The following is an 86,605-nucleotide window of genomic DNA, read 5'->3' on the forward strand; positions in this document are numbered from 1 at the left end:
CACGAAAAAGGTGCCTCTCCAGTTCAAGGAGAGGCACCTTTTTCGTGCCCGGCGGCGGCAGAATTTGCGAAGGGCTGGTGATCCGGCTTCCGATAGTGTACCCTTAGTACTAAGGAGTGGTAGTCTTGAACATGAATCTAAAAACCCCGGTATTAGTTGCCGGTTCCGCCCTGCTGATTGCGATCAGCAGTCTGCTTCAGCCGGATGGCAGCACTCTGCTGGGTGCGGTACAGACACTGCTGCTGGGTGTGGGAATCCTGGGCTGCCTGATGGCTGTCCTGCGGTTCGTGAAGAGCAGCAAGAACAGCAGCGGCAAAAAGAAAAAGAGATAAAAGATAACTACATATGAAATCCGCTTAATTTCCGTTACGGAAAGCGGGGGAACCAACAACCGGAGGACGCGGGTAAGCAGGCGGAGCCGGTTATGGGGTGAATCCTTGAATCTGTGAGAAGTGCTTAAGCTTCGTACAGAGGGCAGGTAGGGCGACTCTCAACGCCCGAATCCGGCAGCTAACCTCGTAAGCGTATTGCAGAGAGGATCAGTATATTGTGACCGTTAACCGGACCGCAAAGGGCATCCTTTGCGGTTTTTTTGCTGTTTTTTTTAGAGATAAATAAATCCACATATAGAAGTAAGGCGGAAGGGGAGATGAAGATGGAGACAGCTATGGACACTCAGGAGGATTATATACTCATTTGTGCGCCGACCAAGGCGGGAGAGCATTTTATTAAGCTGCTGGTCATGAAGGGTGCACGGTTCGCGGGGCTTGCCAATAATCCGGCTGAGAAGCAGCGGCTGGCGGAGCTGGGGGTAGAGGTGATTTTTGAGGTGGATACCCGGCATTTGAATACCTGGCTCAGACCGCCGTTTCCGGTAGGCCGGATCTATCTGTTTGAGAGCAGTGTCGCTTTATGCTGCCGGTATGTGCAGATGTGCCGGACATGGACGTCAGGGCCAATTTCGGTGATTACGACCTCGATGAGGCCGAGGCTGGTCTATAAGGGGCTTGGAGCCGACAATGTGATCTACAGCCACAGCGGACATGTCAGCCATTTGGCTGCAGAGTGTGAATAAGGGGCATTGGATGTAGCAGGCCAACAGAGTGCAGGCGCTGCTACATGTTTTAACCATAAAAAAAGTATTCCCCGGGCTTCGGACCAGGGAATACTTTTTTGGCTAATTATACTGAGTATAGAATGCTGCTATCTTGCAGCGGCAATCAGTTCCTCAAGCTCCGGCAGGTTGAAGCCCTTGACGGCCCGGTCACCGGATACCGTTACAGGGATACCCATGAAACCAAGCTTTTCAACTTCCTCCTGATAGACGGCGCTTGCCATAATATCGCGCACTTCAAAAGGAATGCCCTGATTGGTGAGCAGCTGTTTAACCTGATTGCAGTCACTGCAGCCTGCGGTGGAGTAGACAATTACAGGCTGGCTCATTTATCAACGGCCTCCTTGATGGCAGAACGGGTGATCTTCCAGTGGGAGGTGTTCCAGCTTACATCGCTGCCGTCCAGCAGAAAGATCTGCGGGGATTCATGCTTGATGCCGAACTCCTCGGCAATCTGGTTGGAGACCGGACGGTCTTCAATGACATGGACAATAGCCGCCGGAGTCTCAGAGCTTTGTACATAAGCCTGGAACTCCTCATGCGCTTTAGCGCTGATCGGGCAGGTTGTGCTGTGCTTGAACAGCAGCTTTTTGCCGGGCTGGCCGACATATTGGTGCAGTTCATCAGAAGTATGCAGCTGTTGAATAGACATCGTATATCACCCTCCTGTAAATATGAAATAGAACCTGTAATGATGATTGTAACATAGTTCAAAATTAAAGCAAAAGCCGTTTGAATTAACCTGGCGGAAGTGCTAAGGTGAAGGAGAAATACCTGGAAATGAAACAGCTTAATGGATGGAGAGGTGTCATTATTCATGTCTGAATTGAAAGCCTTTGCAATTGGCAGCTATACAGCGGTAAAATATCACCCGTTTGCCGGTGTGGACCAGGAGCTTCAGCAGATCCTGTCACCGGAATTTACAGTTGATGCATCTGAGGATTTCGGGCTGCTGAACCCGCAGAGCCTTAAAGAGTATTCCCTGGTGGTCTCTTACACGGAGTTCTCCGATCATACAATCGCGCCTGCCCACAGCGGGGCACTGCTGGCTTATGTTGCCGGGGGCGGCGGCCTGCTGGTGGTTCATAACGGAATATCCATGCAGCGCAATCCGGAGCTCGGTGCAATGCTGGGCGGGCATTTCACCCATCATCCGGACTACACAGCTCTCGGAATTAATATACCGGCAGCCGTTCGTGAGCATCCGATTGTGCAGGGAATTGACGATTTTGTGATTGAGGACGAGCCTTATTATTTTGATATGCACCCTTATTTTGAGACTACGGTGCTCGCAGAATATCTGCACGGCGGAGCGATGCGGCAGGCGGCCTGGTGCCATGAGTTCGGACTTGGCCGGGTAGTCTATCTGATGCCGGGACATCATCTGCCGTCCTTCTCGGTTGAGCCGTTCCGCAAGCTGATTGCAAGAAGCGCGATGTGGGCCGGCAGGCTGATCTGACCGCAAGACCGGAGAAGGCTTTGCTGAAGCTGAACGCTTATCAGGGGCAGAACAAAAGGCGGGAAGCGGCCTGACTGGCATGCGCTTCCCGCCTTTTGTATATTGTATGGATCAGGACTGCTGTTCAGCGGGTAGAGCGCGGGGCTTCCCGGCTACCGGTACAACCTCGTTATGATACAGCGCTTCCAGAACCTCATTCTTAAGGCTGTCTGTGAAGGCGCTCCAGGTCTTTTTGCCGACACCGAGCTCGTCACGCCCTATGGACTGCAGCGTGTCCAGCCAGACCCGCTTATCGTTGATGATGCCGAGCTGCTCCTGAATGTTCTTATAGTATTCCTCATGGGTATGAAACTTCTGATTGAGTGCAAAAGAAGCGGCATTCGCTGTATAGCGCAGCTCCTTGGCGGCAATTCTCAGGTCGTGCAGCGCTTCAAAAGCCTCCTCAGATTCCGACTCGGGTCCCTTAAACAGCGCTTTGCAGGTTTTTTTCTGCTGATCAAAGGCAACTTCCAGCTCGCGCATGACCACATTTGCATCCTTTTTTTGGGTCAAAGACTCAAGCGGTCCGCTAATAAAAGCCTCCCAAAGCAGGTCCAGCTCCTTCCCGGCAAGCTGCGGAAGCTCGGCTTCCAGCTTTTTGCGGTATTTTTTGCGCTGGTCCTTCTGATGCTTAATGACGGATTTGAGCAGTGCGGCTGTTTTGTCATCGCCGTCTTTTTTGGCTATTGTACGCCGTTCCTTGAAGGATTCAATCAGCACATCGGCATCTCTGACCTTTCCGAGACGCTTTTGGGCTTTTTTGAACCGGGTGTACAGCTCTCCGGCGGCAGAATGATCCGGGTCCAGTATGGACAGCAGTGTAAGCAGCTTACGGCTGTTCACCCTTGACTGATGAATATCCTCCCCGCCGAACCCCTTCAGTGCATCCTTGCTGTAATCACGGAAATTGACATAGAGCTTGATCATAGCCTGTTCCCATTGCCTTGTTTTGCTAATCTGCCTGTCCTTTGTCAGCTGTTCAGTGGTCATGCGGCATCACTCCTATACGTTGTGTACTGCTGTTGCATGAACGATCTTCCTTGATATAAGGATAACGGTTGCCGGAGCTGATTTCAAATGACGCCGCCTGTCTTTTTTAGGCAAGGGGGAGGGGATGGGGTACAATAGAACAATATCTGTTATAACGGTAAAAAAGGACAGCGGACTGCTGCCGTGCATGCGGTGTAATCCATATTATCCGGGGAAGAAGGGGAGCATCAGTGGTGGCTTATGAAGATTCAGGGTTGCTGGACAACCTGTTTGAGGGGCAGGAGCGTAGAACCGTAAGTGAGATTCCTGCAAAAATGGTGCTGTTCGAGCATCTGGCTGAACATCTGACAGCTGCAGAGGTGCAGGATATGCTGCTTCCGTTCGCGTTCGAAGAAGCGCTGTGCCGTGACATCGGCGCCGGGCTGCTCCCGCCGTGCCTCCACATCTGGAGCCATCCCGGCGGGGTTGCGCTGGGACTGCGGGACAGCAGGCTGCCGCATGCCGCCGAGGGGATGGCCGGGCTTGAGCGGGCCGGCTACCGCGCAGCTGTCCGCCATTCCGGCGGGGCGGCTGTGCCGCTCGACACAGGTGTAGTCAATGTGTCGCTGATTCTTCCGAAAGCCCCGGGCAAGCTGGACTTTCACGATGATTTCCGGCTGCTGGCTTCGCTCATTGCCGAAGCCGCAGCCGTGAGCCATCCGCAGGCGGCTGCACGGATCAGGGCAGGCGAAATCACCGGCTCGTACTGCCCCGGTGATTTCGACCTGGCGATCGGCGGCCGCAAGTTCTGCGGCATCGCCCAGCGCAGGCAGAGCGGCGCGTACTTCGTGCACGCGTTCGTGGTGGTCTCCGGCTCCGGGCGGGAGCGCGGAGAGCTGATCCGCGGATTCTACAGGACTGCGTCCGGAGGGGACGAGTCACTGGACTATCCGCGGGTCCGCCCGGAGACGATCGCCGCGCTCGGCGAGCTGGGCGGCCCGGATGCGGCGGCGGTGTACGCCGCTGGCATCCGGCAGGCTGCAGCCCGCCGGGGCGTGCAGCTGACTCCTGCCGGCAGGCTGCGGCAGGAGTCGGGCTATGATCTCCAGTACAGCGATCCGCGCGTACTGGAGACAGCGGCGATGCTGCGGCAGCGCTATGCCCGCTGAGCAAGCGGGCGGCCGGGTCCGGCTGCACTCAGCTTGGGCTGCCACCCAGCTTCTCAGGCTGCTGCCGGGTCTTTCTGTTGCCTTGTCTGTACGCGGCCGTGTCTGTATGCCCCAGCTCAGCATGTGGCTAAGACAATCGGCTCCCAGCTTGGGCTACTACCAGCGCAGGCTGCTAGGTCTTCATGTTGCCGTGTCTGTATGCGGCTCGGTCCGTGTGCCGCCAGCTCAGCATGTGGCTAAGACAATCGGCTCCCAGCTTGGGCTACTACCAGCGCAGGCTGCTAGGTCTTCATGTTGCCGGCTCTGTATGCCGCTCGGTCCGTGTGCCGCCAGCTCAGCATGGGGCCTGAGCTGCGACCAGCTCGTGCTACTACCAGCTCAGCATGCCGCCGCTTGCAGTCCAGACCGCCATGCGGCCAGCACAAGCGATCCGCAGATTCTAACTCAGACATTAGGTGGAAATTCGCAGCTTAATTTTCCAATGAACCCTGCTGTAGGCGAATTAATTGGAAAAAGGAAACCTAATTTTACCAAAACGGCCTCCAGAGCGATGAATGGACCGAAATAGGTGGCGTTTTTACAACTAATTGTCATATTCACCGAGAAATACGTCATTTAGTTGGCGAAAATCCATCTAAATGACGGACCGGGCCAAGGAATTTAATATTCCCGGCACCATGCATGCAGCATCCCCTGATAACACGCGCTACGTATACAGCTCCGGCCGGCGGTCGGTAAATATCGGAATCTGCTGCCGGACCTCACGGACCTTGCCGAGGTCGATTTCGCCGGTTAGGATCTCTTCCTCCTCTGCAGCCTCACATAATACGTCTCCCCAAGGGTCAATAATCATTGAATGTCCGGCAAAGCGGTTCGCCGGATCAGCTCCGGCACGGTTACAGGCAATGACATAACACTGGTTCTCGATGGCCCGGCTGATCAGCAGGGCACGCCAGTGGGCAAGCCGCGGCTTGGGCCATTCGGCGCTTACGAACAGGATTTCAGCTCCGCTGGCCGTATGGGCGCGGACCCATTCCGGGAAGCGGATATCGTAGCAGATCAGCCCGGCGCACAGGGCATTGTCCAGGGTGAACAGCCCCTTTGCTTCCCCCGGCTGCAGATAGAGATGCTCATCCATCAGCCGGAACAGATGGAGCTTGCTGTATTCTCCGGCTTGTGCACCGCTGCGGTCAAAAACGTACATGCTGTTGGTGACCTCGGCAGTCTGCCTGCTGGCTACAGAGCCGGCAACAATATGGATGCCGAGCTCCCGTGCCAGGCCGGACATCAGTGCTTTGGTCTCCTGCCCGCCGGGATCGGCGATGCTGCCCAGCCGGGTCAGATCATAGCCGGTAGTCCAGAGCTCCGGCAGGATCACGCAGTCTGTTCCGGCGGACGCTGCTTCACGGATGCGCTGCTCTGCCGCCGCATAATTTACGGCAGGATTGCCGAATGCTATATCAAGCTGAATAAGGGATATTCTCATGCGTTAGCCTCCTGTATAGAACGTGAACGTAATAGTTAGAGATTAAGGCGCATCTATCCATAAATCAACCTCTGCGGTGGAGTTATGCGGAGTTTATAGGAAAATACGCCACAATGGTTGACGGGTCAATTAAATAGGTGTAGACTGATTTCTATCAAGAAGGTTTTGCACAATCTATTTTTAGGGGAGGCTGCCATTGACAGAACATCAGTCAGCGGAAGATCAGATTCTTGAACTGCTGCAGGCACTGAACAAAGGGGTCAGCCCGAAGTTTGAACGGTGCGCAGGCATCAGCCCCACGAGGCTCCGCCTGCTTCATGAGCTGTATCAGGTAGAGGAGATCAGCCAGATTTCGCTGCAGCGTGAAATCGATATTGATGCCGCCGCCGTTACCCGCCATCTGAAGGGTCTTGAGGAGAGCGGAACCATTACAAGGCGCAACAATCCTGCCGATAACAGGGTTACCCTGGTCTCACTGACCCCTCAGGGCCGGGACCGGATGCATTGCTACAGGGAAGAGAAGAACCGTTTCATCAACGGCCTGCTTGACGGCTTTGACGATGCGGAGCGGAAGAGGCTTACGGACATGCTTATCCGGCTGCAGCATAACATCAATGTGATGTAGCCTTGTTTTATATACCAACATATACAAAGGAGATTTTTTCAAAATGAACACTACAAAAACCAATGATTTTAATTCTATTATTACCGGCCGCCGCTCGGTGCGCCAGTATGACACCAGCGTCAAGATCAGCAAAGAGGAAATGACAGAAATTCTTACAGAAGCTACACTGGCACCTTCTTCCGTTAACATGCAGCCTTGGCGTTTCCTCGTGATCGAGAGCCCGGAGGCCAAGTCCAAGCTGGCTACCATCGCCAAGTTCAATCAGCTTCAGGTAGAAACTTCTGCGGCGATGATCGCTGTATTCGGAGACCTGAACAACTTTGATTATGCCGAAGATATCTACGGCGCTGCTGTTGAGCGCGGTCTTATGCCGCAGGAAGTTAAGGAAGGCCAATTATCCCGCCTGGCAGTACACTTCGCCAATCTTCCAGCAGACATCAACCGTGAGACGGTAATGATTGACGGCGGTCTGGTTTCAATGCAGCTGATGCTGGCGGCCCGTGCCCACGGCTATGACACCAATGCTATCGGCGGCTTCGAAAAGGACCAGATCGCCGAATTGTTCGGAATGGACAAAGAGCGTTATATTCCGGTTATGCTGATTTCCATCGGTAAAGCCGCAGCTGAAGGCTACCAGTCTGTACGTCTGCCGGTCGGCAAAATTGCTGAGTGGAAATAATAAATTTTTCATAATACAGGAGGATGAGCAATGATTATTATTCATGCTACACTGCAAGTGAACCCCGAACGCGAAGCACAGTTTCTGGCTGAGGCGGAGACACTGATCGCCGCCACGCATCAGGAAGAGGGTAATGTCTCTTACGAGCTGTACAGACATGCCTCCCGCAGTAATGTATTCATTATGGTCGAGGAATGGCGTGATGCCGAGGCTGTAGCCGGCCATAATACAAGCCCGCACTTCACCGGCTTTGCCGGCAAGGCAGGCGAATTCCTGACCGCACCGCTTGAGGTTAAGGTATATCAGGGCGAGCCGCTGGGCAAGTAATACGGTCCGCATGATTACAATGGTATGAAGATTAAAGGCCATCCCTTGCTGGGCGGCCTTTTTTTGTATATAAGAGTTGCCGAGCTACTGGCGAACCGCTAGAATAAATGCAATATGCAGCATAACAAACGATTTGCGGAGAGGATGAGCCGGACAGTGAGCAGTTTTGAACCGTCGCACTTGCTGAATGCGTTGCCCAAGCAGTTTTTTGCTGCATTGGTTGCCAGGGCTGCACAGGCGGCAGCGGAAGGGCATGATGTAATTAATCTGGGACAAGGCAACCCGGATATGCCGACTCCGCCCCATATTGTAGAAGCGCTGCGGAAGGCGGCATCAGATCCGCTGAATCATAGATATCCGCCGTTCCGCGGGCACGGTTATCTTAAGGATGCAGCGGCTGCTTTTTACAAAAGAGAGTATGGAGTAGAGCTCGATCCGCAGCGTGAGATCGCTGTTCTGCCCGGAGGCAAAACCGGCCTGGTTGAAGTGGTGCAGTGCCTGCTGAATCCCGGCGATACTGCACTTGTGCCGGACCCGGGCTACCCCGATTACTGGTCAGGCATTGAGCTGGCCCGGGCGGTTATGGAGCTGATGCCGCTTAAGGAGGCACGAGGCTTCCTGCCGGATTACGGGGCTGTTAGCCCGGAAACAGCCGCTAAGGCGAAGCTGATGTTCCTCAATTATCCGAACAATCCGACCGGTGCGGTAGCTGATGAGGAATTTTTCCGGAAGACAGTAGCCTTTGCTGCAGAGAACAGAATCTGTGTGGTGCATGATTTTGCCTATGCGGCAATCGGGTATGAGGGCCGGCGGCCGGTAAGTTATTTGCAGACACCCGGGGCCAAGGAGACGGGGATTGAAATCTACACATTGTCCAAAACCTATAATATGGCCGGCTGGCGTGTAGCCTTTGCCGCAGGGAATGCCAGTGTGATTGAGAGCCTGAATCTGCTGCAGGATCACATGTATGTCAGCCTGTTCGGAGCGGTCCAGGAGGCTGCGGCAGCTGCCCTGCTCGGCCCGCAGGATGGCGTCCGGGCAAATGTGGCGCGGTACGAAGCCCGGCGCAACACGCTGATCTCCGGGCTTAGGGAAATCGGCTGGCAGGCGGATGCGCCACCGGGTTCCTTTTTTGCCTGGCTGCCAGTGCCTGCAGGGTTTACTTCACAGAGCTTTGCCGATCTGCTGCTGGATAAGGCACATGTGGTCGTCGCTCCGGGAATCGGCTTTGGCGCTTACGGTGAAGGATATGTGCGGATCGGGCTTGTGAGTGATGAGGCACGGCTGGCAGAGGCCATGAAACGGATTGCCGGGCTGAAGCTGTTTAAGACTTAGCACAGAATAGCGGGGCATAGAGATGAAGATAACGATAGTAAGCAAAGGTATCAGAACAAATGAAGTGTACTTTTCGTCAGACTTCGGCGAAGGGAAGGGAATCTGGTGCGGCGGCGCCCCGGCTCTGCCCGGAGAAGGGCGGGAGGCCGAATTCGAGCTGCCTGCGCTGCTTATGCGCTGGGTGGATATTATGCCGGCGCCGGCTGCAGACGGCAGCGGTATCCGTATGGACGGTGAGCACATCGTCTTAACCGGTATTCTGGAGAATATTGAAGAGGACGGGACTGCCTGTCTGAAGCTGGGCTCCAATCTGATCATGTTCGAATGCCTGGGGGAACCGATGGCGCTTGGCGGACAGGTGGAGCTTAGAACGCGGGAGCTGATGATCTATCCTGTGAATCTTTAGGGGAACGCTGCTGCTGCAGGAAGGGGAGCCGGGATATTCATAGCCACTCCTGTTCAATTAATGCTAAGATAAGGTTAGATTTGAAGTAAAGCTATAAGGAGCAGAAGTTCAATGAACAGCGATATTCAGCAATTCAAGACGGAGTTTTTCAAAGCGCTGGCTCATCCGATGCGGATCCGCATCCTGGAACTGCTGAGCGAAGGCGAGAAGAATGTGAATGAGCTGCAGGCCATTCTCGGGTCGGAAGGCTCTGCGGTCTCCCAGCAGCTGGCTGTCCTCCGCGCCAAGAATGTGGTTGTCAGTGTCAAAGACGGCACAACAGTCATTTACTCTCTGCGCGATCCCCTGATCAAGGATTTGCTGGCTGTAGCCAGGCAGATATTCGATAATCATCTCGTAAGTGCCATTTCTATTCTTGAAGGTATCCGCAGTGAATAAAATCCGCCCTCTCCAGGGCGGATTTCCCGTTGACAAGAGCGGCAGGCAGGAGTAATGTTTCTAATATATTCAAATAATCAGATATTCAGAGAAAAGAAGGTTAGAGGATGACAGGGTGGGGCCGTTTTCAAGGCTACAGCATTGCTTCGCTGCGCAAGGATATCATTTCAGGGACAATCGTCGGCGTTATTGCCATTCCGCTCGGGATGGCTTTTGCTATTGCTTCCGGTGTGAAGCCGGAGTACGGAATCTATACGACCATTGTAGCGGGAATTCTCATTTCCCTGTTCGGCGGTACCAAATTCCAGATCGGCGGGCCAACCGGCGCGTTTATTCCGATTCTGTTCGCCATTGCAATGGAATACGGTTATGAGAATCTGCTGATTGCCGGAATGATGGCTGGAGTCATTCTGGTGGTTATGGGCCTGTTAAGGCTGGGAGTACTGATTAAATTTATCCCGAGGCCGGTAACGATCGGCTTTACCGCAGGAATAGCCGTTATTATCTTTACCGGGCAAATCGGAAATTTCCTCGGGCTGCAGGGGGTCAAACGGCACGAAGCCTTCATCGACAATATGAAGGAGCTTGGCCTGCACATCTCCACAGTGAATCTGTACAGTGTACTGACGGCTGTAATATGCCTGGCTGTCGTTATACTGGGCTTGCGCTTTGCACCCAAAGTACCCGGATCGCTGGTAGGGCTGCTGTGCGCTACACTGCTTGCAGCACTGTTCTTCAGCGGCAAGGTTACGACCATCGGTTCCGCATACGGCGATATCCCGAATACGCTGCCGAGCTTCCATTTCCCGGTAATCACCTGGGAGCGGATCAGGCTGCTGCTGCGCCCGGCATTTGTTATTGCGATGCTGGGGGCCATTGAGTCGCTGCTGTCGGCGGTTGTAGCCGACGGAATGTCTGGCAGCCGCCACAACAGCAACCGTGAGCTGGTCGGCCAGGGGATTGCCAATATTGCGGCCCCGTTGTTCGGAGGGATACCGGCTACAGGGGCTATCGCCAGAACAGCTACCAATATCCGCAGCGGGGCAGCTTCTCCGCTGTCAGGCGTGATCCACGGTGTGGTGGTCTTCCTGATCCTGCTGCTATTTGCACCGTATGCTTCCAGTATTCCGCTTGCGGCTATGGCGCCGATCCTTATGGTGGTGGCCTGGAATATGAGTGAGCGCAAGCAGTTCCTTAAGCTGCTGAAGCTTAAGACCGGGGATTCCCTGGTGATGTTCATTACCTTCCTGCTGACCATCTTCGCTGATCTTACGGTTGCTGTGGAGGCCGGGCTGGTGCTTGCCGTCATCCTGTTCGTGAAGCGGATGGGCGAGACCCATCTGGTCGCCAAGGTGCTGCCCGATCCGGAGTCTGTGAAGGTAGCTGCACACATGGTAACAGACAGCCATGACTGTCCGCAGATCGGAATCTATAATGTGGAAGGCCCGCTCTTCTTCGGAGCGGCTTACCGGTTCGATCGTACAATGCCTGAATCCGGGCCCGGCAAGCCGAAGCTGATTATTCTGCGTATGGGCAAGGTGCCGTTCATGGATACGACCGGTGAGGAGAATCTTTCAGAGCTTGTGAAGCAGCTGCAGGCTGACGGGGGCAGGCTGATGATCTCCGGCATAGAGCCGCAGCCGCTGGAGCTGCTGAAGCGAACTGGCCTGTATGGCAGAATCGGAGCGGGGCAGTTCTACGCGCACACCGGCGATGCGATAAATGCTGCATTGTCCATGATTCAAACCAGCCACTGTGCAGGGTGTAAGCATGCTGCTTTCCGTGAATGTGCAGCACTGGCCGGGGTTCAGGAAGCGCAGGGCAGAACCGGCTTTAAGAGCCATAAGCCTGCTATTACCGGCAAGCTCAGCGGCGGCATCTGACGGGAAGGCCTTTTCTTGCTCCTGCATCTTAAATATAATATAACAGCCCGGGTGCATCCTGACGCCCGGGCTGTTATATTTATTATGGTTGTCCCATTCTAACGGATAAGGAGAACATTCCCTGATGAAGGAACTGAATTATACAAAGGTATTCATACTGTTAGCCGGCCTGTCCCTGGCTACGCTGGGGGTGTACCGGGTAGTTTCGCTGCGGACCGATACATACTTTAATTTTCTGCTGTGGAATTTGTTTCTGGCCTGGATTCCTTTTCTGTTCTCAAGTGCTGCATACATGCTGGATAAACAGAAATTCAGCGGCATGCTGCTGCTGCCGCTGGGCATTGCCTGGCTGCTGTTTTTTCCGAATGCGCCGTATCTGATGACCGATCTGCTGCATCTGACCGCACGCAAAGGCATCTATATCGTCAGCGGAGAGGTTCAGAGCCGGTTCTGGTATGACCTCGTTACGCTGCTGCTGTTCACCTGGAGCGGCTGGCTGACAGGCTTCTTCTCGCTGTACCAGTTCCAGAGTGTCATTACCCGCAAAAGCAATCTGTTCTTCTCATGGATCTTTGTGCTCGCAGCCTGCGCATTGGGGGGGTACGGGGTGCTGCTGGGCCGGGTCTATCGGCTGAACAGCTGGGATGTGCTGACAGACTGGCACCAGCTGGTTCAGCTGGTTAAGGACAGCCTGAACCAGCAGTCGCTGTTCTTCAGCCTGTTCACAGCGGTCGTGCTGCTGGTTATTTATGCTACGCTGTACTTCCTGCTAAACGGGCTGATCAGCGGCGGGAGGAGCTATTCGAGAGGCGGCAAAAGGTAGTCCGCCAGCTCTGGATCAGGCGCGGGTACAAACTGGAACAGCTCCAGATTGACTGCCCCGTCTGCCGTAAATTCTATGCCTTCGCCGAGCAGGTACAGCTTCTGGAGCGAGCCGGATTCATCCTCCAGGGCGATTCTTCCTTTGGCATTGACAACCCTGTGCCAGGGAAGCTTGTACTTCCGGCTCATGGAATGCAGTATCCGCACAACCTGTCTGGCTGCCCGGGGGCTTCCGGCAGCTCTGGCTACCCCGCCATAGGTCATGATCTTTCCTTCTGGGATGGATTGGATAACGGCAATAACCCTTGCAGTAAATGGTGTCATAGATTCTCCTTAGAATGTGTCGGCTAAATGAAAACAGAGGATGTGCTGTTGTTGGGATCACTTATTCCCGCTAAAAAAGGCATGAGACTGTCGCCTGACGACCCTAAAGGGCTCGGCGGCTGGCTGGTGCTAGTCCAGATTGGACTGTATGTTACGTTAATCAGATCCTTCCTTATGGTCTATGATTTCTTCCTTAACTCGCACGGCAGTGAAGGCTGGAATGCTTTAACTTCCCCGGGTTCGGCAGATTATCATACATTATGGAAGCCTACGCTGGTTTTCGAGGTGAGTGCAAATATTATTCTGCTGCTGCTTACTGTATATTTGCTTATTTTATTGTATAACAAAAGGGCCGTTTTTCCGCGCTGGCTGATTCTATATTATATCATCGGCCTGGGGATGCAGATCATCCTGATTATATTGGTCTCTAACATTCCACAATCCGCTGAGCTGACTGCCGGCAGCAGCCTGCTGTCGAACATTGCGCGGGGGCTTGTGAACAGCCTCATCTGGACTGCCTACATTCTTCGCTCCAAGAGAGTGCAGAATACCTTCGTGAATTAAATCAGCAGAACACAAATAAAGCCGCAGCCGCGGCTTTTTTGCTGTTCTCTTATAGCAGACGGACGAATAGGAGTGCAGGCGGCGGGGGATAATCAACTCAAAAGAAGAATAGACAGGAGTGACGGCTGTGACGAATGCGGGAATAACGGCAAACAGCGAACATTCTGCCCAGAAGGTTGATTCCTCCCGTCCTATGAGCTGCTCTATGGATGACACGCTGGCGTGGTTCCGGCAGGTATTTTGTAATGACGGCACCCTTAGAATACGTGTGATAGAAAATGATCATGGCGAGCGTATCCGCTGCTCAGTCGTCTATGTGGACGGCATGATTGACCGTGAGCTGATTCAGAGCGGCGTGATGAGGCCGGTTATGGACTATGAATTCACGGACGGGGACAGGGGAAATCGGGCCCGGCTGATGGAACTGGTCCGTACCAGAGTAATTACGATCAGCGATGTGACCGTTTCGGAGCAGCTGGATGAGCTGATTGGCGCCGTGGTCAGCGGTAAAACCGTTTTTTTGCTGGACGGCTATGCCGGCGCACTGACTATCAATGCACAGAGCTGGGAGACACGCTCTATAGAAGAACCTATGACAGAGAAGGCGGTACGCGGGCCGCGGGACGGTTTTAATGAATCACTGTTGACCAATCTGACGCTGATCCGCCGCAGAGTGCAGAATTCTGACCTGAAATTTGTGTTCACCGACATCGGCACCCGGACCAAAACCCAGACCTGCATCTGCTACATGGAAAGCCTCGCCTCGCCGGATATTCTGAAGGAGCTGCATGACAGGCTGGCCCGGGTCGAAATCGACCATCTGCTGGATACAGGCTACCTGGCGGAGCTGATCCGTGATGAGCCCTATTCTCCCTTTGAAATGATTGGAAGCACAGAACGTCCGGACTCGGTAGTAGGTAAAATAATGGAGGGCCGTATTGCCGTACTGATCGAAGGCAGCCCCTTTGCCCTTACACTGCCTTATGTATTTGTGGAGAATTTCCAGGCCAGTGAGGATTATTACATCAATTATTACTATGCCAGCTTTAACCGGCTGCTCAGAGTGCTGGGTGCCTTTATGTCTATCAGTATTCCTGCGTTCTATCTGGCGATGGTTACTTACAGCCAGGAGATGGTACCGACCCTGCTGCTGCTCAGCATTGCCACTGCACGCCTGTCAGTGCCTTTTCCTACAGTGGTTGAGGCGGTAATCATGCTGACGATCTTTGAGATTCTGCGTGAAGCCGGAGCGAGGATTCCCAATTCAATCGGGCAGGCGGTCAGCATCGTAGGCGCACTGGTGCTCGGCCAGGCTGCAGTTGATGCGCGGATTGTCAGTGCCCCGATGGTAATTGTCGTAGGACTGACAGGGATCACCACCCTGCTTAACCCCCGGCTTACCGGACCCTTGATTATTGTACGGATAGCTCTGCTGCTAAGCGCCTTTGTCTTCGGCATCTTCGGGTACTTCTTCGGGCTGCTCGGGCTGGTTATTCACCTGATGAGCCTGCGCTCCTTCGGCGTTCCCTATATGCTCGGAGTGGGCTCGATCCGTCCGCAGGATATTAAGGATACGGCAGTCCGTGCACCCTGGTGGGATATGTATCTCCGTCCGGCAATTATCGGGGCGCGCAATATGAAGCGGAAGCCTCAGAAGCGGGGGAGACGATGAAAGGGCCAGCATCCCGGTTGTTAGCTGTGCTGCTTGCCGTATGTATGCTTGTCAGTCTTTCAGGCTGCTGGAATTACTCAGAGATTGATGATATGTCGATTGTGGCTGGCGTAGCTCTTGATACAAACAAAGCAGACAACAACATTCAGATGACGGTAGAGATGGTTGATACGCAGGGAGGGCTGCAGGATAATGAGACCGGCTTCAAAATATTGAGCCTGAGCGGCGATACTATTTTTAATATTGCCCGCAGTATGATTTCCATTACCGGACGTAAGCTGTTCTGGAGTCATGCCAAGGTTATTATTATCAGCGAGGAACTGGCACGGGAGGGCCTTATCAAGGTCATTGACTGGTACAGCAGGGATACAGAGACCCGTGCGGATGTATTTATATTTATTTCCGGTGAACAAAATGCCCGGCAGGTGCTTGATTTAAACAGTACGAAAAAGACTATCATATCCTTCGAGCTGGCGCAGATGATGAGGGATGAGAAATTTACGGGCACTGCGCCGGTGGTGGAAATCTGGGATTTTATCGACAAGCTGGAGACGCCGGGGAAAAATGCCATCGCCCCGCTGATTAATATCAGTGAAGTTAACGGACAGAAGAACGAGCGTGTTGCCGGAGCAGCAGTATTTGTTGGGGACCGGATGGTCGGCAAGCTGGACGGGAAAGAGACCCAATTCACACTTTTTGCTAAAAACGACATCAAGGGCGGGGTGCTGACAGTAGACAATGAGCGCGGAATCCCTACCTACTCGCTGGAGATATTATCGAGCCGGACAAAAGTAAAGCCTGTCTGGACAGGCGGCAAGCTGCAGCTCCAAGTCAGTACCCTCACCCATACCGGGCTTGATGAAGTAATGAGCACTGTGGATCTGAACGGCAAGGAGAGCATTCAGGCTATTGAGGAACGGGCAAGCGCAGACTTGCAGGAGCAGATTCTCGCTGTAATCCGCAAGGTTCAAAGGGAATATCAGGCGGATATATTCGGATTCGGCAAGGCTGTGCATGATGATATGCCGCAGATCTGGCACGGGATTGAGAAGAGATGGCCGCAGGAATTCAAGGAGCTGGATATAAAGGTCACTTCAAAGGTAGTGATTCAGAGTACTGCCAAGTCGTCCAGAACGATTAAGTTAGGAGATTGATGCTGTGCCCATTGTAGTCGTGCTGATATATGTATTTATTGTCTGGCTGGATGCCTACGGTCTGCTGAAGCAGGGGAAAAAACGGGATTTTTACATGTGCTCGGTACTATGCCTGATTTCCTTCTCACTGGCCTTCAGTCTGGCGATGCATTGGCAGATTCCCAGCCCCTCAGCGCCGATTGTCCGATTCATTCAACAGTTATTCTGAGGGCTCAGAGGAAAGGAGGGGAGGTTATGGGAAAAGAGATTATACCGGCAGGGCAGTCGATCAGTATAGTCATATTGTTCATCATCGGCAGCTCGCTGTTTATGGGGACTTCAGGCGAATCGGGCAATAGCAGCTGGATTGCGCTCATTCTCGCCGTTCTCCTGACTCTCCCGCTGATGCTGATTTATGCGCGGCTGCATGTGCTTTTTCCGGGTAAAAATCTGTACGATATGCTGATTGCCGTCTTCGGCGGATTCATCGGGAGGCTGTTCTGCTGTCTGTATATCTGGTACACGCTTCATCTGGGTTCACTGGTGCTGCGCAATTACGGGGAGTTCAGCAAGACGGTGGCCTTGACCTCTACTCCGATGCTGGCTCCTATGCTGATTGTCGGCCTGCTCTGCATCTGGGCGGTTAATGCAGGGATGGAGGTGGTTGGCCGGAGCGCAAAGTTTCTGCTGCTGTTTACTTTAGCCGTGATCGTCGTGGTTCAGCTGCTGTCTATTCCCAAATTTGAATATCAGCATTTACAACCGCTGCTGGACAGCGGCTGGGGACCGGTGTTTCAGGATATGGCAGGCACCTTTACGTTCCCGTTCGCAGAGATTGTTGTGTTCCTGGGAGCCTTCACGGTTCTTCCGCGAAAAGGGTCAGCCGTACGGGTCCTTATCAGCGGTGTGGTTATCGCGGGGGTAATCATCATCGGCGTCTCTGTACGGAATCTGCTGGTGCTCGGTCCGGAGATTCTCTCATCCCTTTATTTTCCCTCTTATGTGGCGGTCAGCCGGATTAATATCGGTGATTTTCTGACCCGGATCGAGGGCTCCTCGGCGATTATTTTTGTAACCTCGCTGTTTATTAAAGTAAGTCTTTGCCTGTATGTAGCCTGTCAGGGCATTGCCAGGGTGTTCAAGCTGGAGAGCTACCGCTCGGTGGTGCTGCAGACGGGGCTGATTATGGTCTGCATGGCGGATTTTATCTATAAGGATATTACGCAGATGCAGTATTTTGCCTACCATATCTACAAAATTTACGCGCTCCCCTTCCAGGTGTTCATTCCGCTGCTGCTCTGGATTACAGCTGAAATTATGGCACACAGGTCCACGGGCAGGGAAGAGGACGTACAGTGACCATTGTAAGCGGCAGATGAATTCCCGTTCGTTCCCTGCGGGAGTTTTTTTGTCATTTCCAACTGTCAGCCAAGATCGTTATAATGAGAGTCATAGAAAATGCCCTCGCAGGCGTTTACCTGAGAGGTATGTTACAGAAGGAGGAAGCTTATGAGCGTTTCAAGTATCATGATGTCCTCCCATTGGGGCAGAGAGGTCAGACATAAGTATGCTGCGCTGGGCTCTAAGGCGCTGGCTGTTGTTTTTCCGGGGCAGAACTACTCGGCTGAGCGCTCTCTGCTGGACTATGCAGGCAAAGCGGCGGCTGAGCACGGCTGTGATCTGCTGATTCTGGAGTACGGCTACCAGAGCGCACGGGCGGGCTTCAAGCGGGAAGAGATAGATATTGTCGTTGAGGAATGTAAAGCGGCATTGGGTGCGGTTCCCGAATATGAGCAGCTGTTGTTTATCAGCAAAAGCATGGGCACGATCATTGCCGGACGGGTGGCGGCAGAGCTGGGCCTGCAGGCAAAAACAGCGCATCTGTACCTGACTCCTGTCGCTGAGACGGTTCCCTTGATCCGGCAAAGCCGGGGCAGTGTTATCTACGGCGGCAGTGACCCGATGTTCAGCGGGCAGCATCCCGCCGAAATCAGCAAACTGCCGAATGTCAGAGTGTACCGGATTGATGATGCCAACCATGCGCTTGAAGTAGGCAGTGTCAATGAATCGCTGGCAGTGCTGCTGGTCATTATTAATTTTTATCATGAATTTTTCCGCGATGTGCTTGATGCGTAACGCTTAATACAGAAATGGCGGGGGATCAGATGATATTGGAAGCGGCTATGCTGCAGATAAAACAGGGGCTAACCGCGGAGTTCGAAGCCAGCTTCAGACAGGCCTCTCCGCTGATAGCTTCCATTGAAGGATACCGGGGGCATGAGCTCCAGCATTGTCTGGAGGATGAGCATAAATATCTGCTGCTTGTAAAGTGGCGGGCACTTGAGGATCACACCACCGGATTCAGAGAATCAGCCCAGTACCAGGAATGGAAGGCATTACTTCATAGATTTTATGAACCGTTCCCGGCAGTTGAACATTTCACCGGTGTAAATCTGGAATAGGCGGGAGGCAGAATATGAAGGGGAAGCAGATCGGGGCAGGCCGGACTGCAGAAGTACGGGAATATGGAGAGGGCACGATTGTTAAGCTTTATCTCGAGGATTTTCCGGCAGCGCCGATTCGGCAGGAGTTCAAGGTTAGTACATATGTGTATAATCAGGGTGGTGTATCCACACCAAGGCCGGTTGGGCAGGTTGAAGCGGAAGGACGCAGCGGGATTGTCTTTCAGCAGATTCATGGCCGCTCGCTGCTGAGCCTGATCAGCGGACAGCCATGGCGCTTGCCTGTGTATGCCAGGCAGCTGGCTGCCCTGCATCATCAGCTCCATCAGCTGGAGGGCAGTCCGGAGATCGGCCGGCATAAGGAGCAGCTGGAGAGACAGATTGTAGCCGCACCTATGCTTACAATGGAAGAGAAAACAGCTGTTCTGGAGCATCTGCGGCTGCTGCCTGAAGACAATAGGCTGTGTCATGGTGATTTTCACCCGGATAATGTACTGATCGATGCTGAAGGGGCCTGGATTATTGACTGGATGAACGGGATTTCCGGGAATCCGGCAGCGGATGCGGCAAGGTCGATTCTGCTGTTCAGCATGGGCTCAATGCCTCCGGGCAGCTCACTGGCTGAACGGATAGTCACCGGCTTTATCCGGCAGAAGCTTACGAAGATCTACATCCGCGAATATCTTAGCTTATCGGGCTATAGCTATAGCGAGATTAAAGCCTGGATTCTCCCCGTAGCTGCAGCCCGGTTAACCGAAGGGGTTCCGGCGGGAGAAAAAGAGAATCTTGCCAAAGAAATCCGCAGGCGTCTGAGTGCTTTGCGGAAGCACCAGATCCGTTCAGGTGTACATGACAAATAGTTGAAAGGGTCAGCCAGAGCTTCTGGCTGGCTTTTTTTTGATTTTAGGGAACGGCTTGAGTTACCGGAACGGCTTCTACAGGCTCCCGAACGTTCAGCAAACTTTCAGCTTGGACTCATTGACGGTTAAGGTAGGGATGCAATAATACCACTAAGCAAGGCTTGACACTGGGGAGAGAGCGCTGCCGAAGAGGGTTTATTGAATGATGGGAGTGGACCAAAGATGATATGGATTAAAAGAATGGCTTCAGATGTTGTATTGCTGTTTATCCTGCTGCTCGCTGCATTTCTATACGGCTACGGGATCTGGAATGACCATTATGTAAATACGTACTACACAACCGCAGTCGGAAGCATGCTGCAGAGCTTCCATAATTTCTTTTTTGCTTCACTGGACTCTGCAGGCTCAGTGACAGTAGATAAGCCGCCGGTGGCGTTCTGGATTCAGACACTCAGCGCCTGGATCTTCGGGCTGCACGGCTGGAGCGTCATCCTGCCCCAGACATTGGCCGGCGTAGGCTCAGTGCTGCTTGTGTACTTACTGGTTAAGCCAAGCTTCGGCAGAACAGCTGCGCGCCTGGCTGCCCTGGCAATGGCGGCCACACCCGTTGCGGCGGCGGTCAGCCGGACGAACAATATTGATGCGATGCTGGTGTTTACACTGCTTCTGGCAGCCTGGTTTTTGTTCAAGGGGACCCGAAATCACAAAACAGGCAGCCTGCTCATTGCCTTTGGGCTGATCGGGGTTGCTTTTAATGAAAAAATGCTGCAGGCCTATATGGTTGTGCCGGCCTTTTACCTGTTCTATATTCTTGCAGCCAAAGTGAGCTGGAAGAAAAAAACCGGAGTGCTGGCAGCCTGCACTGCTGTAATGCTGGTGATCTCGCTCTCCTGGGCAGTAATCGTAGATTCCATTCCGGCAGACAAGCGGCCGTATATGGGAAGCAGCGGCACGAACTCGGTGCTTAATCTGGCCTTCGGGTACAACGGGGTATCCCGTCTGACCGGCGACCGCAGCACCGGTGGCGGCAGCGGTATGCCGGGCGGCGGCTTCGGGGGCGGACAACTGCCGGAGATGAACGGTGAGCTGCCTTCGTTTGGCAGCGGACAGATGCCGGAAATGAACGGCGGAATGCCTGCAATGGACGGAGCCGGCGGGCAGGGTACAGCCGGGGACGGCCGGGGCCAAGGCGGCGGAGTGCGCGGCGGTGACAGAGGAACGGCACCGCAAGGCCAAAACGAAGGTAGCGGCGGAGTGCCGGGGAGCGGTTCTGATGACGGAGGCCGCCAGTTCGGCGGTGCTGACGGCGGGCAAGGCGGCCGTGGCGGCAATTTCGGCAGCGGCGGCGGGATGTTCAACACCGGAACCGCCGGACCGCTGCGGCTGTTCCAGCAGGAGCTGTCCGGCCAGGCCAGCTGGCTGCTGCCCTTTGTCTTATTCGGCGTAACCGGTATATTCGCCGGCCTGCGCCGCAGGAACTTTACGATGCAGCACAAAGAAGCCCTGTTCTGGCTGGCCTGGCTGGTGCCGGCAATGGGATTCTTCAGCATCGCAGGGTTCTTCCACCAGTATTATCTGATTATGATGGCGCCGCCGGTTGCGGCACTGGCCGGAGCAGGCTGGTTCAAGCTCTGGCAATACTATGAAGAGCGTTCAAGCTGGCTCTCCTGGCTGCTGCCCGTGGCCGTTCCGGCTACAGCTGGCTTTCAGTGGTACATTATTCATCCGTATAACGATACGATCGGCAGCGGCTGGTCGGCCGGGGTTCTTGCAGCCGGTATTGCAGCTGCCTTGCTTCTGATTATGCTGCGGGTGTTAAAAGGCAGAGCGAAGCCAGTCCTTGTCCGCGCAGCAGCTGTAGCCGGGCTGCTGGTACTGCTGGTCGGCCCGCTGTACTGGGCGTTTACGCCGATTACGTACGGCCTTAACAGTATGACCCCGGCCGCAGGTCCTGACAGCAGCGACAGCGGCGGGTTCGGAGGCGGCAGAAACAGCAGCACCGGCGTGGACGAAAAACTGCTGGCTTATCTAAAGGAGCATAACAGCGGAGAAGCGTATTTGTTCGCCGCCATGGACTATGGGACAGCAGGCCCTTACATTATCGACGAAGGTGAAAAAGTAGTCATTCTGAACGGCTTCAATAACTCGGATGTGCCGTACACCGCTGAGACCCTGCAGGCACTAGTAGAAAGCGGCAAGGTCAAATATTTCCTTGTTACCAGCGGCGGTATGGGAGGCGGACGCGGCGGCGGTAACTCTGACATTACCAGCTGGATTACGGAGAATGGCACAGAGGTACCGTCAGCAGACTGGCAGGGAACTGCAGCAGGAGGAGCCGGAGGTACCCTTTATGAAATCATTTTAGACTAAGATTATTTAATTTAAGGAGGAGCTGCCCATGAGTATCAACGTGCGCTATTCCGTCATTATACCGATGTACAATGAAGAGGCTGTCATTCAGGAGACGTACCGGCGGATCAAAAAAGTAATGGGCACAACTGGCGAATGCTATGAGCTGCTGTTTGTAAATGACGGCAGTACGGATAACTGTGCTCAGATGATAGAGGAGTACAGCTACTGGGATGAGAGTGTGAAGCTGATCGACCTGTCCCGTAATTTCGGGCACCAGATCGCTATCACTGCCGGGATGGACTACTCGCAGGGGGATGCTGTCATTATTATTGATGCTGACCTGCAGGACCCGCCGGAGCTGATTCTGACGATGATTGAGGAATGGAAGAAGGGCTACGAGGTTGTATATGCCAAGCGCATCAAGCGAAACGGGGAATCCTTGTTCAAAAAATGGACGGCCAGCGCCTTTTACCGCATCCTGCGCTATTCCACTGACATCTCTATCCCGGTTGATACCGGCGATTTCCGGCTGATTGACCGTAAGGTGTGTGAAGAGCTCAAACGGCTGCCGGAGAAAAACCGTTTTGTCCGCGGCCTGGTCAGCTGGGTCGGCTTCCGCCAGAAAGCTATAGAGTATGAACGTGATGAGCGCCTGGCCGGGGAAACCAAATATCCGCTGAAGCGTATGATCAAGCTGTCGCTGGACGGCATTACCTCCTTCTCGTACAAACCGCTGAAGCTCGCTGGTTACCTGGGAGCCCTGCTGTCGGCCAGCGGCTTTCTGTACCTGATGTATGTGCTGTATCTAGCGCTTTTCACGGAAGCTGCCGTTAAAGGCTGGGCATCCATGATTGGCATTACCCTGACGTTTAACGGATTCGTGCTGATTATGCTGGGCATTCTCGGCGAGTATGTCGGCCGGATCTACGATGAGACCAAGGGCCGCCCGCTGTATATTGTGCAGGAGTTCTATGAAGGCAGGACTGAGAAGTCTGCTGTCCAGGAGCCGAGAGTCGCTCGGCTTAACAAATAATCCCGGGGGGAGAGGCTCTCCCGGATAAAAAAACCAAAAAGCGGCTCTCCGGTGAATTTGGCTTAATGCCATTTCACCAGGGGCCTTTTTGGTGTAAGTACTGCACTTTCTGCAATTAAAACCGCTGAATATTGAGCGCAACAGGCTTTAACTGTACTCTGTGCAGCTATATTTAACGATTCGGGCCGTTTCGGCGGAAATCCGCAGAAATAGCTGCACCAAGTGCAGCTATTTCAATGCAAGCCCTCCATGAGTAGGGTTTTAAGTGTAGAAAGTGCAAGTAAGGCACAATTTCGCTGTGCATCCAGTCTGATATACCTTGACTCTAAAAAAGCTATCCCGGAAGAAAGGCCTCGGGCCGATCAACCGGGATAGCCTTTTGCTGCTCTAAAGTACTGGGCTGTATAGAGGTGTCCCGTATTATGCCTTCAGCAAATCATGATCCACATATCTGGCACCATTCAGCTCGCTGATAATGTTGATGGCCACCTTTGCTCCGTCTCCGGCAGTAATAATGGCGTGTACACTGACACCGGCAGCTGTTCCGGCTGCCCAGATTCCGTCAATATTGGTTTTGCCCTCTGCATTAACCGCTACTACCGTCTTGATTCTCGGCTCTGTGCCGTCCTTTGTTGCCACACCGGCTTTGGCGGCAAGATCGGTCAGTACGCCCGTTGCCAGAATGACATGCTTCGCTTCATAAGTAGCGCCGCTTTCCGTTTCAATGGTAAATCCTTCACTGCCGGCTGTGAGGTTAACCGCCTGATCAGCAACCAGCTCCGCTCCGAATTTAACCGCCTGCTTATGTCCGGTTTCAACAAGATCAGGGCCGCCGATTTCAGCAATGCCATAATAGTTCTCATACCAGCCTCTGCGGGTCATGCCCTTGTCATTATCAATCAGCAGTGTCTGCTTGCCTGCCTTGGCAGTGAACAGGGCGGCACTTGCACCGGCGGGGCCGGCTCCGATAACAGCTACTTCATACATAACGTTAACCTCCTGAAAATGATGTAGTGCTTACTATTATAACGTTAATTACAGCTTATAAGCTACTAATCTGCCAGACAGGGGAGCGTAATCCTGAAGAAGGTTCCCTTACCGGGCGTACTCTCTGCATGGATGGCTCCGCCATGTGCCTCAACAAGCGACTTGGTAATGGATAATCCCAGGCCCGATCCGCCGTATTTGCGTGTGCGCGATGAATCGCTGCGGTAAAAGCGGTCAAAGACATGAGGCAGCTGCTCGGCTGAAATTCCTGAGCCGTTATCGCTCACTGTAAGCTCTGCCTCCGTATTTCTTGCATGGAGAGAGAGAAGAATGGCGCCTTTTTCGCTATCCGTATGCTGCACGGCATTATGGAACAGATTGAGAATAACCTGCTTGATTTTGTCAGGATCAGCCATCCCGCGGATGCCGCAGGCAATATCAAAGGTTACCTTGCGGCTGCCGGCAAGCACCAGCAGCTGGGGCTGCATTTCCCCGATAATCCCGTCAAGCAGAAGCTCTTTAACTCTAAGCTGGGGCGCCCCGTCCATCCGGGCCAGCAGCAGCAGGTCCTCCACCAGCTTGTTGATCCGTTTAGATTCACCATGCATGCTGTTCAGCGCATTATAGAGCTGTTCTTTATTGTCCGCTGCTCCGCGCAGCAGCACTTCCAGGAAGCCGTGGATGGAGGTGAGCGGTGTCCGCAGCTCATGGGAGGCATCGGCGGCAAAACGCCGCATCTGCTCCTTGGCTTCACGCTCACTGCGGAAGGAGACCTCCAGCCGTTCCAGCATTCCGTTGAACGAATGGGAAAGCTTATCAATTTCTGTCTGCCCCTGATCTACAGGAAAGCGCACATCCAGATTGCCGGCATCAATACGCTGGGCGGCTTCACCCATATTAGATAACGGTACCAGTGTCTTGCGCAGTGCAGGCAGATAGAGGAACAGGCCCGCCAGCAGGGCGACTACCGCCAGTGCGGCGAAAATCAGCAGCTGCTGCACGATTACATCCCTGAGCGGACCCGTCCCGACACTCATCTGCAGCAAAATTTTATTGCTGCCGGGCCGGCCCAGATCCATGAACACTGCAAGATGCTGGCTGCCGTCCGAGGCCGTGATGAGCCTGTAGCTTCCGGTCGCCTTCTCCGTCGTATGGGTTAGCAGCTCATTATATTGCTCATTAGTCAGCTGCGGAGCGGCAGAATCAGAGAGCGTATCCTGCTGCAAATCGGTAAAGGTGCCGTCTGAGCTGTATGCGGCAATGGTCGTATGCGCATCCAGCAGCAGCGGGCGCCCTCCCTCGCCGTTGCGCTGGCTTGACGGGCTGTTTCCCGGCAGGCTGCCGCTGCCGCCGCCAAAAGGATTCGAGAAATCACCGGAGATAAGCCGGTAAAAAAAATCCCGCGGCACAGACCGCAGCTGGGCCTCCATTGATTCCGCCCTGTTGCTGTAGATGAAGTTGCGCATCAGCACGTATTGCAGGACTCCGATGAGCAGCAGGAGGCCGGAGAGAATAAGCAGGGAGGTTGCCAGCAGCTGCTTGCGCAGGGAGCGCGGTGAGCGGAGCCGGCGGAAGAATCCGGACATGACTCTTCTCATAACAGGTCTACCCGGTAACCTGCTCCGCGCAGGGTACGGATAATCCGGTGCTCCTTATCACCCAGCTTCTCGCGGAGGGAACGGATATAGACTTCAACGATATTTTCTTCACCGCCAAAGTCATAGCCCCATACCTTGTCCAGAATCATCGGCTTGCTCAGCACCAGGCCGTGGTTGATTACCAGATACTGCAGCAGCTCATATTCGGTCGGGGACAGCTCCAGCACCTCGTCCCTGAACCGGAGTTCCTTGCGTCTGCTGTCGATCCGGAACGGGCCGCAGCGTACCTCGCCGAGCAGGCCGGGGAACTGGTTCCGCAGCCGGGCCTGTATCCGGGCCAGCAGCTCATCGAAGCTGAACGGCTTGATCATGTAGTCATCCGCTCCGATAGACAGGCCTTTTACCCGGTCATCGACTTCGTCCTTGGCCGTAAGCATAATAACGGCGATTTCCGCCTCTTCCGAGCGCAGGTAGCGGCATACTTCAAATCCGTCCATTCCGGGCATCATAACATCAAGAATAGCCACATGCGGTTTAAAGTCTGCCGCTGCAGCGATGGCACTTGCCCCGTCAGGTGCGGTTTTTACTTCAAAGCCTTCATTGGTTAAGCCCAGTTCCAGAAACTGGAGTATATGAGGCTCGTCATCAACGAGCAAAAGGCGTACGCCTTGGGCAGCTTTCATGGTTAATTCCTCCGTTTACGTATAGAGATGGCTATATTATGACACATCAGGTTGAACGTTTGCTGAATATATCGCACAAAACGATTCGCAAATGCAGTTCATGGTTAATCATTATGGTTAATTTATATATACATGCTGTAAATGTCAGGATTGAAAGAAAATAGCGGAAAAATTAACTTTTGCTGGTCATATAAAAGGGTTTTGACGACGGGCCTAGAACACTTTACAATAAGGATACCACCGGATGATTAGCAGTTTTGTTATCATTCTGGCAGTGTGATACATATCCTTGTGTTTCCCCCGTTTGTCATCTTATCAAATTTCCTTTTCTGGCACATTTCTTTTCATTTTCTTCTTTTAATGCACACTTCTTTTTGGAATCAGATGTACCCAAACCTCATTTATTTCATGTTTTATTACCCATATGTCAAGGAGGCTCTTCCATGAAGAAAAAAGAAATGGTAGCTATGCTATTGGCGGGAGGCCAAGGGAAAAGGCTGAAGGGATTGACCAAATCACTTGCCAAGCCCGCTGTGTATTTTGGAGGAACCTACCGGATAATTGATTTTCCCCTGAGCAACTGCTCAAATTCGGGAATTGATACGGTTGGCGTGCTGACGCAATATGAGCCGCTGGTTCTGCATTCATACATTGGAGTAGGCAGTGACTGGGATTTGAACCGTAAGGATGGCGGTGTATTCGTATTGCCGCCGCATGAACGGGAAAACGGAAGCAGCTGGTACCGCGGAACGGCTGATGCGATCTACCGGAATCTGAAATTTGTAGACCAGTTCGATCCCGAGCATGTACTTATTTTGTCGGGTGACCATATTTACAAAATGGATTACAACGCCATGCTGCAGTATCACAAGACAAGAAATGCGGACTGCACGATCTCCGTTATTGACGTTCCTCTGGAGGAGGCCAGCCGTTTTGGCATTCTTAATACCGAGGAAGACCTCAAAATCTACGAGTTTGATGAAAAACCTGCCAAACCGAAGAGCACGCTGGCTTCGATGGGTGTATATATTTTTAAATGGGATGTTCTGCGCAAACATCTGCTGGAGGACGGCGAGAAGCCGGAATCCTCACATGATTTCGGGAAAGATATCATTCCGCTGATGCTGGAGGACGGCAACTCCCTGTATGCTTATCCTTTTGAAGGATACTGGAGAGACGTAGGTACGGTAACCAGCCTCTGGGAAGCCAACATGGACCTGCTGAGCGATCATCCGCCGCTGAATCTGAATGATCCGAACTGGCGTATCTTTACCCGCAACCCTAACCAGCCTGCACAATATGTGGCCCCGGAAGCCAAAGTGTCCAGCTGCATTATTAATGAGGGCTGCATTGTGCGCGGGGAAGTGAAGCATTCTGTGCTGTTCTACGGTGTGGAGGTGGGCGAAGGCAGCGTCATTACGGACTCTGTTATTATGCCCAAGGTGAAGATCGGGAAGAACGTACGTATTCATAAAGCTATCATCAGCGAAAATACGGTTATCGAGGATTATATGGAGATCGGCAATGACCGGGAGAATGAGGATGAGATTCTGCTGATCGACAATCGTAGCAAAAAACGCAAATCAGTTGCAGCCAAAACCATATAAATACAGAGGACGGTGACCGCGATGAAAGAGCTTATGGGCGTAATTAATCTTGATCATGAACTGGACAAATTGAACGAATTAACCTATTTCCGCTGCGGGGCGGCCGTGCCTTTTGCCAGCCGTTACCGGCTGATTGATTTCGTTCTGTCCAATATGATGAGAGCGGAGCTGGAGAGTGTCGGGCTGTTCGTCCGCCGCAAATACCGTTCACTGATGGACCATCTAGGAGACGGCAAGTCCTGGGATATGAACCGCAAGCATGGGGGGCTGTTCATTCTGCCTCCTGACTGGAACGATCCGACGGATACCTCAATCGGGGACCTCCAGCATTACCATAACAATCTTGATTTTTTCAAAAGAGCATCGGCTAAATACATCGTTTTCTCGGGAAGCCAGCATATTAACACCGTTGATCTGCAGGATGTCTTCCAGTACCATCTGGAAAAAGGAGCTGACGTCACGCTTGTCTACAAAGCAATTGACCAGCTTCAGCCTGAGCATGATGCCTGCCTGCGGGTTGAATTGAACGATGACAGCTTCGTTACTGAGATTCATCAGGAGAAGCATCATCCCAATGTGTATCTGGATATTTTTATCATGGAAAAGAAGTTATTCCTTGAGCAGGTGGAATACTGCATTGCACACGGGGAGAGCTTTTTCTTCCGTGATGTGATTCAGAAGAACCGGGCCAACTTCAAAATTGCCGGATATGAGTATACGGGCTATCATGCCGTTATCAATTCACTGGAGAGCTATTATAAGAATAGCCTTGAGCTTCTTAAGCAGGAGAATTATCTTGGTTTGTTTAAGGAAAATCCGGTACAGACCAAGATTAAATATGAAGCCCCCACCCGTTATCTGGACAGCGCGAACGTAACCAATTCCCTGGTGGCCAACGGCTGCATCATCGGCGGAACCGTTGAGAACAGCGTGATTTTCCGGGGCGTGCAGATCCGTGAGGGGGCAAGAATCGTCAATTCCGTCATTATGCAGAAATGTGTGATTGAAGCGAATGCGGTCATTGAGAATGTTATTATGGATAAAGACGTACATCTCAGCAAGGACAGGATACTCGTCGGGGATAGCAAACGTCCGTTTGTCATCGCCAAGAGCAGCAAAATTTAACCCCAGGATCAGCCGGGCTGTGTGCTACAGCAGCCCGGCTGGTCCTGACTTTCCATAGAGGCCATGTATCTTATACAAATACACATCCGACTGGAGGAACCTGCTGTTGTTTAACAACAAAGAAAGCTTCAAGAAAGTATTCCGTGAGACATTGATCAGTAAGCTTGGCAAGCCGCTGGAAGAAGCATCGAATGGTGACGTGTACAAGATTCTCGGTAACATGATCCGTGAGAATGCAGGGATGAATTGGGCAGAGACCAATCAGAAATACAAGGTTAGCCAGCAGAAGCAGGTCTATTACTTCTCAATGGAATTTTTGATCGGACGCCTGCTGGGCAATAATCTGCTCAATATGGGTGATCTGGAGGTAGTGCGGGACGGGCTTGAAGAGCTGGGCTTCAATCTGCGTGATGTGGAGGAGGAAGAAGCGGATGCAGGACTTGGCAACGGCGGCCTCGGCCGGCTGGCTGCCTGCTTCCTTGATTCACTTGCCTCCCTCCAGTATGCAGGCCACGGCTGCGGCATCCGTTATAAATACGGTTTGTTTGAGCAGAAGATTGTCGACGGCTATCAGGTAGAGCTGCCTGACTACTGGCTGCAGAACGATAATGTGTGGGAGGTGCGCCGGGAAGATAAGCAGGTTGAGGTCCATTTCTGGGGCCGGATCGAAACCCGTGAGGAGAACGGCGAGCTGAAGTTTGAGCACAAGGATTATGAGGCCGTACGTGCGGTCCCTTATGATGTACCGGTTATAGGCGCTGACCGCAAGCATGTTAATACACTGCGTAACTGGAGCGCTGAATCGATTACTCCGGCATCCCGGATGTCAGGATCACTTGCCGGATCGGATTATCACAAATTCCTGGAATACAAACGCTCGGTGGAATCCATTTCCGAATTCCTGTATCCCGATGATTCACAGTACGAGGGCAAGCTCCTCCGCCTGAAGCAGCAGTACTTCCTGTGCAGTGCCGGTGTTCAAAGTATTATGCGTACCTTCAGCAAGACCGGAGCACCGATTGAAGCGCTCCCGGACAAAGTGGCGCTTCATATCAATGATACGCACCCGACCCTGCTGATTCCCGAGCTGATGCGGATTCTGATGGATGTGCACGGCCTCGGCTGGAACACGGCCTGGGATATGACAACCCGCATGGTTTCGTATACGAATCATACGATTCTCAGCGAAGCGCTTGAGAAATGGCCGATGAATATGGTCAAGGAGCTGCTGCCACGGATTTACCTGATTATTGAGGAGATCAATGCCCGGTTCTGCGGTGAGCTGATGAGCAAATACCCGGGCGACCAGAACCGGATTAACCAGATGGCGATCATTCATGATGATCAGGTGCGTATGGCGAACCTTGCGATTGTAGCCAGCCACAGTGTTAACGGGGTAGCCGCACTGCATACTGAAATTTTGCAGAAGCGTGAAATGCGCCTGTTCAATGAGATGTATCCGCACCGGTTCAATAACAAAACGAATGGCATTACACACCGCCGCTGGCTGATGCACGCCAATCCTGAGCTGACCCGTCTGATCAATGATTCAATCGGTACACGCTGGATTCATCAGCCGCAGGAGATGATCGGGCTGATTAAATATAGTGAGGATGCCTCCTTCCAGGAGCAGGTAGCGGCCATCAAACGGCGCAATAAGCTGCGGCTGGCCGAGTACATCACGAAGAAGCACGGGGTTCAGGTTGACCCGGATTCAATCTTCGACGTGCAGGTCAAACGGCTGCATGCCTACAAGCGCCAGCTGCTGAATATTCTGCATATTATGCACCTGTATAACCAGCTGAAGGATAACCCGTCCATGGATATGGTACCGCGTACCTTTATTTTCGGGGCGAAGGCGGCGCCGAGCTATCATCTGGCGAAGCGGATCATCAAGCTGATTAACACGGTAGCAGACGTAGTGAACAATGACCCGGATATTAAGGGGAAGATCCGCATCTTCTTCCTGGAGAACTATTCGGTCTCACTGGCTGAGAAGATTATTCCGGCCGCTGATGTCAGTGAACAGATCTCTACAGCAAGTAAGGAAGCCTCCGGTACCGGGAATATGAAGTTTATGATGAACGGTGCACTGACTATCGGTACGATGGACGGGGCAAACGTGGAGATGCATGAAATGGTCGGTGACAACAATATGTTCCTGTTCGGTCTGCGGGCGGAGCAGGTAATGGATTATCATCAGTTCGGCGGCTATCATTCCCGCGATATCTATTACGGTGACGGGCGTGTTAAGGAAGTGCTGGATCAGCTGGTGACCCCCGGACCGGTCTGCTGCAACACCCAGGAATTTGATACATTGTATCAGTCGCTGATTGATAATAATGATGAATTCTTTGTGCTTAAGGATTTTGCAGGCTATGTAGAGACTCACGTCAAAATTGACCTTGCCTACCGCAATCAGCGTGAATGGCTGAAGAAGTCGATCGTCAATATCGGCCATTCCGGCAAATTCTCCAGCGATAATACGATTAGCCGCTATGCGGCTGAAATCTGGAGAATCAATCCGGTCAGATAATTAGCATTTCCGGGTACAAAAGAGGCCGCCGCAGATCAGGGAGTTACCTGAATCTGCGGCGGCCTTATCTGTGCTGCACCGTCTACATTACTTCGGTAATCATGGCCGCAAAACGCTCCAGAAAACGCCGCTCCTCGTCATCGAAGCGGTGCTTGAGCGGACTGTCAATATCAAGCACTCCCAGCAGCCGGTCTTCCTTGACAAGAGGAACCACAATCTCACTGTTCGATGCGGCATCGCAGGCGATATGGCCCGGGAAGGCATGAACATCGTCTACTACAAGAGTCCGGCGCTCAGAAGCAGAGGTGCCGCAGACCCCGCGGCCCAGCGGAATACGAATACAGGCCGGAAGCCCCTGGAAAGGTCCAAGGACAAGCTCTTTACCGTCGAATAAGTAGAATCCGGTCCAGTTCGTATCCGGCATCGAATATTTTAGCAGCGCAGAAGCATTTGCCAGATTGGCAACCACACTCGGTTCTCCGTCAATCAGTGCTGCAAGCTGTGACAGCACAGCTTCAAACCGTTCGCTGCGTGTCCCGTCATAGGGCATTGCCTGAAACATGAAGCATCACCTTCCTGTACCTTAAATCAGTAATGAAATATAACTGTAATTAAGAACATAGTACACGTATACTCGCCCCGTCAAGCATTACCGTAATTTTGCATTGCTCACAATAGGCACCTTATCTGGAACAGCAACCGTGTTTCCGCTTCCTCCTGTCAGGGTAATGCATTATATATCACAGGCTCTTGGCCGGAAGGAGTAGAATATGCGCGCCGATGTACAGAACTTGTTCATAGGAATTCATATGCTTTATATCGCACATGAGAAGGACCTAACATTATCAGATACTTTGCCCGAACTTGAGAAGCTGGGATACCGGGTGGCGGAACGCGAGGTGAAGCAGGAACTGGAGCGGCTCACTCAGGAAAACTTTCTTACAGCCCATGGCGATGCGTTCAGTATCACTGGTACAGGCATAGAAGAGTTCAAGGATATCCAGGTGAAGCTTCAGGTATTGTGCTCTGAGGTGCTCACTCCTGCCCAGGCAGCAGCGAAGGCTTCAGGCTAATTCCGGTTTTTGGCTAACTAAAGCAATGAACGCGTCAGTATCAGGATGGAATCATACCTGGTGCAGGCGCTTTTTTTATTGGCGGCGTGCCTGCCGGAAATGATAAGGAGCATTCCTGACATTTGATGTATACTTAATAGAAATGAAGGGGGACGAGGCAGGTGTACAAAAGCGCCGGGATCATACCGACACTGTACGGGGCAAGAGTCAGCCTGCGTCCGCTCTCAGCTGCTCACGCAGCGGCGCTGTATGAGATATGGACACATCCGGCAGTCGGCCTGTGGCTGGATGCCCCGCCGCTGGCCTCAGCCGCTGATGCTGAGCAGCTGATTGAGCTGCTGCTGCAGATGTCCCGGGAGGAAGAGAGCCTGCGCTGGAGCATTGTTCTTCCGGGCGGAGAGATTATCGGCAGCTGCGGTTTTAATCAATGGCAGCTGGCGGGGGCTTACCGGGGGGAGCTGGGGTGTGAGCTGTCTCCTTCCTGCTGGGGGCAGGGATATATGCGGGAGGCACTCGCGCTCCTGCTGGAATTCGGCTTCGTCACAATGGGGCTGAACCGGATTGAGGCTTTGTGCCATCCTGACAATCTCCGGGCAGCGGGGCTGTTCCGCGCGCTGGGCTTCTCAGAAGAAGGGATCATGCGGCAGTACCGGCACACGGCCTCCGGTTTTCAGGATACGGCGCTGTTTGCCCTGCTGCGCAGTGACAGAACATAGAGAGGATATGAATTTCATTGAATACACCAGGAGAAACAGAGCGCAAGCTTATTTTAACAGGGGTACTGCTGGCCACTTTTTTGGCTGCCATAGAGGGGACTGTTACAGGGCCGGCGGGACCGGCGATCGTCGGTGATTTTCAGGGCATCCAGTGGCTGAGCTGGATTTTTACCGCTTATCTGCTGACGATGGCTGTGACTACGCCGATCTTCGGCAAGCTGAGTGACCTGATCGGCCGCAAACCGGTATTCATGGGCGGAGCGGTTGTCTTTCTGCTGGGCTCTTTGCTGTGCGGTCTTTCACAGAGCATGGGGCAGCTGATCCTGTTCCGGGCTATTCAAGGGATTGGGGCTGGAGCACTGATTCCCATGACCTTTACCATTATCGGTGATATTTATAGCATTAAAGAACGGGCCAAGACACAGGGGCTGCTGAGCTCAGTATGGGGAATATCCTCCCTCGCCGGACCGCTGCTTGGCGGCTATGTGGTCGATTATCTGAGCTGGCGGTGGGTATTTGTGTTTAACCTGCCGTTTGGCCTGCTGTCGATTCTGTTTATTGCCCGTTACCTGAAGGAAGAGAAGGTAAGACGGGCGGCGAAGATTGATGTAGCCGGGGTACTGCTGTTCGCGGCAGGTGTAGGTGCTCTGCTGTTCGGCCTTACGGCCGGCGGGCAGAATCTGGCCTGGACCTCTCCGCTGCTGCTTGGTCTGCTGGGAACCGCGGTTATTCTGCTGGTGATATTCCTGTTCGTAGAACGGCGTGCACCGGAGCCGATGCTGCCGCTGTCGCTGTTCTCTATCCGTAACATTGCTGTATCCACTGGTGCTAATCTGCTCGTCAGTACATTGATTATCGGTTTGTCCACCTATGTGCCGCTGTGGGTACAGGGCGTATTCGGCGGGAGTGCAGCGCTCTCCGGCCTGCTGCTGGCTCCGATGTCCGTAGGCTGGACAATCGGCTCCATCGCCGGCGGCCGCTTGATTCTCCGTGCCGGAGCGCGCCGGACAGGCATGCTGGGACTATCCCTGATTACCGCAGGTGCGGTTGGACTTATATTTATGACGTCCGCTTCTTCACAGCTGCTGCTCCTGTGCCTGATGCTGTTCTGCGGTGTGGGCTTCGGCTATGCCTCTACCGTGTTTACGATTATCGCCCAGTCATCGGTTACGCATCAACAGCGCGGCGCCTCAACGGCGCTGAATACGTTCACCCGCTCACTCGGCCAGACAGTCGGAGTGGCGCTGTTCGGGTCCTGGCTTAACCTCAGCATTAACCGCCAGCTGGCGGATCAGACCGGTGCGGTCAGCGGGGCGGATATTAATAAGCTGCTGAACCCGCACGGCGGCAGCACCCTGAGCGGGGATGCCTGGAGCAGCCTGCACGGGGCACTGGAGGGCGGTCTGCACTCCCTGTTCATTGTAATGGCCGTATTTGCCGTCCTGTCCCTGATTATTTCTTCAGGCCTGCGCAGCGGCGTGCCTTCACTGGGGGAAGAAACAACGAAGCTGAAGGAAGCATGACAAAACGGCTGCATCCGTCCGTCAGGACAGTGCAGCCGTTTCTCTAAGGTTATAGGCATACTTAAATAGTGAATTGATTCACAATATCTGATTTGCCTATAGGTTATTTGCGGGGCAGCGGTGATAGCTTCTCGGCCTGCAGGCCCATCTTCTTGAGCAGAACAATCATTTGTTCCTTCTCTTCATCATTCAGTCCGCTGAAAGCCAGGTGCAGACGTTCCGAGTACTTTGGATACATCTCGCTCATCAGCTGTTCGCCTTCAGTAGTCAGCTCAGCAAAAATCACACGGCGGTCGTTGGCGCAAGGCTTGCGCTGCAGGTATCCGCGTTCCTCAAGCTTGTCAATTACGTAAGTGACGTTCCCGCTCTGCAGCAGCAGCTTGGCTCCGATCTGCTGGATCGGCTGAGGCCCCTTATAATACAGAACCTCCATAACAGCAAAGGCTGTCGGATTGAAGCCCTCAATCTTGCTTCCGGTAACGGCATGCTCATTGATGCTCTTGAACGACTTGGCAAAAACCCGGTACAAGTGCAGTGTTAATTGGGTATCGCGTTCATAGGATTGTATCATGCTTCTCCACCTCTATTGTTATCGTTAATCGTACAGGTTGCCCCGTACGTAAGGAATCATTGCTCCGTTTGCAGTCATCCGTCTGCAAGTGAAATTTAAGATACCCTTACAATACGTCAAACAATAGATCAAGAACATGTGATTTGTCACAATGAGCACACTTTTAATTATTAAAAATCAAACAATTTTTTGACGGTGACACTTTTTTGGGCAAAAGAGTGTCATTTTCGCGATTTGTCCCCGGCAGGAGCGGATGTCTGGCACCGGACGGCAGCCCTCAAGTAATATTTGATGTGTCTCTGCCGTTGTACGTATAATGGTAGAAAGCCCGGAATACTTCCGGGATAACGTTGTATTTAATATTAGGAGATGGAGCGCGGTATGGAAGAGTTACAAGAGATTGGGGAAGAGCGGGAGATCGTCCTGGATGTAGATATCGAGGAGGCCGGCTACGAGGCGGGGGATAAACGGATTTCCGATATTTTCTTTCAGGTCCGCCGGGGGGAGCTGCTTGGTCTGATCGGCCCGAACGGTGCCGGTAAAAGCACGACGATCAAGACACTGCTTGGCCTGCTCAAGCACGCTAAAGCCAAAGTGACGATCGGCGGGGAGAATAAATCATATGCTTATGTCCCTGAGCAGCCGGTGTTCTATGAGGATCTGACACTCTGGGAGCATCTGGATCTGGCTGCTGCGGCCTACGGCCTGCCGTATGAGCAGTTTGAACCGGCAGCAGAGAAGCTGCTGGTACAGTTCGGAATGGGCCATGTGCGCGATGATCTTCCGGCAGGCTTCTCCAAAGGCATGAAGCAAAAGATGATGCTGATGCTGGGCTTTCTTGTTCAGCCTGACGTATATATCGTGGACGAGCCGTTTATCGGGCTGGACCCCCGGGCAACCAAGGATTTCCTGCGGCTGCTTGAGGCGGAGCGCCAGCGGGGAGCAGGGGTGCTTATGTCTACGCATGTTCTGGATACGGCTGAGAAAATCTGCGACAGCTTTGTACTGATCTCCGGCGGCGAAATAGCGGCATCAGGGACGCTGGAGGAAATCCGCGGCATTGCAGAGCTGCCGGAGGGGTCGTTGTTTGATTGCTTCGACGAGTTGACATGAGGGGGCAGGAGCGTAAGGCTGCTAAGGCTCAGGGGGGCTATTCGGCAGGTGCCGGCTACGCTTTCCCTACCGGGCGGCGGCTGTTCCGGCGGCGGCTGTTCTCACATTGGCGCGAGCAGACAGCCATTATCCGGACGGCAGTGGACTGGACAGTCCTGCTCTACTTAATTATCCCTGGCGGCCTGCTCGGCGGCCGTTTCTATTACGGCTTCTGGTCAGGAGAGATGCCTGGCTGGGTGTCAGTAATTCCATTCCTGTTCATTCTGCTTGTGCTGGCAATCCTGCTGCTGACCGGCGGAATGGTCCTGCTGCTGCAGGAAGGCGATCTGCTGTTCCTCAGACAGCGGCAGAACTGGATAGGAAGTATCCTGCTGCGCGGAACAATCTACAGCCTGACCGTGACTGCGCTCAAAATAGCCGCTGTGTATACCGTTCTGCTGCCCTTCATCATCCGCGGCTACGGTCTCAGCCCGGCATCAGCCGGAGCGCTGCTGCTGCTGAGTGTCGCTGCCGGCTGGAGCATCAAGCTGCTGGGGCATATCGTCAGGGTGCAGCGTCAGGGCTTACGCCGCTGGCTGTGGCTGCTTCCGGCTGTTACGGTGCCGTCCGGGCTGTATGTATGGCTGGCTTCGCAGTGGCAGAACAGCCCTCTGCTGCTGCTGGCTGCCGCCGCCGTATATGCAGGAGTAACCGCCTGGGCTCTACGTTACCGTCTCCGGCTGCGGGGAACCTTTCTCAGCGATGTGCGTGAAGACTATAAGCAGCGGATGAGAATCGCCGGCCTGCTGCTGCGCGGCGTACTGGATAAACCGCGTCCTACCAGGTACAAGCCATGGATCTTCCGCAGGTCGCAGCCGCTGCTGTCCTCAAAACGCCCGGAGGGCCGCTTCGCTGCGGCGGGGTTGAAGGCACTTGTCCGCAATCCTGCTCATCTGAAGCTGTACTTATCGTTCACAGGCGTATCCATGACGGCACTCCTTATTTCGCCGGCCTTTTTAAAGTGGATCCTGTTAGCTGTTCTGGCGCTTTTAATGTGCTACTGGCTAAGCTCCTTCTGGCTGCTCTTTGCCGGAGATGATTACATCGGCATTTTGCCTTTCAGCAAAGTGCAGAAGGCTGAGGCCGGGGCGAAGGCTATGCAGATCATGGCTGTTCCCTATACGGTATTATGCTCAGCGGCAGTATGTATTCCGCTGTACGGCTGGTGGGGGCTGCTGCTGTTTGCACCGCTTGGCTACGGCATCGGAACATTCATCGCCCGGATTTACACGACTATCCGCCTGACGGAGCATTAAGATTCCTGATGAAAAAGCGTTGCCCCCGCACATCCGGGGGCAACGCTTTTTGGCTTCCATAGAGAAGAAATCCTTTATTCAGGCCGTGAAGCGGCATTTTCCCCGGCCATATAGCCTGTAGAGAAGGCTGCTGTAATATTATAGCCTCCGGTATAGCCGTGAATATCAAGAATCTCCCCGCAGAAATAGAGTCCCTCCATCAGCTTCGACTGCATTGTTTTGGGATCAACCTCCTTGAGGTTAATGCCTCCGCCTGTAACAAAGGCTTCCTCAATCGATAAAGTGCCGTACACTCTGATTGGAAAACGCTTGATCAGCTGGGCGAACTGCTGCCAGTCCTGCTTAGGAATGTTATCGTAGGTAAGCGTCTCGGGCAGGCCCGCTTTCTGCAGCAGGATCGGAATAATCCGTTCGGGCAGATAGCCCTTCAGCACATTTTTGACCGATTTTTTGGATTCCTGCTCTGCAAGCTTCAGAGTCTCGCTGTATACCTCTTCCCTGCTCTTGCCAGGCAAAAAATCGATCGAGACTTCAATGTTGCCGGTGCCGAACTGTTTCAGCGCCTTAACGACAAACTGGCTGCAGCGCAGGGCAATCGGTCCGGAAATACCGAAATGGGTGAACAGCATGTCCCCCTGATGCTCAATAAGCTTCTTGCCTTTGGGATTCCACACGGAAAGGGACACCTCTCTTAAGGAAAGACCCTGCAATTCTTTGCTCTGAATAAAAGGTTCATTGGAGGTAAGCGGTACCTCGGTCGGGAAAAGCTCCGTAATGGTGTGGCCGGCCTGCTCAGCCCAAGGATAGCCGTCCCCGGTTGAGCCGGTCTGAGGTACGGATTTGCCGCCGGACGCAACGATGACACTGCGGGCCTTGATAATCTCGCCGCTGTGCAGACGGACCCCTTCCACCCTATCCTCCTTATACAGGAGCTCACGCACCGGGGCATGCAGCCGGATCTCGACTCCCTGACCGCGTACCTGTTTGACCAGGGTGTCCACCACCGTTTTTGCTTTGTCGCTGACCGGAAACATCCGTCCGTTGTCCTCTTCCTTCAGCCGGATGCCCAGATTCTCGAAGAATGCGATGATATCCTTATTATTGAACTGGGAAAAAGCGCTGTACAGAAAACGGCCGTTCCCCGGAATATACTTGATCAGCTCATCGATCTCTTTGTTATTGGTTACATTACATCTGCCGCCCCCGGAGATCCCCAGCTTCCGCCCGAGCTTATCCCCTTTTTCCAGCAAAAGCACTTTACCGCCCTTGCTGCTTGCGGCAATACCGGCCATCAGCCCGGCGGAGCCTCCGCCGATTATAATCACATCGTATCTCATTTAGTTAACTCCCAAACTGTTTAATTGCTTTAATTTTACCATGCCCGCCGGTTTGATGCAGCGCCTTGTTCCAGGGGGGAATGTCGTTGTAAGAAAACCCGGGCTATGCTTTAATCTAAATGGGAAAGGGTATTTTGTCTAACTCAGGGAGTGATTGCAATTAATGAGGAAATAAAGGATATTCTATTGCAGATATCGGCAGCCTGCTCCTTTTTATTTTTGTTTCAATGGTGGCTGGACAAGGGGCACATAACCCGCAGAAACCAGCGTCTCCCGGATGATCTGTCCTTTCTTGTAATCGGCTGTGCACTCAGCATTGCCGCCTGCACGATCCTGTCATCCACCCTGGCCGGAGGGGTCTATTTAAATATGGCGGTGCTGCCCGCTTTCATCGGAATCCTGTACGCCTCTTTCCGTCCGGGGCTGAGTCTTTGCGCTTACTTTCTGCTCTGCACGGTTTTATTCTCAGAGCCGCCGGGGCTGAGTGCCATCATTATTAATTCCGGTATCCTGCTCTATCCGCTGCTGTTCGGGTTAGCGCGTCCGTTTAAGCAGGCGAAGTGGATGGAGAAGGTTATGCTGCTGTCTGCGGTACTGTTCCCGTACATGTTTTTTGTTGTCATGCTGCCCAATATGAGGACAATCCGGGAGGCGCAGACCGTAAGCACTGAAGTTGCGCTCCTTACGTTATACCTGTTCATCACAGTGCTGAGCGGCGGCCTGCTGGTCTTTTTGATCGAAACGGCATGGGATAAGGTTCTGGTTAAAGAGAAAATGGAGGGCCTATCGGAGCGGTTTATGTGGGAATCCAAAAAATTGGAGCAGGTCACCGATATCGTCCAGCTTAATATAATGTCCATGAATGAACGCGGGTATATCACAGAGCTTAATGAATTCATGCTGAAGCTGATCCACCGGCATTACCCTGACTATACAAGGGAAAAAATTCTTTCCAGGCCGGCTGCGGTGCTGTTCGCTGACATTGTAGACAAGCAGACCTTTACGCAGCTGAAGGCTGTTTTTTGTAACAAGCAGCGCTCCAACGCCAAGATCACCTGCGAGCAATACACCTATCAGATATATACAGCCCCGGTTCAGCAGGGATCGGGCTCCCCGGACGGGGTGGTTATGATTGTCCAGGACATTACGGAGGAGGAGAAAATCCGGACGGAGCTGGACCATGTGGAACGTCTGACGCTGGTAGGCCAGATGGCAGCCGGCATCACGCATGAGATTCGTAATCCGATGGCGGTAGTCCGCGGCTTTCTGCAGCTGATGCGTGAGAAAAGCCCGGGAGAGCTTGATTCCTACTACCAGATTGTCATGGACGAGCTAGACCGGGCCAACGGAATCATCAATGATTTTCTGTCTCTGGCCCAGAGCCGGGTCTCCGATAAAGAGATGGTCCAGCTTCACCATATAATAGAAGAACTGTCTCCGCTGCTCTGGGCAGATGCCAATCTGCGCGGCCAGAGCGTGGAGCTGAACAGATGTCCTGCGCTGCCGCTGCTGAAGCTGAATGTCCGGGAGATCAAGCAGCTTATCCTGAACCTGTCCCGTAACGCGATGGAGGCGATGGATGCCAAAGGTATACTCACACTGGAAACCCGGGTTAACGGCTGTACTGTTGAGCTGACAATCAAGGATACCGGCAGCGGAATCGCCCAGGATAAGCTTGCCGACCTGTTTACTCCCTTTTTTACTACCAAGAGCCAGGGGACGGGCCTCGGGCTGCCGCTGTGCTTAAGTATCGTCGAGCGTCATAACGGGACCATCAGGGTAGATTCGGCACTGGGGGAAGGGTCTGCTTTTACAATAGCCATACCCTATGAAGCCCCTGAAGAAAACCTTGCAGGGTGAGGGAGAGTCCGCCGGCATTCCTTGCTTTCACAGGGTATGTATGTATAATAAAGTTAGTGATTGCTGCGGTTATGCAGCCCAATTCAACCGCTGTAAAAGGCAAAGGAGAGTGCTTGAGAATGTCCATGTCATTTAATCAATATATGCGTGATTCAATTCAGCCTATGCGCGACGATCTAACCGGTATCGGGTTCCAGGAACTGCTGACTCCGGAAGAAGTAGAGGCTGCCCTTCTATCTTCAAAGGGTACCGCGCTTGTTGTTGTTAATTCCGTCTGCGGCTGTGCAGCCGGCCAGTGCCGGCCCGGCGTAGCTCAGGCTCTGCAGAACGAGCTGCTCCCGGATCACCTGTTTACGGTGTTCGCAGGCCAGGAGAAGGAAGCAACTGCCAAAGCACGCGAATACTTTGCCCCATATCCGCCTTCTTCACCTTCCATCGCCTTGATGAAGGACGGAGAGCTCGTACATTTCATTGAACGTCATGGTGTTGAGGACCGTTCGGCAAGTGAAATTGCTGCTGAGCTGAAAGAAGTATTTGACCGTTATTGCCAGTAAATTACGGGTAATGGTTCAGAGGAATCTCGCGGCAGCCGAAGCCCGGCTCTGCGGGATTTTTTTTCGAATAGAAGGAGTTGCAGAAACGGAGGAATGGTGATGAGCCTGCAAGAAGAGATTATTGCTGCCCTTGGTGTCAAGCCGGCCATTGATGTGGAAGCAGAGGTGCGCAAACGGGTGGATTTCTTGAAAGCTTATATCCGCCAGGCCGGCGCACAGGGTCTGCTGATTGCGATTAGCGGCGGCGTTGACAGCGCTGTGGCAGCAGGGCTATGCAAACGGGCAACGGACGAGCTGTCTGCCGGGGAAGGGAAGGAATATATTACACTTGGTGTGTTCCAGCCCTATGGTGAACAGGAGGATATTGAGCACAGCTATGCGGTAGTGGAGGCTTTCGGGCTTACCCATAAGGTCGAGACCAATATCGAGGAGGCTGTTAATGAGATTGCGCTCGAAGTGGAGCACAGCATTAAGGCGCTGGGACAGCACCGCCACATCACGCATCAGGGCAAAGGGAATGTGAAGGCCAGAACGCGGATGGTGATGCAGTACGCGCTTGCTTTTGAGAATAACCTGCTGGTAGTGGGGACGGATCATGCCTCTGAGGCGATTACCGGCTTCTATACCAAGTGGGGGGACGGTGCGGTTGATATTACGCCGCTGAGCACGCTTAACAAACGTCAGGTCCGCCAGCTTGCCGTCTATCTGGGAGTGCCGGATGAGATTGTGACCAAGGCGCCGACAGCGGGTCTGTGGCCAGGTCAAACGGATGAAACCGAGCTTGGCTTAACGTATGATGAGAACAGTGACTATCTGGAAGGTAAACCGGTCAGTCCGGAGGCTGCAGAGAAGCTGGAGCGTTATTACAAGAGAACAGCGCATAAACGCAATGTTATCCCGGGGATCTAGCAGAGGGTAAGAATTCATTTGGTCAGAAAAAACCGCCGGAGTGTACTAGTACCGTCTCTCCGGCGGTTTTGCTGTGCAGTTTAAAGAGGGCTGCGACGGCTCTCCAGTGTCTCATGGATGAAGGCGTCAGAAGCGATGATGGCCTGCTCCAGCTGCGGGGTTGTCCCGGCAAAGGGATGAACCGTGCAAAAGGTATGGTCTCCGCCTTCAATCTGGACCCAGCGGATATCGGGACGGAGCCCGGTTAGCTGCTCAGAGCCCTTCCGCAGCCGTGCGCTGTCTTCCGTTCCCTGAATCAGGATGGCAGGGAAGCGGGCAGATTTCATCCGTTCAAGAATATTATAACGTTCGGCCTGGCGTTCCAGATCTTCAAGAATTACAGCATCCAGCGGCATCTGCTGGCCGGTACGGCCGTTAAGCACATGGCTGCGGCCTGCCGTTCTCATCTCGTGCTTCTGCTCCTCCGTGAACAGATCAAGGTCGGTGATCCCGTTCCAGGAGATGACTCCGGCAATTTCATCCGGGTGGTCCAGCGCATACAGCAGACTGTCCCCGGCTCCGCGGCTGTGTCCCAGCAGGAACAGGGGGAGCGCCCCAAATTTATGATGCTGGCTGAGATAGGAGAGCAGGATCTCCAGATCCCTGATTTCCCTGCTGTAAGTATTGCGGGCGAACTTCTCCAGCTCGGTGAAATTCTGCGGGTCCTCACCGATTCCGCTGTGGGAGAAGTTAAAAGAGATGACTTCATGGTCACGGCTCAGCTCGGCGGCGAGGTAGGGGAACATTCCCCAATCCTTGAATCCTTTATAGCCGTGTGCAATGACTATCAGGCTCGTGGCTTTGGTGCGGGCCGGGAAATGGGAGCAGCGCAGCACGGCATCCTCACCAGCGGGCAATTGGAAGTTACGGTTCATCGGGTGAATCCCCTCTCTTTGGTTCAGAGATAATATGACAGATAATAAATCCCGGACTATAATGATTCCAGAATACCAAGAATGTATATGAAGATAATACCATTAATAAAGCGTTCATTGAAAGACAGCAGATAGAAGACCGGGGTTTGCAAACGAAGCATTACCTGACGGTACTTTTATAAGGAGTGTGGAATTGTGATTTATGGAATCGGACATGATGTGCTGGAGATCCGGCGCATGAAGGATATATTATCTAAGGAATCCGGCAGCAAATTCATCAGGCGTATCCTCACTCCGTCTGAGCTTGAGCTGGCAGACGGACGGGCAGGCAGACTGCCTGAATTCGTCTCGGGCCGGTTTGCTGCGAAGGAGGCGGTGGTTAAGGCGCTGGGCTGCGGAATCGGCAGCATAGCGGGCTTTCAGGATATTGAGATTCTGCCGGGTGCCTCCGGCAAACCGTCCGTGACACTATCAGAGCAGGCCTGGTTCAGGCTGGGGCTGAACGGGGAAGAGCATATTATTCATCTTACGATAACCCACAGCCAGGAGCTGGCTTCAACCTTTGCGGTTGTGGAGCGGCGAGGCTGAGACGGGCTGCGCTGGATGGGATCGCAGTGAGAGAACTGCGGTCAGGATAAGAGAACGTTAAGTGCTGCAGGGCACTTCCCTGAGGAAGAGAATTTACAGGCAAGGAGCAAAAGCATGACAACGGATAAACAACAAGAGCAGGAGCAGCAGGTTAAGTTGTTTTTTAGTACAAATCTGCTGGAGTGGTATAAGGTGCAGAAGCGGGATCTGCCGTGGCGGCGCCACCGTAATCCGTATTATATCTGGATATCGGAGATTATGCTGCAGCAGACAAGAGTGGATACGGTCATTCCATATTTCAACCGGTTCATAGAGCGGTTTCCGACGGTAGAGTCACTTGCGGATGCGCCGGAGGAGGATGTGCTGAAATGCTGGGAGGGGCTGGGCTACTATTCACGTGCTCGGAACCTGCAGCATGCGGCAAGGCAGGTCAAGGACCAGTACGGCGGGGAGGTCCCTAACGACCGCGATGCTGTCTTCAGCCTGAAGGGTGTCGGCCCCTATACGGCTGGTGCGATCCTCAGCATCGCCTTCAACCGGCCTGAACCGGCGGTGGACGGCAATGTGATGCGGGTGTTATCCCGCTATTTCCTGCTGGAGGATGACATCGCCAAGGTGCCCACCCGGGTGAAGATGGAGCGTCTGGCGGCTGAGCTGATCCCGGAGGGGGAGGCTTCACATTTCAATCAGGCGCTGATGGAGCTGGGCGCGCTGATCTGCACGCCGAAATCACCGCGCTGCCTCATCTGCCCGGTGATGGAGCACTGCGCGGCGCGCCTGGCGGGCTGCGAGACGTCGCTGCCCGTCAAGACCAAGGCCAAGCCGCCGCGTCCGGAGGAGCGGCTGGCGGCCCTCATCACCGGCAGCGGCGAGCATGCCGGTAAGGTGCTGATCCGGCAGCGGCCACAGAGCGGGCTGTTAGCCCGCATGTGGGAGCTGCCGCACTGGCCTGCGCCGCCTGCTGCGGGCGGCGGCACCGGGGCGCTGCTGCCGGAAGCGGCAGCGCTGGACCGGCTGCGCCGGTCCCTGCGTCAGGCCGGGATCTTCGCCCGGCCTGAGGGGCACTGGACGGCTGCGGAGCATACGTTCAGCCATATTGTGTGGACCCTGCAGGTGTACATCTGCAGGGAAGAGGACGCCCTTGCTCTGCCGCTGGCGGCAGAAGCGCGGGCGTCCTCTGGGACGGCGGCGGCTGAGCCGGCCGCCGGGCTGCTGCCGGCGGAGCCCTTCGCGGATGGGGACCATCCGGAGGACGCCGGCGCGGTGCGCTGGATCCGCCGTTCGGACATGGCGGACTACGCCTTCCCGAACGTCTTTCTCAAGCTGCTCAACAGCTACTTCGATGAGGCGGAGAAGGAGTAGCTGTAGCTGCACCGCAAGAAACAGCCTTGCCGGTAATACGGCAAGGCTGTTTTTCATGCGGAATTAGGGAGGCGGGCTGCAGCCTGGCTAATGCACCTCAGCAGCTGCACTCTCTACACTTGAAACCTGCGTATCTCAGCCTTTGAACCGTATAGCTGCACTCTCTACACTTAAAACTTGCGTATCTCTGCTTTTTCACCATATAGCTGCAGTTTGTACAGCTAAATCAGCCTGAAACAGCTGAAAATCAGCAATGTCCGTTTTTTAATTGCACAGAGTGCAGCTAAGCGGCAGATATGGCTAAAAACGGGGGTTTTAGTTGCACAATCTACACTTATAGCAAAGTGTACGCAATCAGCCCCCGTCCGGCCACGTTCAGAGTACGCAACCAGCCCCCGTCCGGCCACGTTCAGAGTACGCAATCAGCCCCCGTCCGGCCACGTCCAGAGCCCGCAACCAGCCTCCGATCCGGCCACGTTCAGAGTACGCAATCAGCCCCCGTCCGGCCACGTCCAGCCCCGATCCAGCCCTATCCAGAGCTCCCGCCCAGTCCGCAACACACAAAAAACGGACACCGCCCGGGGGGCGGTATCCGTTATGTTCACCCTGTCCGCTTAGGCGGCAGGAGTCTTATTTTGCGCTTTCGTAGCGTTTGCCGACTTCTTCCCAGTTCACTACGTTCCAGAACGCTTTGATGTAATCAGGGCGTTTGTTCTGGTAGTTCAGGTAGTAAGCATGCTCCCATACATCCAGGCCAAGGATTGGTGTAGCGCCTTCGCTGATTGGATTGTCCTGGTTAGGTGTGCTTGTTACAGCCAGCTTGCCGTCTTTAACAACGAGCCAAGCCCAGCCGCTGCCGAAACGGGTAGTTGCCGCCGCAGCGAAATCTTCTTTGAACTTGTCCAAGCCGCCGAGCTCGCTGTCGATAGCTGCCGCAAGTGCGCCAGCCGGAGCGCCGCCGCCGTTAGGTCCGATAACTTCCCAGAACAGCGTGTGGTTAGCATGGCCGCCGCCGTTGTTGCGGACAGCAGTGCGGATGGCTTCAGGTACTGCGTTCAGGTCAGTGAGCAGCTCTTCGATGCTCTTGTCCTGCAGTTCAGGCGCCTTTTCCAGAGCAGCGTTCAGGTTCGTCACATACGTGTTGTGGTGTCTGTCATGGTGAATTTCCATCGTCAAAGCGTCGATGTGTGGTTCAAGTGCGTTGTTCGGGTAAGGAAGTGCCGGTAATTGAAATGCCATGGAAAAATCCCTCCTGAGTTTATGAGAATTTGTATAGATAAAGAATTTTGGCGGTCTTGACGTCAAAACCCCTTATTTCCAATGTGCCCTATAGGGTATGTAACCAATAAGATACTATTATTAAACCGTATCTGGAACAAGAATGCAACATTAAACAAACATTTATGTTTAGAAAGTGTGAGGCCCGATTAACTTACCGGCTATGTTAAGGCTATGTTAAAAGTTTAGAATCTCCCGGAAAAGAATGTTTATGCGCTTAGAATTACCTTAAACATGCAAATGTGTAAAGTTGTTCAATGAAAGCGTTTGATATAAAGCGCTTTCCAAAGAAAAATGGTGATATCGCCAGAAAAGTGTGCTTTAATAGAGTTAAAAGCAGGTATTCCTCGGTTTTTGAACATTGAAGATGCTATCAGCCGTTTACATACGGTTAATACTTCTTTGACCACGAGAAAAGCTTCCAATGTCAAGATGGATTCGGCGACTTCTTCGAGATAGCATCCATTCGTTTTTCCATGCTTTTTTTCTTTGTCTACTGTTGCGGGAACTCCTTCTTTTTGTAAAATCCAAGCCATAGAAAAGGGAGATTTAAAGAATGCACGTTCGTTCCTTTCAATTAAGCGACGTTACCCCTGTGACTGAATTGCTGCAGAACGCATTATCGGAAGAATGTTTTGAGAGCACGATGGAGCCTTTCTCCAGGCAGCTTTCCTGGGATTCCGATCTCATTGTAGTTGCTGAAGAAGATGGTGAGATTGTCGGTGCACTGATCGGTACGATTGAAAAGAATCACGGCTGTTATTTCCGTATTGCCATTCATCCTGAATACCGCCGCAGAGGAATCGGCAGAAGTCTGGTATCGGCGATGGAGAACAGATTCCAGGCCCGTAAGGTTAGCGGCATCTTTGTGGCCGTTGATGAGCATAACTCGTTTGCTTTGCCGCTGTATGAAGCGATGGGCTATAACGAGAATCAGATTTTCAAATCCGTACGTAAGCTTAGCATTGTCGGTTAAGGATTATTTCTTCCGATATACGTAAGCGGAAACATTTACTAGAATAGAGAACTATGACGATTTGCATAGTCTGTTTCATTATACTAAAGCATATCTCCCCCGTTGTCGTTGCAAATGGCCGGGAGATATGCTTTTCTATTGTTATGGGCCAAAGCACAAGCGGCGTCGCCTGAATAATTATCAGAGCAAGAAGGTGGCATATGAACGGTGTACCGGAAAAGGCATTCATGCGCAGCCGCAAACAAAGATACCGCTCGGTTACCCATAACGGCTCCAGAAGAGGGCCGGCACATCAATGGGCGCGGGAATTGCGGGACTGGATGCTCACTGCTGCAATTGTATTTGTAATCATGTCGCTGCTTAATCTGTTTGTGTTCAATGTCTCAACCGTAATCGGACAGTCTATGCAGCCTACGCTGTATGAGGGTGAGAAGCTGATTATCAACAAAATAACCTTAAGCTTTGCTGACCCGGGGCGGGGGGATGTTGTTGTGCTGCATGATCCGAGTCTGGGACCGGACCGCAAGGAATATCTGGTTAAACGCGTAATCGGCGTACCGGGTGATGTAATAGAAGTGAAAGAGCATCAGCTTTATGTCAACGGCGTACTGGCTGATGAGCCTTATGTAGATACAGCTGTGCAGGATTCGGATTTTGAGGCATTGACGGTTGAAGCCGGAACCTACTTTGTGATGGGAGATAACCGCCATGCCGGCGCGAGCAAGGACAGCCGTTATTTCGGGGCTGTGCCGCAGTCCTTCATCGTCGGAAAGGCCATGTATATCTGGTGGCCTCTGTCCAAACTTAATGCTCTGTAAGCGGCGGATCCGGTAAGAATGAAGTTTTATATATGTGAGCAAATAAAGAGCAGAAGGAGAAGGCGGAAATGAATATCAAGGCCCAATCTGCGTATGCCCCGCCGGCTTCCAGGTGGGAGCAGCTGAAGGCTGACATTAAAGAGGCTGCCCCGCAGCTAGGTATTGATGATGTCGGGTTCACTACGGCTGAGCCCTTTTTATATTTGAAGAACATTCTTCAGGATCACCGGGATAAAGGCTATGAGTCCGGCTTTGAGGAGCAGGATCTGGATAAGCGTACGGTACCGGCGCTGAAGAACGGTACGGCTATGTCCATTATTGCCATATCTGTAGCGTATCCCTCCAAAATGGTGAATCCGCCAAAATCGGAGCCGGGGGAGCGCAGGGGCATTCTTGCCCGGGCCTCCTGGGGACGTGACTATCATCTGGTCCTCCGTGAAGCGCTGGCTAAGCTTGAAGCCTTTATTCTTGAACGCGTACCGGACGCGTTGCTTGAGAGTATGGTCGATACCGGTGTTCTGGTAGACCGTGCGGTGGCGGAGCGGGCCGGCATCGGCTTCAGCGGCAAAAACTGTGCGATCATCTCACCGGAATGGGGGTCATGGATCTACCTCGGAGAGATGGTGACGAATATTCCGTTTCCTCCCGATAAGCCGGTTGAGGACGGCTGCGGAGACTGCACGAAGTGTATTGATGCCTGTCCTACAGGAGCACTCGTCGGTCCGGGCCAGCTGAATGCGCAGGCCTGTATTTCTTTCCTTACACAGACCAAGGGCTTCCTGAGTGAGGAATATATGACGAAGATCGGGAACCGGCTGTACGGCTGCGATACCTGCCAGATTGTCTGCCCTAAGAACCGGGGCAAGAACTGGAACCACCGGCCGGAGCTGCAGCCTGATCCGGAGGTGGTCAAGCCGCTGCTGCTGCCGATTCTTGACTTAAGCAACCGTGAGTTCAAGGAGAGATTCGGCATGAGCTCGGCGGCCTGGCGCGGCAAGAAGCCGATTCAGCGTAATGCGGTTATTGCGCTGGGCAATTTCAAGGAGGCCGCTGCAGTACCGAAGCTGACGGAGATCGTCCTTAAGGAGACCCGTCCGGAGATGCGCGGTACGGCAGCCTGGGCCCTGGGCAAAATCGGCGGCGCTGAGGCGCTGGCGGCTGTAGAGCAGGCACTTCAGCGTGAAGAAGATGGCGTGGTGCGGGAAATGCTGGACCGGGCACACAGCAGACTGCTGAAGCAGGGGGATGCAGGCAATGAATAAGCATGGTGCAGAAGCAGAAGCGGTATACTACAGCGCGATGGAATCGCTGATCGGCCCATTGACTCTGTGTGCAACAGAACAGGGGTTGTGCCTGATTGAATTCGGCCCGTTTGAAGAGACGCGCGGGCAAGCGGAGAAATGGCTCGCTGCACAGCTTGGCCGCGTGGAGCTGCTGCCGGGGGATGAGCAGCTTGCCGGGGTGAGACTTCAGCTTGCGGAGTATTTTGAAGGGCGCCGCCGGGACTTCGACCTGCCGCTTGATATGCGCGGAACCCCGTTCCAGCTGCAGGTATGGGCAGCGCTGCGCAACATCCCTTACGGCGCCTCTGCTTCCTACAAGGAAATCGCGCAGGCAGTAGGGAATGTAAAGGCAGTCCGGGCAGTCGGCGGTGCGAACAACCGCAATCCGGTTCCTGTGATTGTTCCCTGCCACCGTGTCATTGGTGCAGCCGGTGCGCTTGTGGGCTATGCCGGAGGACTGGGGATCAAGAGCCGTCTGCTGGAGCTGGAGGCAGGGGAATCAGCCCGGGATGGAGCCGGAATTTATCTCTTTTAATTTAAGGGATTTACCAATTGCTGTGCAGATGTTGAAATGCTATGATAGAATCGCGTGCCCTTGGCGGGCATGCAGACAATTGAGCACAAAGGTGGACTTAAGATGGATATTGCATTACCTATTATTACGCTTGTCGTAGGTCTGATTGGCGGATTTGCTATTGGTGTATTCTATCTGCGCAGACAAATGTCAACGATGCAGAATGATCCTGAAATGCTTCAGAAAGTGGCTAAGCAAATGGGCTACAACCTTAACGGCAAACAAATGCAGCGTGCCCAGCAGATGCTGAAGAATAACGGCGGACAGCCGGGACGGCCTGCTCCAGCAGCCAGACAGAAACCGGGCCGCAAAGGCAGATAATAGGTTCTCGTTATAAATAATTATAGATACGGGGACGAAAGGGGGAGGCTTCATGGGGGGCATCAAGGAATATGTGAACGGTAAGGTATCTGTGAACCGTGAGCAGATTGAGTACCACGTTGCGAAAATATTGGAGTTAATCGGTGAAGACACCGGCCGTGAAGGGCTGCTGGAAACGCCGGCCCGCGTCACGCGGATGTACGAGGAGATCTTTGGCGGTTATTCAATAGATCCCCGCGAGGCGCTCGGCGTTACATTTGATGAGTCTCATGAAGAGCTGGTTATTGTAAAAGATATCGTCTATTACAGCCAGTGTGAGCATCACATGGCCCCTTTCTTCGGCAAGGTGCATATCGGCTACGTGCCGAGCGGGCGGATTGCCGGGCTTAGCAAGCTTGCCAGACTGGTGGAGGCAGTGAGCCGGCGCCTGCAGGTACAGGAGCGTATCACAGCACAAATTGCTGATATTATGGCAGAGGTGCTGAGTCCGCACGGCGTGATGGTTGTGGTAGAGGGAGAGCATCTGTGCATGTGCGCCCGCGGGGTGAAGAAGCCCGGCAGCAAGACGGTGACCATGGCGACCAGAGGCAGCTTCCGTGAAGATGCTGCGGCCCGCGCAGAATTCCTGGCCTTAATCAAAGAATAGAACGGAGCAGGCTGTAAGCCTCTCCGAATATATGCAAATCCCGTCCAGCCCTCCGGTGATGGACGGGATTTTTTTAGTTCTGACGTGCGGCAGGAGCGGCCTGCTGGGCTTTCCTGCTTAAAAAGGCTGCCACATCAGCTTGCGTGCGGCGGCGTAACGCTCGGAGACATACGGCCAGTTGACCACCTTCCACCAGTCTTTAATGTAATCGGCCCGGTTATTCTGGTGTTTAAGGTAATAGGCGTGCTCCCAGACGTCCAGCACCAGCAGCGGGACGACGTCCCACTGTGACAGATTCTGATGCTTCTCGGCAGTCAGGATCTCCAGCCTGCGGCTGCGCGGGCTCCAGACCAGGAGGGCCCAGCCGCCGCCTTCAACCCTGTTGGCCGCCTCAGTGAACTGGTTCTTGAAGGCGTCGTAGCTGCCGAAGCTGCGTTCGATGGCATCCAGCAGGGCCCCTGTCGGGCGTCCCCCGCCCTGCGGAGACATGACATTCCAGAAGATCGTATGCAGGTAATGGCCTGCCCCGTTAAAGGCAAGCTCCCGCTCCCAGTGCTTAACCAGATCGAAATCACCGCTCTTGCGGGCCTCAGCCAGCTTGAGCTCCGCCTTGTTCAGCCCGTCTACATAGCTCTGGTGGTGTTTGTCATGGTGAATGACCATTGTCTTCTCGTCAATGTAAGGCTCCAGCGCATTATAGGGATAGGGAAGGGGCGGAAGGGTATGGCCGCCGATTGGGACCGAGCCCGGCTCACGCAGCTCCGGCAAGGAGGCTCCGAGGGCCTCCAGTCCGGGAACCTCCCGGGCCTCAGGCCAGAATACCGGCTCTTGCTGCCCGGGCTGGTCTATAGCCGCTTCCCGCATCATTCCAGTGATTTGTCCCGGAGCGCTCAGCGTTCCCAGTACAGCAAGGTAATACTCCGATTCGCGGATAATATGCAGAATCACTACGCCGGCCAAAGGCTGGCCCTTGACGGCCGGGCTGGTCTCCCGCAGAGCGTACAGCTGGCGGATGAGTTCACGGGACTGTCCGCATGCGGTATGAACAAGCTGTCCGGTATCGTCAGCAAGCCCGGCGTGTCCGCCCGGGACAGGAACGAGTGAGACTTCGAGCAGTCTCCGCGCACTCTGCTCTGCGGCGACCAAAACAACAGCCCATTCTTCCAGCAGTTTAAGATAGGGCTCCTCCAGAGCGGGAACAATTCCTTTGATAACCCCGGTATGCTCCTTCTCCTGGGTTTTCCAGACAATAATCTCCTCAAGAATACGCACAGGCAGCAGCGGCCCGTATATATACAGCATGGCTGGAAGACCTCCTGTCTTTAGCTCAATAACGGTTCATTATATGAACCGTGAAATGAGAATATGAGAAGGATTCCAAGATCAGGCGAGGATTCTTTGTCAGCACCGCAGGGTGCTCTTTCCGGAAAAATAGGCAGCCTGACGACCCAAAAAGCGTGCAGGCCGGTATAATAACGGCGCTGCACGCTTTCTTAAGTGCTGGTTGTTTATTTGCTTGCAGCCCTGATTCCGCTGCCCTCCTGCAACTCTGCCAGCTGCACATTCCCGAGGAAAGCGGAGACACGGCGCAGATATTCACGGGGATGCTCGCGGAACAGCAGCTCATGATGGCTGTCCTCTATAATCCATGAATCGGAATAGGGATTGCTCTGATTGGCTGCCAGCTCCTCGGCAATCGGATAGGGCGCCTTATCATCCTTCGTGCCGTGCATGAACAGGATCGGGAACGGATAATCCTCCTTTTTGACTTGGCTGTAAGGAATCTGATTCAGTCCCGTACCGTTCAGCACCGGGAACAGCAGCTCCATGATTTCCAGGGAGGGCTGGCGGGGCAGGTCAATATTCTGCTTGATATTATGATAAAGCGTATCCGGCTCCAGCAGGAACGTGCTGTCCAGAATCATGGCATCGACGTCTTCTGTGACAAGCCCGGCCTGAAGCGCAGTGCCTGCGCCCATGGAGAAGCCCCAGACTACAATCTCACGGGCACCCCGTTCTTTGGCGAAATTAATCGCACCGAGCAGCTGCTGGGACTCTTTTTTGCCGCCGGTAGCTATATCCTTGTTAACCTGGGCGGCAAAGCCGTAATCGAACATGACGACATTAAAGTTCAGGCTGTGCGCGTAATGGACCAGATCATACATGGGAACCCAGGTTTCCTCGCGGTTCGCGCCGTAGCCATGGCTGAACACGATTGTCTTGGTGGAGCCTTCAGACGGAATGTACCAGCCCTGCATCGTGCGGCTGCCGTCGAGCGCCGGGAAGTTCACATCCTCATATTCCAGCCCCTTGGCAATCATGGGTGTGGAATAGAGCGGGGCTACTGTCGGGTTAGACAGCACCCAGGCGATATAGGCATGAAGTGCAATAAAACAGAAGACAAAAAAGAAAAAGACCGATAACAGCAGTGCTACAACAATATGCTTGAAACGGATCATCCGCAGAGAAATCTGATGTGCTGCATCCGGCTTTTGCTTATCAGGCTTGTGTGAGACCGGCGGGCCGGTACGGAGAGTTGCCAGATCCATAATGTCCACTCCTAAAATAATAATTCATATATTTAATCGTAGGTTCCAGGCCATGCAAAGTCAATGAATTCGCCGCTTTTGTAATGTAAATGTAAACTGCGACCCAGGCTTTTCCGGTAGCTTTATTATGCTGGACTTTCTCCGGACTTTTGCTCTAAGATAGAGTTGACTATGTAGAATAATGTAACCGGGTTTCATTTAATGAAACAGGTAAGGGGAGAATAATGTGGAGGACCGGAAGCTGACTGTTCGCGCTGTAGAAAGGGCGCTGGATATATTACTGTGCTTTACCCAGGAGAGCGATTTGAGCCTTACAGAGATTGCTGGGAAAATCAGTCTGCACAAAAGCACAGTGCACCGCCTGCTGACGACGCTTGAGGAAAAAGGATTTCTGCTTCGCAATGAAGGGACGGATAAATACCGGCTTGGCATCCGGATCTGGGAGCTGTCCACCCACCTGCCGACCCTTGATGAGCCCGCGGTGCTGCTGCTTCCGGCAATGGAACGGCTGCGTGACCGGCTTGGAGAGACCGTCAGCCTGTACCTGCGTGATGATCTGGAGCGTGTACGGATTCAGGCCGTCCAGAGTCATCAGGCTATCCGGCGTGTAGCGCAGATCGGAGCCCGTCTGCCGCTGTCTGTAGGTGCTTCCAGCAAGGTGCTGGCTGCCTATGCGCCATCTGAGATTCAGGTGCGGCTGCTGGCTGATCCCTCCTGGCCGGAGAGCGTCGACCGCAGCCTTTATCTGGAGCAGCTGAGAGAGATTACACGCCGCGGATACGCGACCAGCTTCGAGGAGCGCGAGCCGGGAGCAGCTGCGGTAGCTGTTCCGATTGTCGGGCGCACCGGCAAGGTTGCAGCGGCGCTGTCCCTTTCAGGCCCCGTCAGCAGGCTGTCACAGGAGACGCTGCAGCAGTATGCTGTCATTCTTGCAGAAAATGCCGCTGAGATGGGTCTTATGATTGGATAACTGTTAATTATTTTTCAGGGCCGGAATTTCCGTTATGGAAGCGTTTAATTAGGGTATATAAAAAGTAAACGTCAGACAAAACCGGAGTGATATGCCAATTAGGAATAATATCTATCCGATTTAGCACTGGCGTTCTTTTTTTTATACTTGATGAAAAATTGTATCTGCGCCCAAAATGAACTATGATAAAAAGCTATATATAGGAAAGCAGGAAATGGCGATTTGCGCATGTATATGTTCTTTGCTAATTCCGGGCATGGGGTGATTCTATGATTGCGGCAGTACCAGACACGTTAATGGAAGAGATTCAGCAGCTGCAGGATACGTTCGGCGCTGCTGCGGATCAGGCTATCGTGCTGACCGACAAGGACGGTTGCTTCATTACTTCACCGGCAACTCCCGGCACGCTTTTCAAGGAGATGCTGGATTCGCTGCAAGACACTTCCCGCGGCTGTGAACGGCTGCTGCACCGGCTGGGGGACTCACAAGATCCTGCCGTGATGGAATGGGTTCCCGGATTAAAGTATGCTGTTACTCCGCTGGCTGCAGGGTACGGCCGGGTCTATTATTTATGGTCTGGGCTCTATATGGTGCAGGGGACCAAGGAGCAGGTGCTGGCTGTGTTCGAAGCAAGGATGCAGAATCACCCTGCCTACGGCCGGCTGATATCCAGTCTCCGTGCTATGCCGGAAATTAGCGGGGAGCGGATAACGGAAATCGGGAAAAGCATTTCGGTGCTTGCCCGCATCATATGTAAGCTGCTGGCCGGATGGGTGCCGAAACCGCAGAAAGATCGGAACGGCCGACCTTTTAACGGTGTCCCGGAGCAGCTGGGCATGGAAGGGGTACTGCGCCTTAAGGAAGCGGCTGAGGATCTCCAGCGTGCCGGATCGCTAGAGGAGCTTGGGAAGCAGCTGCTGGATGTGGTGACGGGTCAGCCCTTCCCTCAGTCTCAGGTGCTGGTGCTGTTCCAGAACGGGGATCATGCCGCCCATACATACTACGCAAGAGGCTGGACGCCGGAATCCGGCGATTATTACGTAAGGGATCTGGAATCCCGCTATTCCCCGCAGTCTTTTCTGTCCTCTGCAATTATTCATGAAGCAGCGGGGGGACTTATTCTGCTGGAATGCCCGCTGCTGGCCGGTAATGAATTTAGAGGGATTCTCTCTGTCGGTTTCAGGCAGCTGAGGGAAGCCGAGCAATGGATAATCCAGCTGGAGACGGTAGCGGGACTGGCCGGGTGGGCCATCCGTCTGATTGAAAAGGACAGCAGATACTGGAAGCAGTCCGGGGTATTCCTGGCGAGCTTACGGGAATATTTGCAGAATAACAATATCCCGCTCCAGTATTTGTCACTGGATGCTTCAGAGCTGGCCCGTGATTTTGCCCGCTATCAGGAGCGCCCGGAGGCTGAAGCGGAGCTGGTGAGCCGCGCTTGTCTGCTTGCTCCGTTCCGCAGTGATCTTCTTGGCGAATACGGATTTTTTGCAAAGGAGCTTGAACTGCTGAAACAGGTGGACAGGCTGCGCTTACCCGAATGTTCACAGGAACGGGCAGTCCTGCCGCCGGCAGTCCAGCTTCTGGCTCTTGTCCTGCACCATATGAGCGGACAGGCAGAACGCAAGCATCCAGGCGGACCGCCGCTGAAATGGATCGACTATTCCCGCTTCAGTCCGGAGCCTGACATGACAACTGCGGTTGAAGATGAGCCGCGCACATCGTTTGAGCGCTTTCTGCAGAGCCGTGCCTATTCCAGGCCTAAGAAGCGGGCGGTTACAGGATCAAGGCTGCTGGACAGTGCTGCGCTGACACTTCCGAAAGAGGAATGGGGCATCTCACCGCGCGAGGAAGAGGTGCTGGAGCTGATTGTGCACGGCAAGACGAACAAAGAGATTGCCGGCGCCTTGTTTATCAGTGAGCATACCGTCAAAAACCATCTAAGCCGTATTTTCAATAAAATGAATGTGACCGACCGCTCACAGATTATTGCACTCATCTATAAAGTGATCCTGAATTCGGAGCGGATTGAGATCTAGCAGGTCCGATAAATAAACAGCCCCCGCTGCATCCTCAGAATGCAGCGGGGGCTGTTTAAATCTAATCCGGTCGGGAGGCCGGATTATTTAAGATGTCTATTCAACAGGCAGAGCTGTTTCTGAAGCGGTAGCGTCAGCCAGCATCTGGCGGAGTACCGTTTGCAGAATACCCCCATTGCGGTAGTAGTCAATATCCACTGTACTGTCCAGCCGCGCGATGACCGGGAACTCGAACTGTGTACCGTCTTCGCGGGTAGCTGTAACCGTCAGCTCCTGACCCGGGAGCACATAGTTGTCTAGACCGGTAATATTGAAGGTCTCGCGTCCGGTCAGCCCCATGCTGCTCCAGCCGTGGCCTTCCTGGAACTGCAGCGGCAGTACGCCCATGCCGACCAGGTTGCTGCGGTGAATCCGCTCGAAGCTCTCGGCGATAACCGCCTTGACACCCAGCAGCAATGTGCCTTTGGCTGCCCAGTCACGCGAGCTGCCTGTGCCGTATTCCTTGCCGGCAATGACGACCAGATTCTGGCCGGCCGACTGGTACAGCATGGAAGCGTCGTAGATGGACATGACTTCTTCGCTTGGCAGGAAGGTGGTCACGCCGCCCTCTGTTCCCGGAGCAACTGCATTACGGATCCGGATGTTGGCGAATGTGCCGCGCATCATCACTTCATGATTCCCGCGGCGTGAGCCGTAGGAGTTGAAGTCAGCGCGTTCCACACCGTGGCTGCGCAGATATTCTCCGGCAGGTCCGGAGGTGGAGATGTTACCCGCCGGCGAGATGTGGTCTGTTGTGACGGAATCGCCCAGCAGAGCCAGCACGCGTGCATTGGTAACGTCCTTAATATCGCCGATGCCGTCAGCAAGGTTCTCGAAGAACGGCGGATTCTGGATGTAGGTGGAGTTGTCATCCCACTCATACAGCTCGCCTTCAGGTACAGGAATAGCATTCCAGCGTTCATTGGCGGTGAACACATTCTCATATTTGCGGCGGAACATTTCCGGACTTAGTGAGACTCCGATGGCTTCGCGGATCTCGGCAGATGTCGGCCAGATATCCTTCAGGAACACAGGCTCTCCCTGCGGGTCGTAGCCGAGCGGTTCTGTCTGCAGGTCAATATTAACCGTGCCGGCCAGGGCATAAGCCACAACGAGCGGCGGTGAAGCCAGATAGTTGGCCTTGACCTGGGCATGCACGCGGCCTTCGAAGTTACGGTTACCGGATATTACAGCGGCTACCGTCATATCATTGTCAGTGATAGCCTGGCTGACTTCATCCGGCAGCGGGCCGGAGTTGCCGATGCAGGTCGCGCAGCCGTAGCCGGCCAGATAGAAGCCGAGTGCCTCAAGCGGCTTAAGCAGATCAGCCTTCTCCAGATATTCGGTGACGACGAGGGAGCCCGGAGTCAAGCTGCTTTTCACATAACCCGGTTTGGTCAGACCGCGTTCTACAGCCTTCTTCGCCAGCAGCCCCGCACCGAGCATTACGCTTGGGTTAGAGGTGTTCGTACAGCTGGTGATTGCGGCAATAACTACGGCTCCTGTACCCATCTTGCTGGTGCTTCCGTTCTTGTGCTGCACTTCTACCACTTCGGCGATCTTCTCATCGCTGAGGCCGTAGCCGCCTTTATCGACAGGTGTGCGGATGATGCCTTCAAAATTCTCCTTCATGTGTGACAGCTCGACACGGTCCTGCGGACGTTTAGGTCCGGCCAGGGATGGAACCACAGATGCCAGATCAAGCTCGATCACATCGCTGAACTGCGGATCAGGGGTGTCGGAAGTACGGAACATGCCCTGTGCCTTATAGTAATCACTGACCAGCTCTACCAGTTCATCCGGACGGCCGGTGCTGCGCAGGTAGGCCAGCGTTTCTTCGTCTACAGGGAAGAAGCCGATGGTTGCCCCGTACTCAGGCGCCATGTTAGCGACAGTAGCGCGGTCAGCCAGGCTGATGTTAGCCAGACCCGGGCCGTAGAATTCGACGAACTTGCCGACAACGCCCTTCTTGCGGAGCATCTGGGTAACTGTCAGTGCAAGGTCAGTTGCCGTAGCCCCTTCCATCAGACTGCCGGTAAGCTTGAAGCCGACAACCTCAGGTGTGACAAAATAAAGCGGCTGTCCCAGCATCCCTGCTTCTGCCTCGATCCCGCCGACACCCCAGCCGACAACGCCGAGGCCGTTGATCATGGTAGTGTGGGAGTCCGTACCGACCAGGGAATCCGGATAGACTACAGTCTCACCGTCAACAGTCTTGGTGGCAGCTACTGAAGCCAGGTACTCCAGGTTGACCTGGTGCACGATTCCGGTTGCCGGAGGAACGGCGCGGAAGTTGTTAAATGCCGTCTGCGCCCAGCGCAGGAAGCGGTAGCGCTCCTCATTGCGTTCAAATTCGACATTCATATTATATTCAAGTGCATCGGCTGTGCCGAATGCATCAACCATGACGGAATGGTCAATAACAAGATCAACCGGAACGAGCGGATTGATCTTCTTCGGATCTCCGCCGGCCTTCTTGACGGTATCGCGCATAGCCGCCAGATCGACTACCACCGGGACACCGGTGAAATCCTGCAGCACGATGCGCGCCGGAATAAACGGAATTTCCTTGTTGCGGTCAATGCCGCCGGACCATCCGGCCAGCTGCTTCACATGCTCTTCTGTGATTGCCCGTCCGTCATACTGGCGGACAGCAGCCTCCAGCAGCACTTTAATGGAAAAGGGCAGGGAGGATATGTCGCCCACACCTTGTTGTTCAAGGGAATTCAGATCATAGTAGCGGTAGAATTTGCCGCCTGATTTCAGGCTCTTGGACAGTGAAAAATGGTCCTTGCTTGGCATATATGCGCCTCCTTGTTTCATCTGATGAAACTCCATTTCAAATTTCGTATATATAAAGTATAACGGTTACATAGATGAGAGTAAAGTTTTTTTTGCTGCTTAATTCGCCCAATTTTACCTGCGCTTTCGCTTCATTTCCCCGGCTTGTACTATGTGAAATCATACACATTAGCACAGTCTGCTGATTGCCTGAAGCCTGCCGTAATAACGGAATTAGCAGCCGGTCTTCCCCTGACGATTTTACCGCCCTCTGCCTGTTTCCGTCTGTATAGCATTACCTTTCCGCACATATACATAGGACAGCAGCCAAACAGGGAAAGGCGGTTATGAGATGGAGCAGGCGTGGAAAAAAAGTCTGTTTGCTTATGTTGATCTGTTGAATAAAGGACGGGTCGCTCCGGCCTATGCACAGGGACAGGGTACAGTGAAGGACATGCGGTTTCACAAAATGCAGGGTGAGCGCTCGCGCCGTCTTGCTCAGTGGTATGAAAGCCGGAGCATAACACCGCTGCGCGGAGAGACCGGTGTGCGGACGCTGCGGACGGTGCGGCAGAACCCCGGTGAGATTATAGCAGATGTAGCCCTGCACAGTGCGCTGTATTATGAAAAGGGCGGTATCACGCACCGTGAGGATAAGATTGAAACCGAGCGGCTTACCTTTGTGCAGGCAGGAGCCGGCTGGGAGATTATTAACATCGAGCGCAGTGTCCCTGAGCGAAGCTCGAAGCGCGGGGCGGGAGAGGCGGAGCCGTCACTGCGGCTGTCCAAATGGGGTGAGGTGCTGCCTGCCCCGCAGCCGTCACAGCCGCTGCTGAACCGCAGAATTCTGCGCGGAACCGCAGGCTCAAGAGAGGTCCGTTACCGCCGTGAGGAGGCGGCAGCCTATGCTGACCGCTGGTGGAAGGACGGCAACCCGGAATTTGAGGTTTTTGACGTCGACTGCACCAATTACGTCTCCCAATGTCTCTTTGCAGGGGGAGCGCCTATCAACTATACTGGTAAAAGAGAAATGGGCTGGTGGTACAAAGGCTACAATGGAGCCCAGGAATGGTGGAGCTTCAGCTGGGCTGTGTCGGACAGTCTTGGGCGGTATCTGGGCGGCCAGCGCAGCAGCGGACTGCGTGCCGAAGCTGTAGAGCGTCCGGACCAGCTGAGTCTGGGTGATGTCATCCTGTATGACTGGGACGGCAACGGACACTATCAGCACAGCACCGTTGTTACCGCCTTTGATGCGGATGGAATGCCGCTTGTGAACGCAAGAACGGTATCAAGCCGTCACCGCTATTGGGATTATCGCGATTCCTATGCATGGACCGACAGAACGGCCTACCGTTTTTTTCATATTAATGACTACTTATAATTCAGAAAGAGGTTAGGGCATGGGGAACACGAAATGTACCGTAGGACTGGTGTACGGAGGCAAATCCGGGGAGCATGAAGTATCGCTGCAGACGGCATTTGCGGTCATGAACGCTTTTGACTACGATAAATATGAGATTATTCCGTTTTATATTTCCAAGCAGGGATTATGGAAGGTCGGAGAGACCCTTGGCGCCGCTTACAGCAGAATTGAGCAGCTGAAGCTGGATGGCCCGGCGGGCGATATGGGCATGGCGCTGAATACTGTATTCAGCGGGCTGAGCGGGGAGGGTGCAATCGTCGATGTCATGTTCCCGCTGCTCCACGGCACGAACGGGGAAGACGGTACGATTCAGGGACTGTTCGAAATGGCCAACATTCCATACATCGGGGCCGGCGTTCTGGCTTCTGCAGCAGGTATGGATAAGGTTGTGATGAAGAAGCTGTTTGGTGAAGCTGGGCTTGAGCAATGCGGGTATTGCTATTTCAGCGCAGCGGCCTGGAAGCAGAAGAGCCACGAGCTGATTGTCGGAGTGGAGGATAAGCTGGGTTACCCTGTATTCGTCAAGCCGGCCAACCTGGGTTCAAGCGTCGGTATTTCCAAAGCAGCGGATAAAGAAAGCCTAATCAAGGCTGTAGAGTTTGCCCTCCGCTATGATACGAAGGTGATCATTGAAGAATTTGTGGATGCCCGTGAGGTGGAAGTGGCTGTACTGGGAAATGAAGAGCCGGAGGCTTCGGTTCCGGGTGAAATCGTCTCTTCCGGTGAATATTATGATTATGCAGCCAAGTATATCGACGGCAAGTCGCAGATGCTGATTCCTGCGCCGCTGGACCCGGAAGTGGCAGACCGGCTGCGCGAAGCAGCGCTTCAGGCCTTCCGGGCGATCGAGGGCAGCGGCATCACGCGTGCGGACTTTTTCCTGCGCAGGTCTGACAACAAGATTCTGATTAATGAAGTCAATACCATGCCGGGCTTTACGCCATTCAGCATGTATCCGCTGCTATGGCGCGAAACCGGCGTCTCTTATCAGACGCTGCTGGACCGCATGGTTGAGCTGGCGCTGGAGCGGTACCAGTTCAGACAGGGCCTCAAGTACGACAACGAATCATAAAATCCAAAGCGTAACGGCGGATCAGATCCGGCCGGGAAGGAGAATCGTAGGCAATGGGATTTCTATCGGAATTCAATTCGGTCTGCAAGTTCAAGAACGAGCAGGAGCTATACGAGCTGCTGGAGTACGGGCGCACCAAGATGGTAAAACAGGGCTTCCGCGTCTACCCGACCGGCCAGAAGGTTATTGCATATACACCCGAGAACGTGGCAGTGGCGATAGTGAAAATTTCAGCCTCCATCGCGGAGATTAATTTTCAGGGCAATGAGGTTACCGCAGTGGAGATGGACCTGGTACGCAGGCTGAATGAGGAAGAGTCGCGTGTGCAGACTGCACTGGCCTATGAGATGTTTTTCGGGGAAGAAAAATGATTGTCCGCTTCGGTTATGTGGCCATGTCAACCGTCATCAAAGACTGCTCGCCCTCCAAGACCATGACCATGGCCAGCTTTAATAAGCTGGGCGACCGCGAGGCGGGGCTGCGGCGGCTGGAGCAGATTGCCAGGATGAATCTGCACAACACGCTGCGGCTCCTGAAGCATAATGTCGGCTCGGAGATTGAGGTATACCGGCTGACCTCCAAGCTGATTCCGCTCTCGACACATCCCGACTTGCAGGACTGGAACCCTTTTGCGGCGCTCGCCGGGGAGTTTGCCGAAGTCGGAGAATATATTAAAAAGCACGGACTCAGGGTCTCGTTTCATCCGGACCACTTCACGGTGCTGAGCACGCCCCGCCCGGAGGTGCTGGCCAGCTCCGTCCGTGACCTTCAGTATCATACGGACATGCTGGATGCCCTGGGGCTTCCGGCAACGGCCAAGAACAACATCCATATCGGCGGAGCCTATGGGGACAAGCCTGCCGCGGCGGAACGCTTCAAGGCGCATTTTGCCCAGCTGCCGGCAAGGCTGCAGGAGCGGATGACGCTGGAGAATGACGACAAGACGTTCAATGCGGCGGAGACCCTTGCCGTCTGCCGCAGTCTGGGTCTGCCGATGGTGCTGGATATTCATCACCAGTGGGTGAACAACGAAGGCGAGCTTCCTTGGGAGCTGTGGCCGGATATTCTGGATACGTGGAAAAGCAGGCTGGCGCTGGCCGATGTGGCTCCCGGAGAGGTGCTGCCGCCCAAAATCCACGTCTCCAGCCCGCGCAGCCCGTCCGATCCGCGCAGTCATGCCGACGGGGTGGAGCCGGCGCCTCTGCTCGCTTTTCTAAAGCGGATTGCAGCTGATACGCCTGCTGTTGATGTGATGATTGAAGCTAAGCATAAGGACGGTGCGCTGTTCGGCCTGATGGATGCCATGAAGGAGCTGGCGGAAGCAGGCAATGGAATTACGGTCCTGAACGGAGCCAGTATCCATGTCGAGCCATAGTTTTGACTTGATAAGTGTTTTGAAATAGGGTACGTTGAATGAAACTTAAGAAGCAGGAGTGTGCCTGCTTGGATGGCAGTGTTTCACGGGAGAGCGATCAAGTTCAAGAAAGCGGAGTGAAGAGATGAATCCTTTGAATTCTGACAAGCGGAATGAACGGGAGCCCTATGTGGTGACTAGTAAAGGTTACACGGCGGCAGCGATTAACGCTGCGGCTAAGGCGGGGGAATGGATCAAGAGCAGACAGGGACAGGTGAAGGAGCTGGGCAGCAAGACGTCGGCGCAGGATCTCGTAACTGAAGTTGATAAAGGTGTGGAGCAGATGATCCGGCGGCTGATCCTGACCCATTATCCCGACCATGCTATTCTTGGAGAAGAAGGGGTTACCCCCGGTGCGGAGGCAGTTACCGCTGCCCTGGAGGAAGGAATCAAGCATGAGCATTTATGGATTGTTGACCCGATTGACGGGACAACCAATTACGTGCACGGATTTCCATTCTACTGTGTATCTATCGCGCTTGCCATTAACGGACAGCTGGCGGTTGGAGTCATCTATGATCCGATCCGTGACGAAATGTTCGTAGCTGAAAAGGGCAAAGGCGCCTATATGCACGGGATACCGACCGCCGTATCCAAAGAGACGGACCCTGGCAGCAGCCTGATAGCCATGGGCTTTCCGCCGGACCGGACCTTCGCCCAGCCGGCGAATATGGCCGGTCTGCAGCAGGTTCTGCCGCAGATTCGCGGTGTCCGCGCCGGCGGCTCGGCTGCACTGCATCTGGCTTATGTTGCAGCAGGCCGGGTGGACGGCTACTGGGAGGTTGGCTTAAGCCCTTGGGACTGCGCTGCCGGTGTGCTGCTGGTGCTTGAATCCGGAGGCCAGGTGACAGATACGCTGGGCAATCCTTACGATGTTGGGTCCCGCCATATTGTGGCGAGTAACGGAAAGATCCACGAGTTCCTGGTATCCTCTTTGAAAGAAGCGGATGCAACGGGATTCAAGCTCTAAGGGGGCGGATGAGGCATGGAAGACCATGATTTGGAGCGTAAGCTGAGCGAAATGCTGCAGGAAGGCGAGATGGAGCAGGGCGACCGTACAGCCAAAGAGATACGGCAGATTTCGCCCAAATACGAAATCCGGATTCAGACTGCACATGACCCGATTGTAACAGAGACGCTGCGTTACCGCACAATCGCCCATGAGCTGGATGACCGCTATGATAAATATCTGAAGCGGGCCGGATTAGGCGGTCAGCAGCAGGATAAAGGCATTAAGCCGGCTGACGGACCCGTAAGCGGGCAACAAATAGAATAGAGTTTGACCACAGGAGCGGTTTCTCAAATAACGGGAAGCCGCTCCTTTGCTGCGGGCGGGCCAGATGTTAGAATGGAATTATATTAATCTGGGAGGGGTACGATGCTGATGGCATGGAAAAAATTATGGGCGGCCGGAACAAGCGGCATGCTTCTGTTCACACTGCTGCTTGGTGCAGGAAATACACCGGCTGATGCCGCCGGGGCAGCAGCCGGACAAGAAAACAGTCAGGATGTCTTTCGCATCGTGGCACTGGGGGATTCAATCACTGCCGGTTATGAGCCGGGGATGACGGACCCGAATACAATACCATACGGATACGCGGAGCGGCTGCTGGAACAGGGCTGGTACCACGGAAGAAGTGCCCTGAATAATTACGGCATTCTCGGATTAACCTCAGCAGGATTACTTAACTATACGGGAGCCATTAAGGCCGGTACCGTGATTACGCCTGACGGAATACAAGCAGGGTTGCGCGATCCGCGGATCAGCCAGTTTGCTGCACTTGCACCGGCGATCCATACAGAGCTTGCGGATGCAGACCTCATTACGATAACAATCGGAGGAAATGATGTCAGCAGCCTGTTCCTGAATGTTAAGTCCATTGCTACTGCTGATTTCGAAGCCCAGCTGGAGCAGCTATTGACCCTCTACGGCAGTAATGTGAAGGCAGCACTGGAGAATATCCGCGCAGTCAATCCTGCAGCGACAATTCTGCTGGCCGACCAATACCAGCCGGCACCCAAGATTGCGCTCGGTGCAAATTATACAACCCTTATGAGTGCGGCTGAGCGGTTCACGGCAGTTGCAGACAGTGTTACAGCCAGCCTGAATACGGCAGAGGCTCCGGTAGTGACGGCCCATGTTGCTGCACAGTTTGCCGGAGTAGAGGCATCACTGACCCACATCATTGGTGCGGGTGCGGCAGATTTTCATCCGACCCAGCTGGGATACGAAAAAATAGCCAGAGTCTTTGCCGAGCTGGAGTGGGGACAGTACCGTACACCTTCCGTTACGGCCGTTACAGCTCCGGGCGCAGCACCGTCCCCGATGTCTATCGTGGTAAAGGGAGTAGAGCTGAATACCCCCAACAAGCCGATTCTGAAGAACGGGCAGAATTTCCTGGCACTGAGGGATATCCTGAACGCAGTAGGCGCGACCGGCAAGTGGGACAACAAAACATCCAGCGCGACCATTGTGTACGGCGGACGTACAGTGGTCATCACAATCGGGTCCAAGTTTATCAAGGTTAACGGAGTCAACCAGGCTATCGACACACCGGCGTTTCTGCAAAAGGTCGGCAAAGAGGATAAAACCTATCTGCCGCTCGCTGCGCTGGCAACCGGGCTTGGCTTTGACGTGAACTATAGCAGCAAGCTGCGGACTGCATTCATAAATCCATAACAGGCATAACCTGACAGAATAACAGCCAATTTAGCTTATTGAGCAAAGGTGGATGAAATTTGTTGTCTAGTTCAAAATTTAAGTCAGACTATATCATTACAATGGATGATATTATTCGTGAGGGCGATCCCGTGCTCCGCAGTGTGGCTGCGCCGGTGGAGCTGCCGCTTCGGGCAGAGGACCGTGAGACGCTTGCATGCATGCTGCAGTTTCTCAAGAACAGCCAGGACCCGGAGGTGTCAGCCAAATACAAGCTGCGTTCCGGCGTAGGACTGTCTGCGAACCAGATCGGCCTGCAGCAGCGGATGTTCGTGATGTACTCGAAGGATGAAAAAGGAAGGATCGTGGAGCATGCCTGGGTCAATCCGCGGATCATCAGCCATTCAGTCTCCATGGTCTATCTGCCTGAGAGTGAAGGCTGCTTGTCTGTAGACCGGCCGGTGCACGGCTTTGTACCCCGCTATGAGACAGTGAAGGTAAAGGGATTTGACCTTGAGGGGAAGCCGGTTGCTGTAAAATTTAAAGGGTATCAGGCCATTATCATCCAGCATGAAATGGACCACCTGGACGGCGTAATGTTCTATGACCGGATTAATCAGGAGAATCCGTTCAAGCTGCCGCAGGATGTGGAAATCCGCAGCCTGTATGACCTGAAATAACAGGAGGAATAATGAACGGAACAGGGATAGCTGTTACAGCCGTATATTTGGGGCTCACACTTCTGATTATCGGGGTGTTCGTGCACAGGATGCGCAATGGAACATTCAGACGGCATATTATGGCAGAGGCGGCGATTGTAATCAGCTTTGTTGTTATGACAATGCTGGTTAACGAAGTACCTCTTTTTATAAGGCTGATTGGAGCAGCGATGGTTGCAGCCATGTTTAATCATGGACGGAAGAAGAGCAGAGAGAGCAGCCAAACCGGATAAAAGATGAAAACCCCGCTGCCACCGGCAGCGGGGTTGCTGTTATTATCGGATGAAAAGCAGATTACTTTTCTGACGCCATAGCCTGGAAGGAGGCGTCAGCCGCTTCAAGCGTAGTATCAATATCAGCATCGGTGTGGGCTGTAGTCAGGAACCAGGCCTCATATTTAGACGGAGCCAGATTGATGCCTCGGCTTAGCATGTGACGGAAGAAGCTGGCGAACAGTTCGCTGTCGGTATCCTGCGCCTCATCGTAGTTGGTAATCGGGTGATCGCAGAAATGCGTTGAGAACGCACCTCGGATACGGTTGATCGTCAGCGGAATGCCGTGCCGGTCTGCCGAGGCCTGCAGCCCTTCGGTCAGGCGGATGGCCAGACGTTCCATTTCATCATAGACGCCTTCAGCGCTCAGCACCTCCAGACAGGCAATGCCTGCCGAGATGGAGGCGGGGTTGCCGGCCATGGTTCCGGCCTGATAAGCCGGTCCGAGCGGAGCAACCTGCTCCATGACATGCTTGCGGCCGCCGTAAGCGCCGATTGGCAGCCCGCCGCCGATGATTTTGCCCAGGGCGGTCAAGTCCGGAGTAATATCCTCATGGTTATCAAGGCCTGTATAGGTCTGGGTAGAGCCGAAGTGGAAGCGGAATGCGGTGATTACCTCGTCATAAATGACAAGCGAACCGTTATCATGCGCCAGCTTGCATAAGCCCTCCAGGAAGCCGGGCTTCGGCATAACCATACCGAAGTTGCCGACAATCGGCTCAACCATAACTGCTGCGACATCTTCGCCCCACTTCTCCAGCGCTTCACGCAGCCCGTCCAGATCATTGAACGGAACGGTGATGACTTCCTGGGCGATGCTGCCAGGGACCCCGGCACTGTCCGGAATGCCTAGTGTCGAAGGGCCGGAGCCGGCGGCAACCAGTACAAGATCGGAGTGACCGTGATAGCAGCCGGCGAATTTCACGATTTTGCTGCGTTTGGTATATGCGCGGGCAACGCGGATGGTGGTCATCACGGCCTCGGTACCGGAGTTGACGAAACGGACCTTATCCATCGAAGGGATGGCTTCCTTAAGCATCTTCGCCAGCTTAATCTCAAGCTGGGTCGGCGTTCCGTACAGAATACCGTTTTGTGCGGCTTCTGTAATTGCTGCGGTAATATGCGGATGGGCATGTCCGGTAATGATTGGGCCATAGGCGGCGAGGTAATCAATGTACTCATTGCCGTCTTCATCCCAGAAGCGTGAGCCCTTGGCGCGTTTCATGAATACCGGGGCACCGCCGCCGACTGCCTTGAAGGAACGGGACGGGCTGTTGACCCCGCCGACAATATGCTGGAGGGCTTCCTGGTATAATTGTTCTGAATTACTGCGGTTCATTAGAATCATCCTTTCATATTGCCAGAGAATTTTGAATTGTGGGGAGTACCCTATGTAGCCCCGGGCAAGGGAACGGGCGAACAACGGGAAATACCGCTGTCCGCCCGTCCATTGGCCGAGTGGTGAATTAATTTGCTGCTGCAGAAGGGCTGCTCTCCGGAGAGGCTTCAGGTGTGGCTGTCGGCTCTGGTCCGGACAGTGTGTCCTGCACGAACTGCTTCAGTGCCTCCGAGCTCTTGAAGCCAATGACAGAAGCGCCGCCGCTGGTTGTATCTTCCGTCAGCAGTTCCATAGGCGGAATCTGCGCGCTGCCGCCCATAGAGCTGTCATAGCCGACAGTGCCAAGCTTCCACATATCATTCATGTCAAGGTTGGTATCAATAAACGGTGTGACCTGGGACAGGATGGAAGGCAGCTTGATAATCGAAGTCGTGCTGATCACCTTGTCCGCTACGGCCTTGAGGAAGCCGCGCTGGCGCTCTGTCCGGGTGAAGTCGGACGTGGCATCATGACGGAAGCGCACGTATTGCAGCGCCATGCTGCCGTCAAGGTGCTGGAAGCCTTTTTTGAGATCAATGTCGTATTCAGGCCCGTCAGCTATAGTCTTGTAGACCATGTCCTTCTCGACCTCATAATCAACACCGCCGACCGCATCCACCAGCGCAATGAAGCCCTGGAAGTCGGTATAGACATAATATTGAACCGGTATACCGAGCAGGTCGCTTACTGTCTGCATCGCTACTTCGGGACCGTGTGTAATAGCTGTGTTAATGCGTTCCTTGTCATACCCGGGAATGTCCACATAAGTATCGCGAAGGATGGAGAATACGTAGAATTTCTTCTTCACCGGGTCCAGAGAGGCAACCAGCATCGTATCCGAGCGGGGAACTTCACCTTTCTTTACTCCGCGTGCATCGACGCCCATAAGCAGGATGTTTACTGGTTCAGTGCCTTCCCATTCAGGAGGCTGAACGACTTCTGCTGAAGGAGTGGGAACAGCTGCAAAGGGTGAATCCTCACCGGTCTTATGCAGGTTGTCCAGCTGAGTGTACAGACTGGTAAAGTAGTAAGTGGCACCGCCGGCAATCAGGAGAAAGATAATAGCTAGAGTCCAAAGCAGCGTTTTCTTGTTCGACTTGCCGGTTTTTGCGTGCCGGTTCTTTCTTGGAGGCATTTCGTTCTTCCTTTCGCATTCACATTCTCTACATTATAATTTCTTTTAGGAATACAAGCAATTTCGGAATATTTCACCAAATTGTTTAGTGGAAACCGAAAGTAACTGATAAGGAGTGTATACATATGACGAAAACAATCGAAATCGGGCACGAGGTCCCGGATTTTACGCTTCCGGCATCCACAGGCGGGGAAATCAGCTTAAGCGATTACCGCGGGCGCAAGGTGCTGCTGTATTTTTATCCGAAAAATATGACGCCTGCCTGCACCCAGGAGGCCTGTGAATTCCGTGACGCCCATGATGAAATTTCCGCGAGAGGGGCAGTTGTGCTGGGAATCAGCCCGGACAGCCTGGCATCGCACGGGAAGTTTACAGATAAGAACAGTCTGCCGTTTCCGCTGTTGTCAGATGAAGATCATCAGGTAAGTGAAATGTTCGGCGTGTGGCAGCTCAAAAAGCTGTACGGCAAGGAATTTATGGGTATTGTCCGCTCAACCTTCCTGATTGATGAGCAGGGGAAACTGGCGGCAGAGTGGCGCAAAGTCCGCGTGAAAGGCCATGTTGAAAAGACGCTGGAAGAGCTGGCGAAATAAATAAGTATGCTGGTAATGATTTGAAATTGTCTGTAACATTTCTAACAGCCTTTATAAGGCGCTCTCATGATATAGTTGCCTCATATTACTTCAAATTTGGAGCAAGGCAAGGGGATGGCATGATGATGCGTATAGGGCTTGATGTCGGATCAACTACGGCCAAATTGGTTGTTATGGAACGGGGTACCATTGTTTATCAGGATTATGCCAGACATTTCAGTGATATAAAAAGAGCCGCACTATCCCTTCTGTCCGATGTCCGGGACCGGTTCCCGGACAGGAAGGCGGCGCTGGCTGTAAGCGGTTCCTCAGGCATGTCTTTATCAAAGCTTGGCGGAGTCCCCTTTGTTCAGGAGGTTATTGCCTGCACCAAAGCGATCAGTGAGCTGATTCCGCAGTGCGATACAGCAATTGAGCTTGGCGGAGAGGATGCCAAGATCATTTATTTGAACGGCGGCATTGAGCAGCGGATGAACACCGCCTGTGCAGGCGGTACCGGAGCGTTCATCGATCAGATGGCTGCCCTGCTGCAGACAGACCCTGCCGGACTTAACAAGCTTGCGGAGAAGCATGAGCGGATCTATCCGATTGCTTCACGCTGCGGCGTGTTTGCCAAGAGCGATGTACAGCCGCTACTTAATGAAGGTGCGCGGCGTGAGGATATAGCTGCGTCCATTTTTCAGAGCATCGTGAACCAGACGATCAGCGGGCTGGCCTGCGGCCGTCCAATCCGCGGACGGGTGGCTTTTTTGGGCGGTCCGCTAACCTTCCTGCCCGTGCTGCGCGATCTGTTCGCCAAGACGCTGGGGCTTAAGGAAGGGGAGGTGCTGTTTCCGGAGCGGTCCCAGTATTTTGTGGCGATCGGTTCAGCGCTGGCGCAGTCAGAGCCGCTAATGCTGCCGCTGGGGGAGTGGATATCCCGGATTGAAGCGGTCAATTTCAAAGCTGACCGCGCTGAGGATGCCGATCTGCCGCCACTGTTCGAAACAGCGGCAGATCTGGCTGAGTTCCGGCAGCGCCACGGCAGGGCTGCAGTCAAGCGTGCGGAGCTGGCGGATTACAGCGGGGCGTGTTATCTCGGAATTGATGCAGGCTCAACGACGACGAAGCTGGTCATAACCGGTGCTGATGATCAGATCCTGTACACCTCCTACGGCAGTAACAAGGGGAATCCGCTGCAGTCGGTCAGGGATGCCCTTAAGGAAATTTACAGGCTGCTGCCGGAAGACTGCTATATTGCAGGCGCTTATGCCACCGGATACGGCGAAGGTCTGATTAAGGCTGCACTGCGGACGGACGGCGGAGAAGTGGAGACGGTAGCACACTATAAGGCGGCTTCTAAATTTATGCCTGAGGTCGACTTCATTCTCGACATCGGCGGCCAGGATATGAAGTGCATCAAAATCCGCGGCGGGGCCATCGACAGCCTGATGCTGAACGAGGCCTGCTCGGCAGGCTGCGGTTCTTTCCTTGAGAGCTTTGCCTCTGCCCTGGAGCTGGGCATCGCGGAATTTGCCAATGCCGCGCTGGAATCGAGCAAGCCGGTCAATCTTGGCTCACGCTGCACTGTGTTCATGAATTCCAAGGTGAAGCAGGTGCAGAAGGAAGGCGCTTCGCTGGCCGACCTTTCTGCCGGGCTGGCGTACTCTGTTATCAAGAATGCCCTGCAAAAAGTAATCAAAATCCGCAATAGCGAGGATCTGGGACGCAATATCATCGTTCAGGGCGGAACCTTTTATAATGAGGCTGTGCTGCGGGCGTTCGAGCTGCTGACCGGCAGAACCGTTGTAAGGCCGGATATCGCCGGCGTAATGGGTGCCTACGGCTGTGCCCTGCTGGCTAAGGAACAATCCGTGGCGGGAGGCATCAGCACGCTGCTTGGACCGGAGGAGCTGGAGGCCTTTACCTGTCAGGTATCGCCGGGCCGCTGCGGCCTGTGTGCCAACAATTGCGCGCTGACGATCAGCCGTTTTCCGGATAAAAGCTTCCATGTGACCGGTAACCGCTGTGAACGCGGAGCCGGGGGGAAGAAGAGTAAGAATACACTGCCGAATCTGATGCAGTATAAATACGAACGGTTCTTCGATTATGAGGGGCTGCCGGAAGATGAGGCACAGCGGGGCGTTGTCGGCATTCCGCGTACGATGAATATGTTCGAGAATTTTCCGTTCTGGCATACTTTTTTCACCCGGCTGGGTTACCGGACGGTTCTGTCCCCCAAGTCCAGTAAAAAGCTGTATGAGAGCGGAATGGACACCATTCCTTCCGAATCCATCTGCTATCCGGCGAAGATGGCCCACGGCCATGTGCAAAGCCTGGTGGGCAAAGGCGCAGACTTTATTTTCTATCCGGCAATTGTGTATGAGAAGAAGGAGGATGAAGCGGCCACGAACCACTTCAACTGCCCGGTGGTTGCTTCTTATCCTGAGGTCATCCGCAACAATATGGATAGCCTGAAGGAAGGCGGAGTTCCGCTTGTCAGCCCGTTTCTGACCTTTGATGATATTGCTGCCCTGACCAAAGGGTTGATGAAGACCTTCACCGATATCCCGAAGGATGAGATTATTGCCGCTGTTCAGGCCGGTCTGGCTGAAGCGGAGCATGCCAAAAGGGATGTGCGCTCCAAAGGCGAGGAAACCTTGGCGTTCCTGAGCGCGACAGGCACAAAGGGAATTCTGCTCTGCGGCCATCCGTACCATGCAGATCCGGAGATCAATCACGGTATTGCCGATATGATTACCGGCATGGGGCTGGCGGTGCTGACTGAGGATTCGGTCTGTCATCTCGACCGCAGTGAAGGCGATGTGGCTGTGGTCAACCAGTGGACCTATCATGCCCGAATGTACCGTGCCGCACGGCTGGCCTCCACCCGCAAGGATCTGGAGCTGGTGCAGCTCACCTCCTTCGGCTGCGGTATTGATGCCATTACCTGTGATGCTGTGCAGGAGATCATGGAGCGGAACAACAAGGTCTACACTTTGATCAAAATTGATGAGATCAGCAACCTCGGCGCGGCCCGCATCCGGCTGCGCTCGCTGCTTGCCGCCATGCGCGAGCGCGAGAAGAGCGAAGTGCAGCCGCAGCTCCTGTACAAAACGCAGGCCAGCATTACCTTTACTAAGGAAATGAAGGAGAGCTACACCATTCTGTCGCCGCAGATGTCGCCGGTGCACTTCGAGCTGTTTGAACGCGTCTTTCAGGATGCGGGATACCGGCTCAAGATATTGGAGACAACCGGGCCGCAGGAGACAGAGGAAGGGCTCAGATACGTTAATAATGATGCCTGTTACCCGGCGATAGTCACCATCGGGCAGATTCTGTCAGCCCTAAAAGGCGGAGGGTATGACCTGAACCGCACCGCGGTCATTATGTCACAGACCGGGGGCGGCTGCCGGGCGACCAATTATATATCGCTGCTGCGCAAGGCGCTGAAGGATTCAGGGCTGGGGCATATTCCGGTCATCTCGCTGAATGCCTCCGGCATGGAGAATCAGCCCGGCTTCAAGATCAGCCTCAAGCTGGCGAACCGGCTGGTCGCCGCAGCCTGCTACGGTGATCTCATGATGCGGCTGCTGCACCGGTTCCGGCCGTATGAACGGATTCCGGGCAGCGCTGAGGCGCTCTACCGCAAAGGAATGGACCGCTGCAAGGCCAGCCTGTCAACCTTCTCCTTCCGGGAATACAAACGGCTGGTCCGGGACATTGTGGCGGGGTTCAGCCGCCTTCCGGTCCATGATTATGAGAAGCCGAAGGTAGGCATTGTCGGCGAGATCCTGATCAAATTCCATCCGGATGCGAATAACCGGATTATTGAAATGATTGAGGCGGAGGGCGGCGAGGCTGTCATGCCGGACTTCCTGGACTTCATCTTCTACTGCATCTATAACCCGATCTACAAGGCGGAGCAGTTCGGCAAAAGCAAGCGGCTTGGATACATCAATCCGATGCTTATCTCCTATCTCGAAATTTACCGCAGGCCGGTGAAGGTGGCACTGGAGGAAGCAGGACTGGCGAAGAGCAGGGAAAATATTTACGGGCTGGCGGAGAAGGCGAGCCGTCTGGTATCAGTCGGCAACCAGATGGGCGAGGGCTGGTTCCTGACAGCGGAGATGATGGATCTGCTGGACAACGGAGTGGATAATATCGTCTGTATCCAGCCGTTCGCCTGCCTGCCGAATCATATTACCGGCCGGGGAAGCATTAAAGGGCTGAAGGAGCTGTATCCGGGAGCTAATATTGCGGCAATCGATTATGATGCGGGTGTGAGCGTGGTGAATCAGGCGAACCGGATCAAACTGATGATGTCGATCGCCAGCGAGCTGATCAGCAGTAAGCATGCGAAGCAGCCAGCCGGCCGCCAGAATCATCCGGTTAAGCTGGAGACCTTCAGCAGCGGGGTTTAGCCCGACAGGTCTTGTTCCGGTGGCTTCATCGGAAGACGGGGCTTAAATAATATTTATATAGATTGAACTTAAGAATTTAAGTTAAGGGAAAAGTGGCGGAGGGGAATTTTGGAACTGGAGGAGCGGTAGCGTCCGCCTGAAAGCTTTTCGCAGAAAAGCTCGCATCGGAAACATAAGCTGTCTGCGGATTTCAACCGTTAAAAAGGGTTTAAATCAAGAAATCTGCAGAAGGGCAGCGGCTGGAAGTCCAAATATTCTCTGGAGTCACATGCAATCCCAAAACAGCAATATTAGTTCAATCTATATAGTTGGATTTTCTTCAGTAAAATTCATGATTGTACCCATTTCCTAATGATTAGGTGGAAAAACGTTACTTATTTTGGGGTGCAAACCTGTTTTGAGGTCAAAACCGCAGGTTTAATTGGCTATTTTCCAACCAAATCCTTCCATATGAGCCTTCTGAATGAATTAGGTTGCTTTTTTCCACTATATTTATGCGGGCAAGAAAACGGGGCTGGTTGAGGAAGAATTCAAGAGGTACACGCTACACAAAAGCGGAGCAGGGATTCAGTCCCTGCTCCGCTTTTGTGTGCGGCCGGCTCCGGCTATTGGCGGGTCGGCTGCTTCTGCAGCTTAAGCTTCACCTGCATCGACTTGTTCAGGTGCAGAAAGTTATGCCGGGTAGCCGGCATTAACACCAGTCCGGCTGCCGTCTTACCTCCCCAGTAATCCAGCAGCCACTGCTCGGTTGCTTTGACAGCCTCCTGCTCCTTCACCTGATTGAGCCGCCGGGCGCTGACTTTGGTTCTTAGCTCGGCAGCGCTTAACCCTGCGATAATGGAGCGGGTCCGCTGAGCGACAGCCAGCCTGTAGTCCGGCAACGCCTCAAAAGACAGAACGGAGCTCAGTTCGGCAATCTCTGACTCATCCATCCCGTTGCCGGAGTGAATGAACCGTGTATTGAGCTTATCCGCAAAGCCTCCGCTGTGCAGTATCTGCTCCCTGCCCGAGATCAGTACATTCATCGTGATGTCTTCGATCCGCGCTGCATGCCACAGATGCCAGGCAATGGAGTTCCTGCTGGCAGATGTGCGTACCGGATACGCCCGGAAGGTCTGCTCCCCGAGAGTGTTCATAATCACATCCTCATAAGTCGCCAGCCCGCCAGCTTCTCCTGAAGCATACAGCCAGCGGTGCTGCTCCAGGAATAAGTCCGCCGCTTCAGATTGCTTATCAGGTCTGCCAAGCAGTCCGGTTAATGCCTTGTGATTCTCGTTCCACACTTTCCGCTGCTCCAGATTCATCCCTTTCATCCTCTCTGTATTACAAACTCCTGTCCTTACTCGAATTATAAATAAAATCCACGGATGGATATAATTGAGAAGTGTCTGTTTTACGTCAAAAGCTCACAATAAGCTCAAAATCATCCCGAGCCTGACAGCTGCACTAAAGATTGAAAACATATTATGAAAATACAAGTAAAGAAATATTAATTTTCAGGAATTTTCAGTAAAGTGTTGACGTAAAAATACGTAAATAGTAAAATAGTTCGTATACGAAGTATTATTATGAACGAAAAGCGTGGTGGCCAGGTTGGAGGAAAAAGAGCGGCAGCTGGATGACATTCTGTCTTCATTCCGCTGCATCACCCATAATTACCAGCAGCTTCTCTGGAAGGATGCAGAAGAGCTTGAAGTAACATCTACACAGCTCATGGTACTGCGTAAGCTGGCTATGCACCCCGATATCGGCATTACCGAGCTTGCAGATCTGCTTCACTTAGGCAACAGTGCTGCGAGCGGGGTGGTGGACCGGATGGTTAAGGCTGGCCTGATTACAAGACAGCGGTCAGAGACAGACAGGCGGGTTGTTCATCTGGCGGCAACGGAGAAGGGGCTGGAGATCAGAGAGCGCAGTAAGCAGTCAATCCGTAAGCATCTGCAGCCTCTGGAGAATATTCCTGCTGAAGATGTTAAGGAATTGCTGCGGCTGCATGGTGAAATCATTAACATTTTAGTTCAAGGGAGAGAAAACAAGTAACTATGAGTACAATACATGCAAATACTGCGGGCGGAGCCAAGGCAATCCGCAGAGGGCCGATTATCGCCGCGCTGCTGATCGGTGCTTTTGTCGCGCTGCTCAACCAGACGCTGATGAACGTAGCCCTGCCGAAAATGATGGAGGACCTTAATATTGTGGCCAATACGGCGCAATGGCTGACAACCGGCTTCATGCTGGTGAACGGGGTGCTGATCCCGATCAGTGCTTATCTGGTAGAGAAATTTACGACCCGCCAGCTGTTTATTACGTCGATGATCCTATTTTCCATAGGTACACTGATATGTGCGATCGGTACAGGCTTTGAGATGATTATGGTCGGCCGTGTCGTGCAGGCTGTCGGCGCCGGCATTCTGATGCCGCTGATGAATATCGTGTTCCTGCGCATTTTCCCGATTGAAGAACGCGGTAAAGCGATGGGGCTGATGGCAGTGGCGATGATCTTCGCTCCGGCGGTTGGGCCGACGCTGTCCGGCTGGGTTGTGCAGAATTATTCCTGGCGCGTGCTGTTTTATATCGTGCTGCCGCTCGCTATTTTCTCCACACTGCTGGGGATGAAGGCGATGCAGAATGTTGGACAGCTGACCTCTCCAAAGCTCGACAAAATCGGAATTATCCTCTCAACGCTTGGCTTTGGCGGTCTGCTGTACGGCTTCAGTGATGCCGGAACCGACGGCTGGGACAGTGCGATAGTGATTACCTGCCTGATCCTGGGGGCACTCTCCCTGTTGCTGTTTGTATGGCGTGAGCTTACAACCGATACACCGCTGCTGGAGTTCCGGATTTTCCGTTATAATATGTACTCTTTGACTACTGTAATTAACATTATTGTTACTATGGCGATGTATGCAGGCATGATCCTGCTGCCGATTTACCTCCAGACGATCCGCGGCTTTACGCCGATGGAATCCGGTCTGATGCTGCTGCCGGGCGCAATTCTGATGGGGATTATGTCTCCGATTACAGGTATTATTTTTGATAAAATCGGGGCAAGATGGCTGGCCGTCATCGGACTCCTGATTACTACAATCACCACCTGGGAATTCAGCCAGATTTCCACAACTACAACATATACCCATCTGATCCTGACCTATACGGCCCGGATGTTCGGAATGTCCATGCTGATGATGCCGATTGTGACGGCCGGGCTTAACCAGCTGCCGCAGCGCCTCAGCTCGCACGGTACGGCAATGTCCAATACACTGCGTACAGTAGGCGGGGCGCTGGGTATGGCGCTGTTCGTCAGCCTGATGACCAACCGCACCAAGAGCAATATTACTGAGGCTGTAACGAGTGGAGCGGTATCCCAGACAGATAAGGCTGCTATGCTCAAGCTTACACAGGAGGCGACAATCAACGGGATCACACATGCATTTACTGTGGCTACATGGGTAACGGCTGTGGCTCTGGTGCTGGCGCTGTTCATCAGGAAGACCTCACCTCAGGCAGATTTCATCAAAACAGAGGAAGCGGGGTCCGCAGTACCCCAGAGTATCAAGGCGCAGACTGTAAAATAATAAAAGCAAACAGGACATCTCCCTGCAGCCGTTGCGCTGCTGGAGATGTCCTGTTTTTTGGTGCAGCAAGAGATTGGCTGTACTTCACCCTCATGTACGTACAGACGGAGCATTCTGGTTAGCGGGCTGCGCCGGAGCCTTGTTATAGACAGCGGCAATTCCGGCGGCGATCTCACCCAGCCTGCGGCGGATATGCTCCGGCTCCAGCACTTCGGCTGCAGGCCCGAACCCGAGGATAAAGCCGTACAGCCAATTGTCCTCCGGGTAATAGACACTCACGGTGTAGCCTCCGTTTCCGTCGGGCTGCAGCTCGCTGCAGTCAAAGTAGTCCTCGGCGAGATGCCTTCCTGCAGCGGAGAAATGCAGCACAACCGGCGTCGTTCCGGCCGGATCTGCCCAGCCGCTGCTCCAGGGCAGGCCGCTTACCGGAATATCCTGCCGGGTATAGCGGCGCTCCTCCTTAATCAGCGATTTCATGCGCAGCAGCTTGAACAGCCGGAAATCGCCGCGCTCTGCACAGAAGCCGTACAGGTACCATGACTGGCCTTTGAGTACAAGCGTATAAGGCTCAACTGAACGGCTGCCGGCTGCACCGCTGGCCGCAACGTAGTCAAAAGAGACAGCGGAAGATTCCTCCATCGCCTCCTTGAGCAGCGCCAGCCGTTCTTCCAGCGGACCCTGCAGCCCCCAGGGGGAAAAGTCGACAACGAGCTGGGCGGTTTTACTGCGGAAGGCTGCGGTCTGGGAGGGAGGAATGACACTGCTGATTTTTTCCATAAGCAGTGTGTGCTCAGCACCTCCATAAGAGGAGACGCTTTGCAGCGCGGTAAAGATATCAGCGAGCTCACGCTCGGTCAGCATATTGCGGTCAAGCCGGTAGCCCTCCATCAGGCCGATTCCGCCGCCTGCCCCCTGGTAGGTTACGACGGGGATTCCGGCACTGTTAATGCTTCCAATATCCCGGTAGATGGTGCGTACGGATACTTCGAACATATCGGCAAGCTCTTTGGCCTGGATCAGGGGACGGTTCATCAGCAAAATAACGATGGAAAGCAGACGGTCTATTTTCACAGGCAGCCCCCTCTTTGTTATAGGCAATTACCATTTATATTATATTTTCCGCAGCGCAAAGAAAAGAAAGCATTGTTATATTCATAACATTCGATTAATATCTAATTAGATATAATATTAATTATATTGCGGGGTATATGAAAATGCGGAACGGAAAGACCGGTCCTGCCGGCAGGCTATCGGGGGGATATTCAAAATTATTTGCAGCAGGGCTGGTTAACGGAATCGGTGACCGCTTCAGCAGTATTGCCATGCTGGCGCTGGTTCTGCAGATGACTGGTTCAGGCATGGCGGTAGGAATTTCTCTGGGCGTCAGGGTACTGCCTTATCTGTTCATGGCCCCTCTTGGAGGAATACTGGCAACCCGATTTCCGCGAAAGGCTATTATGATTGCAGTCGACCTGCTCCGTGTGCCGGTTGCACTATCTTTTTTGCTGGTGGACGGAGAAGACCGGCTGTGGCTGCTGTACACCGGAAGCTTCATAATGGCTGCGGGAGAAGCTGTATACAGCCCGGTGCGCAAGTCTTCCATCCCGCTGCTGGCCGATTCATCCGCTTTGCTCAGAATAAACGGCCTGGAACAGCTGATGAACGGCAGTGTTCTGATCCTCGGTGCGTTCATAGGCGGCGTAGTGTCGCTATGGTTTGGCCCGGAAATGGCATTTATAGTGAATGCCTTATCCTTCCTAGTTGGAGCTTTGCTGCTGTGGGGGATTCATTTTCCGCCGGCAGCGGCAGAGCCGGGCCGGACTGAAGGGACCGGGAAGAAGCCGGCAGCAGCCCATTTATCCGGGGGCCGGCTTCAGACACTTAAGTATGTTGCCGGAGGGAGCTTGGCCCTGCAAATTGTGATAGCCTATGAGCTGCTGGTGCCGGTGATTAACGGATGGGACAACGTGCTGATCAGTGTATATGCGGTGCAGGAATTCCATGCCGGGGATGCGGGTATAGGGGCCTTTTATGCGGCGCTTGGAATCGGCCTCAGCCTCAGCTTTTTTGCGGGAAGGCTGCTGAAGAAACGGCTGCTGACAGCCGCACTTACCGGGCTGATGCTGGAAGGCATGCTGCTGATGGCAATCAGTGCAAGCGGCAGCTTCATACATGCGTTTTTTCTGTATATACTGCTGTCTTTAGCCGGCGGTGTGGGCAACGCCTGTCTGGATACGCTCGTAATGCGGGAGACACCTCCCCGGCAGCAGCCGCTCATATTTGGGATGCTGTCGGCGGTAAGCGGTACGCTGCTTGGCCTTTCAATGCTGGGAGCAGGCTGGCTGCTGGATTATGTGGAGCCTAGAGTGCTCGGCTGCGCCGGAGGAGCCGGATTCGCAGCTATCTCGCTGCTGCTGGCCGGATATGCTGCAGTGCGGGGAAGGCTGCTGAGGAAGCGGGCGCTGTCCCGTTAGAGGGTTTAAAAGTGATCTGCAGCAAAACAGCCGCTGCGTTCCGGGGCGTGTCCCGGTCGCAGGGCTGTTTTTTATAGTGATATCAAGGCTAGCGTTCTTTGGACGGTTCTTTCAGCTTGGTCTTTAGCTTAAGCTCAGGCTTGCGGCGCAGTACGTAGACAGCGAGAAAGCGGCGGTAGCGGAATACCGCAATCAGGGCAGCAAGGGCGGCAACGCCGCTGACAATCCAGAGGGCATACACCTCGAACAGGTGGAAGATGCCCATCCATTGCGGACCGAACACCTTGCCGATCCCGAGAAAAATAATGACCCAAATCAATGCCCCGCCGTAAGCGTATAATGCAAATTTCCGGAAGGGCAGCGCAATAATGCCGGCGAAATAACCGGTGAAATGCCTGACACCCGGAATGAAATAGCCGATGGAAATCAGAAAGCTGCCGTACCGTTCAAACCAGTGCTGGGTCTTCTCAAGCTTGGCCGGCGAGAACAGGAACCATTTGCCGTAGCGCTGAATGAAGGGAAGGCCCGCTTTTAATCCGATAAAATAAGTAATCGTCATTCCAACCGTAGTTCCCGCAAAGGCAACAACAACCAGTGTCAAAAAATCCAGCCTTCCGGTATAGGAGAGAAATCCGGCGAATGCCATTGTGGTCTCTCCCGGAAAGGGCAGTGCTATAAATTCCAGCAATAGCCCGAAAAACAGCACGTTATAGCCATATGCGGCGAATAGCTCCTGAATCCACTTCAGCATCTCCATAATAAGTCACTCTCCAAAGGCGGTATGTCTAATTCTATTTCGAGGCATGTCTTCATACAATCTACCAAATAGGTGCTAAAGCCAATAGAATGCTGGAGGTAGAGATAATGAAGGGCAGCAACAAATCCCTTATCCGCCGGAATGCCGTCCGCGGGTTGATTGCTATGGCAGTTATGTTATGTGCTTTGACCGGTTGGGCAGGCGCGCAGTCCCTGAATGAGCGGAAGGCCAACCCTCTGCAGGCCGGTGCTGCCGTGCCTGTACTCTCTAAGAATAATCTTCCGGCTGATGTGATGCAAGATTTGAGCGCCCCGGCTGTGAATCCGGCTGCTGCCGTGACGGCTGCCCCGAGAGCAGGACAAGCCTCAGACACAGGTTCAGCTATTGCTGCACAGCGGGATGTTGCTGCTGAAGTACAAAAGGCAAAAGGGAAGGCAGACCCAAAGGCAGACCCAAAGACAGTCTACCTTACCTTCGACGACGGCCCCAGCAATGTGACGCCTGAAGTGCTGGAGGTTTTGCGTGACGAGGGTGTTAAGGCAACTTTTTTTGTACTGGGGCAGCAGGCCAAAAGCCATCCCGAGCTGATCAATGCGATCTGGGAGCAGGGACATGCCATCGGTAATCATACCTATAATCATAATTACCATGATTTATATAGCGGATTCACAGAATTCTGGAAGCAGATTAAGCAGACGGAAGAGGCCGTGCGGGAAATAACGGGTATCCGTCCCCGGCTGGTGCGTGCTCCGGGCGGTACGTACGGACATTTTGATGCCACTTATTTTGAGCTGCTAAAAGAGGCCGGATACACCGTCATGGACTGGAACGTAGACAGCGGGGATTCCAGACGCAAGGGCGTACCAGCTGCGGAGATTATCCGCGAATCGCTGTCACTGCAGGCTTCCCGGGTCATCCTGCTGCTTCATGACGGGGCCGGACATGCGGAGAGTGCCAAGGCACTGCCGCAGATTATTGCCCGGTATAAGGCGGCAGGATACCGTTTTGGCGTGCTGGATGCGGCGCAGGAGCCGGTGCAATTCAGAGTTTCTGCCTCCGCGGCGGCACGGATCAAGCCGTCGGACGCATGGATAGCCTCCAATATTACACCGAATGCCGGGCTGTTCGGGCCGGGGAAGCCGCTCATCCTTGAGGTGGGCAAGCAGGAGGTGAAGCTTGATCCCGGAGAATACAGAATCAGAAAAGGGCAGTATGTCGTTCCGCTGCGGGCTGTTATTGAACGGTTAGGCGGACGGGTGGGCTGGGATACGGTTAACCGCAGCGGCAGTGTCTGGTGGAACGGGCGTGAAGTCAGTGCGGATGCGGGGAATAAACGCCTGACACTGATCTCGGGTGACGGGACCCTTGTAACAAGGGAGTCGGATGTGGAGCTGATCGGCTCTGCCCTATGGCTTCCCTTGCGTGACCTGCTTGAGGAGTCCGGGCATCCGTTGCTGGAGGTTAAAGTGACTGCGGAGGAGCGGCGTGTAAAGGCGCTGTGAGACAGGCCTGTCCCAAGGCATAAAGAAATTACGGGGTTTGGGCACCCTTTTTCGTGGGAAGAATAGACAGTATTAGGCTCTTGTATATCTTGCATTCTGTATACCAGAGCTAGTCTATAACCACGAAGGAAGGATGCCAATTGTCCTCTTCATCATTAATAGATCAGCAAACCGGAAAGAGCAGTCTGCCGGAACGGTCTCCCGACGTCACGGGACTGCTGTTTCGCAGAAGCCGCAGTGTGGCGGCGGAATGGATACGGATGCTGACAGTTGCGATTGTGCTGGGCGGTCTCTACTGCTGGAGGGGCGGTGCTTCGCTGCTGTTCCTGCTTACGGTTAGCGGGCTGCTGATGGCCGGCGGATTCCTGCTGCAGGCTTTCGGGCCAAGGAGGTTCAACATCGTCCGCAGCATCACGCCTGTCCGTCCGGTAGCCGGAGACAGCCTGACCGTAGAGGTGCAGGTCAGCTTTGCGACCCGCCTCCCGTTGCCCTGGATGATTATCACGGATTACTGGGGCGGCAGCTGGCACCGGGAGCTGCTGTTTCCCGGCTTCCGGCGGTCCTTCCGTTACACTTACAGGCTGCACCGTTTGCCGCGCGGCATTTATCACCTGCATGGCAGCCGCATCAGTTGGGGAGACCCGGCGGGACTTTTTACGGGCGAAAGCCGGCTTAAGGGGCAGGAGACCCTGAAGGTTCTTCCGAGACCGCTATATATCGGCACCGTCCGGCCGGAGAGCAGCCGGTACACCGGTGAAGCGATGCCTAAGCGGGGCCGGGGGAGCAGTGAAGCTGCAGATATCCGTAATTATGTGGCAGGTGATCCGCTGAACCGTATCCACTGGAAAAGCAGCGCCAGCAGGGGAACGCTGCAGAGCCGGGTGCCGGAGAGGGAAGCCGCACAAATGTCCTGTATTGTGCTTGCTAACCGTGCAGAGGAGTATGAGATTCCCTATAGCTCCCTGAATCCGCGCAGCGAGCGGAACAAGTCCGAGCCGGCCTTCGAACGGGCTGTATCGGCTGCAATGGGGCTGATGCTCTCTGCTGAGCGCAGCAGCGCTTACGTGCAGCTGTTCACCGGGGGCTGGCCTGAGGGTATGGCCAGACATGAAGGGCTGGGTAAAATTCCCGGCAGAGTACAGGAACTGCTTACTGAGATCCGGCCCGGCGGGACACGGAGCCTCAGCAGACTGCTGGAGGATGCTTCGCAGCAATGGATTCCCGGCATGACGGTAGCTGTTATTACAGGCAGGCTGGAGGAAGAGGCAGCACGGACAATCGCCCGGTTCCTGGTACAGGGAGTGAAGTTGGAGCTGTACTACGTGTGGGATCAGCCTGCTCCGCTTCCGGGCGGCGCAGCGGCAGAAATGCGGCAAGGGCAGGCTGCAGCAGGCCGTGGACCGGAGGAATACAAGCCGCGGACCGCAGGAACGGTTAGCGGTAGTCTGGCCCGGATCGGTGCGAGAGTATACTGCCTGGATCATCCGGATGCGGCAGAACGGAACAAGGAGGCAGAAGCTCATGAATTTCCGGGGAGACCTACACTGGGATAGACCGCCGGAGGGTACTGCTGAGCTGACAGGTCCTCCTTCTTCCGGGCTTGGCGGTGAGCGTTCCGGTCTTCGGACTTCACCTGTACCTATACACAGGCACAATGCAGAGCAAACAGAGAACAGTCAGACCGGCAGTGGGGAGAGCGCTCCTCTGTACTACCGTCTGCTGTTCTCTTTGGCTATTATGGGGATGTTCATCAGCTGGCTGATGCCGCTGCATCAGTCAGTGCCGGCGGCGGAGACGGCGGAGCTGCTGGAGCTTCTTATGGTTGCGGCCGCAGCACTGCTCCTGTGGGGAAGCTTCCGGGTCCCCGCCGCAATACAATTCAGCTTGCAGTTTGTAATAATTGCGCTGACCTGGTATTGGGCATGTGACCGGAATGAAGGGCCTGACTGGCTCAGTGCGTATATATCAGGGATGCCGCTGGATGCCGCAAGGCTTATTACAGGCCGGGTATCCGGGCTGAGTGAGGACAGCCGTCTGCTTATTCTGGTATTGGGCTGGGGACTGCTCGTTGCCTCTGTGCAGCAGCTTGCGCTTTACAGGGGGAGTATTTCACTCTTTACCGCAGTATCTGCAGGCTATCTGCTTGTACTTGATATTGCTTTTGGTATCAACACTACCCGTTACGTCGTGGCAGCGTCCCTGCTGATTCTCTGGATGCAGGGGTTAAGCGGCCTGCTGCGTCTCAGGGAGCACAGCGGCCGGCGAAATCTCCCGTACTACCGCTGGGCCGCCTTTACGCTGCTTACTGTTATTCTGCTGGTAGCTGCGGCGGTGACGGGCGGTGTGCTGTACGGAGCGCGTCCGGCTGCGCCGCTCAGCCTGCAGCCGGTGATGGAGCGGCTGCAGCATTTAGCGGAGGGTGAGACCCCAAGCGGTGTGGAGGAAGCCGGAGCCGCTAATACCGGTACTACGGGCTACGGGACCGCAGAAGGCGAGCTCGGTGCGCCGCTTACGCCCGGAACGGCCCCTGTTTTTACGGCTTTCGCCGGGCGGCCTGTGTATTGGCGGGGAGAGAGCCTTGCTTATTATGACGGCCGCCGCTGGATCCGGGAAGGAATTATGTATGAACCGCTCAGTCTGAGGGGACTGCCCTCGGAGGAAATGTCAGCAGAGCTTACAGCAGCCGGCCAAGACAGCAGCCGGATACTGGATCTGCGGGTTGAGCTTGCGGCTCCGGCAACTGGCGGGCTGCCGCTCTTTAGTGCAGGGCAAGTAGCTGACGTGGGTAAGGTTGAGCTTGCTGACGGGAGCAGTCTTGGCTATGTACTGGCAAGCCCTCAGAAGAACCGCTTCCGTCTGCCGGAGTCTTCCGGCTCGGCTGCAATCACAGCTTATGAAGTGACATCACTGCTGCCGGAGAGCAGTCCGGCTGTACTGCGCAGCCTGGGGACGGAAGATCCCGGGGACATTGCCGGCCAGTATCTGCAGCTTCCGGCAGCGCTTCCCGGACGGGTTAACACTCTTTCCGCCGGGCTTACCGCAGGCGCCGGGAACAGGTATGATGCTGTTACTGCTGTCCAGAGCTATCTCCGCAGCTCCTATCCGTATACGCTGGATACCCGGATTCCGCCGGGGGATGCAGATTTTGTGGATGATTTTCTGTTTACCGCGAAGCAGGGCTACTGCGTCCACTTCGCTTCGGCGATGACTGTCCTGCTGCGCAGCAGCGGAATTCCCGCCCGGTACGTGCAAGGCTACGGACCGGGAACCCCGGAGCGCGGCGGCGGCCAGCCTGCGCGCTTCCTTGTCACCCAGGCCGATGCCCATGCCTGGGTGGAGGTCTACTTCCCCGGCGCGGGCTGGGTGCCCTTCGACCCCACGCCGGGGACAGCCTTCGCCGCCGCAGGCCCGGCGGCGGCAGATGCAGCGGCGCTGGTTCCCGCGCCGCAGGAG

The 86,605-nt window shown here is 54.0% G+C and carries 79 protein-coding genes, 1 pseudogene and 1 riboswitch; of the genes and pseudogenes, 59 read left to right on the plus strand and 21 right to left on the minus strand.

What is annotated here, in order from left to right; all coding sequences use genetic code 11:
• The first annotated feature begins 125 nt into the window (after window positions 1-125).
• A complete protein-coding gene (locus tag BN3772_RS19020; RefSeq protein ID WP_042201426.1) occupies window positions 126-332 on the plus strand; it encodes a hypothetical protein in 207 nt (68 codons plus the stop codon).
• Window positions 333-343: 11 nt separating this feature from the next.
• Window positions 344-542, plus strand: a riboswitch (cyclic di-AMP (ydaO/yuaA leader).
• Between the two features lie 107 nt (window positions 543-649).
• A complete protein-coding gene (locus BN3772_RS19025) occupies window positions 650-1,075 on the plus strand; it encodes a hypothetical protein (RefSeq protein ID WP_244444791.1) in 426 nt (141 codons plus the stop codon).
• A 128-nt stretch (window positions 1,076-1,203) separates the two neighbouring features.
• Here BN3772_RS19025 and BN3772_RS19030 read toward each other — a convergent pair whose 3' ends face one another.
• A complete protein-coding gene (locus BN3772_RS19030; protein ID WP_039869454.1) occupies window positions 1,204-1,443 on the minus strand; it encodes a glutaredoxin family protein in 240 nt (79 codons plus the stop codon).
• Window positions 1,440-1,766 carry a bacillithiol system redox-active protein YtxJ gene (gene ytxJ, locus BN3772_RS19035; protein ID WP_042201428.1) on the minus strand — a complete coding sequence of 109 codons (327 nt, stop codon included), beginning with the start codon at window positions 1,764-1,766 and terminating at the stop codon, window positions 1,440-1,442. Before ytxJ ends, BN3772_RS19030 begins: the two co-directional genes overlap by 4 nt.
• Before the next feature lie 165 nt (window positions 1,767-1,931).
• Here ytxJ and BN3772_RS19040 point away from each other — a divergent pair, with 165 nt between their 5' ends.
• On the plus strand, window positions 1,932-2,573 hold the full coding sequence (locus tag BN3772_RS19040; RefSeq protein ID WP_042201429.1) for a ThuA domain-containing protein: 642 nt from the start codon (window positions 1,932-1,934) through the stop codon (window positions 2,571-2,573).
• A gap of 111 nt (window positions 2,574-2,684) precedes the next feature.
• On the opposite strand, the gene BN3772_RS19045 is transcribed toward BN3772_RS19040, so the two are convergent.
• Complete coding sequence (locus BN3772_RS19045; RefSeq protein ID WP_042201431.1) at window positions 2,685-3,602, minus strand: CHAD domain-containing protein; 918 nt, start codon at window positions 3,600-3,602, stop codon at window positions 2,685-2,687.
• A gap of 233 nt (window positions 3,603-3,835) precedes the next feature.
• Here BN3772_RS19045 and BN3772_RS19050 point away from each other — a divergent pair, with 233 nt between their 5' ends.
• Window positions 3,836-4,750 carry a lipoate--protein ligase family protein gene (locus tag BN3772_RS19050; RefSeq protein WP_052380590.1) on the plus strand — a complete coding sequence of 305 codons (915 nt, stop codon included), beginning with the start codon at window positions 3,836-3,838 and terminating at the stop codon, window positions 4,748-4,750.
• Between the two features lie 706 nt (window positions 4,751-5,456).
• Here the strand turns inward: BN3772_RS19050 and BN3772_RS19055 are convergent.
• Window positions 5,457-6,236 (minus strand): carbon-nitrogen family hydrolase, encoded by a 780-nt coding sequence (locus tag BN3772_RS19055; protein ID WP_042201432.1) that lies wholly within the window; start codon window positions 6,234-6,236, stop codon window positions 5,457-5,459.
• A 196-nt stretch (window positions 6,237-6,432) separates the two neighbouring features.
• On the opposite strand from BN3772_RS19055, the gene BN3772_RS19060 reads away from it, so the two are divergent.
• From BN3772_RS19060 to BN3772_RS19095, 8 genes are all read left to right on the plus strand, one after another.
• On the plus strand, window positions 6,433-6,861 hold the full coding sequence (locus BN3772_RS19060) for a MarR family winged helix-turn-helix transcriptional regulator (RefSeq protein WP_042201433.1): 429 nt from the start codon (window positions 6,433-6,435) through the stop codon (window positions 6,859-6,861).
• Between the two features lie 43 nt (window positions 6,862-6,904).
• A complete protein-coding gene (locus BN3772_RS19065) occupies window positions 6,905-7,540 on the plus strand; it encodes a nitroreductase family protein (protein WP_042201435.1) in 636 nt (211 codons plus the stop codon).
• A gap of 30 nt (window positions 7,541-7,570) precedes the next feature.
• Window positions 7,571-7,867 carry a putative quinol monooxygenase gene (locus BN3772_RS19070; protein WP_042201436.1) on the plus strand — a complete coding sequence of 99 codons (297 nt, stop codon included), beginning with the start codon at window positions 7,571-7,573 and terminating at the stop codon, window positions 7,865-7,867.
• Between the two features lie 156 nt (window positions 7,868-8,023).
• Complete coding sequence (locus tag BN3772_RS19075) at window positions 8,024-9,202, plus strand: pyridoxal phosphate-dependent aminotransferase (protein WP_244444792.1); 1,179 nt, start codon at window positions 8,024-8,026, stop codon at window positions 9,200-9,202.
• 22 nt (window positions 9,203-9,224) lie between these two features.
• On the plus strand, window positions 9,225-9,608 hold the full coding sequence (locus tag BN3772_RS19080) for a hypothetical protein (protein WP_042201438.1): 384 nt from the start codon (window positions 9,225-9,227) through the stop codon (window positions 9,606-9,608).
• 111 nt (window positions 9,609-9,719) lie between these two features.
• On the plus strand, window positions 9,720-10,046 hold the full coding sequence (locus BN3772_RS19085; protein WP_042201439.1) for an ArsR/SmtB family transcription factor: 327 nt from the start codon (window positions 9,720-9,722) through the stop codon (window positions 10,044-10,046).
• Window positions 10,047-10,153: 107 nt separating this feature from the next.
• On the plus strand, window positions 10,154-11,929 hold the full coding sequence (locus tag BN3772_RS19090) for a SulP family inorganic anion transporter (protein ID WP_042201440.1): 1,776 nt from the start codon (window positions 10,154-10,156) through the stop codon (window positions 11,927-11,929).
• A gap of 124 nt (window positions 11,930-12,053) precedes the next feature.
• A complete protein-coding gene (locus BN3772_RS19095; protein WP_042201441.1) occupies window positions 12,054-12,752 on the plus strand; it encodes a DUF1361 domain-containing protein in 699 nt (232 codons plus the stop codon).
• Here BN3772_RS19095 and BN3772_RS19100 read toward each other — a convergent pair.
• Window positions 12,728-13,075 carry an MGMT family protein gene (locus tag BN3772_RS19100; RefSeq protein WP_042201442.1) on the minus strand — a complete coding sequence of 116 codons (348 nt, stop codon included), beginning with the start codon at window positions 13,073-13,075 and terminating at the stop codon, window positions 12,728-12,730. The two genes, BN3772_RS19095 and BN3772_RS19100, sit on opposite strands and share 25 nt — an antisense overlap.
• A 51-nt stretch (window positions 13,076-13,126) precedes the next feature.
• Here BN3772_RS19100 and BN3772_RS19105 point away from each other — a divergent pair, with 51 nt between their 5' ends.
• The 10 genes from BN3772_RS19105 (at window position 13,127) to BN3772_RS19145 (ending at window position 23,151) form a co-directional block, all read left to right on the plus strand.
• Window positions 13,127-13,639 carry a DUF2569 domain-containing protein gene (locus tag BN3772_RS19105; RefSeq protein ID WP_157643623.1) on the plus strand — a complete coding sequence of 171 codons (513 nt, stop codon included), beginning with the start codon at window positions 13,127-13,129 and terminating at the stop codon, window positions 13,637-13,639.
• Window positions 13,640-13,766: 127 nt separating this feature from the next.
• On the plus strand, window positions 13,767-15,311 hold the full coding sequence (locus BN3772_RS19110; protein WP_052380591.1) for a spore germination protein: 1,545 nt from the start codon (window positions 13,767-13,769) through the stop codon (window positions 15,309-15,311).
• Window positions 15,308-16,465 (plus strand): Ger(x)C family spore germination protein, encoded by a 1,158-nt coding sequence (locus BN3772_RS19115; protein WP_042201444.1) that lies wholly within the window; start codon window positions 15,308-15,310, stop codon window positions 16,463-16,465. Before BN3772_RS19110 ends, BN3772_RS19115 begins: the two co-directional genes overlap by 4 nt.
• 4 nt (window positions 16,466-16,469) lie before the next feature.
• Window positions 16,470-16,673 (plus strand): hypothetical protein, encoded by a 204-nt coding sequence (locus BN3772_RS30725; protein WP_042201445.1) that lies wholly within the window; start codon window positions 16,470-16,472, stop codon window positions 16,671-16,673.
• A 26-nt stretch (window positions 16,674-16,699) separates the two neighbouring features.
• Entirely contained in the window at window positions 16,700-17,803 is a 1,104-nt protein-coding gene (locus BN3772_RS19120; RefSeq protein ID WP_042201446.1) for a GerAB/ArcD/ProY family transporter, read from the plus strand.
• A gap of 150 nt (window positions 17,804-17,953) precedes the next feature.
• Window positions 17,954-18,580 carry an alpha/beta hydrolase gene (locus BN3772_RS19125; protein ID WP_042201447.1) on the plus strand — a complete coding sequence of 209 codons (627 nt, stop codon included), beginning with the start codon at window positions 17,954-17,956 and terminating at the stop codon, window positions 18,578-18,580.
• Between the two features lie 29 nt (window positions 18,581-18,609).
• Window positions 18,610-18,906 carry an antibiotic biosynthesis monooxygenase family protein gene (locus tag BN3772_RS19130; RefSeq protein WP_042201449.1) on the plus strand — a complete coding sequence of 99 codons (297 nt, stop codon included), beginning with the start codon at window positions 18,610-18,612 and terminating at the stop codon, window positions 18,904-18,906.
• A 14-nt stretch (window positions 18,907-18,920) separates the two neighbouring features.
• Entirely contained in the window at window positions 18,921-19,766 is an 846-nt protein-coding gene (locus BN3772_RS19135; RefSeq protein WP_042201451.1) for a phosphotransferase family protein, read from the plus strand.
• A 222-nt stretch (window positions 19,767-19,988) separates the two neighbouring features.
• Window positions 19,989-22,136: a glycosyltransferase family 39 protein gene (locus BN3772_RS19140; protein ID WP_042201453.1), complete on the plus strand. Its 2,148-nt coding sequence runs from the start codon at window positions 19,989-19,991 to the stop codon at window positions 22,134-22,136.
• A gap of 28 nt (window positions 22,137-22,164) precedes the next feature.
• Window positions 22,165-23,151 carry a glycosyltransferase family 2 protein gene (locus BN3772_RS19145; protein WP_042201455.1) on the plus strand — a complete coding sequence of 329 codons (987 nt, stop codon included), beginning with the start codon at window positions 22,165-22,167 and terminating at the stop codon, window positions 23,149-23,151.
• A 420-nt stretch (window positions 23,152-23,571) separates the two neighbouring features.
• On the opposite strand, the gene BN3772_RS19150 is transcribed toward BN3772_RS19145, so the two are convergent.
• The 3 genes from BN3772_RS19150 to BN3772_RS19160 form a co-directional block, all read right to left on the minus strand.
• The gene (locus BN3772_RS19150; protein WP_042201457.1) at window positions 23,572-24,138 is read right to left on the minus strand and encodes an FAD-dependent oxidoreductase; all 567 of its coding nucleotides are present in this window, start codon (window positions 24,136-24,138) and stop codon (window positions 23,572-23,574) included.
• 65 nt (window positions 24,139-24,203) lie between these two features.
• The gene (locus BN3772_RS19155; RefSeq protein ID WP_042201458.1) at window positions 24,204-25,736 is read right to left on the minus strand and encodes a sensor histidine kinase; all 1,533 of its coding nucleotides are present in this window, start codon (window positions 25,734-25,736) and stop codon (window positions 24,204-24,206) included.
• A complete protein-coding gene (locus tag BN3772_RS19160; protein WP_042172580.1) occupies window positions 25,733-26,419 on the minus strand; it encodes a response regulator transcription factor in 687 nt (228 codons plus the stop codon). The genes BN3772_RS19155 and BN3772_RS19160 overlap by 4 nt, the downstream gene beginning before the upstream one ends.
• Before the next feature lie 443 nt (window positions 26,420-26,862).
• On the opposite strand from BN3772_RS19160, the gene BN3772_RS19165 reads away from it, so the two are divergent.
• The 3 genes from BN3772_RS19165 (at window position 26,863) to BN3772_RS19175 (ending at window position 31,687) form a co-directional block, all read left to right on the plus strand.
• Entirely contained in the window at window positions 26,863-28,026 is a 1,164-nt protein-coding gene (locus BN3772_RS19165) for a glucose-1-phosphate adenylyltransferase (protein WP_042201460.1), read from the plus strand.
• Window positions 28,027-28,047: 21 nt separating this feature from the next.
• Complete coding sequence (gene glgD / locus BN3772_RS19170; protein WP_042201461.1) at window positions 28,048-29,151, plus strand: glucose-1-phosphate adenylyltransferase subunit GlgD; 1,104 nt, start codon at window positions 28,048-28,050, stop codon at window positions 29,149-29,151.
• Between the two features lie 106 nt (window positions 29,152-29,257).
• On the plus strand, window positions 29,258-31,687 hold the full coding sequence (locus BN3772_RS19175) for a glycogen/starch/alpha-glucan phosphorylase (protein ID WP_042201462.1): 2,430 nt from the start codon (window positions 29,258-29,260) through the stop codon (window positions 31,685-31,687).
• A gap of 82 nt (window positions 31,688-31,769) precedes the next feature.
• On the opposite strand, the gene BN3772_RS19180 is transcribed toward BN3772_RS19175, so the two are convergent.
• Window positions 31,770-32,249 carry a GAF domain-containing protein gene (locus BN3772_RS19180; RefSeq protein WP_042172585.1) on the minus strand — a complete coding sequence of 160 codons (480 nt, stop codon included), beginning with the start codon at window positions 32,247-32,249 and terminating at the stop codon, window positions 31,770-31,772.
• Window positions 32,250-32,457: 208 nt separating this feature from the next.
• Between BN3772_RS19180 and BN3772_RS19185 the strand changes: the two genes are divergently transcribed.
• The 3 genes from BN3772_RS19185 (at window position 32,458) to BN3772_RS19195 (ending at window position 34,999) form a co-directional block, all read left to right on the plus strand.
• On the plus strand, window positions 32,458-32,760 hold the full coding sequence (locus tag BN3772_RS19185) for a hypothetical protein (RefSeq protein WP_042172587.1): 303 nt from the start codon (window positions 32,458-32,460) through the stop codon (window positions 32,758-32,760).
• A 161-nt stretch (window positions 32,761-32,921) separates the two neighbouring features.
• Entirely contained in the window at window positions 32,922-33,476 is a 555-nt protein-coding gene (locus tag BN3772_RS19190) for a GNAT family N-acetyltransferase (RefSeq protein ID WP_042201463.1), read from the plus strand.
• 17 nt (window positions 33,477-33,493) lie between these two features.
• Window positions 33,494-34,999, plus strand: coding sequence for an MDR family MFS transporter (locus BN3772_RS19195; RefSeq protein ID WP_042201464.1), 1,506 nt, complete (start codon window positions 33,494-33,496; stop codon window positions 34,997-34,999).
• 103 nt (window positions 35,000-35,102) lie between these two features.
• Here the strand turns inward: BN3772_RS19195 and BN3772_RS19200 are convergent, their stop codons facing one another.
• Window positions 35,103-35,570: a MarR family winged helix-turn-helix transcriptional regulator gene (locus BN3772_RS19200; RefSeq protein ID WP_042172592.1), complete on the minus strand. Its 468-nt coding sequence runs from the start codon at window positions 35,568-35,570 to the stop codon at window positions 35,103-35,105.
• A 381-nt stretch (window positions 35,571-35,951) separates the two neighbouring features.
• On the opposite strand from BN3772_RS19200, the gene BN3772_RS19205 reads away from it, so the two are divergent.
• Together BN3772_RS19205 and BN3772_RS19210 are read left to right on the plus strand one after the other, a co-directional pair.
• Complete coding sequence (locus tag BN3772_RS19205) at window positions 35,952-36,683, plus strand: ABC transporter ATP-binding protein (RefSeq protein WP_042201465.1); 732 nt, start codon at window positions 35,952-35,954, stop codon at window positions 36,681-36,683.
• A complete protein-coding gene (locus tag BN3772_RS19210; RefSeq protein ID WP_157643624.1) occupies window positions 36,662-37,978 on the plus strand; it encodes an ABC transporter permease in 1,317 nt (438 codons plus the stop codon). The genes BN3772_RS19205 and BN3772_RS19210 overlap by 22 nt, the downstream gene beginning before the upstream one ends.
• 74 nt (window positions 37,979-38,052) lie before the next feature.
• Here the strand turns inward: BN3772_RS19210 and BN3772_RS19215 are convergent, their stop codons facing one another.
• Window positions 38,053-39,315, minus strand: coding sequence for a BaiN/RdsA family NAD(P)/FAD-dependent oxidoreductase (locus tag BN3772_RS19215; RefSeq protein WP_042201467.1), 1,263 nt, complete (start codon window positions 39,313-39,315; stop codon window positions 38,053-38,055).
• A gap of 186 nt (window positions 39,316-39,501) precedes the next feature.
• On the opposite strand from BN3772_RS19215, the gene BN3772_RS19220 reads away from it, so the two are divergent.
• The 3 genes from BN3772_RS19220 (at window position 39,502) to nadE (ending at window position 42,638) form a co-directional block, all read left to right on the plus strand.
• On the plus strand, window positions 39,502-41,175 hold the full coding sequence (locus tag BN3772_RS19220) for a two-component system sensor histidine kinase NtrB (protein ID WP_052380592.1): 1,674 nt from the start codon (window positions 39,502-39,504) through the stop codon (window positions 41,173-41,175).
• A gap of 119 nt (window positions 41,176-41,294) precedes the next feature.
• Complete coding sequence (locus BN3772_RS19225; protein WP_042201468.1) at window positions 41,295-41,729, plus strand: BrxA/BrxB family bacilliredoxin; 435 nt, start codon at window positions 41,295-41,297, stop codon at window positions 41,727-41,729.
• A 99-nt stretch (window positions 41,730-41,828) separates the two neighbouring features.
• Complete coding sequence (nadE, locus tag BN3772_RS19230) at window positions 41,829-42,638, plus strand: ammonia-dependent NAD(+) synthetase (protein WP_042201469.1); 810 nt, start codon at window positions 41,829-41,831, stop codon at window positions 42,636-42,638.
• 80 nt (window positions 42,639-42,718) lie between these two features.
• Here the strand turns inward: nadE and BN3772_RS19235 are convergent, their stop codons facing one another.
• The gene (locus BN3772_RS19235) at window positions 42,719-43,552 is read right to left on the minus strand and encodes an alpha/beta hydrolase family protein (protein ID WP_042201470.1); all 834 of its coding nucleotides are present in this window, start codon (window positions 43,550-43,552) and stop codon (window positions 42,719-42,721) included.
• 195 nt (window positions 43,553-43,747) lie between these two features.
• Between BN3772_RS19235 and acpS the strand changes: the two genes are divergently transcribed.
• Both acpS and mutY read left to right on the plus strand, forming a co-directional pair.
• On the plus strand, window positions 43,748-44,140 hold the full coding sequence (acpS, locus tag BN3772_RS19240) for a holo-ACP synthase (protein WP_042201472.1): 393 nt from the start codon (window positions 43,748-43,750) through the stop codon (window positions 44,138-44,140).
• Between the two features lie 114 nt (window positions 44,141-44,254).
• On the plus strand, window positions 44,255-45,502 hold the full coding sequence (gene mutY / locus BN3772_RS19245; RefSeq protein WP_042201474.1) for an A/G-specific adenine glycosylase: 1,248 nt from the start codon (window positions 44,255-44,257) through the stop codon (window positions 45,500-45,502).
• Between the two features lie 630 nt (window positions 45,503-46,132).
• On the opposite strand, the gene BN3772_RS19250 is transcribed toward mutY, so the two are convergent.
• Window positions 46,133-46,741: a superoxide dismutase gene (locus tag BN3772_RS19250; protein ID WP_042172609.1), complete on the minus strand. Its 609-nt coding sequence runs from the start codon at window positions 46,739-46,741 to the stop codon at window positions 46,133-46,135.
• A 595-nt stretch (window positions 46,742-47,336) separates the two neighbouring features.
• On the opposite strand from BN3772_RS19250, the gene BN3772_RS19260 reads away from it, so the two are divergent.
• From BN3772_RS19260 to folE, 5 genes and pseudogenes are all read left to right on the plus strand, one after another.
• Window positions 47,337-47,756, plus strand: a complete 420-nt coding sequence (locus tag BN3772_RS19260) for a GNAT family N-acetyltransferase (RefSeq protein WP_042172613.1) — start codon at window positions 47,337-47,339, stop codon at window positions 47,754-47,756.
• A 200-nt stretch (window positions 47,757-47,956) separates the two neighbouring features.
• Complete coding sequence (gene lepB / locus BN3772_RS19265; RefSeq protein ID WP_086074657.1) at window positions 47,957-48,574, plus strand: signal peptidase I; 618 nt, start codon at window positions 47,957-47,959, stop codon at window positions 48,572-48,574.
• A 68-nt stretch (window positions 48,575-48,642) separates the two neighbouring features.
• A pseudogene (queG, locus tag BN3772_RS19270) lies at window positions 48,643-50,392 on the plus strand (tRNA epoxyqueuosine(34) reductase QueG).
• Window positions 50,393-50,494: 102 nt separating this feature from the next.
• On the plus strand, window positions 50,495-50,752 hold the full coding sequence (locus BN3772_RS19275) for a YneF family protein (RefSeq protein ID WP_042172618.1): 258 nt from the start codon (window positions 50,495-50,497) through the stop codon (window positions 50,750-50,752).
• A gap of 52 nt (window positions 50,753-50,804) precedes the next feature.
• The gene (gene folE, locus BN3772_RS19280) at window positions 50,805-51,398 is read left to right on the plus strand and encodes a GTP cyclohydrolase I FolE (protein ID WP_039869558.1); all 594 of its coding nucleotides are present in this window, start codon (window positions 50,805-50,807) and stop codon (window positions 51,396-51,398) included.
• 117 nt (window positions 51,399-51,515) lie between these two features.
• Here the strand turns inward: folE and BN3772_RS19285 are convergent, their stop codons facing one another.
• Both BN3772_RS19285 and BN3772_RS19290 read right to left on the minus strand, forming a co-directional pair.
• Window positions 51,516-52,700: a Fe-Mn family superoxide dismutase gene (locus BN3772_RS19285; protein ID WP_042201478.1), complete on the minus strand. Its 1,185-nt coding sequence runs from the start codon at window positions 52,698-52,700 to the stop codon at window positions 51,516-51,518.
• 206 nt (window positions 52,701-52,906) lie between these two features.
• Window positions 52,907-53,947, minus strand: a complete 1,041-nt coding sequence (locus BN3772_RS19290; protein ID WP_042201480.1) for an alpha/beta hydrolase — start codon at window positions 53,945-53,947, stop codon at window positions 52,907-52,909.
• A gap of 226 nt (window positions 53,948-54,173) precedes the next feature.
• Here BN3772_RS19290 and BN3772_RS19295 point away from each other — a divergent pair, with 226 nt between their 5' ends.
• Window positions 54,174-54,917 (plus strand): IclR family transcriptional regulator, encoded by a 744-nt coding sequence (locus tag BN3772_RS19295; RefSeq protein WP_042201481.1) that lies wholly within the window; start codon window positions 54,174-54,176, stop codon window positions 54,915-54,917.
• A gap of 269 nt (window positions 54,918-55,186) precedes the next feature.
• Window positions 55,187-56,956, plus strand: a complete 1,770-nt coding sequence (locus tag BN3772_RS31580) for a helix-turn-helix transcriptional regulator (RefSeq protein WP_052380593.1) — start codon at window positions 55,187-55,189, stop codon at window positions 56,954-56,956.
• A 96-nt stretch (window positions 56,957-57,052) separates the two neighbouring features.
• Here the strand turns inward: BN3772_RS31580 and acnA are convergent, their stop codons facing one another.
• Window positions 57,053-59,797, minus strand: coding sequence for an aconitate hydratase AcnA (gene acnA, locus BN3772_RS19305; protein WP_042201483.1), 2,745 nt, complete (start codon window positions 59,795-59,797; stop codon window positions 57,053-57,055).
• Between the two features lie 331 nt (window positions 59,798-60,128).
• Between acnA and BN3772_RS19310 the strand changes: the two genes are divergently transcribed.
• From BN3772_RS19310 to BN3772_RS19350, 9 genes are all read left to right on the plus strand, one after another.
• Complete coding sequence (locus BN3772_RS19310; protein WP_042201485.1) at window positions 60,129-61,157, plus strand: amidase domain-containing protein; 1,029 nt, start codon at window positions 60,129-60,131, stop codon at window positions 61,155-61,157.
• A 19-nt stretch (window positions 61,158-61,176) separates the two neighbouring features.
• The gene (locus tag BN3772_RS19315) at window positions 61,177-62,271 is read left to right on the plus strand and encodes a D-alanine--D-alanine ligase (RefSeq protein WP_042201486.1); all 1,095 of its coding nucleotides are present in this window, start codon (window positions 61,177-61,179) and stop codon (window positions 62,269-62,271) included.
• 53 nt (window positions 62,272-62,324) lie between these two features.
• Window positions 62,325-62,642 carry a hypothetical protein gene (locus tag BN3772_RS19320; RefSeq protein ID WP_039869572.1) on the plus strand — a complete coding sequence of 106 codons (318 nt, stop codon included), beginning with the start codon at window positions 62,325-62,327 and terminating at the stop codon, window positions 62,640-62,642.
• Window positions 62,639-63,646: a UV DNA damage repair endonuclease UvsE gene (gene uvsE, locus BN3772_RS19325; protein WP_042201488.1), complete on the plus strand. Its 1,008-nt coding sequence runs from the start codon at window positions 62,639-62,641 to the stop codon at window positions 63,644-63,646. Before BN3772_RS19320 ends, uvsE begins: the two co-directional genes overlap by 4 nt.
• Window positions 63,647-63,770: 124 nt before the next feature.
• On the plus strand, window positions 63,771-64,655 hold the full coding sequence (locus BN3772_RS19330; protein WP_052380594.1) for an inositol monophosphatase family protein: 885 nt from the start codon (window positions 63,771-63,773) through the stop codon (window positions 64,653-64,655).
• Between the two features lie 15 nt (window positions 64,656-64,670).
• The gene (locus BN3772_RS19335) at window positions 64,671-64,961 is read left to right on the plus strand and encodes a hypothetical protein (protein ID WP_042201490.1); all 291 of its coding nucleotides are present in this window, start codon (window positions 64,671-64,673) and stop codon (window positions 64,959-64,961) included.
• A gap of 102 nt (window positions 64,962-65,063) precedes the next feature.
• A complete protein-coding gene (locus BN3772_RS19340) occupies window positions 65,064-66,365 on the plus strand; it encodes a stalk domain-containing protein (protein ID WP_042201491.1) in 1,302 nt (433 codons plus the stop codon).
• Between the two features lie 101 nt (window positions 66,366-66,466).
• Window positions 66,467-67,024: a peptide deformylase gene (def, locus tag BN3772_RS19345; RefSeq protein ID WP_042201525.1), complete on the plus strand. Its 558-nt coding sequence runs from the start codon at window positions 66,467-66,469 to the stop codon at window positions 67,022-67,024.
• 11 nt (window positions 67,025-67,035) lie between these two features.
• The gene (locus BN3772_RS19350; RefSeq protein WP_042201493.1) at window positions 67,036-67,296 is read left to right on the plus strand and encodes a hypothetical protein; all 261 of its coding nucleotides are present in this window, start codon (window positions 67,036-67,038) and stop codon (window positions 67,294-67,296) included.
• 61 nt (window positions 67,297-67,357) lie between these two features.
• Here BN3772_RS19350 and BN3772_RS19355 read toward each other — a convergent pair whose 3' ends face one another.
• Both BN3772_RS19355 and BN3772_RS19360 read right to left on the minus strand, forming a co-directional pair.
• Window positions 67,358-68,674 carry a glutamate-1-semialdehyde 2,1-aminomutase gene (locus BN3772_RS19355; protein ID WP_042201494.1) on the minus strand — a complete coding sequence of 439 codons (1,317 nt, stop codon included), beginning with the start codon at window positions 68,672-68,674 and terminating at the stop codon, window positions 67,358-67,360.
• 127 nt (window positions 68,675-68,801) lie between these two features.
• Window positions 68,802-69,848: an LCP family protein gene (locus BN3772_RS19360; protein ID WP_042201496.1), complete on the minus strand. Its 1,047-nt coding sequence runs from the start codon at window positions 69,846-69,848 to the stop codon at window positions 68,802-68,804.
• Between the two features lie 125 nt (window positions 69,849-69,973).
• Between BN3772_RS19360 and bcp the strand changes: the two genes are divergently transcribed.
• Both bcp and BN3772_RS19370 read left to right on the plus strand, forming a co-directional pair.
• The gene (gene bcp / locus BN3772_RS19365) at window positions 69,974-70,441 is read left to right on the plus strand and encodes a thioredoxin-dependent thiol peroxidase (RefSeq protein ID WP_042201498.1); all 468 of its coding nucleotides are present in this window, start codon (window positions 69,974-69,976) and stop codon (window positions 70,439-70,441) included.
• A 119-nt stretch (window positions 70,442-70,560) separates the two neighbouring features.
• Window positions 70,561-74,844: a 2-hydroxyacyl-CoA dehydratase gene (locus tag BN3772_RS19370; protein WP_052380595.1), complete on the plus strand. Its 4,284-nt coding sequence runs from the start codon at window positions 70,561-70,563 to the stop codon at window positions 74,842-74,844.
• 605 nt (window positions 74,845-75,449) lie between these two features.
• Here the strand turns inward: BN3772_RS19370 and BN3772_RS19375 are convergent.
• Complete coding sequence (locus BN3772_RS19375; RefSeq protein ID WP_042201501.1) at window positions 75,450-76,148, minus strand: DinB family protein; 699 nt, start codon at window positions 76,146-76,148, stop codon at window positions 75,450-75,452.
• A 289-nt stretch (window positions 76,149-76,437) separates the two neighbouring features.
• On the opposite strand from BN3772_RS19375, the gene BN3772_RS19380 reads away from it, so the two are divergent.
• A complete protein-coding gene (locus BN3772_RS19380; RefSeq protein WP_042201502.1) occupies window positions 76,438-76,884 on the plus strand; it encodes a MarR family winged helix-turn-helix transcriptional regulator in 447 nt (148 codons plus the stop codon).
• Window positions 76,885-76,886: 2 nt separating this feature from the next.
• Entirely contained in the window at window positions 76,887-78,419 is a 1,533-nt protein-coding gene (locus tag BN3772_RS19385) for a DHA2 family efflux MFS transporter permease subunit (protein WP_042201504.1), read from the plus strand.
• 90 nt (window positions 78,420-78,509) lie between these two features.
• Here the strand turns inward: BN3772_RS19385 and BN3772_RS19390 are convergent, their stop codons facing one another.
• On the minus strand, window positions 78,510-79,490 hold the full coding sequence (locus BN3772_RS19390) for a helix-turn-helix transcriptional regulator (protein WP_042201505.1): 981 nt from the start codon (window positions 79,488-79,490) through the stop codon (window positions 78,510-78,512).
• 143 nt (window positions 79,491-79,633) lie between these two features.
• Here BN3772_RS19390 and BN3772_RS19395 point away from each other — a divergent pair, with 143 nt between their 5' ends.
• Window positions 79,634-80,893, plus strand: coding sequence for an MFS transporter (locus BN3772_RS19395; protein WP_042201507.1), 1,260 nt, complete (start codon window positions 79,634-79,636; stop codon window positions 80,891-80,893).
• A gap of 88 nt (window positions 80,894-80,981) precedes the next feature.
• On the opposite strand, the gene BN3772_RS19400 is transcribed toward BN3772_RS19395, so the two are convergent.
• Window positions 80,982-81,650: a DedA family protein gene (locus tag BN3772_RS19400; RefSeq protein WP_042201509.1), complete on the minus strand. Its 669-nt coding sequence runs from the start codon at window positions 81,648-81,650 to the stop codon at window positions 80,982-80,984.
• Between the two features lie 107 nt (window positions 81,651-81,757).
• Between BN3772_RS19400 and BN3772_RS19405 the strand changes: the two genes are divergently transcribed.
• From BN3772_RS19405 to BN3772_RS19415, 3 genes are all read left to right on the plus strand, one after another.
• Window positions 81,758-83,152 (plus strand): polysaccharide deacetylase family protein, encoded by a 1,395-nt coding sequence (locus tag BN3772_RS19405; protein WP_042201510.1) that lies wholly within the window; start codon window positions 81,758-81,760, stop codon window positions 83,150-83,152.
• A gap of 140 nt (window positions 83,153-83,292) precedes the next feature.
• Window positions 83,293-84,705, plus strand: coding sequence for a DUF58 domain-containing protein (locus BN3772_RS19410; RefSeq protein WP_052380596.1), 1,413 nt, complete (start codon window positions 83,293-83,295; stop codon window positions 84,703-84,705).
• On the plus strand, window positions 84,674-86,605 hold a 1,932-nt coding region (locus tag BN3772_RS19415; RefSeq protein ID WP_042201513.1), incomplete at its 3' end, for a transglutaminase TgpA family protein. The genes BN3772_RS19410 and BN3772_RS19415, both read left to right, overlap by 32 nt.

It is taken from the genome of Paenibacillus camerounensis (assembly GCF_000723885.1).
Lineage (GTDB): Bacteria > Bacillota > Bacilli > Paenibacillales > Paenibacillaceae > Paenibacillus_AQ > Paenibacillus_AQ camerounensis.

Excerpts from the sequence above, each read along its gene's own strand:
- BN3772_RS19160 (WP_042172580.1), bottom strand. The coding sequence starts at position 26,419 with ATGAAAGCTGCCCAAGGCGTACGCCTTTTGCTCGTTGATGACGAGCCT.
- BN3772_RS19375 (WP_042201501.1), bottom strand. The coding sequence starts at position 76,148 with ATGAATCTGGAGCAGCGGAAAGTGTGGAACGAGAATCACAAGGCATTA.
- folE (WP_039869558.1), top strand. The coding sequence starts at position 50,805 with ATGGGGGGCATCAAGGAATATGTGAACGGTAAGGTATCTGTGAACCGT.
- BN3772_RS19080 (WP_042201438.1), top strand. The coding sequence starts at position 9,225 with ATGAAGATAACGATAGTAAGCAAAGGTATCAGAACAAATGAAGTGTAC.
- ytxJ (WP_042201428.1), bottom strand. The coding sequence starts at position 1,766 with ATGTCTATTCAACAGCTGCATACTTCTGATGAACTGCACCAATATGTC.
- BN3772_RS19095 (WP_042201441.1), top strand. The coding sequence starts at position 12,054 with ATGAAGGAACTGAATTATACAAAGGTATTCATACTGTTAGCCGGCCTG.
- bcp (WP_042201498.1), top strand. The coding sequence starts at position 69,974 with ATGACGAAAACAATCGAAATCGGGCACGAGGTCCCGGATTTTACGCTT.
- BN3772_RS19030 (WP_039869454.1), bottom strand. The coding sequence starts at position 1,443 with ATGAGCCAGCCTGTAATTGTCTACTCCACCGCAGGCTGCAGTGACTGC.
- BN3772_RS19315 (WP_042201486.1), top strand. The coding sequence starts at position 61,177 with ATGGGGAACACGAAATGTACCGTAGGACTGGTGTACGGAGGCAAATCC.
- BN3772_RS19145 (WP_042201455.1), top strand. The coding sequence starts at position 22,165 with ATGAGTATCAACGTGCGCTATTCCGTCATTATACCGATGTACAATGAA.
- BN3772_RS19200 (WP_042172592.1), bottom strand. The coding sequence starts at position 35,570 with ATGATACAATCCTATGAACGCGATACCCAATTAACACTGCACTTGTAC.
- BN3772_RS19150 (WP_042201457.1), bottom strand. The coding sequence starts at position 24,138 with ATGTATGAAGTAGCTGTTATCGGAGCCGGCCCCGCCGGTGCAAGTGCC.
- BN3772_RS19090 (WP_042201440.1), top strand. The coding sequence starts at position 10,154 with ATGACAGGGTGGGGCCGTTTTCAAGGCTACAGCATTGCTTCGCTGCGC.
- BN3772_RS19140 (WP_042201453.1), top strand. The coding sequence starts at position 19,989 with ATGATATGGATTAAAAGAATGGCTTCAGATGTTGTATTGCTGTTTATC.
- BN3772_RS19340 (WP_042201491.1), top strand. The coding sequence starts at position 65,064 with ATGCTGATGGCATGGAAAAAATTATGGGCGGCCGGAACAAGCGGCATG.
- BN3772_RS19100 (WP_042201442.1), bottom strand. The coding sequence starts at position 13,075 with ATGACACCATTTACTGCAAGGGTTATTGCCGTTATCCAATCCATCCCA.
- lepB (WP_086074657.1), top strand. The coding sequence starts at position 47,957 with ATGAACGGTGTACCGGAAAAGGCATTCATGCGCAGCCGCAAACAAAGA.
- BN3772_RS19180 (WP_042172585.1), bottom strand. The coding sequence starts at position 32,249 with ATGTTTCAGGCAATGCCCTATGACGGGACACGCAGCGAACGGTTTGAA.
- nadE (WP_042201469.1), top strand. The coding sequence starts at position 41,829 with ATGAGCCTGCAAGAAGAGATTATTGCTGCCCTTGGTGTCAAGCCGGCC.
- BN3772_RS19120 (WP_042201446.1), top strand. The coding sequence starts at position 16,700 with ATGGGAAAAGAGATTATACCGGCAGGGCAGTCGATCAGTATAGTCATA.
- mutY (WP_042201474.1), top strand. The coding sequence starts at position 44,255 with ATGACAACGGATAAACAACAAGAGCAGGAGCAGCAGGTTAAGTTGTTT.
- BN3772_RS19355 (WP_042201494.1), bottom strand. The coding sequence starts at position 68,674 with ATGAACCGCAGTAATTCAGAACAATTATACCAGGAAGCCCTCCAGCAT.
- BN3772_RS19310 (WP_042201485.1), top strand. The coding sequence starts at position 60,129 with ATGGAGCAGGCGTGGAAAAAAAGTCTGTTTGCTTATGTTGATCTGTTG.
- BN3772_RS19165 (WP_042201460.1), top strand. The coding sequence starts at position 26,863 with ATGAAGAAAAAAGAAATGGTAGCTATGCTATTGGCGGGAGGCCAAGGG.
- BN3772_RS19185 (WP_042172587.1), top strand. The coding sequence starts at position 32,458 with ATGCGCGCCGATGTACAGAACTTGTTCATAGGAATTCATATGCTTTAT.
- BN3772_RS19405 (WP_042201510.1), top strand. The coding sequence starts at position 81,758 with ATGAAGGGCAGCAACAAATCCCTTATCCGCCGGAATGCCGTCCGCGGG.
- BN3772_RS19320 (WP_039869572.1), top strand. The coding sequence starts at position 62,325 with ATGGGATTTCTATCGGAATTCAATTCGGTCTGCAAGTTCAAGAACGAG.
- BN3772_RS19115 (WP_042201444.1), top strand. The coding sequence starts at position 15,308 with ATGAAAGGGCCAGCATCCCGGTTGTTAGCTGTGCTGCTTGCCGTATGT.
- BN3772_RS19065 (WP_042201435.1), top strand. The coding sequence starts at position 6,905 with ATGAACACTACAAAAACCAATGATTTTAATTCTATTATTACCGGCCGC.
- BN3772_RS19040 (WP_042201429.1), top strand. The coding sequence starts at position 1,932 with ATGTCTGAATTGAAAGCCTTTGCAATTGGCAGCTATACAGCGGTAAAA.
- BN3772_RS19335 (WP_042201490.1), top strand. The coding sequence starts at position 64,671 with ATGGAAGACCATGATTTGGAGCGTAAGCTGAGCGAAATGCTGCAGGAA.
- BN3772_RS19235 (WP_042201470.1), bottom strand. The coding sequence starts at position 43,552 with ATGAACCGTAACTTCCAATTGCCCGCTGGTGAGGATGCCGTGCTGCGC.
- uvsE (WP_042201488.1), top strand. The coding sequence starts at position 62,639 with ATGATTGTCCGCTTCGGTTATGTGGCCATGTCAACCGTCATCAAAGAC.
- BN3772_RS19025 (WP_244444791.1), top strand. The coding sequence starts at position 650 with ATGAAGATGGAGACAGCTATGGACACTCAGGAGGATTATATACTCATT.
- BN3772_RS19285 (WP_042201478.1), bottom strand. The coding sequence starts at position 52,700 with ATGCTGTATATATACGGGCCGCTGCTGCCTGTGCGTATTCTTGAGGAG.
- BN3772_RS19370 (WP_052380595.1), top strand. The coding sequence starts at position 70,561 with ATGATGATGCGTATAGGGCTTGATGTCGGATCAACTACGGCCAAATTG.
- BN3772_RS19275 (WP_042172618.1), top strand. The coding sequence starts at position 50,495 with ATGGATATTGCATTACCTATTATTACGCTTGTCGTAGGTCTGATTGGC.
- BN3772_RS19155 (WP_042201458.1), bottom strand. The coding sequence starts at position 25,736 with ATGAGAAGAGTCATGTCCGGATTCTTCCGCCGGCTCCGCTCACCGCGC.
- BN3772_RS19125 (WP_042201447.1), top strand. The coding sequence starts at position 17,954 with ATGAGCGTTTCAAGTATCATGATGTCCTCCCATTGGGGCAGAGAGGTC.
- def (WP_042201525.1), top strand. The coding sequence starts at position 66,467 with ATGGATGATATTATTCGTGAGGGCGATCCCGTGCTCCGCAGTGTGGCT.
- BN3772_RS19360 (WP_042201496.1), bottom strand. The coding sequence starts at position 69,848 with ATGCCTCCAAGAAAGAACCGGCACGCAAAAACCGGCAAGTCGAACAAG.
- BN3772_RS19225 (WP_042201468.1), top strand. The coding sequence starts at position 41,295 with ATGTCCATGTCATTTAATCAATATATGCGTGATTCAATTCAGCCTATG.
- BN3772_RS19045 (WP_042201431.1), bottom strand. The coding sequence starts at position 3,602 with ATGACCACTGAACAGCTGACAAAGGACAGGCAGATTAGCAAAACAAGG.
- acnA (WP_042201483.1), bottom strand. The coding sequence starts at position 59,797 with ATGCCAAGCAAGGACCATTTTTCACTGTCCAAGAGCCTGAAATCAGGC.
- BN3772_RS19205 (WP_042201465.1), top strand. The coding sequence starts at position 35,952 with ATGGAAGAGTTACAAGAGATTGGGGAAGAGCGGGAGATCGTCCTGGAT.
- BN3772_RS19130 (WP_042201449.1), top strand. The coding sequence starts at position 18,610 with ATGATATTGGAAGCGGCTATGCTGCAGATAAAACAGGGGCTAACCGCG.
- BN3772_RS19400 (WP_042201509.1), bottom strand. The coding sequence starts at position 81,650 with ATGGAGATGCTGAAGTGGATTCAGGAGCTATTCGCCGCATATGGCTAT.
- BN3772_RS19250 (WP_042172609.1), bottom strand. The coding sequence starts at position 46,741 with ATGGCATTTCAATTACCGGCACTTCCTTACCCGAACAACGCACTTGAA.
- BN3772_RS19135 (WP_042201451.1), top strand. The coding sequence starts at position 18,921 with ATGAAGGGGAAGCAGATCGGGGCAGGCCGGACTGCAGAAGTACGGGAA.
- BN3772_RS31580 (WP_052380593.1), top strand. The coding sequence starts at position 55,187 with ATGATTGCGGCAGTACCAGACACGTTAATGGAAGAGATTCAGCAGCTG.
- BN3772_RS19215 (WP_042201467.1), bottom strand. The coding sequence starts at position 39,315 with ATGAGATACGATGTGATTATAATCGGCGGAGGCTCCGCCGGGCTGATG.
- BN3772_RS19385 (WP_042201504.1), top strand. The coding sequence starts at position 76,887 with ATGAGTACAATACATGCAAATACTGCGGGCGGAGCCAAGGCAATCCGC.
- BN3772_RS19395 (WP_042201507.1), top strand. The coding sequence starts at position 79,634 with ATGCGGAACGGAAAGACCGGTCCTGCCGGCAGGCTATCGGGGGGATAT.
- BN3772_RS19330 (WP_052380594.1), top strand. The coding sequence starts at position 63,771 with ATGAATCCTTTGAATTCTGACAAGCGGAATGAACGGGAGCCCTATGTG.
- BN3772_RS19350 (WP_042201493.1), top strand. The coding sequence starts at position 67,036 with ATGAACGGAACAGGGATAGCTGTTACAGCCGTATATTTGGGGCTCACA.
- BN3772_RS19055 (WP_042201432.1), bottom strand. The coding sequence starts at position 6,236 with ATGAGAATATCCCTTATTCAGCTTGATATAGCATTCGGCAATCCTGCC.
- BN3772_RS19085 (WP_042201439.1), top strand. The coding sequence starts at position 9,720 with ATGAACAGCGATATTCAGCAATTCAAGACGGAGTTTTTCAAAGCGCTG.
- BN3772_RS19290 (WP_042201480.1), bottom strand. The coding sequence starts at position 53,947 with ATGGATCTGGCAACTCTCCGTACCGGCCCGCCGGTCTCACACAAGCCT.
- BN3772_RS19260 (WP_042172613.1), top strand. The coding sequence starts at position 47,337 with ATGCACGTTCGTTCCTTTCAATTAAGCGACGTTACCCCTGTGACTGAA.
- glgD (WP_042201461.1), top strand. The coding sequence starts at position 28,048 with ATGAAAGAGCTTATGGGCGTAATTAATCTTGATCATGAACTGGACAAA.
- BN3772_RS19070 (WP_042201436.1), top strand. The coding sequence starts at position 7,571 with ATGATTATTATTCATGCTACACTGCAAGTGAACCCCGAACGCGAAGCA.